This is a genomic window from Oscillibacter acetigenes (genome assembly GCF_025567605.1).
Classification (GTDB): Bacteria; Bacillota; Clostridia; order Oscillospirales; family Oscillospiraceae; genus Oscillibacter; species Oscillibacter welbionis.
The window spans coordinates 237,442-342,219 of the sequence record NZ_JAOQKG010000003.1 but is presented as its reverse complement, the minus strand read 5'-3'; the positions used below and the strand labels follow the sequence as shown (position 1 = coordinate 342,219).

The 104,778-nt window shown below is 62.0% G+C and carries 91 protein-coding genes, 1 tRNA gene and 2 pseudogenes; 65 read left to right on the top strand and 29 right to left on the bottom strand.

Annotation, left to right across the window (positions count from 1 at the left end; translation table 11 throughout):
• Positions 1-13 precede the first annotated feature (13 nt).
• Positions 14-142, top strand: coding sequence for an HRDC domain-containing protein (locus OCV80_RS16565; RefSeq protein ID WP_353866954.1), 129 nt, complete (start codon positions 14-16; stop codon positions 140-142).
• A 60-nt stretch (positions 143-202) separates the two neighbouring features.
• On the opposite strand, the gene rpoD is transcribed toward OCV80_RS16565, so the two are convergent.
• Positions 203-1,408 carry an RNA polymerase sigma factor RpoD gene (gene rpoD, locus OCV80_RS08435; RefSeq protein WP_337751251.1) on the bottom strand — a complete coding sequence of 402 codons (1,206 nt, stop codon included), beginning with the start codon at positions 1,406-1,408 and terminating at the stop codon, positions 203-205.
• Between the two features lie 244 nt (positions 1,409-1,652).
• A complete protein-coding gene (gene dnaG, locus OCV80_RS08430; RefSeq protein ID WP_136891711.1) occupies positions 1,653-3,446 on the bottom strand; it encodes a DNA primase in 1,794 nt (597 codons plus the stop codon).
• A 225-nt stretch (positions 3,447-3,671) separates the two neighbouring features.
• Here dnaG and OCV80_RS08425 point away from each other — a divergent pair, with 225 nt between their 5' ends.
• Complete coding sequence (locus tag OCV80_RS08425) at positions 3,672-4,274, top strand: 4'-phosphopantetheinyl transferase family protein (protein ID WP_021749438.1); 603 nt, start codon at positions 3,672-3,674, stop codon at positions 4,272-4,274.
• A gap of 53 nt (positions 4,275-4,327) precedes the next feature.
• Here OCV80_RS08425 and OCV80_RS08420 read toward each other — a convergent pair whose 3' ends face one another.
• Entirely contained in the window at positions 4,328-4,777 is a 450-nt protein-coding gene (locus OCV80_RS08420; protein WP_021749439.1) for a CBS domain-containing protein, read from the bottom strand.
• A gap of 190 nt (positions 4,778-4,967) precedes the next feature.
• Here OCV80_RS08420 and OCV80_RS08415 point away from each other — a divergent pair, with 190 nt between their 5' ends.
• The 7 genes from OCV80_RS08415 (at position 4,968) to OCV80_RS08385 (ending at position 10,379) form a co-directional block, all read left to right on the top strand.
• Entirely contained in the window at positions 4,968-5,633 is a 666-nt protein-coding gene (locus tag OCV80_RS08415) for a Crp/Fnr family transcriptional regulator (protein WP_025545017.1), read from the top strand.
• A 169-nt stretch (positions 5,634-5,802) separates the two neighbouring features.
• Positions 5,803-6,645, top strand: a complete 843-nt coding sequence (locus OCV80_RS08410; RefSeq protein WP_025545016.1) for a sulfide/dihydroorotate dehydrogenase-like FAD/NAD-binding protein — start codon at positions 5,803-5,805, stop codon at positions 6,643-6,645.
• A 2-nt stretch (positions 6,646-6,647) separates the two neighbouring features.
• The gene (gene gltA, locus OCV80_RS08405; protein ID WP_021749443.1) at positions 6,648-8,039 is read left to right on the top strand and encodes an NADPH-dependent glutamate synthase; all 1,392 of its coding nucleotides are present in this window, start codon (positions 6,648-6,650) and stop codon (positions 8,037-8,039) included.
• A gap of 201 nt (positions 8,040-8,240) precedes the next feature.
• The gene (locus OCV80_RS08400; protein ID WP_025545015.1) at positions 8,241-8,549 is read left to right on the top strand and encodes a zinc-ribbon domain-containing protein; all 309 of its coding nucleotides are present in this window, start codon (positions 8,241-8,243) and stop codon (positions 8,547-8,549) included.
• A complete protein-coding gene (locus OCV80_RS08395; protein ID WP_021749445.1) occupies positions 8,539-8,922 on the top strand; it encodes a DUF2085 domain-containing protein in 384 nt (127 codons plus the stop codon). The genes OCV80_RS08400 and OCV80_RS08395 overlap by 11 nt, the downstream gene beginning before the upstream one ends.
• A gap of 36 nt (positions 8,923-8,958) precedes the next feature.
• The gene (locus tag OCV80_RS08390; RefSeq protein ID WP_021749446.1) at positions 8,959-9,912 is read left to right on the top strand and encodes a DUF3658 domain-containing protein; all 954 of its coding nucleotides are present in this window, start codon (positions 8,959-8,961) and stop codon (positions 9,910-9,912) included.
• Between the two features lie 146 nt (positions 9,913-10,058).
• The gene (locus OCV80_RS08385; RefSeq protein WP_136891712.1) at positions 10,059-10,379 is read left to right on the top strand and encodes a DMT family transporter; all 321 of its coding nucleotides are present in this window, start codon (positions 10,059-10,061) and stop codon (positions 10,377-10,379) included.
• A gap of 52 nt (positions 10,380-10,431) precedes the next feature.
• Here OCV80_RS08385 and OCV80_RS08380 read toward each other — a convergent pair whose 3' ends face one another.
• Both OCV80_RS08380 and murC read right to left on the bottom strand, forming a co-directional pair.
• Positions 10,432-10,968 carry a prolyl-tRNA synthetase associated domain-containing protein gene (locus OCV80_RS08380; RefSeq protein WP_136891713.1) on the bottom strand — a complete coding sequence of 179 codons (537 nt, stop codon included), beginning with the start codon at positions 10,966-10,968 and terminating at the stop codon, positions 10,432-10,434.
• A 3-nt stretch (positions 10,969-10,971) separates the two neighbouring features.
• Positions 10,972-12,354, bottom strand: a complete 1,383-nt coding sequence (gene murC, locus OCV80_RS08375; protein WP_036630415.1) for a UDP-N-acetylmuramate--L-alanine ligase — start codon at positions 12,352-12,354, stop codon at positions 10,972-10,974.
• A gap of 424 nt (positions 12,355-12,778) precedes the next feature.
• On the opposite strand from murC, the gene OCV80_RS08370 reads away from it, so the two are divergent.
• From OCV80_RS08370 to OCV80_RS08360, 3 genes are all read left to right on the top strand, one after another.
• Positions 12,779-13,288 carry a helix-turn-helix domain-containing protein gene (locus tag OCV80_RS08370; protein ID WP_267288351.1) on the top strand — a complete coding sequence of 170 codons (510 nt, stop codon included), beginning with the start codon at positions 12,779-12,781 and terminating at the stop codon, positions 13,286-13,288.
• 327 nt (positions 13,289-13,615) lie between these two features.
• Positions 13,616-14,059 carry a GNAT family N-acetyltransferase gene (locus OCV80_RS08365; protein WP_267288350.1) on the top strand — a complete coding sequence of 148 codons (444 nt, stop codon included), beginning with the start codon at positions 13,616-13,618 and terminating at the stop codon, positions 14,057-14,059.
• A 42-nt stretch (positions 14,060-14,101) separates the two neighbouring features.
• Complete coding sequence (locus tag OCV80_RS08360) at positions 14,102-15,436, top strand: CCA tRNA nucleotidyltransferase (RefSeq protein ID WP_267288349.1); 1,335 nt, start codon at positions 14,102-14,104, stop codon at positions 15,434-15,436.
• A gap of 77 nt (positions 15,437-15,513) precedes the next feature.
• On the opposite strand, the gene OCV80_RS16560 is transcribed toward OCV80_RS08360, so the two are convergent.
• The 4 genes and pseudogenes from OCV80_RS16560 to OCV80_RS08340 form a co-directional block, all read right to left on the bottom strand.
• On the bottom strand, positions 15,514-16,524 hold the full coding sequence (locus tag OCV80_RS16560) for a 3'-5' exonuclease (RefSeq protein ID WP_394802913.1): 1,011 nt from the start codon (positions 16,522-16,524) through the stop codon (positions 15,514-15,516).
• 132 nt (positions 16,525-16,656) lie between these two features.
• A pseudogene (locus OCV80_RS08350) lies at positions 16,657-18,057 on the bottom strand (UvrD-helicase domain-containing protein); the annotation flags it as partial.
• 709 nt (positions 18,058-18,766) lie between these two features.
• Positions 18,767-19,237 (bottom strand): threonine/serine exporter family protein, encoded by a 471-nt coding sequence (locus OCV80_RS08345; protein ID WP_119310892.1) that lies wholly within the window; start codon positions 19,235-19,237, stop codon positions 18,767-18,769.
• Between the two features lie 15 nt (positions 19,238-19,252).
• The gene (locus OCV80_RS08340; RefSeq protein WP_021749457.1) at positions 19,253-20,014 is read right to left on the bottom strand and encodes a threonine/serine exporter family protein; all 762 of its coding nucleotides are present in this window, start codon (positions 20,012-20,014) and stop codon (positions 19,253-19,255) included.
• A gap of 160 nt (positions 20,015-20,174) precedes the next feature.
• On the opposite strand from OCV80_RS08340, the gene OCV80_RS08335 reads away from it, so the two are divergent.
• The 5 genes from OCV80_RS08335 to OCV80_RS08315 all read left to right on the top strand — a co-directional run bounded on the left by OCV80_RS08335 (position 20,175) and on the right by OCV80_RS08315 (position 24,211).
• The gene (locus tag OCV80_RS08335; RefSeq protein ID WP_025545150.1) at positions 20,175-20,645 is read left to right on the top strand and encodes a MarR family winged helix-turn-helix transcriptional regulator; all 471 of its coding nucleotides are present in this window, start codon (positions 20,175-20,177) and stop codon (positions 20,643-20,645) included.
• A gap of 3 nt (positions 20,646-20,648) precedes the next feature.
• Positions 20,649-21,980, top strand: a complete 1,332-nt coding sequence (locus OCV80_RS08330; protein WP_021749460.1) for an MATE family efflux transporter — start codon at positions 20,649-20,651, stop codon at positions 21,978-21,980.
• Positions 21,981-22,061: 81 nt separating this feature from the next.
• Positions 22,062-22,883 carry an AraC family transcriptional regulator gene (locus tag OCV80_RS08325; RefSeq protein WP_267288348.1) on the top strand — a complete coding sequence of 274 codons (822 nt, stop codon included), beginning with the start codon at positions 22,062-22,064 and terminating at the stop codon, positions 22,881-22,883.
• Between the two features lie 7 nt (positions 22,884-22,890).
• Positions 22,891-23,826, top strand: coding sequence for a DMT family transporter (locus OCV80_RS08320; protein ID WP_021749462.1), 936 nt, complete (start codon positions 22,891-22,893; stop codon positions 23,824-23,826).
• Positions 23,789-24,211 (top strand): DUF2000 domain-containing protein, encoded by a 423-nt coding sequence (locus tag OCV80_RS08315; RefSeq protein WP_021749463.1) that lies wholly within the window; start codon positions 23,789-23,791, stop codon positions 24,209-24,211. Before OCV80_RS08320 ends, OCV80_RS08315 begins: the two co-directional genes overlap by 38 nt.
• A gap of 66 nt (positions 24,212-24,277) precedes the next feature.
• Here OCV80_RS08315 and OCV80_RS08310 read toward each other — a convergent pair whose 3' ends face one another.
• Both OCV80_RS08310 and OCV80_RS08305 read right to left on the bottom strand, forming a co-directional pair.
• A complete protein-coding gene (locus tag OCV80_RS08310) occupies positions 24,278-24,850 on the bottom strand; it encodes a hypothetical protein (protein ID WP_119310894.1) in 573 nt (190 codons plus the stop codon).
• Positions 24,847-25,404, bottom strand: a complete 558-nt coding sequence (locus tag OCV80_RS08305) for an RNA polymerase sigma factor (RefSeq protein WP_021749465.1) — start codon at positions 25,402-25,404, stop codon at positions 24,847-24,849. The genes OCV80_RS08310 and OCV80_RS08305 overlap by 4 nt, the downstream gene beginning before the upstream one ends.
• Before the next feature lie 242 nt (positions 25,405-25,646).
• On the opposite strand from OCV80_RS08305, the gene OCV80_RS08300 reads away from it, so the two are divergent.
• From OCV80_RS08300 to OCV80_RS08290, 3 genes are all read left to right on the top strand, one after another.
• A complete protein-coding gene (locus OCV80_RS08300; protein ID WP_025545004.1) occupies positions 25,647-26,048 on the top strand; it encodes a Mini-ribonuclease 3 in 402 nt (133 codons plus the stop codon).
• Between the two features lie 4 nt (positions 26,049-26,052).
• Positions 26,053-27,795, top strand: a complete 1,743-nt coding sequence (locus OCV80_RS08295) for an Rqc2 family fibronectin-binding protein (RefSeq protein WP_267288347.1) — start codon at positions 26,053-26,055, stop codon at positions 27,793-27,795.
• A 183-nt stretch (positions 27,796-27,978) separates the two neighbouring features.
• A complete protein-coding gene (locus tag OCV80_RS08290) occupies positions 27,979-29,292 on the top strand; it encodes a cation:proton antiporter (RefSeq protein WP_119310896.1) in 1,314 nt (437 codons plus the stop codon).
• Between the two features lie 87 nt (positions 29,293-29,379).
• On the opposite strand, the gene OCV80_RS08285 is transcribed toward OCV80_RS08290, so the two are convergent.
• Positions 29,380-29,604, bottom strand: coding sequence for a DUF378 domain-containing protein (locus OCV80_RS08285; protein WP_036630419.1), 225 nt, complete (start codon positions 29,602-29,604; stop codon positions 29,380-29,382).
• A 208-nt stretch (positions 29,605-29,812) separates the two neighbouring features.
• Between OCV80_RS08285 and thrH the strand changes: the two genes are divergently transcribed.
• Both thrH and OCV80_RS08275 read left to right on the top strand, forming a co-directional pair.
• Positions 29,813-30,412, top strand: a complete 600-nt coding sequence (thrH, locus tag OCV80_RS08280; RefSeq protein WP_021749470.1) for a bifunctional phosphoserine phosphatase/homoserine phosphotransferase ThrH — start codon at positions 29,813-29,815, stop codon at positions 30,410-30,412.
• A gap of 29 nt (positions 30,413-30,441) precedes the next feature.
• Positions 30,442-31,722, top strand: coding sequence for a DUF1015 domain-containing protein (locus OCV80_RS08275; RefSeq protein WP_021749471.1), 1,281 nt, complete (start codon positions 30,442-30,444; stop codon positions 31,720-31,722).
• Between the two features lie 396 nt (positions 31,723-32,118).
• On the opposite strand, the gene OCV80_RS08270 is transcribed toward OCV80_RS08275, so the two are convergent.
• Positions 32,119-32,802 (bottom strand): helix-turn-helix transcriptional regulator, encoded by a 684-nt coding sequence (locus OCV80_RS08270; protein WP_181446417.1) that lies wholly within the window; start codon positions 32,800-32,802, stop codon positions 32,119-32,121.
• Positions 32,803-32,968: 166 nt separating this feature from the next.
• Between OCV80_RS08270 and ispE the strand changes: the two genes are divergently transcribed.
• The 9 genes from ispE to OCV80_RS08225 all read left to right on the top strand — a co-directional run bounded on the left by ispE (position 32,969) and on the right by OCV80_RS08225 (position 44,476).
• On the top strand, positions 32,969-33,847 hold the full coding sequence (ispE, locus tag OCV80_RS08265) for a 4-(cytidine 5'-diphospho)-2-C-methyl-D-erythritol kinase (RefSeq protein ID WP_136891716.1): 879 nt from the start codon (positions 32,969-32,971) through the stop codon (positions 33,845-33,847).
• Between the two features lie 72 nt (positions 33,848-33,919).
• Complete coding sequence (spoIIR, locus tag OCV80_RS08260) at positions 33,920-34,555, top strand: stage II sporulation protein R (RefSeq protein ID WP_136891717.1); 636 nt, start codon at positions 33,920-33,922, stop codon at positions 34,553-34,555.
• A gap of 134 nt (positions 34,556-34,689) precedes the next feature.
• The gene (locus OCV80_RS08255; protein WP_025545721.1) at positions 34,690-35,562 is read left to right on the top strand and encodes a helix-turn-helix transcriptional regulator; all 873 of its coding nucleotides are present in this window, start codon (positions 34,690-34,692) and stop codon (positions 35,560-35,562) included.
• Between the two features lie 145 nt (positions 35,563-35,707).
• Positions 35,708-36,721, top strand: a complete 1,014-nt coding sequence (locus tag OCV80_RS08250; RefSeq protein ID WP_158629837.1) for a substrate-binding domain-containing protein — start codon at positions 35,708-35,710, stop codon at positions 36,719-36,721.
• Between the two features lie 367 nt (positions 36,722-37,088).
• Complete coding sequence (locus OCV80_RS08245; RefSeq protein WP_249390731.1) at positions 37,089-38,141, top strand: uridine kinase family protein; 1,053 nt, start codon at positions 37,089-37,091, stop codon at positions 38,139-38,141.
• A 137-nt stretch (positions 38,142-38,278) separates the two neighbouring features.
• Positions 38,279-38,857 carry an ECF transporter S component gene (locus OCV80_RS08240; RefSeq protein ID WP_021749481.1) on the top strand — a complete coding sequence of 193 codons (579 nt, stop codon included), beginning with the start codon at positions 38,279-38,281 and terminating at the stop codon, positions 38,855-38,857.
• Positions 38,858-39,315: 458 nt separating this feature from the next.
• A complete protein-coding gene (locus OCV80_RS08235) occupies positions 39,316-41,259 on the top strand; it encodes an S-layer homology domain-containing protein (RefSeq protein WP_136891719.1) in 1,944 nt (647 codons plus the stop codon).
• Positions 41,260-41,485: 226 nt separating this feature from the next.
• On the top strand, positions 41,486-43,651 hold the full coding sequence (locus OCV80_RS08230; protein WP_136891720.1) for an S-layer homology domain-containing protein: 2,166 nt from the start codon (positions 41,486-41,488) through the stop codon (positions 43,649-43,651).
• A gap of 39 nt (positions 43,652-43,690) precedes the next feature.
• The gene (locus OCV80_RS08225; RefSeq protein ID WP_021748851.1) at positions 43,691-44,476 is read left to right on the top strand and encodes a 5-deoxy-glucuronate isomerase; all 786 of its coding nucleotides are present in this window, start codon (positions 43,691-43,693) and stop codon (positions 44,474-44,476) included.
• A gap of 64 nt (positions 44,477-44,540) precedes the next feature.
• On the opposite strand, the gene OCV80_RS08220 is transcribed toward OCV80_RS08225, so the two are convergent.
• A complete protein-coding gene (locus OCV80_RS08220; protein WP_036630019.1) occupies positions 44,541-45,182 on the bottom strand; it encodes a TetR-like C-terminal domain-containing protein in 642 nt (213 codons plus the stop codon).
• Between the two features lie 185 nt (positions 45,183-45,367).
• Here OCV80_RS08220 and OCV80_RS08215 point away from each other — a divergent pair, with 185 nt between their 5' ends.
• From OCV80_RS08215 to OCV80_RS08170, 10 genes are all read left to right on the top strand, one after another.
• The gene (locus OCV80_RS08215) at positions 45,368-45,670 is read left to right on the top strand and encodes a hypothetical protein (protein WP_021748849.1); all 303 of its coding nucleotides are present in this window, start codon (positions 45,368-45,370) and stop codon (positions 45,668-45,670) included.
• 32 nt (positions 45,671-45,702) lie between these two features.
• The gene (locus tag OCV80_RS08210) at positions 45,703-48,198 is read left to right on the top strand and encodes an efflux RND transporter permease subunit (protein WP_025545143.1); all 2,496 of its coding nucleotides are present in this window, start codon (positions 45,703-45,705) and stop codon (positions 48,196-48,198) included.
• Positions 48,179-51,574: a GLUG motif-containing protein gene (locus tag OCV80_RS08205; RefSeq protein WP_267288346.1), complete on the top strand. Its 3,396-nt coding sequence runs from the start codon at positions 48,179-48,181 to the stop codon at positions 51,572-51,574. The genes OCV80_RS08210 and OCV80_RS08205 overlap by 20 nt, the downstream gene beginning before the upstream one ends.
• Before the next feature lie 786 nt (positions 51,575-52,360).
• Positions 52,361-53,566, top strand: coding sequence for an S-methyl-5-thioribose kinase (gene mtnK / locus OCV80_RS08200; protein WP_025544433.1), 1,206 nt, complete (start codon positions 52,361-52,363; stop codon positions 53,564-53,566).
• A gap of 13 nt (positions 53,567-53,579) precedes the next feature.
• Positions 53,580-54,632: an S-methyl-5-thioribose-1-phosphate isomerase gene (locus OCV80_RS08195; protein WP_119310907.1), complete on the top strand. Its 1,053-nt coding sequence runs from the start codon at positions 53,580-53,582 to the stop codon at positions 54,630-54,632.
• 279 nt (positions 54,633-54,911) lie between these two features.
• The gene (locus OCV80_RS08190; protein WP_025544432.1) at positions 54,912-55,577 is read left to right on the top strand and encodes a class II aldolase/adducin family protein; all 666 of its coding nucleotides are present in this window, start codon (positions 54,912-54,914) and stop codon (positions 55,575-55,577) included.
• A gap of 337 nt (positions 55,578-55,914) precedes the next feature.
• On the top strand, positions 55,915-56,526 hold the full coding sequence (locus OCV80_RS08185) for a 4Fe-4S binding protein (RefSeq protein ID WP_021748840.1): 612 nt from the start codon (positions 55,915-55,917) through the stop codon (positions 56,524-56,526).
• A 7-nt stretch (positions 56,527-56,533) separates the two neighbouring features.
• Positions 56,534-57,175 carry an ABC transporter permease gene (locus OCV80_RS08180; protein WP_119310908.1) on the top strand — a complete coding sequence of 214 codons (642 nt, stop codon included), beginning with the start codon at positions 56,534-56,536 and terminating at the stop codon, positions 57,173-57,175.
• Positions 57,176-57,179: 4 nt separating this feature from the next.
• Entirely contained in the window at positions 57,180-58,112 is a 933-nt protein-coding gene (locus tag OCV80_RS08175; RefSeq protein ID WP_021748838.1) for a glycine betaine ABC transporter substrate-binding protein, read from the top strand.
• Position 58,113: 1 nt separating this feature from the next.
• On the top strand, positions 58,114-58,872 hold the full coding sequence (locus OCV80_RS08170; protein WP_256264479.1) for an ATP-binding cassette domain-containing protein: 759 nt from the start codon (positions 58,114-58,116) through the stop codon (positions 58,870-58,872).
• 93 nt (positions 58,873-58,965) lie between these two features.
• On the opposite strand, the gene OCV80_RS08165 is transcribed toward OCV80_RS08170, so the two are convergent.
• The 4 genes from OCV80_RS08165 to OCV80_RS08150 form a co-directional block, all read right to left on the bottom strand.
• Positions 58,966-60,348, bottom strand: a complete 1,383-nt coding sequence (locus OCV80_RS08165) for a TRAP transporter large permease (protein WP_197714238.1) — start codon at positions 60,346-60,348, stop codon at positions 58,966-58,968.
• Positions 60,345-60,875, bottom strand: coding sequence for a TRAP transporter small permease subunit (locus OCV80_RS08160; RefSeq protein ID WP_021748835.1), 531 nt, complete (start codon positions 60,873-60,875; stop codon positions 60,345-60,347). The genes OCV80_RS08165 and OCV80_RS08160 overlap by 4 nt, the downstream gene beginning before the upstream one ends.
• A gap of 52 nt (positions 60,876-60,927) precedes the next feature.
• Complete coding sequence (locus tag OCV80_RS08155) at positions 60,928-62,067, bottom strand: TRAP transporter substrate-binding protein (protein ID WP_021748834.1); 1,140 nt, start codon at positions 62,065-62,067, stop codon at positions 60,928-60,930.
• A gap of 180 nt (positions 62,068-62,247) precedes the next feature.
• Positions 62,248-62,874, bottom strand: coding sequence for a Crp/Fnr family transcriptional regulator (locus OCV80_RS08150; RefSeq protein ID WP_021748832.1), 627 nt, complete (start codon positions 62,872-62,874; stop codon positions 62,248-62,250).
• Between the two features lie 264 nt (positions 62,875-63,138).
• Between OCV80_RS08150 and OCV80_RS08145 the strand changes: the two genes are divergently transcribed.
• The 7 genes from OCV80_RS08145 (at position 63,139) to OCV80_RS08115 (ending at position 70,023) form a co-directional block, all read left to right on the top strand.
• Positions 63,139-64,029, top strand: coding sequence for a DUF362 domain-containing protein (locus tag OCV80_RS08145; RefSeq protein WP_119310912.1), 891 nt, complete (start codon positions 63,139-63,141; stop codon positions 64,027-64,029).
• A gap of 22 nt (positions 64,030-64,051) precedes the next feature.
• Complete coding sequence (locus tag OCV80_RS08140; protein WP_021748829.1) at positions 64,052-64,528, top strand: flavodoxin; 477 nt, start codon at positions 64,052-64,054, stop codon at positions 64,526-64,528.
• A 200-nt stretch (positions 64,529-64,728) separates the two neighbouring features.
• Positions 64,729-65,361, top strand: a complete 633-nt coding sequence (locus OCV80_RS08135) for a TetR/AcrR family transcriptional regulator (protein WP_119310913.1) — start codon at positions 64,729-64,731, stop codon at positions 65,359-65,361.
• Between the two features lie 405 nt (positions 65,362-65,766).
• Positions 65,767-66,660 carry a LysR family transcriptional regulator gene (locus tag OCV80_RS08130; RefSeq protein WP_025544428.1) on the top strand — a complete coding sequence of 298 codons (894 nt, stop codon included), beginning with the start codon at positions 65,767-65,769 and terminating at the stop codon, positions 66,658-66,660.
• A 250-nt stretch (positions 66,661-66,910) separates the two neighbouring features.
• Positions 66,911-68,227: a GntP family permease gene (locus tag OCV80_RS08125; protein ID WP_021748825.1), complete on the top strand. Its 1,317-nt coding sequence runs from the start codon at positions 66,911-66,913 to the stop codon at positions 68,225-68,227.
• Positions 68,228-68,275: 48 nt separating this feature from the next.
• Positions 68,276-69,052, top strand: a complete 777-nt coding sequence (locus OCV80_RS08120) for a 3-hydroxybutyrate dehydrogenase (protein ID WP_036627612.1) — start codon at positions 68,276-68,278, stop codon at positions 69,050-69,052.
• Between the two features lie 32 nt (positions 69,053-69,084).
• The gene (locus tag OCV80_RS08115; RefSeq protein ID WP_021748823.1) at positions 69,085-70,023 is read left to right on the top strand and encodes a 3-hydroxyacyl-CoA dehydrogenase family protein; all 939 of its coding nucleotides are present in this window, start codon (positions 69,085-69,087) and stop codon (positions 70,021-70,023) included.
• A 299-nt stretch (positions 70,024-70,322) separates the two neighbouring features.
• On the opposite strand, the gene OCV80_RS08110 is transcribed toward OCV80_RS08115, so the two are convergent.
• The 6 genes from OCV80_RS08110 to OCV80_RS08085 all read right to left on the bottom strand — a co-directional run bounded on the left by OCV80_RS08110 (position 70,323) and on the right by OCV80_RS08085 (position 77,122).
• Positions 70,323-71,036 (bottom strand): hypothetical protein, encoded by a 714-nt coding sequence (locus OCV80_RS08110; protein WP_267288345.1) that lies wholly within the window; start codon positions 71,034-71,036, stop codon positions 70,323-70,325.
• Complete coding sequence (locus tag OCV80_RS08105) at positions 71,029-73,218, bottom strand: hypothetical protein (protein ID WP_136891724.1); 2,190 nt, start codon at positions 73,216-73,218, stop codon at positions 71,029-71,031. Before OCV80_RS08105 ends, OCV80_RS08110 begins: the two co-directional genes overlap by 8 nt.
• On the bottom strand, positions 73,215-74,075 hold the full coding sequence (locus tag OCV80_RS08100; RefSeq protein ID WP_021748819.1) for an ABC transporter ATP-binding protein: 861 nt from the start codon (positions 74,073-74,075) through the stop codon (positions 73,215-73,217). Before OCV80_RS08100 ends, OCV80_RS08105 begins: the two co-directional genes overlap by 4 nt.
• A 185-nt stretch (positions 74,076-74,260) precedes the next feature.
• On the bottom strand, positions 74,261-74,890 hold the full coding sequence (locus OCV80_RS08095; protein ID WP_119310916.1) for an alpha/beta fold hydrolase: 630 nt from the start codon (positions 74,888-74,890) through the stop codon (positions 74,261-74,263).
• Positions 74,891-74,997: 107 nt separating this feature from the next.
• Entirely contained in the window at positions 74,998-76,479 is a 1,482-nt protein-coding gene (locus OCV80_RS08090; RefSeq protein WP_136891725.1) for a sensor histidine kinase, read from the bottom strand.
• Complete coding sequence (locus OCV80_RS08085; RefSeq protein WP_119310918.1) at positions 76,457-77,122, bottom strand: response regulator transcription factor; 666 nt, start codon at positions 77,120-77,122, stop codon at positions 76,457-76,459. The genes OCV80_RS08090 and OCV80_RS08085 overlap by 23 nt, the downstream gene beginning before the upstream one ends.
• A gap of 241 nt (positions 77,123-77,363) precedes the next feature.
• Between OCV80_RS08085 and OCV80_RS08080 the strand changes: the two genes are divergently transcribed.
• Positions 77,364-77,513 carry a hypothetical protein gene (locus OCV80_RS08080; protein ID WP_158629839.1) on the top strand — a complete coding sequence of 50 codons (150 nt, stop codon included), beginning with the start codon at positions 77,364-77,366 and terminating at the stop codon, positions 77,511-77,513.
• A gap of 505 nt (positions 77,514-78,018) precedes the next feature.
• Here OCV80_RS08080 and OCV80_RS08075 read toward each other — a convergent pair.
• The 3 genes from OCV80_RS08075 to OCV80_RS08065 form a co-directional block, all read right to left on the bottom strand.
• The gene (locus tag OCV80_RS08075; protein WP_021748812.1) at positions 78,019-79,245 is read right to left on the bottom strand and encodes an FprA family A-type flavoprotein; all 1,227 of its coding nucleotides are present in this window, start codon (positions 79,243-79,245) and stop codon (positions 78,019-78,021) included.
• A 35-nt stretch (positions 79,246-79,280) separates the two neighbouring features.
• On the bottom strand, positions 79,281-81,191 hold the full coding sequence (locus OCV80_RS08070; protein WP_267288344.1) for an acyl-CoA dehydrogenase family protein: 1,911 nt from the start codon (positions 81,189-81,191) through the stop codon (positions 79,281-79,283).
• 65 nt (positions 81,192-81,256) lie between these two features.
• Complete coding sequence (locus OCV80_RS08065; RefSeq protein ID WP_021748810.1) at positions 81,257-81,661, bottom strand: RrF2 family transcriptional regulator; 405 nt, start codon at positions 81,659-81,661, stop codon at positions 81,257-81,259.
• 741 nt (positions 81,662-82,402) lie between these two features.
• Between OCV80_RS08065 and OCV80_RS08060 the strand changes: the two genes are divergently transcribed.
• From OCV80_RS08060 to tnpA, 4 genes and pseudogenes are all read left to right on the top strand, one after another.
• Positions 82,403-83,365, top strand: coding sequence for a reverse transcriptase family protein (locus OCV80_RS08060; protein WP_119310919.1), 963 nt, complete (start codon positions 82,403-82,405; stop codon positions 83,363-83,365).
• 138 nt (positions 83,366-83,503) lie between these two features.
• Positions 83,504-84,349 carry a tyrosine-type recombinase/integrase gene (locus tag OCV80_RS08055; protein ID WP_021748806.1) on the top strand — a complete coding sequence of 282 codons (846 nt, stop codon included), beginning with the start codon at positions 83,504-83,506 and terminating at the stop codon, positions 84,347-84,349.
• 615 nt (positions 84,350-84,964) lie between these two features.
• On the top strand, positions 84,965-89,905 hold the full coding sequence (locus OCV80_RS08050) for an S-layer homology domain-containing protein (protein ID WP_267288343.1): 4,941 nt from the start codon (positions 84,965-84,967) through the stop codon (positions 89,903-89,905).
• Between the two features lie 166 nt (positions 89,906-90,071).
• A pseudogene (gene tnpA / locus OCV80_RS16555) lies at positions 90,072-90,274 on the top strand (IS200/IS605 family transposase); the annotation flags it as partial.
• Between the two features lie 380 nt (positions 90,275-90,654).
• On the opposite strand, the gene OCV80_RS08040 reads toward tnpA, so the two are convergent.
• Positions 90,655-91,953 (bottom strand): FAD-dependent oxidoreductase, encoded by a 1,299-nt coding sequence (locus tag OCV80_RS08040; RefSeq protein WP_119310921.1) that lies wholly within the window; start codon positions 91,951-91,953, stop codon positions 90,655-90,657.
• Between the two features lie 807 nt (positions 91,954-92,760).
• On the opposite strand from OCV80_RS08040, the gene OCV80_RS08035 reads away from it, so the two are divergent.
• The gene (locus tag OCV80_RS08035) at positions 92,761-93,030 is read left to right on the top strand and encodes a site-specific integrase (protein ID WP_119310923.1); all 270 of its coding nucleotides are present in this window, start codon (positions 92,761-92,763) and stop codon (positions 93,028-93,030) included.
• A gap of 124 nt (positions 93,031-93,154) precedes the next feature.
• Here OCV80_RS08035 and OCV80_RS08030 read toward each other — a convergent pair.
• Positions 93,155-93,231 (bottom strand) — tRNA-Arg (locus tag OCV80_RS08030).
• A gap of 162 nt (positions 93,232-93,393) precedes the next feature.
• Between OCV80_RS08030 and OCV80_RS08025 the strand changes: the two genes are divergently transcribed.
• The 11 genes from OCV80_RS08025 to OCV80_RS07975 form a co-directional block, all read left to right on the top strand.
• Complete coding sequence (locus OCV80_RS08025; RefSeq protein WP_025544356.1) at positions 93,394-94,023, top strand: hypothetical protein; 630 nt, start codon at positions 93,394-93,396, stop codon at positions 94,021-94,023.
• A 284-nt stretch (positions 94,024-94,307) separates the two neighbouring features.
• Positions 94,308-94,622 carry a hypothetical protein gene (locus OCV80_RS08020; RefSeq protein WP_021751481.1) on the top strand — a complete coding sequence of 105 codons (315 nt, stop codon included), beginning with the start codon at positions 94,308-94,310 and terminating at the stop codon, positions 94,620-94,622.
• A 1-nt stretch (position 94,623) separates the two neighbouring features.
• Positions 94,624-96,546, top strand: coding sequence for a V-type ATP synthase subunit I (locus OCV80_RS08015; RefSeq protein WP_119310924.1), 1,923 nt, complete (start codon positions 94,624-94,626; stop codon positions 96,544-96,546).
• A 14-nt stretch (positions 96,547-96,560) separates the two neighbouring features.
• A complete protein-coding gene (locus OCV80_RS08010; RefSeq protein WP_021751479.1) occupies positions 96,561-97,049 on the top strand; it encodes a V-type ATP synthase subunit K in 489 nt (162 codons plus the stop codon).
• A gap of 22 nt (positions 97,050-97,071) precedes the next feature.
• Positions 97,072-97,758 carry a V-type ATP synthase subunit E gene (locus OCV80_RS08005; RefSeq protein WP_119310925.1) on the top strand — a complete coding sequence of 229 codons (687 nt, stop codon included), beginning with the start codon at positions 97,072-97,074 and terminating at the stop codon, positions 97,756-97,758.
• A gap of 16 nt (positions 97,759-97,774) precedes the next feature.
• On the top strand, positions 97,775-98,779 hold the full coding sequence (locus OCV80_RS08000; protein WP_119310926.1) for a V-type ATPase subunit: 1,005 nt from the start codon (positions 97,775-97,777) through the stop codon (positions 98,777-98,779).
• A gap of 12 nt (positions 98,780-98,791) precedes the next feature.
• Complete coding sequence (locus tag OCV80_RS07995; protein ID WP_021751476.1) at positions 98,792-99,112, top strand: V-type ATP synthase subunit F; 321 nt, start codon at positions 98,792-98,794, stop codon at positions 99,110-99,112.
• A 480-nt stretch (positions 99,113-99,592) separates the two neighbouring features.
• Positions 99,593-101,365 carry a V-type ATP synthase subunit A gene (locus tag OCV80_RS07990; protein WP_021751474.1) on the top strand — a complete coding sequence of 591 codons (1,773 nt, stop codon included), beginning with the start codon at positions 99,593-99,595 and terminating at the stop codon, positions 101,363-101,365.
• The gene (locus tag OCV80_RS07985) at positions 101,362-102,744 is read left to right on the top strand and encodes a V-type ATP synthase subunit B (protein WP_021751473.1); all 1,383 of its coding nucleotides are present in this window, start codon (positions 101,362-101,364) and stop codon (positions 102,742-102,744) included. Before OCV80_RS07990 ends, OCV80_RS07985 begins: the two co-directional genes overlap by 4 nt.
• Before the next feature lie 149 nt (positions 102,745-102,893).
• The gene (locus OCV80_RS07980; protein ID WP_021751472.1) at positions 102,894-103,586 is read left to right on the top strand and encodes a V-type ATP synthase subunit D; all 693 of its coding nucleotides are present in this window, start codon (positions 102,894-102,896) and stop codon (positions 103,584-103,586) included.
• 81 nt (positions 103,587-103,667) lie between these two features.
• Positions 103,668-104,778, top strand: a 1,111-nt coding sequence (locus tag OCV80_RS07975; RefSeq protein WP_267288342.1) for an FprA family A-type flavoprotein, incomplete at its 3' end; no start/stop codon positions are given.

Below are 104,778 nucleotides of genomic sequence, written 5' to 3'. Positions count from 1 at the left end.
CTCGGACAAGACCCTGCGGGAGATGGCGATTTCCCGCCCCCGGACCACGACGGAGCTGCGTGCGGTCAGCGGCGTGGGCTCCGCCAAGGCGGAGCGGTACGGCCGGGACTTTCTGACGGTGATCCAGGACTTTCCGTCGTGACGGAGATCAGAAGAGACAACAGGCGCTGCCCCATGCGGGACAGCGCCTGTCTGTGTTTTTTCAGTTCAGAAAATCCTTCAGCTTTTTGCTGCGGCTGGGGTGGCGCAGTTTCCGCAGGGCCTTGGCCTCGATCTGGCGGATGCGCTCCCGGGTAACGTTGAATTCCTTGCCCACTTCCTCCAGGGTGCGGGTGCGGCCGTCCTCGATGCCGAAGCGGAGCTTTAGAACCTTTTCCTCCCGGGGAGTGAGAGTGGAGAGAACATCCATCAGCTGCTCCTTCAGCAGGGTGAAGCTGGCGGCTTCGCTGGGCTCACTGGCCCCCTCGTCGGGGATGAAGTCGCCCAGGTGGGAGTCCTCCTCCTCACCGATGGGGGTCTCCAGGGAGACGGGCTCCTGGGCAATTTTCAGGATCTCCCGGACCTTCTCCACCGGCATTCCCATCTCCGCGCTGATCTCATTGGGAGACGGATCATGGCCCAGCTCCTGCAGGAGCTGGCGGCTGACCCGAATCACCTTGTTGATGGTCTCCACCATGTGGACAGGGATGCGGATGGTGCGGGCCTGGTCGGCGATGGCCCGGGTGATGGCCTGCCGGATCCACCAGGTAGCGTAGGTGGAGAACTTGTAGCCCTTGGTGTAGTCGAACTTCTCCACCGCCTTGATCAGGCCCAGATTGCCCTCCTGGATCAGATCCAGGAACAGCATGCCCCTGCCCACGTACCGCTTGGCGATGGACACCACCAGGCGGAGGTTGGCCTCCGCCAGCTTCTGCTTGGCGGTCTCACCCTTGGCGTGGGCGGACTTCCAGGCGGCGATCTCCTCCTGGGAGTAGGGGATCTCCTGCCCCTCCTTCCGGAGCCGGTCGATCTCCGCCAGCTTCCGGTCGGCCTCGTTGCCCGCGCCCATGGCCTGGGCCAGGTCGATCTCCTCATCCGGGGACAACAGGGGCACCTTGCCGATCTCTTTCAGATACATACGGACAGGATCGTCGATGGAGAAGCTGTTCACCAGAGTGTTGGGATCCACCAGCTCCTCTTCCTCCACATCGGCGATCTCCTCTGCGGCGGGCTCGTCATCCGGCAGGTCCGCCAACAGGGCATCGTCGGCGCTGATGTCGATGTTCAGCGCCTCCAGGGAGTCGTAGAGCTGATCCATCTGATCGCTCTCCAGATTCAGGTCATCCACCGCGTCCATCAGATCTGCGGAGTCCAACTTGCCCTTCTTCTTACCGCGGGCCAGCAGTTCCCGCAGTTTTTCGTTGTTCATCAGCCAGGAGGCTGCGGGCAGCGCAGCCACCTGCTTGTCGTCCAGCCGGAGGATGCCGGCCTTCCGGGCCTCCTCGTCCGTCATGACGGCGGGGGCCTCCTGGGCCGTCTCCTCCCCCTTTTTCCGGGTGGACTTTTTGGCAGACTTTGCAGCCGGCTCCCTCTCCGCGGCCTTCTCCGCCGCATCTGCGGCCGCCAGGAGCGCGTCTGCCTGTCTCTTCAGCTCCTTGGGGCTCAACTCAAACTCATTTGCCATGCTGCTTTCCTCCAGTACCCTTTTTGTCTTTGTATTTTTCTGTGGCCGCCAGCAGCGGGTCGGCAGTCCCGCCCCCCAGCCGCTTCTCGGCCTCCGTCTGTACGATGCGTATGTAGTCCGCCAGCGCCTGTTGTCCGTTTCGCAGAGACTCCGGCTGCTGGCAGACGCCGGTGAGATGGTTCATCTCCTCCTGGGAGAAGAACTCCGCCTGGGCCGCCAGGGAGGGGACGCGTCCTGCCGCCTTGGCCTGCCACAGCGTGGTAAAGGCACGGCCCAGCAGTGGGGAGGAGAACTGCTCCTCCCGCAGGGGCGGCTCCTCCGGGAACAGGCTCTCGTCCCGGATCAGCAGCCGCAGGATGCCCTCCTCCGCCCGGGCGGAGCGGATGTTGTCGTATCGCAGCTCCCGCTCCTTGGGCTGGAGCTGGACCGCCGGGTTCAGGTCCCGCCGCAGCTCCTGCCGCTTCTCCCGGGAGAGGCGGCGTTTGAAGGCCCGCTGGACCTCCAGCCTCATGACCTCCGGCGTGATCTTGGCGGTCTCTGCGGCCCGGGTGGTGTAGATCTCCCGCTCTACCGGATTGGCAAGTGCGGCCAGCAGGGCGCTGACCTCCTCACAGTAGGCCACACGGGCCTCGTCACTGGAGAGGTCGTACTTACCCGCCACCTGGGCCATGCGGAACTCGATGCCGTTCTCACTGCCGGTCAGCAGCGCCTCGAAGGCGTCTTTTCCCTGGAGCTTGATGAAGTCGTCGGCGTCCTGCTTTACCAGTTCGCCATCCTCCGTCCGCCGCCGGGGCAGCTGAAGGACCTTGACCGAAAACTCCGAGTTGTTCAGGATCTCCAGCGCCCGCTCCGTGGCGATCTTGCCGGCGTTGTCATTGTCGTAGCACAGCACCAGCTCCTTCGTGAACCGGCTGAGGAGCCGTGTCTGCTCCACTGTCAAAGCCGTCCCCATGGAGGCCACTGCGTTGTCGAATCCCGCTTGGTGGAGCGTTACCACGTCGATGTTGCCCTCGCAGAGGATGATGTTGGACCGCTTGGATTTCTTGGCCAGATTCAGTCCGTACAGAACCCGCCGTTTGGAGTACACCGGTGTCTCCTGGGAGTTCATGTACTTGGGCTCAGACTTGTCCAGGACCCGGCCGCCGAAGGCCACCACGTCTCCCCGCACATCGATGACAGGAAAGATGAGCCGGTTGCGGAACTTGTCGTACAGGCCGCCGTTCCGGTTCTGCACCGCCAGGCCTGCCTCCAGCAGCTCCGACTTCGTGTAGCCCTTCTTCGTCATGGCCAGGATCAGCGCGTCCCAGGCATCCAGAGAGGCTCCCAGACCGAAGTTCACTGCCGTGGCCCTGCGAATTTTCCGCCGGTCCAGATATTCCTGCACCGCCCGCCCCTCCGGCTGTTGGAGCATCTGATAGTAGAACCGGGCCGCGTCCCGGTTCAGGTCCAGCAGACGCTGGCGCCTGCGGCCCGCCTCCCGGTCGCCGTCCTCCTCCGGCACCTCCATCCCCGCCCGTTTGGCCAGAAAGCGCACCGCATCCGGGAAGGAGAGATTCTCCTCCTCCATGATGAAGTTGATAACGCCGCCGCCCCGCTTGCAGCCGAAGCAGTAGTAGATCTGTTTGTCCGGAGAGACGGAGAAGGAGCCGGTCTTCTCACTGTGGAAGGGACACAGACCAAAGAGATTCGCGCCCTTTCGGGTCAGCTGCACATAGCTGCCCACCACGTCCACGATGTCACTCCGGGCCATCAGCTCGTCCAGAAAGCTCTGGGGAAAGGGCATGTCAAGGTCTCCTCCTTTCGGTGAGTGTTGCCAGATTTCCCGAGGGTCATACCCGAAAGCGAGGGCGTACCCAAAACGAGACATTTTAGATATACCCCGTTCTTTTGGGATTTCCTCTTTTTTTGCTGGATTTTTTCAAAAAGTTTTTGCCTAGTGGGTTTACAGACTGCCGCGGCCTGCGTAAAATGGTAGAAAAGCGTCGAAGCGGCGGAGAGGAGGCGTGAGATGTCCATCGAGCTTTGGGCGGCCCGGTTGGAGCGCCCGCTGACGGAGCGGGAGACGGAGGCCATGCTGCCCCTGCTGCCCCCGGAGCGGCAGGAGCGGCTGCTGCGGATCAAGCAGTCGGAAAAGCGGCGGGAGCCCCTGTGCGCCTATCTCATTCTACGCCATGCCTTGTGGGAGCAGTACCGCTGGCGGGAGCTTCCGCCTATCCGGCTCACCTCTCTGGGCAAGCCCTACTTCCCGGATTTCCCAGAGGTCCACTTCAATCTGAGCCACACCACCGGCGCGGTGCTGGTGGCCCTGTCCGGGGAGCCGGTGGGGGTGGATATCGAGCACATCCGGCCGGTGAGCGAGCGGGCCATGCGGCGTCTGGCGGATGTGACCACGGAACGGGCCTTCTTCCAGAGCTGGGTCCGGCGGGAGGCCCGGGCCAAGCGCAGCGGCGCCGGCGTGGGGACCATGCTGGCGTCGGAGACCCCGCTCCAGCCTGGGGAGCGATTCTATTTTCTGGACACCTTTCCGGGCTATGTGGCGGGAGTGGCCACCCGGGACGGGGGCCCGCCAGGCCAGGTGCGCAAATACTCCCTGGATGATATGATGGGATAAAAGCGGGGGAGAAAAAAGGCGGCGGGGCAGTGCCCCGCCGTCTCCCGGTCGGTTTATACGATCTTCCGCAAAGGCAGCGGCTCCGCCGCATCCTTCTGCTCCGCAAAGTAGCGGATGATGTCTTTTCGGGTGACGATCCCGGTGAAGTTCCCCAGGTCGTCCACCACAGGGATGAAGTTCTGGTTCATGGCGCTGTGGAGGAGCTCTTCCATGGTGACGGTGATCCGGACGGGAGGATAGCTGTTGCCCCGCAGAATGTCCCGGACCTGCAGCCGCTCCATGTCCTTCATGGAGTAGGCAGTCAAGGTCTCGCAGTCCTTGGACAGGAGCTGCCAGAGGAAATCCCCCTCACTGACTGTACCGACATATTTCCCATCCCGGCTGATGACGGGGATGGCGGTATAGCCGTGGTGCCGCATCTTTTCCAGTCCCTGACGGAAGGTGCAGTCATCGTACAGATAGGCGACGCTGTGCTTCGGGAGCAGAAAATAAGCTATGTTCACTTTGCTGCCTCATTTCTAAGGGCGGGGGCCCGCCCGTATTCGGCCTTTCCGGCCTTCTAAAAAAAGTATACAGGAAATGCCTGGGGAATTGGTGAATAATCTATGAAATCTGCCGGAGAACGGTCTTTACTTTTTCGACAGAGGCTGTTATTATAAAATGTGATATATGCAACAGAAGGGAGCGGCCGCGATGTTGACCCCACAGGAACTGAAAAAGAGCCCCTTGTTTCAGGACATCGGGTACGAGAATTACCAGCAGATGCTGGACTGCTTTCAGGCGGTGCAGCGGAGCTATCGGGTGGACGAGGTGATCTACGACTTCTCCGGCCCGGCTGGCAACGCCGTAGGCGTGGTGGAGCGGGGGGAGGCATCCCTGATCCGCATCGACGAGGAGGGAGTCGCCACTGTGCTGGAGGAGCTGGGCCCCGGCGGTGTGTTCGGCAAGAGCCTGGCGTTTTCCACCTCCGGCCGGGACAGCTTGGAAGTGGTCTGCCGCACGGCCTGCGACGTGGTGTTCATCGACTATCCCCATATTCTGAAGCGGTGTGAGCGGGCCTGCACCCATCATAGCCTGCTGGTGCAGAATATGCTGCGGCTGATCTCAGACAAGGCCCAGGCCCTGTCCGAGCGGGTGGACGTTCTCTCCCGCCGGTCCATCCGGGAAAAGCTCCTGTGCTACTTCAACCAGCTGGCGGAGAAGGAGGGGAGCCGGACCTTCCAGCTGCCCTTCTCCCTGAGTATGCTGGCGGATTACATCGCCACGGACCGCAGCGCCATGATGCGGGAGCTGAAGCGATTGAAGGAGGAGGGCGTCCTCCGGTCCGAGGGGCGGCGCATCACCCTTTGTACAGGATGATTGACCGGCCAGAAGGGGCGCTGGAAAGTTTGTTATTTTTTTCGCAGAATCCCCGCAAAAACGGATTGACTGCTTTCGGGGGTTGTGTTAAAGTATAGACAATGTGTCGTGTCGAAGGATACATCGCCGCAAATACCAAAATTCGATCATTCGGGAAAGAAGGAACACTATGTATCGTATCGTGAGAAAAGAGGCCCTCCGTCCCACCGTCACCCTGTATGAGATCGAGGCACCCCTGGTCGCCAAGAAGGCCCAGCCGGGCCAGTTCATCATCCTGCGCGTGGATGAGAACGGCGAGCGAATCCCCATAACGATCAACGACTATAACCCGGAGAAGGGCACCGTCACCATCATCGTCCAAACCGTGGGCGCCACCACGGAAAAGCTGAGCCGCATGAAAGAGGGCGACAGCCTCCAGGACTTTGTGGGCCCCCTGGGCAAGGCCACCGAGACCGAGGGCAAGAAGAAGGTCTGCGTGGTGGGCGGCGGTGTCGGCTGCGCCATCGCGTATCCCGTGCTGAAGAAGTTCCACGACTGCGGGGCCGAGGTCCACGCCGTCATCGGCTTCAAGAACAAGGATCTGGTGATCCTGGAGGATGAGTTCCGGGCCGCAAGCAGCGTACTGAAGGTCTGCACCGACGACGGCTCCTATGGCCAGAAGGGCGTTGTCACCGAGGCGCTGAAGGAGCTGATTGACGCTGGCAACCAGTATGATGAGGTGTTCGCCATCGGTCCCATGGTGATGATGAAATTTGTTTCCAAGACCACGGAGCCCTACGGCATCCCCACCACCGTTTCCATGAGCCCCATCATGATTGACGGCACCGGCATGTGCGGCGGCTGCCGCCTGAGCGTGGGCGGCGAGATGAAGTTCGCCTGCGTGGACGGCCCGGATTTCGACGGCCACAAGGTGGACTGGGATCTGGCGGTCAAGCGGAACCAGATGTATCGGGACTTTGAGGCCCACAAATATGAGGAGACCTGCAACCTGTTCAAGAAGGAGGCCGAATAATCATGGCCAATATGTCTTTGAAGAAGAATCCCATGCCCTCTCAGGAGCCCGATGTCCGCAACAAGAACTTCGACGAGGTGGCCCTGGGCTATACTGAGGAAATGGCCATCGACGAGGCCAAGCGCTGCCTGAACTGCAAGAACCCCAAGTGCGTGAACGGCTGCCCCGTGAACGTACATATTCCCGAGTTCATCGCCAAGGTGGCGGAAGGCAAGTTTGACGAGGCCTTCGGCGTCATCACCTCCACCAACAGCCTGCCCGCCATCTGCGGCCGTGTCTGCCCCCAGGAGAACCAGTGCGAGGGCCAGTGCATCCGGGGCATCAAGGGTGAGCCCGTGGGCATCGGCCGTCTGGAGCGGTTTGTGGCGGACTATCACAATACCCACGGCCATCAGGGCGGCGCTCCCGTCGTGCCGGAGAGCAACGGCCACAAGGTAGCTGTGGTAGGCTCCGGCCCTGCGGGCCTGACCTGTGCCGGCGATCTGGCCCGGAAGGGGTATGACGTCACCGTGTTCGAGGCGCTGCACCAGGTTGGCGGCGTGCTGGTGTACGGCATCCCGGAGTTCCGTCTGCCCAAGGCCATTGTGGCCAAGGAGGTGGCCCGGCTGGAACACTTCGGCGTGAAGATCATGACCGATACCGTGGTGGGCCGCACCATCACCGTGGACGAGCTGATGGATGAGATGGGTTTTGAGGCCGTGTTCATCGGCTCCGGCGCCGGCCTGCCTATGTTCATGAACATCCCCGGCGTCAACTACAAGGGCGTGCTGTCCGCCAACGAGTTCCTGACCCGCATCAACCTGATGAAGGCATACCTGCCCGATTCCGACACGCCCCTCATCCATCCCAAGAAGGTGGCCGTCGTAGGCGGCGGCAACGTGGCCATGGACGCCGCCCGGTGCGCCAAGCGCCTGGGTGCAGAGGTCTATGTTGTGTACCGCCGCGGCATGGAGGAGCTGCCCGCCCGCCGTGAAGAGGTGGAGCACGCCGAGGAGGAAGGCATCATCTTCAAGACTCTCTGCAACCCGGTGGAGGTGCTGGCGGACGAGAACGACGATGTGAAGGGAATCCGCTGCATCCGGATGGAACTGGGCGAGCCCGATGCCTCCGGCCGCCGCCGTCCCATCGAGGTCCCCGGCAGTGAGTTCGACGTGGACGTGGACTGCGTTATTATGGCCCTGGGCACCAGCCCCAACCCCCTGATCAAGTCCACCACCAAGGGCCTGGAAATCAACAAGAAGGGCGGCATCGTGGTGAACGAGGACGGTCTCACCTCCCGCGAGAATGTCTATGCCGGCGGCGACGCCGTCACCGGTGCTGCCACCGTCATCCTGGCCATGGGCGCCGGCAAGACCGCGGCTAAGGCCATCGACGAGGCGTTGAGCAAGAAGTAAGATCTCCCGGACTTTTTACAAGGCGGGCAGCGAAAGCTGCCTGCCTTGTCCCTTTTGGTTGGAATCTGTCGGATTAGCCTTGACAGCAGGTGCGGGGACCGATACAATCAAGGTGCTTGGTTCCCTCAGGTGGAGGGCGCCACGCGGCTTTGGGACAGCGCGGAGGCGAACGCAGCAAACTGTGTCTTGGAGGGAAAAACGATGGCTTATTGCAGAAAATGTGGTGCATTGATCGATGACTATGCGGCGGTCTGCCCGAAATGCGGCACACCTCAGAACGGAGGACCGAATAATCCTCCACCGGCAGCGGACAACGGCGGCTTCCTGTGGGGGCTTCTGGGCTGCTGTATTCCCATTGCAGGATTGATCTTGTTCCTGGTATGGAAGGATACCAAGCCCCGGACTGCCAAGGCGGCGGGCATCGGCGCCCTGGTGTGCGTGATCGCCTATGTACTGATGTACGTTGCGGCGGCGGCTCTGGGCATCAGCGCAGCGGTGCATGCCTATTAAGCTGCGGCGCTGGCTTTGGCGGTGGCTTCCGATTCTCTTCGGATGCCACTGCCGGCCGGATCGCTCTTTCCATTTTCGGGACGGAACGCCCTTTCCCATCTGCGCCCGGTGCACCGGGGAGCTGGCGGGCATCCTGGCGGGGCTGGCAACCTGGTGGGCGGTCCATCCCCCGGCGGGAGTGGCGGCTGTGCTGCTGGTTCCGTTGATTGCGGACGGACTTCTCCAGCTCTGTACGCCCTATGAGAGCGGTAATCTCCGGCGGCTGGCGACGGGGCTCCTCTTCGGCTACGGGCTGACGGTGCTTCTGCTCACGTCCTTGGGCTGGGCCTATCAATGGGGCTTTGGCTTTGGGAAAACATTGCTGGATCCCTGAGAAGATCAGCAGCCGTGACATCCAGGAGGCAAGACCATGCTGGAACTGTGTTTTGATATGTCAACCTGCGGTGCCCTGCGGGTGGCCCAGCGCTGCGGCGGGAGCGGACGGAAAGGCTTCGGATTCGTTCTCAGCCGCACAGAGGACGGCGGAAATGTGACATCTACTACGGTCATCGGCTTCGATGACGGAAAAGCGCCCGCGGGAGAAGAGATCCACCAGATCCAGCGGGCCCAGCGGCGGCAGGCGGCCCTGGAACGGGAGGCCATCCCCCTGGGCGGCAGTCCGAGTGATGTACTGGTCTTGTCCCTGGGACTGGATATGGGGGATATCCGAGAACCGCTGGGGGCGGACCGGTGGGACCTGCTGCGCCGGTGGTGTGATGGTGATGATGAGACCACGGACCGGGACTGGCAGCGGAATTTGGAGGCAGCGGAGCGATTGAGGTCCTGCGGCTCTAGGGACGCCGTCCGTATTTGGGTGGACCATACGCCATACGGCGCCTGCGGTCTGCTCCACGCTGCCAGCCTGCTGAAAGACACAAAGGCCGACGTCCGCGTGGTGTTCCTGCCGCCCTGGCGGGAGCGGCCGGACGGCGTCGTGGAGACCTACCTGGGTTGGGGCGAGGTGGAGCCGGAGCTGTTCGGACGCTTCCTGTCCCGGGAGGAGCCGCTGCCGCCGGTGATGCTGGGCGCTATGGCCCATCGGTGGGAGGTGCTCCGGCAGGAGAACGCCCCGCTCCGGGCGGTGGTGAACGGCCGGGTCCGCAGCGTGGGGGAGGACTTCTACGACGAAATGATCCGACGCCATCTGCCCGAGGGCCAGACGAAGATCGCCAACATCATTGGAGAGGTTCTGGGCCGGGAGAAGCCGGGCATCGGCGACGTCTGGCTGGCGGAGCGCATCCGGCAGATGCTCTCCACCGGGGAGCTGCGGATGCTCCGGGAGGACCGGGAGCGGTTTTACCGCTCTGTGGTAGAAAGGACTTGACATTTCCCGGGAAATCTGTAAAATAAAACATCAATATAGGTCCGCCGCCGGGCGGACAAAGGCGTTTGCCCCTGCATCCGTAGGCCATTGGAGATGCGGGGCGCGGGCGCCTTTTATTTTTTGCTGTCAGAGGAGGAGTGATTTGCATGGCATGGGTATTTCTGGCATGCGCGGGACTTCTGGAGGTGTTCTGGTCCTCGTTCCTGAAACTGTCCGATGGCTTCACGAAGCTGGGCTGGTCCGTGATGACCATTGCGGGGATGCTGGCCAGCTTCTATTTGCTGAGCCAGGCCATGAAGACGCTTCCCCTGGGCACTGCCTACGCCGTCTGGACCGGCATCGGGGCCGTAGGCTCCGTGGCGGTGGGCATCCTGATCTTCAAGGAGCCGGTGACCGCCGCCCGGATGTTTTTCACCGTGTTGCTGCTGACGGGCATTGTCGGCATCAAGCTGACCTCTCCCCACTGAGGGAAAACAGAAAACGAGGACCGGTCCGGTCCTCGTTTTTCCATAGATGCCGTTACAGGTCCACCACCGTCACATCGTGGCCCGTGTGGGGGAGAAAGACATGCAGCAGGTCCTCCGTCCGCAGGCGGAGGCTGGCGTCGTTCTTGCAGGGGTGGCAGCCGAACCAGGCCGCGTCATGGACTGCCCGGTCCATCACCAGCCGGACCCGGCGCTCCGTGTCATAGGCCAGGCCCAGCACGCTGGCAGAGCCGGGGGTGCAGCGGAGCATGGACTCCATCAGCTCCGGCGGGGCGAAGGAGAGGCGGGTGGTGCCCAGTTGGGCGCTGAGGACCTTGGTCTGGAAGGGCTTGCCGCCGGGCATGGTCAGCAGGTAGAACGCCGTCTTCTGCCGGTTGCAGAGAAACAGGTTCTTGCAGATGGAGATGCCCAGCACCTCGCTGACCACATCGCAGTCGGCGATGGTGTCGGCGGTCTCGTGGGCCACCCAAGCATAGGGGATGCGCAGCCGGTCCAGCAGGGCAAAGGTCTCCAGCTCCACGGCGGCGCGGCCCTCTGCCGGGGCGGCGGTGCGGCTCTCTGAGATCTCCACGGCTCACACCCCCGCCAGCAGCTTTTCCCCGGCCCGGTAGATGTCACCGGCGCCTACGGTGAGGATCAAGTCGCCGGGCCGGGCCGCCTGCCGCAGAGCCGCCGCCGCCTTGTCCAGGGTGGAGCAGTACACAGCGCCGGGGATATTGCGGCACAGGTCCGCCGAGGAGATGCCCAAGGTGTTCTGCTCCCGGGCGGCGAAGATCTCCGCCAGGATGGCCACGTCCGGGATTTTCAGCTCTTCCACGAACCGCTCGAACAGCTTGGCGGTGCGAGAGTAGGTGTGGGGCTGGAAGGCCACCACCAGCCGTTCATACCCCATTTCCTTGGCGGTGGTGAACAGGGCGTGGAGCTCGTCGGGGTGATGGGCGTAGTCATCGTAGACCTCCGCCCCATGATAGGTACCCTTGTGCTCGAATCGGCGGCCGGCGCCGGTGAAGGAGGCCAGGCCCGTCTCCACCGCATGGCCCGGCAGGCCCAGTGCCCAGGCCGCAGAGGCTGCCGCCAGGGCGTTGAGAACATTGTGGTGGCCGTAGACGTGGAGCTCTACGCGGGCGTATTTCTCGCCGCGGATCATCACGTCGAATACCGGCCTGCCGTCCACCTCCGTCAGATTGGCGGCGGTGCAGTCGGCGGCATGGTCCAGGCCGAAGGTGAAGATGGGATGCTCCAGCCCGGCCACCGCCTCCATGGCGCTGGCGTTGTCCGCGTTGACGATGACGGACCCCGCCGGGGGCACCAGCTCCGCAAACCGGCGGAAGGAGTGCTGGATGTCGGCCAGATCCTTGAAGAAGTCCAGGTGGTCCTCCTCCACGTTCAAAATCACTGCCACGGTGGGGAAGAAGCTGAGGAAGCTGTTGCAGTACTCACAGGACTCCAGGATGATGGTGTCCCCCTGGCCCACCCGGTAGCCGGCGTGGAGCAGGGGCAGGGTGCCGCCGATCATCACCGTGGGATCCGCCTCCGCCGCCATGAAGATGTGGGTGCACATGGAGGTGGTGGTGGTTTTGCCGTGGGTACCGGCCACGCACAGCGCGTTGGGATACCGCTGCATGATGGCACCCCAGGCCTGGGCCCGCTCGTACACGGGGATACCCCGGGCCACGGCACCGGCGATCTCCGGGTTGCTGTCGTGGACGGCAGCGGTGCGGACCACCAGATCGCAGTCCCCCAGGTTTTCGGCGTTGTGGCCGATGGCCACGGGGATGCCCAAGGACCGGAGGTGGCGGACCGTGTCGCTCTCCGTCATGTCGGAGCCCTGGACATGGAGGCCCATGCCCCGCAGCACCTCCGCCAGGGGGCACATGGACACGCCGCCGATGCCCACCAGATGGGCCCGCTTGCCGGGGACGATATAGTCGCGGATGGGATGGAGATTGTTCATCATGAAAAGACTCCTTATCTGAAGCGCACTGCCAGCGCGCCGCTGATGATTCTGTGGGAATACCATGAGGTTGCCCAAAAACCTGCAATTCCTTACCAAATATTTCATTATAGTATGAGAAGACGGAAAATGCAACCAGAGAAATCCAGGGCCCCGTTTCAAGATCAGCGGTGGCGACCCCAATTCCGTCGGCTTCACCAAACTGAGCGCAGCCGTAAGAGGAAGGTAATTTGCCGCATACCTGTGGCAGCTTTGCGTAATTTGCCGGTTTGGATACGTGCCGCAGGAATCAACAAATCTTGCCTGCCGCAAAAGAAAGAAGCCAAAAGCCGCCTGCACAGTCTGAACGCAAATGTTAATATACGTTGCTTGCGAAAACAGGCTGTTTCTCGTACAATGGCGTTAATCAGAAAGGAGTTCATTCCCTATGTTATGTGAAAACATCAAAGCCATCAGAAAATCAAAAGGGCTATCGCAGGAGGAACTTGCGATCAAGCTGAATGTGGTGCGGCAGACCATCTCCAAATGGGAGCAGGGATTGTCTGTTCCGGATGCTGATATGCTGATCTCCCTGTCAGGGGCGTTTGAAACACCTGTGAGCACGCTGCTCGGAGAACCTGTCACAGCGGCGAAGGCTGATGACCTGAAAGCGGTTTCCGAAAAGCTGGAGATCATAAATTTGCAGCTGGCACAGGGGAAGGAGCTGCGGCGAAAAACAGCTCGCTGCCTGCTTATTGGATTGTGTACGGCCATCGTAATTATTTCCGCAGTTTTCATTTACTGCGGGAGTCCTTATCTGGGGTGGAATTATCACGATCCGGAAACCGCCGTTGTTGGAGTCGCTTTTCACGCATTTGAATGGCTGTTTGTCAGGTTTGCGCCGATGCTCTTGATAGGAGCAATCCTTGGGATTTTCCTGACACGGAAGAAGGCATAGAGCGGGCCTGTTTTGGGGTGCAATTCAGTTCCCGAAATTCCAGCCTGAGGGGCGGAAGGCATTGCTTCCACGCCTGGACAACATGGGCAGCTGTGTTCCGCGGGGAAAACAGCTGCCCACGTCTTTTGCCCACGGGTGGAAACATGACCGGCTGTGAAGGAGCGGAGATCCAGGCATAGTTTCACCCAAATGACAGAAGATTTCCTTGTTCCGTGAAATCACGATCATACTTCAAAAGGCAGAATCCGATGGACCCTGCCTTGCGGCGGGTCGCTTGGTGTGGTATCATCAGAGCAGCGCGAGGTACAGGAGGAATGGAGGAGGCCCATGATCCGAAGAATGGGGAAGGGCGACCTGGATGCTGTGGCGGCCATCTGGTTGGACGCCAACCGGGAAGCCCACGATTTCATCCCAGCAGCCTATTGGCTGGGACATTTTGAAGAGGTCAGGACTGCGCTGGCCCGGGCGGAGGTCTGGGGCTTTGAGACGGAGGCGCGGGCCGAAATTTCAGGCTTCATCGGACTTCTGGGAGACTACATCGCCGGCATCTTCGTCCGGAGGGAGGCCCGGTCCGGCGGCGTGGGTCGGCAGCTGTTGGACCACGTGAAGACCAGCCGCGGGCAGCTGCGCCTGCAGGTCTACCGGAAAAACCTCCGGGCGGCAGCCTTCTACCGGCGGGAGGGGTTCCGTGTCCTGGAGGAGGGCGTGGATCCCGAGACTGGGGAAGCGGAACTTCTTATGGAGTGGCGATGGGACGGCCCGCAGAGCTGATCCGCGATACGCAAGGAGAATGGACATAAGGGAGGTGGGCACATGACAACGGTAACGATCCCCGCTCCGGTAGGGGAGATCCTGAAAACACTGGAGGCGGCGGGGTATGGTGCATGGTGCGTGGGCGGCTGCGTCCGGGATGCCCTGCTGGACCGGATGCCGGGGGACTGGGATGTGACCACTTCCGCCCGGCCGGAGGAGACTATGGCCCTGTTTGCCGGCCGGGCTGTCCCAACTGGTCTGCGCCACGGCACCGTCACCGTAAAGACGGAGCAGGGTGGCGTGGAGATCACTACACTCCGGCGGGACGGTGCCTATCGGGACCACCGGAGGCCGGAGACCGTGACGTTCACCGACTCTCTGGAGGAGGATCTGCGGCGCCGGGACTTCACCATCAACGCGATGGCAGCGGACCTGCAGGGGACCCTGTACGACCCTCTGGGCGGCCGGGCAGACCTGACGACGAAGGTCCTGCGGTGTGTGGGAGAGCCGGACCGCCGGTTCGGCGAGGATGCCCTCCGCATCCTGCGGGGACTGCGGTTCGCGGCGGAGCTGGGGGTCACTGTCCATCCGGATACAGCGGTGGCCATCCACCGGAACCGGGAATTGCTGAGAGCCATTGCTCCGGAGCGGATCTGGGCGGAGCTGAAAAAGCTGGTGTCCGGAAAATGGGCCGCAGAGGTCCTGCGGGCCTATCCGGATGTGGCTGGCGTCTTCTGGCCGGAGATTCTGCCCATGGTGGGGTTTGACCAGCGGAACGGCCACCATTGTTACGATGTGTGGGAGCACACCCTCCATGCCATGGAGAAAGTGAAACCGGAGCCGGAGCTGCGGCTGACCATGCTGCTTCACGATATTGGAAAGCCAAATTGCTTTACAGTGGATGGGCTGGGCTGCGGACACTTTTACGGCCATCCGGCGGAGAGCGCCCGCATGGCGGAGGCCATGCTGGGTCGCCTCCGGGCCGAGACGGTTCTCCGGGAGACGGTGGTGCAGCTGGTGGCTTGGCATGACCGCAACATCCCACGCACCCGCCCGGGCGTGGCTCGGGCACTGGGGGCACTGGGGGAGCGGGACCTGCGGCGTCTGCTGGATGTGAAGCGAGCGGACAATCTGGCTCAGGCCCCGGCGTACCGCTTCCTGCAGGGGGAGATCGACAGGGCGGAATGCATCCTGGACCAGCTGCTGGTGGAGGGCGCCTGCGTATCCCTGCGGCAGCTGGCGGTGAACGGGCGGGACCTGCTGGCCATGGGACTCTCCGGCCCCGCGGTGGGACAGACTTTGCGGGAACTGCTGAACGCTGTGCTGGATGACTCCCTGCCTAACGAGCGTCACGCGCTGTTAGCTGCTGTCAGGGATCGGGCATACCGAATCTGAAGGCAACGGAAAAGAGAGAAGCCCCGGACACACGTGTGCCCGGGGCTTTTGGTATGAACTGGGAGAAGGGGAATCGCTCAGAACAGGCGCAGCTGTTCCGCCTCCCGGCGGCGGCCGGTGGTCTCCCGGACCACCGTCTCCGGCAGTTCCCGCAGGAAGGGAGAGAACTCCGGCGCGGCGGTGAGGATCAGCTCCTCCCGGGCCCGGGTGAGGCCCACAAAGAAGAGCCGCCGCTCCTCTTCCGCATCCGCCGGGCGGCCGGGGGACTCCAGGGGCATCGCTCCGGCGGAGAGACCCGCCAGGAACACCGCAGGGAATTCCAAACCCTTGGCACCGTGGAGCGTCATCAGGCGCACTGCGCCGGAGGCCCAGTGTTTGCCGGATGCCCGCCGGAGGTCTGCCTCCTGGCCCAGGACCAGAGCATCCCAGAGGCTGTCGAAGTCCTCGTGGAATACCGCCGTGTTCCGCAGGCGTTCCAGGGCCGGAGAGGTGCCGTACTGTTCCTCCCACTGTTCCACCAGCTTCCGGGGTGTTTCCGTCTGGACCAGAGGGAGCCAGACCTCTGTCCGGTCCAGCCAGTTTTCCAGAATGCCGTGGCCCCGGACCGCCTCCTGCAGGGCCGCCGAGTCCAGCGTGCCCATCTTTTGGCAGAGCGTCTGGGCCTTCTGGATGAGATCTGCCGGGCAGTTCCACAGCAGCCGGAGGGCGGACTCCAGCGCCGCGTTGTCTGCTGGCACCACCAGGGAACGGAGGAAGCCCAGCGCCCCCCGAACCGCCGGGTCATCCAGGAAGTCCTCCCGCCCGGTGACAAGACAGGGAATATCGTCGTGGCGGAGGCATTTCTCCACCAGCTCCAGCTGCCGGTGGGTGCGGCAGAGCACCGCAATATCGGAAAAGGCCCGCACCGTCCGCTCGTGGCCCAGGGCCTGGGCCTCCAGCATGTCCACGCCGCCGGTCATACGGCCGATCTCCTTGGCGATGAATACGGCCTCGGAGAAGCTGTCCGCTGCCTGGACCAGTCGCACGGCAGGACCGGCGGGGCAGTGGGGAGTCAGTATTCGGCCCCCGCCGGGATTATGACCGATCACTGCCAAGGCCGTATCCAGAATGGCCGGAGCAGAGCGGTAATTTTCTGTTAGGTGAATTTCCTTTACACCAGGATGCTCCTCTTGAAGCCGCTGGAAGCACCGGCAGTCGGCGCCCCGGAAGCCGTAGATGGACTGGTCCGGGTCGCCGATGACGAACAGCTCCCCGCTCCGGCTCTAGGACCGGACCAGCTGGTACTGGATATCGTTGATATCCTGAAACTCGTCCACCAGCACATGGCGGAAGCACCGCAGACCGGTGACATCCCGCTTCAGTCCTTCGGTCAGCAGGTCGTCGAAGTCCAGGGCGCCCAGGTCTCGCAGCCGGGCCTGATAGGCGTCGTACAGCTCCGCGTCCAGACCGGTATCCTCCGGGGACACGCCGTTTTTCACCCGGGAGACAGACTGGAGCAGCGTTTTTCCGCCGCCCTTTCGGCCGGACTCCCGCAGCACCTGCTCCGCGATGGTCAGGGCCTCGCCGGGACTGATGAGCCGCACGTCGCCAAGCAGTTTCAGACAGATGGCGTGGAAGGTGCCGATGGTCATGGCCGCCACCGCCCGCTTGCCGCCCAGACGCTGTTCCAGCCGGGCGCGCATCTCTGCCGCCGCTTGATTGGTGAAAGTGACGGCGGTAATCTCTCCGGGGCGGACGCCCCGTTCCTCCACCAGCCAGGCGATCCGGGCCACCAGGGTGCGGGTCTTGCCGGTGCCGGGGCCCGCCGTCACAGCGGTTACCGGCGCGGTGGAGGTGACGGCCTCCAGCTGCGGGGGATTCAGCGCCTCCGGCTGGGGAGCAGCCGGGGCCGCTTCTGGCGCCAAAACGTGCTGCAGCTCCCGGCGGGGCTTGGATTTGCGCACAGGCAGGTCCAGGCCAAACAGAGAGATCTGCCCGCTGAACCGGGCGATCTCACCGGGGGTCAGCAGGGAGATGACGCCGTACTCCCCGTCAAAGCCCGCCCGGCGCTCCACCTGCCCGGCCCGCAGGCGGCGGATGCCCTCCGCCACGCAGGGGCCGGCCGTGTGGGCGATATCCTCCACAGGCACCTCCCGCAGGATGGAGAACTCCGGCCCCAGGGCATGGAGCATCTGCTCGTACAGCGCCTGGGTATTCTTCCCAGCGGCGGAGACTCCGGTGGAGGCGGCGATCACCTCCGGCAGGGGCGCCAAACTCTCAAAGGGTTTGGCACCCTCGGGACGAAACCCTGCAGGACGGTCCGCCAGGGCCTCCACCCGGTGCTCCACGCCGATGGTCAGTTTCTTCCCGCAAACGGGGCAGACGCCGCCCAGCGCCGCTGTCTCCGCCGGGGTCAGGCAGACGCCGCAGTTCCGGTGGCCATCCAGGTGGTACTTGCCCTCCTCGGGGAAGAACTCCACCGTGCCCTGGAATCCCTCTCCGGTGCGGATGGCCCGGACCAGCTCCGGGTAGGTGAGGCCGGTGTCCAGAAGATCCGCCTCCCGGCCCAGCTTGGAGGGGGAATGGGCGTCGGAGTGGGAGACCAGGGTGAGTCCGTCCAGGGCAGAGACCCGCCAGTTCATGGGCGGATCAGAGGAGAGGCCCGTCTCCACCGCGTGGATGTGGCCGGTCAGATCCCCGAAGCACTCCTCCATGGTATCGAAGCCGGAGAAGGCGCCAAACAGAGCGAAGTGGGGCGTCCAGATGTGAGCGGGGATGAATTCCGCGTCCGGGCAGGTGTCCAGGGTCAGCTCCAGCAGGTCCCGACTGTCCAGCCCCAGAATGGGCCGTCCGTCGGAGTGGATGTTGCCGATGGCCTCCAGCCGGGCGGAGAGCTCGTCCGCCGCCTCCAGAGAGGGCAGCAGGATCAGGTTGTGGACTTTCCGGGTTCTGCCGTGGCGCTTGTAGATGCAGCTGATCTCCCCGGTGATAACGAACCGGGGCGCCTCGCCCGGGGCGACATCCGGCAGGCGCAAATCCTGGCGCAGGGTATAGACGCCCTCTCCGGCGGGCACCAGCTGCTCCCGCAGCTCGGCGCGCCAAGCGGGGTGGGTGAAGTCCCCGGTGCCCACCATTCGGATGCCCTTTCGCCGGGCCCACCAGTCCAGGTGGGGGAGATCTCCGTCCTTACTGGTGGCCCGGGAAAAGCGGGAGTGGATGTGGAGGTCGGCAATGTACATGGAAGTCCTCCTCTGTCGAATCAAGTCGATTCCATTATAATCTCTTCCATCCGACAGCGCAAGGCGGAGAAAAGCAGCCCGGCGTGTTCCGCCGGGCTGCTGAAAAAATCATTTATGGGTTTTGCCTGCCGGAGGGCATGCGCTTCGGGACGCGAGCCAGGCGCGGGAACACTGCCCGGAACAGGGAGGAGGCCAGGATGACCCCAACCGCCAGGGCGGCCGCCATGCCCAGAGTGCCCAGCAGGGCGCTGAGGAATTGCTCTGTGTCGCCCTCCAGACAGTAGCCCATGGCGTAGTAGATGCCGCCGCCGGGCACCAGGGGCAGCAGGGCCACCAGCTGATAGCCGGTGACGGGGCAGCGGCGGATACGTGCCATGACTTCTGAGAACAGACTGATGGCCATGGCGGCGAAAAAGCCTGCCAGGATGGTCTTGCCGGCCAGCAGATACACCAGCCATCCCAGAGCGCCGCCACAGCAGGCAATCAGCTTGCCGGGGCCATGGATATTGAACACCAGAGTGAATCCGATACAGCCGGCGAAAGCACACAGGCAGGGCAGAACATATTGAGACCAGATATCCATAAAAGTAGATCCCCTTTACAGAATATACCCGATGCCCAGGCCCACAGCGGCCCCCAGAGCGATACCCGTGGCGATCAGAATAGCCTCCGCCGTCCGGCTGAGTCCGGAGTAGGTGTCGCCGGCCACGATCTCCCGCATGGCGTTGGTCAGGGCCACGCCGGGCACCAGCAGCATCAGGACGCCGATGGTCACCAGGTCCACATTATTCCCCAGGCCCGCCCGCACCAGCAGAAGAGACAGCAGGGAGGCGATGCCGCTGCATACCAGCGTCCGCAGAAAGCTGTTGCTGCCCAGCCATCTGCCGCCAAAGAGCAGGCAGGTGCCCACCACCAGACCGCAGAAGAAGGCGCTCAAGCTGTCCCAAAACCCGCCGCCGAACAGGGGACAGAAGAAAGCGGGGGCGATACCGTAGCCCAGCAGCACCGTGGCGGGGCGGTGGCGGCGGCAGGAGGCAGGGAGGCGGTCCACCATGGCCCGGGCCTCGTCCAGGGGCGGTACGGTACGGCAGAGCTGGCGGCATAAAGCGTTGCAGCTCTCCAGTAGCTCCAGATCCGTGCCGTGGGCACTGATCCGGCGCATCCGGGTCACCGGACGGCCATCCTCCGCCATCAAACTGACAATCAAACAGCTGGGGATGGCAAACACCTGGGCGTCCTTGCCTTGGTAGGCCTGCAGCAGCCGGTAGACGGACTCCTCCACACGGGAGATTTCCGCGCCGCTCTCTGCCAGCAGGCAGCCCAGCGATGTGGCTAGATTCAACAGCTTGTCCGAATCCATAAAACGCCTCCTCTCGCCTTTTTAAGATATGCGATTTTTGGAAAAAACACAAGGGATATTTTGACGAAACGCGCCGCGCAGGGGAGCCCTTGACAAAAAGGAGCGGTTTCTGTATAATCGAATAGTCCGAAATCGGACAAAATAAGACGGGAGGGATTCGATGGGACAGGAAGTTCTGGATGCTTTCTGGAAATCCAATGACCGAATCTACAATGAGAATACCCTGCTGTACCACCGTCTGGCCCGGGCCTGCGGCCTGCCGGACTGCGCCTTCTGGCTGCTGTACACCCTGCGGTCGGAGGAGGCGCCCCTGACCCAGACCCAGTTGAGCGAGCAGCTGTCCCTACCCAAGCAGACGGTGAATTCCGCCCTGAAAAAGCTGGTGGAGGAGGGAGTCCTCCGCTTGGAGGCGGCGGACGGCAATCTGAAAAACAAGCGGGTCTGTCTGACAGAGGCGGGCGAGGCATTCCTCCGCCGCACTGTGGACCGCGTGTTCGGCGTAGAGAGCGCCGCGGCCGCCCGCCTGACCGAGGAGGAGCGGTCGGCGCTTGTGGCATTGAGCCAGAAGCTGCTGGATGCCTTTCGGGCGGAGACGGAAGCTTTTTTACAGACCGCTGCGATAGGAGACTGATGTATGCAGATCAAACTTTCTGACCATTTCACCTACGGACGGCTGCTGCGTTACACACTGCCGACCATCGTTATGATTATCTTCACCTCTCTGTACAGCGTGGTAGACGGACTGTTCGTATCCAACTTGGTGGGGGACCTGGCCCTGTCGGCGGTGAATATCGCCTTCCCCATCACTATGATCATCGGCGCCTTCGGCTTCATGCTGGGCACCGGCGGCAGCGCCATCGTGGCCCGCACGCTGGGGGAGGGGAAGCCGGAGCTGGCCTCCCGATATTTCACGCTCTTCATCTGGTGCGTGGCGGGGCTGGGCGTGGTGCTCTCCATTGTGACCATCGCCTTCATCGAACCCATCATGCGTTTTGCCGGGGCTAGCGACCTGCTGCTGGAAGACTGCATCGCCTACGGCCGGATCCTGCTGGCCGGCAGTGCCGTGTTCATGCTCCAGAGCGCCTTTCAGAGTTTCTTTTCCGTGGCGGAGAAACCCAAGCTGGGGTTACTGCTCTCCCTGGCTGCCGGAGCCACCAACATCACCTTTGACTACGTGTTCATCGCCCTGCTGGGCATGGGTGTCACCGGTGCCGCATGGGCCACAGTGCTGGGCTACTGCGTGGGCGGTGTCATCCCGGTGGTGTACTTCCTGCTTCCCAGAAGAGAGGGCCTGCGGCTGGTGCGGACGAACTTTTACGGCCGGGAACTGCTTCACGCCTGTATCAACGGCTCCTCGGAGCTGATGAGCAACATCTCCGCCTCCGTGGTGGGCATCCTCTACAACATCCGGCTGATGGACCTTCTGGGAGAGCCGGGCGTGGCGGCCCACTCGGTGATGATGTACGTGGATTTCGTGTTTGTGGCTGCCTTTCTGGGGTTCTCCATGGGCAGCGCCCCCATCGTCAGCTATCACTACGGGGCGGAGAACTATGATGAGCTGAAGAACATCTTCCGCCGCAGTGGCGTCATCATCGCCGCTACCTCCGTGGCGATGGTGGCGGCGTCGGAGCTCTTAAGCCGGCCCCTGTCTGCTGCCTTCGTGGGGTACTCTCCGGACTTGCTGGAGCTGACCACCCACGGCTTCCGGATCTTTGCCCTGTGCTACCTTTTCTGCGGGCTGAATATCTACGCATCCGCCTTCTTCACGGCCCTGTGCAACGGCGCCCTGTCGGCCCTGATCGCCTTCACCCGCACGCTGCTGCTGCGGGGTGGACTGGTGCTGGTGATGCCGGTGTTCTTCGGCGTGGATGGCGTCTGGTGGTCCGTGGCGGCGGCGGAACTGCTGGGGGTGGTGCTCTCGGTGGTGCTGCTGGTGCTGATGCGGCGGCGTTACCATTACGCCTGACGGGGGAAAACGCGGATATGTTACAAGACGGCGGCTCCGCTCAGGTGGTATGCTGGCTGGTGCCGACAGGAGGGAAGAACCATGAGACAAGCGGCGCGGACCGCCCGATATGACCAGGCTCTGGGGCTGGAGGCGTACAGCCTCCGGGCGGTGGACAGGCCCTTTCCCAGCCACTTTCACGACCATTATGTGATCGGCGTGGTGGAGCGGGGGACCCGGACCCTCACCTGCGGCCGCCAACAGCAGGTCATCGGCCCGGGAGACGTGCTGCTGTTCAACCCGGGAGACAGCCATGCCTGCATCCAGGCGGACGGGTCCCTGGACTACCGGGGACTGAATATCCCACGCAGCACCATGCTGGCCCTGGCGGAGGAGATCATGGGCAGCCGGGCAATGCCCGGCTTTTCCGTGGCCGTGGTTCGGGACGGAGAACTGGCAGGCCGCCTCCGGGCCCTGCACCGGGCGGTGCTGGGGGAGGAGCCGGAGCTCCGGAGGGAGGAGGCGCTGCTGCTGGCCTGGGGCCTCCTGCTGCCGGGTTACGCCGGGATGGTGGAAACGGTTTCTGCCTGCCGGGTGGAGGTGGAGCGGACCTGTGCGTTCATCCGGAGCCACTATGCCCGGCATATCACGCTGGAGGAGCTCAGCCTTCAGGCGGGACTGAGCAAATCCGCCCTGGTCCGGGCCTTTGCCAAGGCCAAGGGCGTCACGCCCTACCGCTATCTGATGGCGGTGCGGATCAGCGAGGCACGGCGCCTGTTGGAACGGGGTGTCTCCTCTGCAGAGGCCGCCGTGGAGACAGGCTTTTCCGATCAGAGCCATTTCACCAACTATTTCACTGCCTTCACCGGCCTGACGCCGGGGGCCTGCCGGGAGCTGTTCCGGCAGGAATGGGAGAGAGGATGACACAGCCGTGGAGACGAATCCTGCACGGGGCCACCTGGCGGCCCTGCTGACCATTGTGATCTGGGGGACCACCTTCATCTCCACCAAGGTGCTGCTGGTGGATTTCCAGCCGGTGGAGATCTTGTTTATCCGGTTCATGATGGGCTTTCTGGCGCTGCTGGCAGTCTGTCCTCGCCGCCTGCAGGGCGTCACACGGCGGCAGGAGGGATTGTTTGCCCTGGCGGGGCTGTGCGGCGTGTGCCTGTACTACCTGCTGGAGAACATCGCCCTGACGTACACCATGGCCTCCAACGTGGGGGTCATCATCTCCGTGTCTCCCTGCTTCACCGCCCTGCTGACCCATTTTCTGATGCGGGGCGAGGAGCGGCTGCGGCCCACATTTTTCGCAGGCTTTGCGGTGGCCATGGCGGGGATCTGCCTTATCAGCTTCAACGGCTCTGCCCTGGAGCTGGACCTCCGGGGGGATTTGCTGGCGCTGCTGGCTGCCTTCGTGTGGGCCTGTTACGCCCTCTTGTCCCGGAAGATCAGCGCCCTGGGCCATCCCACTGTCCTGACCACGCGGCGAACCTTTTTCTACGGGCTGGCATTCATGCTGCCGGCGCTGATGGTCTCTGGCGTCCGGCTGGAGCTCACGCGACTCACAGCCCCGGTGAACCTGGGGAATCTGCTGTTTCTGGGGCTGGGGGCCTCGGCCCTGTGCTTCGTCACCTGGAACTTCGCGGTGAAGGCACTGGGGGCGGTGAAAACCAGCGTGTACATCTATCTGGTGCCGGTGATCACAGTGGCGGCCTCCGTGCTGATCCTGCGGGAACCCTTCACCTGGATGACCGGAGCCGGTACGGTACTGACCCTGATCGGGCTGCTTCTCTCTGAAGGCAAACTCCATTGGAAAGAGGGAACACACCATGAAACAGGAACTGGACAAATGCGTCCTGGTGATTGATGAGGCCATGCCCCGGGGCCTCGCTGCCAACACAGCGGCCATCCTGGGCATCACATGGGGCCGGCTGCGGCCGGAACTGGTAGGGGAGGACGTGACCGACGCTGCCGGAGCCATCCACCCCGGGATCATCCGCACGCCGGTGCCGGTGCTCTCCGGCAGGCCGGAGACTTTTCAGACCCTGCGGCGGCAGCTGGCCGAGCTGGAATTTGCAGATGTGGCGGCTGTGGACTTTACAGATCTGGCCCAGAGCTGCCGTACCTACGGCGAGTTCATCGAAAAAATGGCCCGCACCGGGCCGGGGGAGCTGCGATACCTGGGCATGGCCCTTTTGGGCCCCCGGCATCAGGTGGACCGGCTGACCGGAAGCCTGCCGCTGCTGCGGTAGGGAAAAAACGCAGGAATGGGGCCGCGCCCGGTTGCGGCCCCATTCTCGTATCATTTCCCGGAGGACTTATGGCCCCTGCTGGATCAACAGATCCACCTCAGCATCACCGCCATTGGTGTACAAATAGCTGCAGGCAAAGCCGTTCACTTCCCAGATGGCATACGACATACTATCGTATTGGTAGTATGCGACGCTGACGCCCGCAATCTCTCTGCTCTCCTCCAGTGTGCCGCCGTAGATTCCGCTGATGTCTCCACTCCCATACTGGATACGAAACTGGGAGCCGTCCGCATAGTCCACCTGTCCCATGGTGGGGTACCCATCTGAGATGAACACGGAGTACGCCTCCACCTCTTTCTCCAGCACAGGGACCTTGAAGTCCAGATATGCTTCCATCTCTGCGGCGGACGCGACTGTGAGGATGGGATTCGGGATTTGAACCTGCTGAGGATCCGGGGCAGCGCGCCCTCTGCCCTGAATCAGCAGTGCCCCGCCGGCGGCCAGCAGGCACAGGCAGGCCGCCGCGGCGCCCCACCGGACCCAAAAGGACTGCCCGTGCTTTCGCCTGTACCGGGCGGCCTCTTCCACATACCTGCCGTCGAGCGCACTCAGAGCATCAGAAAACTTCTTTGCATTCATAAAAACGCCTCTCTTTCTGCCAGATATTGTTTCAGCTTCCTTCGGATCCGGGTCAGCCGGACGGAGATATTTTTTTCGCTCAGCCCGACAAGCCCGGCGATGTCCCGGCAGCTGTCAGAAAACCAGTAGCGCCGCATGAAGATTACGCGGTTCTCTGCGGACAGCGTATCCAAAAAGCACGCAATGACGCGGGCGAGCTCCCTTGCCTCCACCTCTTCCTCGGCGCTCTTTCGGTCTGGAAGACACTCCTCGACTTCCTGCAAAGCAAGGGTGTAAGGACTGTTTCGCTTGGCAGCGCCCTTTTTCCAATAGCACTTCAGGGAAATGTTGCGGACGATCCGCGCCATATAGGGCAGCAGAGAGTCCGGTTTTGCCGGGGGAATGGCATTCCATGCCCCCAGGTACGCATCATTGACGCACTCATCTGCGTCCTGCCTGTCATTCACGATGTGATAGGAGAGACTGTGGAATAGTTTTCCATATTTCGCGTCCAATGCCTCGATAGCCTGTTCGGAACGTGCAAAGAACAGTGTGATGATCTGTTCCTCATCCATGGTTGCTCCACCTCCTTTCCGGTTTCACTTTGTACACTACGTTTTTTTCGGCAAATCCTACAACAGATTCCAGTATTTTTTCAATATACGATCATGCGGCCATACGGCCGGAAGAGAAGCGGAGAAGGCCGCAGTTCCAGCTGCGTCTGCGGAAAAGACAACATTGCATCCCAGGTGACAAACCGGGGGAAGTGTGGTAAAATATTCCGGTATGAAAATTTCTGTTCCCCAAGGAGTCCTTTATGGAAAACTATTTTGAACCGAATCTCACCGACGACCAACTGCGCGCTATCAGTTCCATCGGCCTGGCCCACATGGGGGACGCCGTGTTCGAGGTGCTGGTGCGCACCTGGCTCTGTGCCCATGGCAAGGCCACGGGAAGGGGGCTGCACCAGGCCACCATTGCCCTGGTGCGGGCGGAGAGCCAGGCGGAGAAGGCGGAGCGGATCCTGCCCCTTTTGACGGAGGAGGAGGCCGCTGTGTTCCGCCGCGGGCGGAACGCTCACGTGAAGTCGGTACCCGGCCATGCCACCCGGGCCCAGTACGGCGAGGCCACGGCCCTGGAGGCCCTGTTGGGCTGGCTGTATCTGAAGGGCCGGCGGGACCGGATCAATGCGCTTTTCCGCGCGATGATGGAGGAGTAAGACCATGCCATTGGATGGAATCTGTATGCAGGCGGTGGCGGAGGAGCTGCGGTCGGAACTGCTGGGCCTGCGGATCGATAAGGTTCAGCAGCCCGCCCGGGACCAGGTGATCCTGCTGCTGCGGGGGAATAAGCGGCTGCTGCTGAACGCCGGGGCCAACACTCCCCGCATCCAGCTGACGGCCCTGACAAGGGACAACCCGGCGGAGCCCCCCATGTTCTGTATGCTGCTGCGCAAGCATCTGGTTGGGGGACGGGTGGCTGCGGTCACCCAGCCGCCCCTGGAGCGGCTGGTACGGCTGGAGCTGGACGTTACTGACGACTTCGGTCAGCCGGGGCGGCGGACCCTGGTGCTGGAGGCCATGGGCCGCCGGTCCAACCTGATCCTGCTGGATGGGGAGGGCCGGATCATCGACTGCCTCCGTCGGGTGGACGCGGACATGTCTGCTGCCCGGCAGGTGCTGCCGGGGCTGTATTATGAGCCGCCTGCCTCCGTAGGCCGCCTGCCGGTGACGGAGGAGACGGAGAACGGCTTCCGGGAGAAGATCTCCGCCGCAAACCCGGAGCGGAGTGTGGACGCCTTTCTGCTGGACCACTACTTCGGCATCTCCCCCCTGATCGCCCGGGAACTGGCCTTCCGCTCCGTAGGGGAGACGGATGCCCATCTCTTTGACCTGGGAGCGGTGGGAGAGGACCGCCTCTGGAAGGAATTGTCCGGGCTCATCAGAGATATACAGGAAAATCACTTTACACCAATCTGCCTGAAAAAAGATGGGAAGATGGCAGATTTCACCTACTGCCCCATCGCCCAGTACGGCCCTGTTATGGAGACCGTCCGGTATGACACTTTTTCCACCCTGATGGATGACTTCTACGCCCTGCGGGAGCAGCAGGAGCGGGTGCGTCAGCGGGGGGCGGACCTGCTGCGGACTGCCACCACGGCACGGGACCGCATCCGGCGGAAACTGGCCATGCAGGAGAAGGACTACGCCGCCACACAGAACCGGGACCAGCTGCGGATCTACGGTGACCTGATCACCGCCAACCTCTACCGCATGGAGCGGGGGGCGGCCAGATTGGAGACAGAGAATTTCTATGACCCGGAGTGCCGCCCTGTCGCCATTCCCCTGGACCCGCTGCTGACGCCCCAGCAAAACGCCGCCAAATACTACAAGCGCTACACCAAGGCCAAGACGGCGGAGAAGTATCTGGCGGAGCAGATGGCCCTTGCCCGCCGGGACCTGGACTATCTGGAGAGTGTGCTGGAGGAGTTGAGCCGGGCAGAGACGGAACAGGACTTTTTGGACATCCGCGGCGAGCTGCGGGACGCGGGCTTCCTCCGCCGACAGGGAAAAAAGGAACAGAACCGGCCTGCAAAGCCTCTGGAGTTCCGCACCACCTCCGGCTTCCGGGTGCTGGTGGGGCGGAACAACCGCCAGAACGACAAGCTGACCCGCAGCGCGGACCACCGGGACATCTGGCTCCATACCCAGAAGATCCACGGTTCCCACGTGATCCTCTGCACAGGCGGCCGTGAGGTGGACGATGACACCATCGTGGAGGCGGCCAAGCTGGCGGCCTGGTTCTCCCAGGCCCGGGAGGGTGCCAACGTCCCCGTGGACTACACACCGGTGAAGAACGTGAAGAAGCCCGCCGGTGCCCGGCCCGGCATGGTGATCTACTCCACCTGCCGTACCGTGAACGTGGCGCCGGAGGAGGGGCTTGTGAAGAAACTTCAATTGTCATAAAAAAGTTGTTAAAAAGAAGCTGCTTGTTGGTCAAGCAGCTTCTTTTTCTTTCAAAATATCCAAAAACAGGAATCTTTTTTGTGCAGAATGGCTCTTGCAAAACGGGAGCAAAGGTTTACAATAAAGCTCTCCTGAAAACGGGAGGCAATCAGTATTCAGACCTCAGAAAGCGAGTGAGAGGCAATGACGTATCATTATCTCATGGACCTGGCGCTGATCCTGTTGAGCACCAAGGTGCTGGGCATCCTGACGAAACGCATCCAGATGCCACAGGTGGTTGGCGCGCTGGTAGCCGGACTGATTCTGGGACCGGCTATGTTGAACGTGCTGTCAGAGACAGAGTTCCTCACCCAGCTCAGCGAGTTGGGCGTGATCGTACTGATGTTCTCTGCCGGCATGGGCACCGATATCCAGGAGCTGAAGCACAGTGGCAAGGCAGGCTTCCTGGTGGCCCTGCTGGGCGTGATCGTTCCACTGGTCCTGGGTACGGGGCTGGCGATGTTCGCTGACCGGACCGGCATGATTGAGACCAGCGGATTTTTGGAGGATGTGTTCATCGGCACCATCCTTACTGCAACTTCCGTCAGCATCACAGTGGAGACACTGAAGGAGATCGGCAAGCTGGATACCAAGGTGGGCAACACCATTCTGGCGGCGGCTCTGATCGACGACGTGCTGGGCCTGATTGCCCTGACCATCGTCAGCAGCCTGTCCGGCGGACAGGACAGCATCGCCCTGGTGCTGCTGAAGATCGTGCTGTTCTTCGTGTTCTCCGCTGTGGTCTCCTTCCTCGCCCACAAGTTCTTCTGCTGGCTGATGGCCCTGTGGCCCGGCCGGGAGCGGCGCCGCTATCCGGTGCTGGCCTTTGTGCTGTGCCTTCTGATGGCTTACTGCGCGGAGGAGTTCTTCGGCGTGGCGGACATCACCGGCGCCTATGTGGCGGGCCTGGTGATCTCCTGCACCCCCAAGTCCTCCTATATCCAATCCAAGTTCGAGCCGTTGAGCTTCCTGCTGCTGACGCCGGTGTTCTTCGCCAGCGTGGGCATCAAGGCGAAGGTGGACGGCATGACCGGCAGCCTGGTGCTGTTCTCCATTCTCCTGCTGCTGATTTCTGTGGCCACCAAGATCGTCGGCTGCGGCCTGGGCGCAAAGCTCTGTCATTTCACTGGCAAGGAGAGCCTGCAGGTGGGCGTGGGCATGGTCTGCCGCGGCGAGGTGGCGCTGATCGTAGCCAACCGGGGCCTGGAGCTGGGAGTGCTGTCCGGGACCCTGATGGCACCGGTCATCATCACCGTGGTGGGCGGCACGATCCTCACACCCATCCTGCTGAAGCTGGTATTCCGGCACGACGGACAGCCGGCCAGCGCGGCGGACAGCAATCTGGCAGACCACTATGAGAAGATGGAGCAGCTGGATATCGTCTCCGCAGAGCTTCTGGCCAGGGACCAGAAATACCTGAAAGAAGGGGAGCACGGCGGAGACAAGGACCGCGGCTGATCTGCTCCGGTGACTGAGAACCGCAAATACGGGGAGCCGGCCTTTTGGTCGGCTCCCCGTATTTTGAAAAGCGCGCTGTATCCGCCGTCAGGCGGTGTGGCGGGCGTGGCCCGTCTCCTCGTCGGAGGAGCGGAACAACAGCGTGATGCACCACAGGCCCGCCAGGCCCACCAGGGCGTAGATGATGCGGGAGAGAATGGCCATCTGGCCGCCGCAGAGGAAAGCCACCGTATCAAAGCCGAACAGGCCGATCCCGCCCCAGTTCAGGGCGCCGATGATAGCCAGTGCCAATGCGATCTTATCAATCACCATGCGAAAAACCTCCTTTATGCCTTCCAGCAGGGATTTGGCGTTAGTGTATCCAACGGGGCGGGAACTATGCGGATGGGGAAAATTTCCAGCCTGGACAAAATTTGCAAATCGCATTGCAAAGGAAAGATAGGGATTGTATAATCGAAACAGCGGGATCCGATCTCGCCCGCGGCGAAGCCGCGCAGACCGATTGATAAGGGGAGACAGTATGAATATTGTATGCTTGGATATGGAGGGCGTCCTGGTGCCGGAGATCTGGATCGCATTTTCAGAGGCCAGCGGCATTCCGGAGCTGCGGCGCACCACCCGGGATGAGCCGGATTACGACAAGCTGATGACCTGGCGGCTGGGCATCTTGAAGGAGCACGGCCTGGGGCTCAAGGAGATCCAGGACACCATCGCCAAGATTGATCCGCTGCCCGGCGCCAAGGCGTTTTTGGACGAGCTGCGGGCCACCACCCAGGTGATTATTCTGAGCGATACCTTTGAGGAATTCGCCAAGCCTCTGATGGAAAAGCTGGGCTGGCCCACCATCTTCTGCAACTCCCTGGAGGTGGCGGAGAACGGCGAGATCACCGGCTACAAGATGCGCTGTGAGAAGTCCAAGCTCACCACGGTGAAGGCCCTGCAGTCCATCGGCTATGACACCATCGCCAGCGGCGACAGCTTCAACGATTTGGGGATGATCCAGGCCAGCAAGGCAGGCTTCCTCTTCAAGAGCACGGAGCAGATCAAAGCCGACCACCCGGAGATTCCGGCCTTTGAGGAGTTTGACGACCTGCTGGCGGCCATCAAGGCGGCGCTGTAAGAGTTTTCCGGAAAGAAAGGGGACGCGACATGAACGAGAAATTCCAGAAGCTGGGCTTTTACCCGGCGGATATCCTGCTGCCCAAGGATGCGGACATGACCAAGTGGGCCGTGGTGGCCTGCGACCAGTTCACCTCCCAGCCGGAGTATTGGCAGGCGGTGGAGGAGACTGTGGGGGACGCGCCTTCCACCCTCCGGCTGATCCTGCCGGAGGCCAAGCTGAACGACCCGGATGTGGACGCCCATATCGCGGACATCAACGGCGCTATGAACCGCTATCTGGCGGAGGGCGTCTTTCAGACCCTGCCGGGGTCCCTGTTCTATATTGAGCGCACGCAGTCCGACGGCAAGGTGCGCCACGGCCTCATCGGCATGGTGGATTTGGACCAGTATGACTTCACCCCCGGCTCCGGCGCCCTGATCCGGGCCACGGAGGGGACGGTGCTCTCCCGCATCCCACCCCGGGTACGGGTACGGCAGGACGCCCCCGTTGAGCTGCCCCACGTGATGCTGCTGATCGACGACCCGGACCGCACGGTTATTGAGCCCCTGACCGCCGCCAGCGGGGAGATGGAGCAGCTGTATGACTTTGACCTGCAGCAGGGCGGCGGGCACCTGAAGGGCTGGAAGCTGACGGACGCCCAGATGGACGCCGTGGCGGACGCCCTGGCGGCTATGTGCACGCCGGAGGCCATGGAGAAAAAGTACGGCCTGAAGGACGCGGCACCTCTGCTGTTCGCGGTGGGCGACGGCAACCACTCTCTGGCAACAGCCAAGCAGTGCTATGAGAACCTGAAGAAGGTCACGCCGGAGGACCAGTGGGCCGATTTGCCCGCCCGCTATGCTCTGGTGGAAGTGGTGAATAATCACGACGACGCCCTCCAGTTCGAGCCGATCCACCGTGTCCTCTTCGGCGTGGAGCCCGAACAGGTGCTGGAGGCGATGAAGGCCGCCTATCCCGGCGCCCACGAAGGGGAGGGCGAGGGCCACACCATCGCCTACACCTATGCAGGGCATACCGGTACCATCACGGTGCCCAATCCCAGGATGCAGCTGGCGGTGGGCACGCTCCAGACCTTCCTGGACGCCTATCTCAAGGAGCACGGCGGCGAAGTGGACTACATCCATGGCGACGAAGTGACGGACGAGTTGGGCAGCAAGTCCGGCAACATCGGCTTCAAGCTCCCGGCTATGGGCAAGGAACAGCTGTTCAAGACCGTCATGGCCGACGGCGTCCTGCCCCGCAAGACCTTCTCCATGGGCCACGCCCAGGATAAGCGGTACTATGTGGAGGCCCGGAAGATCAAGTAAGAAGTCATTTCCACAGATACAGACAGCGCCGCAGGCTTTTGCCTGCGGCGCTGTTTCTTCTGAAACCTGGCAAAAGCCGCGGGACCGCCGCGGCTTTTGGGGAGAGCGTCTTTTTAAAACAGGCCCCTCCGCCTCCGGAACTTCTGGGTAGCTTCATACGCGAAACAGAGCAGGGCGAGGGACAGGATTGTGATGGCCGGCAGGAGCAGGGCTGCGTACAGCAATGAGCTTCTGCTCAAAAACAGGATGTCCAGCATACGATGCTCTTTTCTGGTGCTGTTGGGGGGGATTGCCCAAACAATTCATTCCACCCCCTCTGTGCTGCGTATAAATGCACCGCATTCTGTTAAAAAAGAAAGAAGATTTGTGAAATTTTACATGACGCCGGGCATTCGTTCAAAAGGCAGAATCCCGGTCGATCACGTTCCAGTGAGAGGCGGAGACTGTCTGCCCATCCTTGCACTCCAGCTGCACTTCCAAATGAGAATAAAGGCTGGTGGGGAGCTCCCAGCGGAACAGGGCGAAGGTCCGGCCGTTCCGGATCCGCCGGACGCCGATCTGCTGCCGCTCCTCGGCCACTCCGGTGCCGGTGGGATACAGAAACAAAACTACCTGATCCACCGTGTGCTCCCGGCCGTCCTGAAAGGTGACCGCCACGTTCACGGTGCTGTCTGGCGGAAACAGATACCAGCCGAAGTCGCTTTTGGCGATCTCCTGCCCGGCCGCATCATAGAAATAGACGCCTGTAATCTGCGGATCCTCCGGCGGCGGCCAGCCGTCCTGATGCGCGCTGTAAAGGATCCAGCCCAGCGCCGCCAGCAGCGCCAGGCAGAGGAGCCCTGCCGCCAGCGTCAGCCGCTTCCACCGCCGCAGAGGGACGGGCGGCGCTGTTTCTCTTTCCACTTGAAGGTCTGTCCCCAAAATCTCCGAGAGCGCCCGCCGATTTTCCGGAGAGGGAACAGAGGTTCCCATCTCCCACTTGGATACCGCCTGCCGGCTCACGCCCAGCCGCTCCGCCAGAGCCTCCTGGCTCATGCCCAAGCGATCCCGGCCTTCCCGAATCGCCTTGCTCATGTCCATGACGCACCGCCTCCCGCTCCGCTGCTCTCAGCATAGCAGGTTTTTCCGGTTGCGTCCACCAACTTTCCGCAACCGTCCGGTTGCGGGCGATTCATTGTTTCTACTTGGGGAGGGATGTGCTATACTGGACCCAGACAGCGGGCGGAGGCCCGCGGGAGGTGGTGCGATGAAGACTTTGACGCTGGAGGCCCCGGCCAAGATCAACCTGACTCTGGATATTCTGGGGCGGCGTACAGACGGCTATCACGACATGCGGATGGTGATGCAGGCCGTGTCCCTGGGGGACACCGTGACGGTGGCAGAGGCGGCGGGCGGCTTTTCCTTGCTGACAGAGGGCATCTCCCTTCCGGCGGGGAAGGTCACTTTGGAGCAGCGGGCGGCGGATGCCTTTTTCCACAGGCTGGGCCGCCCGGTGCCGGGGCTGGAGGTACGCCTTGCCAAGCGGGTCCCGGCTTATGCGGGGCTTGGGGGCGGCAGTGCGGATGTGGCGGCGGTGCTGCGGTGCCTGCGGACCCTGTACGCCCCGGATCTGCCGCGGCAGGCGCTGGAGGAGATCGGGCTGGCAGTGGGCAGCGATGTGCCCTTCTGCGTCCGGGGCGGCACATGTCTTGCAGAGGGACGGGGTGAGCTCCTGACGGACCTGCCGCCTCTGCCGGACTGTGCCATCGTACTGTGCAAGCCGGACTTCGGCCTGCCCACACCGGAGCTGTTTGCCCGGCTGGACGGGGCGGACCTGGGCCCCCGGCCGGATACGGCGGCCATGGCAGCGGCGTTGGCCCGGGGCGATCTGGCCGCCGCGGCCGCCTGCCTTGGAAATGTTTTTGAGCGGGTGCTGACGGAGGAGGAAGGGGAGGAGATCCGCTCCATCAAGGAAGCCCTGCTGCGGCACAGTGCTCTGGGCGCGGCCATGAGCGGTTCCGGCCCCACGGTGTTCGGCCTGTTTGATGACCGGCAGAAGGCGGTCCGGGCAAAGGAGGCGCTGGAGGGACGTTACCGGCAGACGTATCTGGCCGCGCCGGTAAAAATATTGGAAAAGATGGAATAAAATCCGGAATTTCCGTCCATGATGGGGGAAACGGGCCCCATGGGGCTACATAGCAAAGGACGGAAAACGGATATGAAAACAGCTGCAAAGCGTGAGCGAAAGACTCTGCGGATCGTGGAACTGGCCCTGCTGCTGGGTGCGGCGGCGTTTCTGATGACCGGCGTCTGGGCGCTGAACACCCAGCGGGACCTGGCGGACAAGGTGGTGCGGCTCCATGTGCTGGCCAACTCTGATACGGAGGAGGACCAGGCACTGAAGCTCCTGGTCCGGGATGCGGTGCTGGAGCGAGCCACGGAGATTCTGGAGCAGTCGGCGGACCGGGCGGAGGCAGAGATTCGCCTGCGGGAGAGCCTGCCGGAACTGGAGGCCATCGCCGAGGAGACGGTACGGGCCAACGGCTATGACTACGCCGTGACGGCGGAGCTGGAGGACACGGCCTTTCCCACCAAGGAATATGACGGCTTCTCTCTTCCAGCCGGGGAGTATCTGGCCCTGCGGATTCTGATTGGGGAGGGCGTCGGACAGAACTGGTGGTGTGTGGTGTTTCCGCCCCTGTGCACCGCTGCCTCCGCGGACGTGCCGGAGACGGCCCTGGCCGCTGGCCTGACGGAAGACCAGGTCAGCCTGATGACGGAGGAGGATGGCGGCTACCAGCTGAAATTCAAGGCCGTGGAGCTGTGGGAGCGCCTGAAGGCGGCGCTGGAGTGAGCGGGAGCCGCCCTTGACACGGCCCGCTGGGAACGGTATCATAAGGGCCGGGACCGGACTTTCCTGCGGCCCCACGGCGGGGAGCGGCGGATGGCCGGATGCTCCGCACTTTCCAGCGGGGAGGAGACGGCGGCATGAGAGAGGCGGAACTGAATCGGCAGCGGGTGGTGTTCACACCGCAGGAGGCGGCGCGCCTGCCTCAGGACCGGCCCTATGCGGCGTACATCTGCCACTATGACTGGGCGGAGGGAGAGCACGCCACACTGATGCACTGCCACGAGCGCCTGGCGGAGGTGCTGCTGATCCTGAAGGGCAGCGGCCGGTACACCGTCGATCTCCGCCGGTACGAGGTGGCAGCCGGAGATGTGGTGCTGTGCAGCGGCGGCGCCCTCCACGACGAATTCCCCCAGGCAGACCAGCCGTATCAGACCCTGTGCGTGGCCATCGGGAACTTGGCGCTGGCGGACCTGCCGCCATACAGCCTGCTTTCCCCGGACCGCTGCCCCCTGTTTCACCAGCCGGAGCAGTTTGCGGACCTGAAGGAGCTCTTCTGCCTGATGGACCGGTATGCAGCGGAGCGGGAGCCGGGCTTCCAGGAGCTGTGCCAGCACCTGATGCTGGCGTCGCTGGAGCTGGTCCGGCGGATGGCGGCGGGGCGGAAGGAGGATCTCGTCACCCGGGAGGACTCCACCTTCGGCCGTGTGGCCAGATACATCGACCGCCATTATGCGGAGGACCTCTCCATCGAGCAGCTGGCCCGCCAGTTTTATCTGAGTCCCTATCATCTGTCCCATATCTTCCGGCAGAAGACGGGATACAGCCTCAAGCAGTATGTCCTGCGCCGCCGGATCGGGGAGGCTCAGATGCGGCTGGTGAACGCGCAGGACAGCGTCCAGACCATCTCCGAGGCGGTGGGATTCGCGGACGCCAGCTACTTCTCACGCATCTTTTCAAAATACGTCGGCCTCACGCCCACGGAGTACCGGAAATTCCGGATCGGGCCGTGAGACCGCAGAAAAGTCCGGAAAAAAGACCTGCGGAGGGAACCGTGCCGTTCCCCCCGCAGGTTTGTCTATTTCATTCCGTCAGGTATATTTGTATACTTTGTCCAGCATCCTAAGCAGAAGACGGATGAATAGGGAGGAGATCCAGATGAAACGGACATGGAGGAAGAAGATCGGCGCAGTTGTGGCCCTGCTGGCCGCCGTGGCAGTGCTGGGTACCGGCTGCGGCGCGGACGCCGCCGGGGCTGTGGAGTCCCGGACCAGGGAGACGAGGGCTCTGGGCCTGCTGCTGTCTAGGGAGGATACGTTTTTGTTGGAGCTGAAGGCGGACATCGAAGCGGAGGCCGCCGCCCAGGGCTACGCGGTGCGGTATTACAACGCGGGCAACGACCCGGAGACCCAGCTGCGCCAGGTCCACGAGGCCCTGGCAGAAGGCGTGGAGACCCTGCTGGTGAACCTTGCAGACGGGGAGGACTCCGAAAAGGTGGCAGACATCGTGGGCGACGCAGGAGTCGTGCTGCTGAACCGGGCGCCGGGGACGGCGATCCTGAACGAGCGGATGGTGTTTGTGGGCATGGACGAGGCCGGGAGCGGCGCCCTCCAGGGGCACGCCCTGGCGGAGTATTTCTGGGAGACGGACCACGGGACGGATATCCGCTATCTGCTGTTCCAGGGGATGCCCGGCCAGGAGAATACAGATGCCCGCTCCGGCACCGCCGTGCAGAGCCTGCTGGACGACGGCTTCTGCCCCATCGCCGCGGCAGATTACCAGGTCTGCGGCTTCAGCCGGGAGCGGGCCCGCCAAGCCATGGCGGCCCTGCTGGAGCAGGGCGTGGACTTTGACTGCGTCATCTGCGACAACGATGAAATGGCCCTGGGAGTCATCGAGGCGCTGGAGGCCGCCGGCTGGGATCCGGGCGCGGCGCCCATCGTCAGCGTGGACCACACGGCGGAGGGGGCCGCCGCCCTGGAGAGCGGCAAGCTCTATATGACGGTGGACCAGAATCCGGAGGACCAGGCCCGGGCGGCGGTGGCGGCAGCCGTCAATCTGGCCCGGGGTCGGGCCTATGACGACGGGCTCCGGGAGCTGCTGGGGAACGACTGCACGGACCCGGAGCAGCCCTTTGTACTCCGGGTTCCTGTGGAGGCGGTGACCGCTTGACGTACTGCCTTGCTTTGCCGGAGTGCAGAAAAGCCTGTGTTCAGAAGGAACACAGGCTTTTTCAGCCCAGAAGGTACTGCGGGACGGGCGCCCCGGCATGGGATCAGACAGGGAACGGATGCGGAACGCGGGCTGCACAGCATGGATTCCGCACTTGAACGGGCATATCCCGAATCGGCATGCGCGATGAAAGGCGGGTGCGCAAAACCAGCTGCAAACTCCCACTCTGCTCCGCGTGCGGATACCATCCGAAAAAATTTCAGATTTTTTCACGCTTGCTCTTGACTTTGAGTGTACTCCAGGTGCTATCCTATAAACGTGTCGGATGACCGATGCGCAATACCACGGCTGCCGGGGGGCTGAAGAGATGCATGAGGAATTTCAAACGGTCCTGCGGGAGCACCTGGCCCGCTATCCGCTGATGGAGCCCCAGGACTGCGCCAAGCTGGCCTATCAGAGTACGTTCGGTCCAGCCCATGCAGCGGGGGAACGGGGAGATGTCCTCCGGCAGCTGCTGGGGGAGTGCAGCGCCCTTCCCGCAGACCGGGAGGCCCGGCCGCCGGAGCGGATCGGGAACGGTTTGTGCCGCGTTCATTTGGCGGGGACGGGGGATTGGACGCTGGCTGCGCCGCTCCTGGCGGATCTGCTGCTTCTGACGGCGGCGGAGCACCACGGGACGGCGGCGGACCTGGAGGAATGCCTGACCGCGGCGGAGGCGCTGCCCCTGCCCGGTATGGCGGACTGGCTGGCGGTGTACCGCCGTCAGGGCTGTCCGCCCGTCCACCACTCGCCGGCCTACCGGGAGGCGTATGACCCCCACTACCGGGTCCTGCGGACAGCATACGGCGGGTACTTCCCGGCACTGCTGGCGGCGGCCCGGCTGGCGCGGAGCGGCAGACCAGCCGTCGTGGCCATTGACGGCCGCTGCGGCAGCGGCAAGAGCGGCCTGGGAGACCTGATGGGGCGGCTCCTTCCCTGCAACGTGGTCCACATGGATGACTATTATCTCCCACCGGACCGCCGGGCAGAGAACTGGGAGCAGATCCCGGCTGGAAATATGGACCTGGCCCGCTTCCTGCAGGAGGTACTGGTGCCGGCAGGGGCCGGAGCGCAGATCCGCTGCCGCCCGTATGACTGCCGGAGCGGCACGCTGAGGGAGGGGACAACGCTTCCGGCCCGGCCCCTCACTGTGGTGGAGGGAAGCTACTCCCAGCACCCGCTGCTGTCGGCCCGCTATGATCTGCGGATGTTTCTCACCTGTGCGCCGGAGGAGCAGCGCCGCCGCCTGGAGCGGCGGGAGGGCGCCCACTTCGCCGCCTATGAGAGCCGGTGGATGCCCCTGGAGGAGCGGTATATCCGCCAATGCGGCCCGGAGAAGGGCTGCCAGCTGGTGATCGACACCACCGAATTTTTCCCCTGACGAGGGGCAAGTCCCTGAAAAACGCCCGGCCAGAAGGCCGGTATTCACAGCCCTGCAGACTCCGTAAAAAAAGCCAGAAGGCTGGTGCGGCGCCAGAAGGCGGCGCGAAAAGACTTTTTGAGAAGGAGTTTAACCCCATGAAACACAGCAATTTCAAAACAAATGTCCATAACCTGGTCCTGGCGGCCATGTTCCTGGCCCTGGCGCTGGTACTGCCCTTCCTCACCGGACAGATCCCCCAGATCGGCGGGATGCTGCTGCCCATGCACCTGCCCGTGTTCCTCTGCGGCCTGATCTGCGGCTGGCGGTATGGCGCGGTGGTGGGATTCGTGGCCCCGCTGATGCGGATGGCGCTCTTCGGAATGCCGCCGCTGGTGGCCGCTGTGGCCATGGCCTTTGAGCTGGCGGCTTACGGTGGCATCGCGGGCTTTTTGTACAATCGGTCCCGCTGGCAGTGTGTGGTGGCCCTGTACCGTGCTCTGCTGGCTGCTATGGTGGGCGGCCGGATCGTCTGGGCTGCGGTGCGGGTGGTGATGACCGGCGTGGCCAGCGTGCCTTTCACCTGGCAGATCTTCCTGACCGAGGCGCTGGTGAACGCCATTCCCGGCATCATCCTCCAGCTGGTGTTCATTCCCGTCCTGATGGTGGCTCTGGACCGCACCGGCATGGTCCGCTTCCGCCGGGAGCAGGCCGGTACCCAGGCCGCCGGAAACTGACTGATCGGCGGCTTCTTTCGCAGGCAGAGCAGGCCCCCGGCGGACCGGACACGTTCCGGTCCGCCGGGGGCTTTCACATGCCTTGCCGCCCGCCGGCTCACCGGAGCCCTCCAAGCTGGGGAGCCGGCTCTGCGCTGCCGGGAATGTCTGGCGCGGCGCCCGGATCGTTCCAGCATATTTTGCCGGATGCACTGCGGCCCAATAGATGCGGCTGATGTGCCAGGCATTTCCAGTCATCTGGAAAATCCGGAAAGCCCTTGCGTGGCTCTGCCCCGCTGTGTTAGGATGTGAACCGTGCTTTTGAGGCCGGATTTTCCGCTGCCTGCTTGGCTTTTTGACAGAATCCGCAATGATTTGGCAGAATTTCTACATCTGGGAAGGCCCCTTTTCGGACCGGACGGAGAGTGCCCGCTTCAAAGCGCCGATACCTACAAACCAATCGGGAGGAATCTACACACATGAAGCGAGAACTTGTTACCGGACTGCTGACTCTGAGCCTGCTGGCCTCCATGCTGCCGGCCAATGCCCAGGCGGCGGAGGGGATGTTTGGTGCGTCTGCCGCCGGGCAGGTCCAGACCATGACGGAGGGGGCCGGGGAGGACGGCGTCCAAACGGAAAACACCGCGGATATCGACGGCACCCAGTATGCCACCCTGGCGGAGGCGGTGGCCCAGGCGGAAGAGGGCGCCACCATCCGGCTGCTCCGAGACGTGGAGCTGGACGCCTCCGGCCTGGTCAACGGCCAGGGAGCGCTGACGCTGTCCAAGGACTTGACTCTGGACGGCAGCGGCCATACCATCCGGGCGAAGGCGGGCACATTTTCTGTCTCCGGCGACAATGGCACCGGCCCCAGCCTCCTCAATCTTCAGGATGGCGCCGAGGTGACGCTGCGGGATGTGACCCTTGACGGCGGCAGTGCCGCCAAGCACGGCCTGAACATCTACCACGCCGGAATGGTGACCCTGGAGAACGTGGAGATCTCCAACTGCCGCTGGTACGCCCTGGTGGTCAATGGCACGGAGCTGTCCGTGGACGGCCTGACCACCTCCGGAAACCAGTGGGGCGTCAACATCGACCGGGGCAGCCGCGTCACCTTTGCGAACGCTGCTATTGCCGAGGGGGATTCCATTGTCTTTGAGGGGCAGGATGCCTCCGGCAGCCTGACCGTGGAGAGCGGCAGCTATCAGAATATCAAGACGCAGGGCGGCTCCACTGGCGGAACCATCGTCATCAACGGCGGCACCGTGGGCAGCGTAGTCAACGACACCGCGGCGGAGATCACCATCTCCGGCGGCACTGTGACCGGTCAGGTGGCCAACAGCGGCTCCGGCAGCATTTCTGTCACCGGCGGCAGCTTTGCCACTGCAGAGCTGGAGGATTTCATTGACCCGGACCGGACGATCATCCTGACCCTGGAGCTCGGCGAGGGCGCCGCCGGCGCGGCCGCCATGGCAGCCACCAGCGGCGCAGCCGTGGGGACGCTTCCCACGCCGGAGCGGAGCGGCTACGCCTTCGCGGGCTGGTACACCGCCGCCGACGGCGGCACTGCAGTTACTGCCGATACCGTCTTCGACGCAAACACAACCCTGTACGCCCGGTGGACTGAGAAGTCCGAGGACGGCGAGCATCTCATTACTGTGGACCAGGTCACCGGCGGCTCCCTGGAGGTGAGTGCCGGTCGGGCCGACGAGGGTGAGACGGTGACCATCACCGCGGCGCCGGATGACGGATACGAGCTGAAGAAGCTGACTGTCACCGACAGCCAGGACGGCGCAGTCCCGGTCCAGAACGCGGGGGAGGGGCGCTATACCTTCGTCATGCCCGGCGGCGGGGTGACCGTGTCCGCGTCCTTCGTCCGTTCCGGGGAGCAGACGGAACTGCCCTTCACGGATGTGGACAGCGGCGCGTACTATTACGATGCGGTCCGGTGGGCTGTGGAGCAGGGGATCGCCTCCGGTGTCACCGGAACGGCCTTCGCCCCGGGCCGCGGATGCACACGGGCCCAGCTTGTGACCTTCCTGTGGCGGGCAAACGGCTCTCCTGAGCCGTCCGAAAAGGAGAATCCCTTCACGGATGTGAGCCCCGACAGCTACTACTATAAGGCAGTTCTGTGGGCTGTGGAGCAGGGCATCACCTCCGGCGTCACCAAGACTGCCTTTGCCCCGGACCGGGTCTGCACCCGCGCTCAGGCGGCGGTGCTGCTGTGGCGGGCCGAGGGCTCTCCCGCAGCATCCGGGACGCATGACTTCCGGGACGTGGCGGAAGGTGCGTACTATGCGGACGCGGTGGCCTGGGCCGTGGAGAGCGGTGTGACCCAGGGCACCACTTCCACTACCTTTGAGCCCGGCACGACCTGCACCCGGGCGCAGATCATGACCTTCCTCCACCGCGCCATGGCGTGACAGAGAGGGCCCCAGGACAGATGCAGGCAGGTCCGGCTGAATCGCCCGGCCAGGACGCAGCCCATGTCAAACGGCGGGCCGCGCGGAGATTCTCCGTGCGGCCCGCCGCTCTGCCTTTCAAGGAACTTAAAAAAATAAGGAGAATCCGCAGCATCTCTGGAATTTTTCCGTCTGTTGGGATAGAATGGAATCACCATTCCGGAAACTGCCGACAATGGAGGGACGAATGATGAAGAAGCTGTTTTCTTTGACGCTGGCTATGGTGACGGCTCTGGGGCTGATGCTGCCGGCGTCCGCCGCAGAGGAGACCACAGACGAGGCCCTGGCCAGGGTGACCCAGGCCGTAAAGGCGGCCCTGGATCTGGACACGGATGCCTATGACGAATTTCAGGGCAGCTGGTATGAGGATGGTCTGACCGGTGCCTGGGATCTGTACTGGTCGACCGAGTTGGAGGAGGAACTGTCCATTTCCGCTCTGGATGACGGGACCGTAATCAGCTACGATCTGGGTCTGCCGTACACCGCCTCCAACAGCGGGGATTTCCCGGTCTTTCCCCAGGGGGATGAGGCCGCGGCCGCCCGGGCCGCCGGGGACTTTTTGGACAAGGTCCTGCGGGAGGGGGAGAGCGTGAAGCTGGAAGAGCCCCGCGGCATGGATATTCTGGGCGGGGACAGCTACCGCTACTCCGGAGTGATCCTGCTGAACGGCCTGCCCTCGCCGCTGACCTATTCCATCACTGTGGATGCGGCGGACAACCGGGTCCGGTCTTTCCACCGGACCACAGCGGAGGACACCTTCCTGGGAGACGTCCCCTCTGCCGCCGCTGCGGTGCGCCGCGACCGGGCTGCCAAACTCCTGACGGATACCCTGGAGCTGAAGCTGGAATACGTGCGGGAGGCGGGCGGCACGTCGGCCGTGCTCCGGTATCTGCCGGTGGATACGGACACCTTTTATGTAGATGCCGCCACAGGAGCGCTTTTGAATCTGACGGAGCTGGAGGACCAGATGGGCGGCTGGGGCGCCGGAGGCAGTGCCGACAACACCGCGGCTGCGGAGAGCGAGGACAGCGGCCTCAGCCCGGCGGAGCAGGCGGGCATCGCCCAGATGGAGGGCGTCCGGTCCTCCGCGTTCCTGGACCAGAGCCTGCGGGCAGAGCCGGTCTACGGCCTGACGGAGTACGCCCTGTCCTCCGCCGCCTACCGTCTGGCGGAACAGGAGGGGAAGGAGGATCAGGTCCTCTGCGTCCTGTCCTATGTGCGGCCCGGAGAGGAGGACAGCCGTTCCCGCACCATCACAGTGGATGCCCGCACCGGCGCGGTCCAGGAGGTATTCTCCTACGCACCCGGAATGGAGGAGGGGGAGACACCGGCCCTGACCCAGGCGGAGGCGCAGGTCAAAGCGGAGACGTTCCTGTCCGCCCTCTGCGGCGGGCGGTGGAGTGCCCTGACACTCTATGACGGCCGAGACAACACGGAGGACCGGCGTCCGTACTACACCTTCACATACGTCCAGCAGGTAGGCGGCATTCCCTTCCCGGAGAACCGCTATACCGTGGCCATCGACAGCGGAGACGGGTCCGTGTACCGGCTGGATTATCAGTACGACGAGGATGTGACGTTCGCCGGCTCCGCCGGTATCGTGGGTGAGACGGCGGCCCTGGCCGCCTGGGCGGGGACCTATGACACGGTCCTGGCCTACCGTCTGGTGCCCCGCCCTCTGGAGAGCGGCGACGAGACGGAAGCCCGGCTGATGGAGCTGGGGCTTACCCACTTCTACGAGCTGCGGCTGACCTACGCTCTGGAGCGGGAGGAGCGGTATCTGGGCATTGACGCCGCCACCGGCAAACCGGCGGCGCCGGAGTCCGGGGATACCGCCATCACCTATACGGACCTGTCGGGCTCCGGGGTGAAAGCCGATGTGGAGAAGCTGGCCCGCTATGGCGTGGGCTATGACGGGGGCCGCTTCCGGCCGGACAAACAGCTGACCCAGTGGGATCTGGTGGCCCTGTTGGCCAGCCTGGAGGGATACTGTATCGACCCGGAGACAGCGGATGAGAGCACGCGGGACACCGTCTATTCCGTGGCCTACCGGATGGGTATTCTGCCCCGGGGAACCCGGGATGAAGGCAGGGCCGTCACCCGCGGGCAGGCAGTGAAATGTCTGCTGGACTGCGCAGGTTATGGTCCAGCCGCCCGGCTTCAGGGCATCTACACCTGCACATACAGCGACGCTGCCGCCATCCCGGAGGCAGACCTGGGCTATGCGGCCATCGCCCAGGCGCTGGGCATGGTCCGGGGAAGCTATCAGGGGGACCGGACAGCCACCCGGGGAGAGCTGGCCGCCATGCTCTGCCGCCTGCTGGAGCGGCAGGGAGCAAACGCGGGCGCCTGAACGGGCCCGCCGGATGATGGAATTTGGGAGGAATTACACATGAAAAACGTATTCGGCTATCCGGAGTTTGACGCGGAGGGCGAGGAAATCCTCTGTACCTACGACAACGCATACAGCGATATGCTGATGGACATCCGGGTCTACCGGATGGAACCCGGCCGGAAGAGAGGCTTTTGCCGACGGGGCGAGGAGACCGCGGTGCTGCTTCTGTCCGGAACCGTGACCTTCGGCTGGGAGGGCCGGACGGAGACGGTCAGCCGCAGAGACGTGTTCACTGACGGCCCCTATGCCCTCCATGCCTGCGCCGGGGAGGAGATCACCGTGGAGGCGCAGACAGACGCGGAGATCCTGGTCCAGTGCACGAAGAATGACACAGCGTTCTCCGGCAGGCTGTACCGGCCGGAGGACGCCCCCTGGGTCTACTCCTGCGTGGGCAAGTTCGGCAATGTGGCCAAGCGCCGGGTAAACACCATCTTTGACAAGGATATCGCCCCCTGGTCCAATATGGTGCTGGGCGAGGTGCTGAACGACCGGGGGAACTGGTCCGGCTATCTGCCCCACCGGCACCCCCAGCCGGAGTGCTATTACTTCAAGTTCGACCGGCCGGAGGGCTTCGGCGCCAGTTTTGTGGGGGACCAGGTATTCAAGAGCGTGGACAACAGCTTCTCCGCCATCCCCGGCGGGTGCCTGCATCCCCAGGCAGTGGCGCCGGGCTTCCAGATGTATACCTGCTGGATGATCCGCCATCTGGACGGCAACCCCTGGCTGCAGACCACCCGCAACGAGGACGAGCGATATCTCTGGCTTCACGATGCGCAGGAGTGACCTGCCCACAGAGAGTTGAACAGCGGAAAAAGGCTCCGGGTTTCTCTGGGAACCCGGAGCCTTTTTATTTGGAAACAGGTCCGGCACAGTGGTCCGGTTCCAGAAGAGGCGCCGTCCCGGGACCTGCCTGGGACAGCCGGAGCCCGGCGCCACGCACATGGTCCCGCAGCACTTGGTCTACAAAGCGGATCAGCTCCTCCGGCGTGCCCTGGATCTCGCCCAGGAGCCAGTCCTCCACAATACTTACCAGCGCGCCCACATAGAACTGAGTCAGCATGGTGAGCTCCTGCTCCCCGGCCTCATACCCCAGCTCCGCGGCAATCAGACGGATCGTGCTCCGGATGATGGCGCGGATATCCGTCTGGAAGAACCGCTTCAGGTGGTCCCGGCCCATGGAGCGAAGGGCGCAGAGGCAGAACACACGGTTCTCCTGCAGGTATTGGAAAAGCTGGAGCAGGCCGTCCTGCCACAGCATGACGCCCTCGTGTTCCCGGAGCAGCGCCACCGCCTCCTCCTCAAAGATCCAGCGCACCGCGTCGTAGACATCGTCAAAATGGTAGTAAAAATGCTGGCGCGCCATGCCGCAGCCCCGCATGATCTCCGCCACGGTGATCCTGTTCAGGGGTTTCTGGGTCATCAGCTCCTTGAGTACAGTGCAGATCTGCCGCTTGGCCGCATTGCTGGCCTCGTATGTCCGTTTTTTCATATCGACCTCCATGGACCGGCAGACTCCAGTCCATTGCAGTCCAGTATAACACATTTTCCAGAGGAGTGCATCTATGCAGAATGGGGGCAAGTGTCAGATTTCTGACATCTGCCCAAGGTCTGCACCTTGCATCTCCGGGCCTGTTTCCAGTATGCTGGAGGAAATGCGGAAAGGAGCGGAGGAAGATGCGGGAAGAGTATCACGTCACGCTGTACAGCCAGATGGGCCCCAGGGAGGGTCGCCTGGACCTCCAATACGAGGGTTCTGCCGTCACAGGATCCCTGGAACTGATGGGACGCCGCAACCCCGTCCATGGCGTACGGTCGGAGGATGGGCATCTGTGCCTCTCTCATGCTATCCGGACGGCGGTCAGCACCCTTTTCTGCGAGACGGCGCTGGAGCTCCATGGGGAACGCCTTACTGGAGTGACCACGGCGGACGTCTGCCGGATGCGATGGGAGGGGAGCCGGATCTCCCCTGAGCCGTGATGGGACCGGGATTGCCGGAAGGAGCTGAAACTGTGCGCAAAGACACTGAAAAACCATCCTTTTTTGTGCGGCTGGCCACGGTGATCGTGGATAAGCGGAAGCTGATCTTTTTCCTGTACGCGTGTGCGCTGCTGTTCTGCCTGTTCTCCCGGAACTGGGTCAGCGTCTGCAACGACATCACGGAGTACCTGCCGGACTCCACAGAGACCCGCCAGGGGCTGACCCTGATGGAGGAGGAATTCACCACCTTCGGTACCGCCCGGGTGATGGTGTCCCACGTGACGCGGGGCATCGCGGAGGATCTGGCGGAACAGATCGGGGAGATCGAGGGCGTCTCCTCCGCGTCCCTGGGAGACAGCATCGGCGCAGAGGAGGACGGGGAGGCCGAGACGCCGGAGGACATCGCATCGTATTTCAAGGGCGCGGACGCGCTGATCTCCGTGACCTTTGCGGGGGAGGAGGATGACGAATCCGCCCTGGCCGCCATGGAGGCCATCCGGGAGCTGCTGGCCCCCTATGACTTTTATATAGACAGCTCTGTGGGGGATTCCCAGGCGGACTCCCTGGCCGATGAGATGGGGATCATCCTGGCGGTAGCGGCGGTTATCATCGTGCTGGTGCTGCTGCTGACTTCCCGCTCCTATGCGGAGATTCCGGTGCTGCTGCTGACCTTTATCGCGGCGGCCCTGCTGAATCTGGGCACGAACTTCATCTTCGGAGAGATCTCCTTTGTCTCCAACTCTGTGACGGTGGTGCTCCAGCTGGCTCTGGCCATCGACTATGCCATCATCATGCTGCACCGCTTCCTGGAGGAGCGGGAGCACGCCGGAGACCGGGAGGCGTGCATTGCGGCGGTCAGCGCCGCCATTCCCTCCATCTCCGCCAGCAGCCTCACCACCATCTCCGGCCTGGCGGCCATGATGTTCATGCAGTTTCAGATCGGCTTCGACATGGGCATCGTGCTGATCAAGTCCATTCTGTTCAGTATGCTGTCGGTGTTCACCCTGATGCCGGGGTTGCTGATGCTCTTTTCCAAGGCGATGGAGAGGACCCGCCACCGCAGCTTCATCCCCAGGATCGACCGCTGGGGCGGATTTGTCCTGAAGCTGCGCCATGTGGGAGTGCCGCTGTTCATTGTGGCCCTGGTGGGGGGCTTTTTCCTCTCCAACCGGTGCCCCTATGTGTACGGCTATACCCAGATCGAGACTGCGCGGCAGAACGAGTCCCAGGTGGCGGAGCAGCGGGTCAGCGACACCTTCGGCACCCAGAACGTGATCGCTCTGCTGGTGCCCCGGGGAGACTATGACAGTGAGAAAGCCCTGCTGGAACGGCTGGAGGCCTGCGATCAGGTGGACTACGCCATGGGCCTCTCCAATATCGAGGTGATGGACGGACACACCCTCACCGATGCCCTGACGCCCCGGCAGTTTTCCGAAATGACAGACCTGGACTACGAGCTCGTCTGCCTGCTGTACACTGCCTACGCGGCGGAGGAGGAGGCCTACGGCCGGATCGTGGGCGGTCTGGACGACTATGCGGTCCCTCTGATGGATATGTTTTTCTTCGCCTACGACAAGGCGGAGGAGGGCTATGTGGATCTGGACGAGGGGCAGCAGGCGGACCTGGACGATCTCTATGAACAGCTCGACAACGCCCGGGTCCAGATGCTGGGGGAAAACTACACCCGTATGCTCATCAATCTGAACCTGCCGGAGGAGGGGGCGGAGACCTTTGCTTTCCTCCAGACCATCCACCGGGAGGCGGAGCGGTACTACGACGCGGACAGCGTCTATCTGGTGGGGGATTCCACCAGCGACTATGACCTGTCCGTCTCCTTTGCCCGGGATAACATCATGATCAGTGTCCTGTCGGTGGTGTTCGTCATCATCGTGCTGCTGTTCACCTTCCAGTCTGTGGGACTGCCGATCCTGCTGATTTTGGTGATCCAGGGCAGCATCTGGATCAATTTTTCCTTCCCCGGCATGGCCCAGAAGCCCATTTTCTTCCTGAGCTATCTGATCGTGACAGCCATCCAGATGGGCGCCAATATCGACTACGCCATCGTGATCTCCTCCTGGTACAATGAGCTGAAGGCGGAGATGTCCCGACGGGACGCCATCGTCCAGGCGCTGAATCTGTCCTTCCCCACGGTACTGACCTCGGGGAGTATCCTGTCCTCTGCCGGATTCCTCATCGCCCAAATCACCACAGAGCCTGCCATCGTGGGCATCGGCGAGTGCCTGTGCCGGGGGACGCTGATCTCCATGTTCCTGGTCATGTTCATCCTGCCCCAGATCCTGTTCCTGGGCGACGGGATCGTGGAGCGGACCCGGTTCGATCTCAAGGTGCCGGAGGTTGCCAGGAGTGCCCATGGCACCGTCTATGTCAACGGCCGGGTTCGGGGCCGTATTTCCGGCGTAGTGGATGCCCAGATCCAGGGCGTGATTTACGGGGACGTCTCCGGAATGCTGGAGACGGGAGCTTATCAGAAAGAGGAGGAGCCCGCCCATGAGACGGAAGATTCATAAATGCCTGAGCTTCCTTCTGGCGGCGGTGCTGCTGGCGTCCCTGGCGGCGCCTGCTGCCCTGGCCGCCGAAGGCGGGGACACGGTTTTCGTCCGCACGGCGGAGGACCTGGTCCAACTGGCAGAGAACTGCACCCTGGACAGCTGGTCCCAGGGAAGAATTGTCCGCCTGCAGGCGGATATCGACCTGTCCGGCACGGACTTCACCCCCATCCCCACCTTTGGGGGGACCTTTGAGGGGCAGGGCCACACCATTTCCGGTCTGTCCATCACGGGCAGCGGCAATGTCCGGGGACTGTTCCGGTACATACAGCCCTCCGGCGTAGTGCGGGATCTGTCGGTGGAGGGACGGGTCGATCCCTCTGACCGGAAGAATACCCTGGGCGGCATTGCCGGCAGCAACCGGGGCCTTCTTGCCGGCTGCACCTTCCACGGGACGGTGCGGGGAGCGGACAGCATAGGCGGTCTTGTGGGGATCAACGAGAGCTCGGGACAGATCGTCAACTGCACTTTCTCCGGAGCCGTCACGGGAGAGCATTATGCCGGGGGCATCGCCGGGCAGAACTACGGCGCCGTTATCCAGTGCCGGAACAGCGGCAGCATCAACACCACGGAGGTGGATGCGGAGCTGGATCTGGACGCCATCAACCGGGAACAGCTGAACGCGGCGGAAAACGTGCCGGTATGCACCGATATCGGCGGCGTCGCCGGGTATTCCTCTGGTATCATCCAGAGCTGCACCAATTCCGGCAGCGTGGGCTATGACCACGTGGGCTACAACATCGGCGGCATCGTGGGGCGGCAGTCCGGATATCTGGACGGCTGTGCCAACTCCGGCGACATTCTGGGCCGGAAGGACGTGGGCGGCGTCGCCGGTCAGCTGGAGCCGGAAGTGCGGCTGCTCTATGACCAGGGGCAGATGGGGGAGTTGCTGGATGCCCTGGACGGTCTGGGGGATCTGCTGGACCAGACGCAGCAGGATCTGCGGGGCACTTCCGACGCTCTGTCGGACCGGATGGACGCCATCTCCGCCCGGACGGACGAGGCCCGGGAGGCAGTGGGCGATCTGGCGGACTCCGCCGCGGACTGGACCAATGAGAATATCGAGGAGCTCAACAGCCTCACGGCCCGGATCTCCTGGCTCATCGACCAGCTGGCGCCGATCCTGGATGACGCCGTCGATGTGATGGACCTGGTGGAGGACCTGGCCGACGAGCTTGGGAATGCGCTGGATGAAGTCGGCGCGGCATCAGGGCTGGGAGATCAGGCGGAACAGGAGCTGCGGGCGGCAGTCCAGTCCCTCCGCCGGGCGGCCTCCAGTGGAAAAGAGGCCGTTGCCCGCCTGCTGTCGGCGCTGGAGCATCTGGGCGCGGCCCTGGGCAGCGCCCTCCAGAGCCAGGAGGCCATGGAAGAGGTTCGGGCTGCCGCCGGGGACCTGGCAGCCGCCCTCGGGGACATGTCCGACACGCTGGCAGAGATCGCCCGCATTCTGTGGAACGGCGGCGACGAAGCGGCGCTGGGAGAGGCGGCTCAAGCCCTGGCGGATACACTGGCCAGGGCGGGGGATGCGCTGGAACAGGCGGCGAACGCCGTCGCGGCCCACATGGACAGCGGCGAGCTGGAAGAGGCCGGGAAGGACGCGGCGGCCGCATGGCAGGCACTGGGAGAGGCGGCTCAGGCCCTGCGGGCCGCCGCCGGACACGCCACCGACGCGGCAGCGCTGCTGGCAAAGCTTCTGGCACAGGGCGGAGACCTGGCGGAAGCGTTTCGGGACCTGGGCAGGACGTTGGAGAAAGTGGCTTCCCGGGCATCCCGTCTCGGCGAGGACCTGGCCGACGTCTTTTGGGAGCTGGCCGAGGAGCCCACCATCACCATCCGTCCCATTGACAGTGCCATTCGGGAGCAGGGGGACGCCCTGGGGGACGTCTTTGCCGGTCTGCTGGAGGACGGCGACGCCCTGCGGGAGACCATGTCCGCGGCCACGGATACACTATTGGACGATCTGGAAGCCATCGGAGACCAGTTCCGGGTTATCACGGATCTGCTGCGGGATCTGCTGGAGCAAACTGGAGAGGAATTGTCGGACCGTTTCGAGGACATCTCGGACCAGGAGACCAGTGGACCGGATACCGGATGTGTCGCCAATTCCCGGAACACAGGGACCGTGGAGGGAGACATCAACGTGGCCGGCATCGTAGGGTCCATGGCCATTGAATACGACTTCGACCCCGAGGATGACCTGATCGAAGAGGGAGACCGCTCCCTGGACTTCCGCTATCAGACGAAGGCCGTGGTCCGCGCCTGCATGAACCGGGGCGGCGTCACCGGAAAACGGGACTATGCCGGCGGCGTGGTGGGTCTCATGGACCTGGGGCGGGTGAGCGCCTGCGAGAACTATGGGGACATCGCCAGCACGGACGGCGGTTATGTAGGCGGTATCGCCGGCGCCTCCTGGGGGACCATCCGGGACAGCTGGGTCAAGTGTCATCTCTCCGGCGGCGATTATATCGGCGGCGTGGCCGGACTGGGAGCCACCCTGGAAAACTGCCATACGCTGGTGGAAATCGAAGAGGGCTCCGCCTATCTGGGCGCCGTGGCGGGAGATGTGGACGCCGATGCCGCCGTATCCGACAACACCTTTACCAGTGAACGACTGGGGGCTCTGGATGGGATCAGCTACGCCGGCCATGCTGAACCGGTGGATTTTGACACCCTGTGCACCACGCCCGGCGTACCGGAATCCTTCTCCCGGCTGGAGCTGACCTTTGTGGCGGACGGCGTGGTGGTAGAGGTCGTCCCCTTCCAGTACGGAGAGGGGATTGACGCCCTGCCGGAGATTCCGGCGAAAAAGGGCTGCTCTGCCTCCTGGCCGGATCTGGACTACACCTGCCTCACCGCCAGCCAGACCCTGGAGGCGGAGTATACCCCCTACACCTCCGCCCTGACGGATGGCGGGGAGCTGCCGGAGATCCTGGTGGACGGCAGCTTCAGCAGCCGGGCACAGGTCTCCCACACCACGGAAGAGGTGGCCTGGACGGACGGCGGCGCGGAGTATGCGGGCACCGCCTATACCGTGACGGTGGAGGACCCGGACCTGGAACAGGCGGCCTACACGGTCCACTGCCGCCTGCCGGACCCCGGCAAGCGGTACGACCTCTGGGTGCTGAGTGAGGATGGCTGGACCAAGACGGATGCCCGGTTGGACGGCCAGTATCTGCTGCTGGAGAGCCAGACCGGGACGGTCACCTTCTGCCTGACGGAGCGGGCCGGTCCTCTGGCGGTCGTTATTCTGGCCGTCGGCTTTGCCGGGCTGTTGATCGGCTTTTGCTGGCTCATCCGCTGGCGGCGGAAAGGCACTGCGGCAGGACGCAAACACTGACCTGCGGCCGTGTGCGGAGGAGACAAAGCACGATATGGCACGCTCTCTGCCGGAGAATGGAGATGCGGTCCGTATGCCGCTTTTGGGGTTCCCCGGACCCGGTGCCGGAAAAGGCATGGCAAGCTGCCATGCCTTTTCTGCCGTTCATGCGGCGATTCGCGTTTCGCGGATGGCTGTGCGCCACGCCGCATGGACGGACAACGGCCGGGGATTCTCCTGGCAATCTCTGTCCTGGCGGACTTCCGCCGGAGGAGTTCCGGCAGAATGATGACAGGCGGAACCGGGCTGCCGGAGCGTGCGTTGGCACCGGAGGGAAGCAGGCGGCCCCGTCAGCAGAATCCTCGCCTGGGAATGGCGCGGCATCGCATCCCGGACCGGACAGCCGGGGCGGGACGGCCGCAAGCTGCTTGTGTGCATGATTGAGGCGGTTGAAATCCTGAAAGTTAAGCGGTTATACCGGACATATTGTTGAGAATGGCCCTGTCTTATGGTATGATTTGGTTGATCGCCCACGGACAGGGAGATGCCACGCTTCCTTGGCCTGTCCGGCAGAACGCCTGGGGAATATCCCGGCAGGCCGGGGCAAGAGAAACAAGTATCTATGGTCAATCGGGGAAGGGCCGATCATCCCTGGCCGCCGGGCAGGCTCTGGCCGCTGCAAAACGGCGCTGCCCCGGTCTACCCATCATTTTCAAACACGCGGGAAATCCTGCCCGGGTTGAAAAGAGAGGGTAAAAGCCGCGCCTGTCCGTTTCGGTCCGCAATGAGAAGGGAGTCCTTTGATCCATGTCTGCATTCAGCGAATTTTTCCTCATGAAGCCGGATGACGTCAAGCGCTATGCGGCAGAGGTTCTTCACCGGTTCGACCCGGATGAGGAGACCACCTGTACGGAGATCGGCGACGGCAACATCAACTACGTCTTCCGGGTCCGCTCTCTGCGGGATGGCCGCTCGGTCATCGTCAAGCAGGCGGACAAGCGGCTGCGCTCCTCCGGGCGGCCGCTGGACATCTATCGGAGCAGGATCGAGGCGCAGGCCCTGCAGCTGGAGTCCCGGCTGGCGCCGGATTACATCCCGGAGGTCTACCACTATGACGAGACCATGGCGGCTCTGTCCATGGAGGATATCTCCGCCTATCGGAACCTCCGCAAGGAGCTGCTGGCGGGCAGGATATACGGCCATCTGGCGGAGAACATCTCCACCTTCCTGGCCCAGTCCCTGCTGCCCACCACGGATCTGGTGCTGGACCGCCGGGAGAAAAAGCGCCGGGTGCAGTTCTTCACCAATCCGGAGCTGTGCGACATCACGGAGGATCTGGTCCTGACGGAACCCTACTGGAACTACAAGGGCCGCAACATCGTTACCCCCGGGAACGAGGACTTTGTCAGGACCTTTCTCTATGAAAATGATGCCCTTCACAGGGAGGTGGGCAGGCTCCGAAACGGCTTCATGAACAACGCCCAGGCGCTGCTCCACGGGGATCTCCACACCGGCTCCATCTTTGCCAACGAACAGGGCGTAAAGGTCATTGATCCGGAATTCGCCTTTTACGGTCCCATGGGATATGATATCGGCAACGTCATCGGGAACCTGTTCTTCTCCTGGGCCAACCGCTGTTTTACCGCGCCGCAGGACACGGCGGCTGCCCGGGCGCTGGAGGATACCATCCGCGGCGTGTGCGACCTGACGGCGGAGAAGCTGACCGCCAGGTACGACGAGCTGGTGACCTTCCCCCTGTACCGGGCGGAGGGGTTCTGCCGCGCGTATCTGGACGGCGTCATGGCCGACTCCTACGGCTATGCGGGCACGGAGATCATCCGACGGGTGGTGGGCGACTCCAAGGTCATGGAGGTCACCTCCGTCACAGACCCGGACATCCGGATTCCCATGGAGCGGGCCCTGATTAAAATGGGTATCTTCCTAATCCGGGAGCGGGAGAGCGGCCTGAATGGCTCCGCTGTGACCAGAGCTTTCCGCGGGATACTGGCGTAAAGGAGGCGGCAAGATGGAACGTATGGACCGGGATATGCCGTTCCTGCTGCAATATGAGCATGTGGCGTGGTTTGAGAAGGGAAAAGTCCGCATTCTGGACCGCCGGGTCTATCCCACAGAGGTCCGGTTCGTGGTGTGCACGGACTACCACGAGGTGGTACAGGCCATCGCGGACATGGTGACCCAGAGCGCGGGCCCCTATACCGCCGTGGGCATGGGCATGGCCCTGGCTGCCTGGCAGGTCCGGGACAAGGGCGCACGGGAGCAGGAGGAGTTCCTGCGGCAGGCGGCCTATGACCTGGCACACGCCCGGCCCACCACCGCCAACCGGTACGGCCAGATCACCTGCCGCTGTGCCGATGTGGCGAAGGAGACCCTGGCTGCGGGCCGGGATCCGGTGGAGGCCATCGTGGCATCCACCGTGGAGTCCCTGAACCGCCGGTACAGCACCATGCAGGTGGTGGGGGATTATCTGGCGAATCTGATCCCCAATGGCGGCGCCATCCTGACCCAGTGCTTCGGCGAAACCATCATCGGCACAGTGATCCGGGCCGCCAGGCGGCAGAACAAGACCTTCCGGGCCTACTGCGCGGAGACACGGCCTTATTTACAGGGGGCCCGGCTCACGTCCAGCTGCTTTGCCCAGATGGGCATCGATACCACGGTCCTGACAGACAATATGATCGCCTACGCCATGGAGCGGGAGGGCATCGACCTCTTCACCTCAGCGGCGGACTCCATCGCCTGGGACGGCCATATCGCCAACAAGATCGGCACTTTCCAGATCGCCATCCTGGCCAAGTGTTTCGGGGTGCCCTACTATGTCACCGGCATCCCGGACCGGGAGAAGCGGACGAAGGACGACATCGTCATCGAGATGCGGGACCCCGCCCAAGTCCTCTCTTATCGGGGGATCCCCAACACGCTCCCCGGGGTGAAGGCCATCTACCCCTCCTTCGACGTAGTGCCGCCGCATCTGATCTCCGGCGTGGTGACGGACAAGGGCGTGTATGTGCCGTATCTGCTGGGAAACTATTTTGACTCTGACGTCAAGCCGTTCTATTGACGGCAAAGGGCCGCCGGGCGGAAGAATTGGAAAACGCAGGGGGACGGTATGCCGGTTGCGGCGCTGGGTCGGATGCCGAAGAGCACCCCCGGCAGGCCGATCCGGCTGTGTGGAAGGAATCTGGGTAGGTCCTCTCCGCCGGGAGAAATGTGCTCTGCTGCATATCAGGCAAGGGACGGAAGCCCCGCCCGCCTTTTCCGGCGTGTCCGCAAAACCGGAATCATACGGGCAGCTATATCAGAAATTAAAAATGAAAATGAAAACAGGAGGCAGCAAATTATGCTGATGCAGGAGGAAAGAGAGCTGGTTGTTGAATACGGCAGGAAAATGAGCACCGACCGTCTGAGCACGGGAACCAGCGGCAATATCAGCGTCTGCAACGCGGAAAAGGGACTGATGGCCATCAGCCCCTCCGGCATGGACTATTTCTCCACCACGCCGGAGGACGTGGTCATCACGGACCTGGAGGCCAACATTGTGGACGGCGTCCGCAAGCCCTCCAGCGAGTGGGCGCTGCACACCGCGTTCTATCGCCACAAGCCCCACGCCAGGGCCGTGGTGCACACCCACTCCATGTACTGCACCACCTTTGCCGTGCTGGGCCAGCCCCTTCGGGCTGTCCACTATGCAATCGGCGACACCGGAGCAGCCACCGTCCCCTGCGCGCCGTACCGCCTCTTCGGCACAGCGGAGCTGGCAGAGGCCGCCATAGAGGCCTGCGGCGGCAGCGACGCCGTTCTGCTGGGCAACCACGGCCTGGTGGCCTGCGGCAGGGACCTCAAAAGTGCTTACGGCCTGGCCTGTAATCTGGAGTACGTCGCGGAGCTGCAGTACCGGACCATGTGCATCGGCACGCCCAATATCCTGACGGATGAGCAGATGGCGGAGGTCATGGAGCGATTCAGGTCCTACGGCCAGCCCGGCAGCGGCAAGGCCGGATATTGAGCGGGGCGGAGGTCCCGCGGAGATCTTCACCAGCCTCCGGATGGCATTGAACACACCGGCATCAAATGCGATCTTGCAGGAGAGCCAGCCCCGCGCTCAGCAGGCGCGGGGCTGGCTTTTTGCCTGCGGCGGGGAAAGCCTCCTGAAGCGCCAAGGCAGACGCCCCTGTGAAGCCGTATCCTGGGAAAAATTTTCCCGGTCTCAAAATGCCGCGATACCTTGCAGCTGCCCATTCGTTACCTGTTGGTGCCTATGCCACAAGATTGTGCGTACTTTACGAAAGCCGCCTGCCGCGCTACCATGGGGGCACAGATCAGAAAACGAAAGGGTGTTCTCCATGAACGAAAAAGCAAAAAAATACGTGGACCTGTTCCGCCGGGTGAAGATCGCAGCCGCCGCCACGGTGGATGCGGAGGGCCATCCCCAGGCCCGGATCATCAACGTGATGCTGGCAGAGGACGATGGGATGTATATTGTCACCTCCAGAGGCAAGCCCTTCTACAAGCAGCTGGTGGAGACGGGAGAGATCGCCCTGGCAGCCATGTGTCCAGACTGCCAGTCCCTGAAATTCACCGGGAAGCTGCGGGTCGTGGACAAAAGCTGGGTGGACAAGGTCTTTGCGCAGAATCCCGGTATGAACGAGGTCTACCCCGGTGAGAGCCGCTATATCCTGGACGCCTTCCACATCTACGCGGGCCATGGCGAGTGGTTCGACCTGCTCCACTATCCCATCAGCCGGGAGACATTTGCCTACGGCGGGGACACGGAGGAGTACAACGGCTTTGTGATCCAGGATGCATGCATCGGCTGCGGCGCCTGTGCCTCAGCCTGTCCCCAGAAGTGCATCACTCCCGGAACGCCCTATGTCATCAACTGGGCGCACTGCCTCCAGTGCGGCCGCTGCGCGGAGGCCTGTCCGGCAGACGCAGTGCGCCGCCTGCACCCGTAAGCGGCTCATGGAACTGCTGCAAGGGATTTTGGGCCTGTACGCCCAGCGGGCAGACTGGTTCGCGGGATTGCTGCAGGCCCACATCGGCCTGGCTCTGACCGCCATCGCCATGTCCGGCATGATCGGTCTTTTGACAGGCATCTGGATCGCGGAGCATCCCCGTATCGCGCCGCCGGTGATGGGCGTCTGCAACGTGCTGTACACCATTCCCGCCATCTCCCTGCTGGGCATCCTGATCCCCTTCAGCGGGATCGGCAACAAGACTGCCGTTATTGCCCTGACGGTTTACGGCATCATGCCCATGGTGCACAACACCTACGTGGGACTCACCACACTGGACCCGGATATTCTGGAGGCAGCCAGGGGCATGGGCAGTACGGGGACACAGGCGCTGTTTCGGGTGAAGCTGCCCATGGCCGCCGGAGTCATCCTGGCGGGCGTGCGGAACATGGTGGTCATGACCATCTCCGTGGCTGGCATTGCCTCCTTTGTGGGGGCCGGTGGCCTGGGCGTGGCCGTCTACCGGGGAATCACCATTTACGATCCGGCCATGACGGCGGCGGGCAGCATCCTGATCGCCCTGCTGGCCATTGTCTGCGATCTGGCGCTGGGCGCGCTGGAGCGCTATTTCAAAAAGAGAGGAAGCTGAACTTATGAACATCCTGAATCGACTGCAGGCGGCCGTCCTAGCCATCCTGATGCTGGGCACCCTGACCGGCTGCGGCGGAGGCGCCGCCTCCGGAGGGGAGACCGGCTCTGGCGACCCTGTCCGGATCGCCACCAAGCCCATGACGGAACAGTACATCCTGGGAGAGATGCTGGGCCTTCTCATTGAGCAGGCCGGCTATGACGTGGAGATCACTAAGGGCGTGGGCGGCGGCACCAGCAACATCCAGCCCGCCATGGAGAGCGGAGAGTTCGACCTCTATCCGGAGTATACCTCCAGCGGTTGGGTACTGGTGCTGGACCACCAGGCCGAGGGTGTGGATGATGCAGAGATGTTCACCCGGCTTCAGCAGGAGTACGAGGAGAAGTTCCACATGACCTGGGTGGGGAAGTACGGCTTCAACAACACCTTCACCGTCGCCGTCCGGGGCGATGTGGCGGAGCAGTACGGCCTGGAGACCACCAGCGACCTGGCCGGGGCGGCCGGTGAGCTGACCTTCGGCGGAAACCCGGACTATCTGGAGCGGGAGGACGGCTTTCCAACCCTGTGCAAGACTTACGGCCTGGACTTCCGGAATGTGGTGGACATCGACATCGGCCTGAAATACCAGGCCCTGGCCGGCGGAGATATCGACGTGACCAACGCCTTCACCACCGACGCCCAACTGGCGAATCCGGACACAGACCTGGTGACGCTGGAGGATGACAAGCATCTGCAGGTGAACTACTTTTGCTCCACGGTGGTCCGCCGGGACGCATTGGAAAAATTCCCCGGTCTGGAGGAGGTGCTGATGCAGATGGACGGTATTCTCTCAGATGGGGAGATGGCCGCGCTCAACTACCAGGTGGAGGTGGAGGGCCGGAACGAGCGGGATGCGGCCAGGGACTTCCTGCTCCAGAAGGGCCTGCTGGAGGCGTGATATGACCCAGCCGATCATTCGCTTTGAAGGCGTCTCCAAGGCCTTCGGCACCCAGACCGTTCTGCGGGACTTCTCTTTGGATGTGGAGCCGGGCGCATTTGTGTCGATCATCGGCCGGTCCGGCTGCGGAAAGACCACCGTGCTGAAGCTGGTAAACGGCCTGCTGTCGCCGGACACGGGCCGAGTCCTGATCCAGGGGCAGGATGTGGCCCGAATCGACCCGGTGGCCCTGCGCCGCCGCATCGGCTACGCCATCCAGAACGTGGGCCTGTTTCCCCACATGACCGTGGAGAAGAACATTGCCTATGTGCCCGCCATCTCCGGCCTGGAGGAATGGAAGGGGAAGCAGTGCAGAGAAAAAGTCGCTGCCCTGCTGAAGCAGGTGGGGCTGGACCCGGCGCTGGCGGGGCGGTATCCCCGCGCCCTCTCCGGCGGGCAGCGCCAGCGGGTGGGCATCGCCAGGGCGCTGGCCGCCGGTCCGGAGCTTCTGCTGATGGACGAGCCTTTCGGCGCGGTGGACGAGATCACCCGGGGCCAGCTGCAGGATGAGCTCCTGCGCATCCACCGGGAGAGCGGCATCACCGTCCTGTTTGTGACCCACGACATCGCGGAAGCCCTGAAACTGGGGACCCGCACACTGGTGATGGACGCCGGGCAGATCCAGCAGTATGACGCGCCCAGCCGCCTCCTGGCGCACCCGGCCACGTCCTTTGTGGAGCGGCTGGTCCGCCGCAGCCGGGTGTTTCAGACCCGGGCGTAACGTCTCCGGCAGACCGGCCGTCCGCTGGAAATGGACAAAAGAGAAAAGAGGTCCGAAGGACGTACGTCCTTCGGACCTCTTCGCTTATGGGGATCAGCTTGCCAGCATGCTGGGCAGCCAAGTGACCAGCGGCGGGAACACCGCGCAGAGCGCGGTCACGATACAGATGATGATAATGAACGGTATAACGCCCCTGTAGACCTCCTGGATTTTGATGCTCGGAGGCAGGATGCCCTTCACATAGAACAGGGCGAAGCCGAAGGGCGGCGTCATGAAGCAGGTCTGCAGCAGCGTGGCGCTGACGGCCACCAGCCACAGCCGGTCGAAGCCGAAGGTATCCATGATCGGCAAGAAGATGGGGAACACGATCATGACGATGCCCAGCCAGTCGATGAACATGCCCAGAAGGAACATGATGACCATCATGATGGCGAAGGCGCCCCACTTGCCGATACCCATGCTCAGGACCCAGTCCGCGATGATCTGGTCACCATCCAGAGACATGAACACGCCGGTAAAGGCAGCTGCGCCGAAGAGGATGATGAACACCATGGCGGTGGTTTTAGCGGTGTCGATCAGAGACTCATAGAGCATCTTCCAGCTGAACTGCTTGTAGAAGATCGCCAGGATCAGGGAGAACAGGGCGCCGATGCCCGCGGCCTCCGTGGGGGTGGCGATGCCGCCGAAGATGGAGCCCAGCACGCCGAAGATCAGAATCAGCGGCGGGATCAGGTTGATCAGGGAGCCGGTGATGCGCTTCTTCAGGGGCATCTCCGCCAGCTCCTCGGGACTCATGGCCGGGCCCCAGTCGGGATGGATGTGGCAGACCACCATCAGGTAGATGATGTATCCCAGGGACAGGCTCAGACCGGGGACCATGGCGGCGAAGAAGATCTTGCCGACGGAGACCTCTGCGTAAGAGCCCATGGAGACCAGCATGATGGAGGGCGGGATCAGAATGCCCAGGGAGCCGCCGGCGCACACCATGCCGCAGGCCAGGGAGGGTTTGTAGCCGCTGCGCAGCAGCACGGGGAGAGACAGCATGCCCATGGTGACAACGGAGGCGCCCACGATGCCGGTGGTGGCGGCGAACACGGTGGAAACCAGGATCACGGCCAGACCCAGTCCGCCCTTCAGGGGCCCCAGCAGGTAACGGATGGACTCAAACAGGCCGTCCGCCACCTTGGAGTGGGTCAGGAAGTTGGCCATCAGCACGAACATAGGGATGGCCACCATGGAGTAGCTTTGCATCTGGTCGTAGATCTTTGTCATGGCGATGGTGACGCCGGGGGTACCCCAGGCCAGCCAGCCGACGATGACGCCGGCGCCGCCCAGCACGAAGGCCAGCTCCTGGCCCAGGACAAGGCCCACGACCATCAGGCCGAACAGGCCGAGGATCAGCGCCACGCCAAGCGTGCCGGCGGGGATCTCAGCGGCTGCAACCAGCCCCTGCAGTTGTTCCAAAATCGCAGTCATCCCTGCGCCTCCTTTCCGTTCGCGGAAGCCGTGACGAGTCCCTCCACATGCTTGAGGATCTCAGAGACGGCCTGGATGGCGAGCAGCACCAGCCCCACGAACAGGCAGAGCTTCACCGGCCAGGTGGGCGCGGCCCACACGGAGTAGGTCTGCTCACCGGTGGTATACGCGTTCAGGAAGAAGGTCCAGCTGGCGGGAACGAGACCCATCAGGAAGGGGACCAGGAAGATCGCGTATGTGACGATATGCAGGATGTGCTGGACCCGGACAGGGAACATGGCGTAGACCACGTCCACCGCCACGAAGGCCTTTTTCTGAAGGCCGTACGCGCTGATCAGAATGATATAGCAGGCGAACAGCATCACGATCAGGTCCTGAGTCCAGATCTGCGGCCGGTTGAAAATACGGCGCAGGATGACCTCGCACATGATGACGGCAAGGATTGCCAGCGACAGGACGGAGAAGATCCGGCCCAGGAAGTCGTTGAACTTGTCGATGCCATTGTAGATTGCTTTGATGGCTTTCATCAGAAATTCACACCTCTTTCATAAACTCTCTCATCAGTTGTTGAAGAGGCGTTCATTCGCCGCGGTTGAAGCCGAAGCCGTAGTCGCCGGTCCAGTCGCGGTAGTTGTTGGCAGTCTCACGGTAGGCCTGCATGGACTCATAGACCATCTTGAAGTTGGGGTTGATCTCGCACTCCTCCTTATAGGTCTCGATGCAGGTTTCGCGGATAAGCTGCATGTCCTCGTCGGACAGGCTGGTGACCGTGACGCCCTGATCCTCGATCATCTGATTGGTGACGGTCATATCATTGTAGATGTAACGGGAGAGCTGCTCACCGCAGCAGAGGCGGGCGGCGCTCTCAAAGGCCACCTGATAGGCCTCAGGCAGGCTTTCCCAGGCCTGTTTGTTCACCATGACGCCGTTGACACCGGCGGACTGATACCAGGCGGGGGCGCACCAGTAGGGGGCGACCTCCTGCAGCTTCAGGGAGTCGTCGGCCTTGGGGCCGGAGAACTCGCCGCCGTCGATCACGCCGCGCTGCAGGGACTCATACAGCTCGGAGGCGGCCACGGTGGTGATGTTGATACCCAGCTTCTGCGCTGCCTTGCCGGCCATGACGCCGCCCAGGCGGATCTTCATGTGCTGCATATCCTCGATGGAGGTGATGGGGGACACGGAGCGGATGCCGGACTCGGAGGGGTTGGTAACCAGCGGGAAGTACTCCATGTTGTACTGGCCGTACATCTCCTTATAGCAGTCCATTCCGCCGGCCTCATAGATCCAGGTGTAGTAGTCCAGGGCGGTGAAGTCGTCCATGATAGTGGACAGCAGCTCAAAGGCCGTGTCCTTGCCGGACCAGTAGCCGCCCCAGTCGCCGCCGCACTCCACGGTGCCCTGGCTGACAAAGTCGAACAGCTGGCTGGCGGAGCACAGTTCGCCCTCGGAGTAATTGGTAATGATGAACCGGCCGTCGGTCAGCTGGCTCACCAGCTCCGCGAAGCGCTGGTCCACGGTGAAGTGGACGTTACCAGCGCCCCAAACGGAACCCATCTTCCAGGTCACGACAGGCAGGCTGCTGTCGCCGCCGGCAGCGGTGGCGTTCAGATTCGCGGTGTCCATGATGCCGCTGTCGGCAGATGCGCAGCCGGACAGCAGCACGGCGGGCAGCAGCAGCGCCATGGTCAGGAACAGTGCAAAAAATCTCTTTTTCATTTCGCTTTCTCCTTGGTCTTTCCTAATTTCACACAGGTGCAGGGGGAAGTCACTCAGTTCCGGGGATCGCCTTCTTTCCGTTGGCCGCAGGGCCGTATTCAAGAAGCTCCCGCTGTTCCGCCGGGGAGCGCGGGAGAACATCTTCCACAAGCTGGGCCGCCCATATTCTGGCGGCGGACATCAAAAGAGCCCGCTCTTTTCTGAGAGTCGGCTCTGCTTGACCGGAGGCTCCTCGCCGCGCTTGCGCAGCTGCCCGCGCAGGCGGCTCAGAGACACTGGGGACATACATAAAAAGGATGCGATGTGCTTGATGCTGACCACGTCCGCCAGCTCGGGATAGCGGCGGAGAAACCACTGGTACCGCTCCATGGCGGAGCTGATGCCGAGAAGGAGCTTCAGCTCCCGTTCCAGCTTCAGTTTCTCCAGCAGGTAAGAACTATACAGCTGCTGCAGCTCTGCGGACTGCTGGAACTGCTCCGCAAGGAGCTGGGTAGGGATGGACAAGAGCACACAGTCCGTCACCGCCTCAAAGTTGATCGGGAAGGAAGCTGTCAAGATGCTGAGACTCAGCACGGCCTCTCCAGGCCGGTAGAGGAAGCAATCCGTGATATCCCGCCCTTTTTCATCCGTCAGGTAACCCCGAATGACTCCGCTGACCAGAAACGGGATCCAGTCAGAGCAGGCGTCCGGCTTGGCGACAAGCTGCCTCTTTTTGCAGGAAAAAAGCCTTGAGGCATCTGCGAGACTGGCGGCCAGATCTGTATCCTCAAGGTGGAGGATCTCCTCCAAACAATCCTGAATATGCATCGCATCTTCCTTTCTTTCGCCGCAATTATACAAAATTGCAGGGAAGATTGCATTAACACAGGTTAATTTTTCTGTCCTCAAACAGAAAAAAGTTAACATTTTATTCAAAAATTTTTTAAATGCAAGAAACGGATGACACACAGAAGGCTATCCTGGGAATCACCTGGGTGGAGAGCGGAATTTCTGTTGAAAATCTATTGACATCGTGTCAGAATACGGCTATAATGCAGATACTGACACTATGTCAATAAGGAGACCTGCAATATGAGAGCGAATGTCTATTTCACAAGGGAGATCACGCCTGAAAAAGTAGTGGAGCTGTATCGTGCCCTGGGCGTGGAGCTGCCCGGCAAGGTGGCCGTGAAGGTCCACTCCGGGGAGAAGGGCAACCAGAATTTCCTGCGTCCGGAATTCTGGTGTCCCATGGTAGAGGAGGTCCACGGCACCATCGTGGAGTGCAATACCGCCTATGGTGATGCGGCCGGCGGTGTCCGGGATCATACGGAGTCCCACCGGAAGCTGCTGCAGGAGCATGGCTGGACCAAGTACTTCGACGTGGACCTGATGGACGCCGAGGGCCCCGACGTGGTGTGGCCCATCCCCAATGGCAAGGTCCTGAAGGAGAACCACGTGGGCAAACACATCCTGCATTATGACTCCATGCTGGTGCTGGCCCACTTCAAGGGCCACCCCATGGGCGGCTACGGCGGCGCCCTGAAGCAACTGGCCATCGGCTGCGCCTCCCGGGCGGGGAAGGCGCTGATCCACTCCGCCGGGAAAACCGATGACCGCTTCAAGACCTGGGAGCAGCACGCCAGCTCCGTGGTCTTTCCAGAGGCCATGGCGGATGCTGCCTCCAGCGTGATAGAGCACTTTCGGGGCAAGATTGCCTTCATCAATGTGATGAAGAACCTGTCCGTGGACTGCGACTGCTGCGCCGTGGCCGAGGATCCCTGCATGAAGGACATCGGCATCCTGGCCTCTCTGGACCCAGTGGCCATCGACCAGGCCTGTATTGACCTGGTAATGCAATCCGATGATCCGGGCAGGGAACACTTCATGGAGCGGGTGAACAGCCGCAACGGCATCCACACCATCGAGGCCGCAGCGGAATTGGGCTTCGGCTCCCGGGCGTATGATCTGACCGAACTGTAAGCATTGAAAGGAGCAACCTGCAATGAGCAAGATATTGATCGCCTATTTTTCCGCCAGCGGCGTCACGGCCCGCACGGCGAAGGAGATGGCAAAGGCCGCTGGAGCGGATCTGTATGAGATTTGTCCGGCAGAGCCCTATACCGCTGCGGACCTGAACTGGATGGACCAGAAGAGCCGCAGCACGCTGGAGATGAACGATCCAGCCTGCCGCCCCGCCATCGCGGCACCGGCGGCGGATCTGGACCAGTACGACACCGTGTTCGTCGGCTTCCCCATCTGGTGGTATGTGGAGCCCCGTATCGTGGACACGTTCCTGGAGAGATCTGATTTTTCCGGCAAGACGGTGATTCCCTTCGCCACCTCCGGCGGCAGCGGGATCGAGAAGGCGGAGCGGAGCCTGAAGTCCCACTGTCCCCAGGCCAACTGGAAGAAGGGCAAGCTGCTCAACCACATGGATGCGGCCGCCTGGACCAAAAGCGTGCTGAATTCGGGGTGCTGAAGCGCCGGGGCCGCAGGACACCGGCCTTGAGCAGGCGTTCCCAATACCCGGCACATCCGGCTGGGTGAGAGCTGTGGACGGACGCCCCGTGTTCTATTTGACACAGCGATGGGAAACCGGTATCATGTGTTTGAACAGCACTGGGACCATAGGCGCGGAATGCGTGCCGGAAACCCATGGAAACAAGAGAGGGAACTGCCATGCCGAGAGGATCAGAAGAGCTGACGAACGCGCGGAAAGCGGAGATTGTCAATGCCTGTGCCGTACTCTATGAGACCAGGAGCTTCAAGGAGATCACGCTGAAGGAGATCGGGGAGAAGACCTCTTTCACCAGAACGTCGATCTATAACTATTTCCAGACAAAAGAGGAGATCTTTCTGGCTCTGTTCCAGCGGGAGTACGAGGCATGGATCGAGGATCTGGACGCCCTGCGCTGTGGACACCGGAAGTTGTCCGTGGATGCTTTTTCCGACGAGCTGGCCCGCACGCTGGAGCGGCGGGAGCGGCTGCTGAAGCTGATGGCCATGAATCACTATGATATGGAGGCCAACAGTCGGATCGAAAATCTGGTGGCGTTCAAGAAGGCGTATGGCGGCTCCCTGCTGGCCGTGACCCACTGCCTGGAGAAGTTTTTTCCCCGGATGACGGATGAGGACGTGCAGGGATTCCTCTATGCTTTTTTCCCGTTCATGTTCGGTATTTACCCCTATACCGCAGTAACGGAGCAGCAGCGTACGGCTATGGAGCTGGCGGGCGTCGGCTATGTCCGGCTTTCTGTCCGGGAGCTGACGCGGTCGTTTACCGCCAAGCTGCTGCAGGGATTTCAAATGTGAGGGAGGAGGTCCGCCGGACCCGGCGTTCCGTTTCCTGTCTGAATGACAGCCCTGCGCCGGACCGGCGCGGGGCTGCTTTTCTTGGGTGGAAGCGGCGGAAAACTGTGGGGATGCTGCCTTCCCGACAGGAGCTGCCGGGAAGGGAGCTGAAATCCTGGAGGGCCGGTTGGAAGCACCCGGACGCTGCGGCCCGCTGGCCCATGCGCCCGCCTCCAATCAAGCATAGAAGGCCGCCCTTGTAGGTGCCCGGGACCGTTTCTCAAACCGGAAGGGTGCCATGATCCACCCCGGTATGTTACCGAAAAAGACTGCGGCTCCGCATTTTGGGGTTTCCATTTTGGGAAAATTGGGCTATGATGAAACAAAATGGGCCCCGATACCAGCACAGGGCAGAAAGGCGTTCCTATGGATATCAAACAGTTGTATTATTTTACGGCGGTGGCACAGGCGGGCAGCTACTCCAAGGCAGCAGAGAGTCTGGCGGTGTCGCAGCCCACGCTGTCCGTCACGGTCAAAAAACTGGAGGAGGAGCTGGGTGTTCAGCTCTTTTACGCCTTCAACCGGGAGCAGCACCTGACCGACGAGGGTCTGCGCCTGTGGACCAAGGCCAAGCAGATCCTGGACCTGTATCAGGAGACGCTGGACGATATGAAGACCACCAACAAAAACAGCTCCGGCAAATTCACCCTGGGCCTCTCTCCGCTGTTCGGCGCCTGCTTTTTCGGCGACTTGATCCCCAATTTCTCCATGGAGTATCCCAATATTGAGATCAAGATGATTGAGGACGGCGCCTACCGCATCGACCAGCGGATCGAGCGCGGCGAGGTGGATATCGCCGTCACGCTCAATTCCAAACGCCTGTCCTCCTTTGCTTACTGTCATTTTTCCACCCAGAGGAACGTGGCGCTGCTTCACAAGAGCCACCCGCTGGCGAAGGAGCCCTCCGTCACGGTCTCCCAGCTCCGGGATGACTCTTTCGCCATCTTCAATCAGGACTTCATTCTCCACGAACAGATCGTGGACGCCTGCCATGCGGCCGGTTTCCGGCCGAAATTCGCCCTGCTCAGCTCCCAGTGGGATTTCATGGTGGAGCTGGTGTCAAAAAACCATGCGGTTTCCATCCTGCCCAAGCCGGTGCTGGACAAGCATCCGGATCCTAATGTGTGCTGCGTGCCCATGAGCGACAGCATGAAATACTGGGACATCGTGCTGGCCTGGAACAAGGACAAGTATATGCCGAAAGCCTGCGCGCTGTTTCTGGATTACTGCAAGCACCATCTCCCGCCGGATGACCTTTAAGACGGGTATTGAAGCGAACTATTATTTTCTATAATAATATTTTTTGAATAATATTATAGAATTGGAATTTTACAATAAAAATTCTATATAATTTTTGATAAATTAAATTATTGAAATTTATATACTCTTTCGCTATGATAAACATTGGAAGCACTGCCGGCCGGCGGCTTTTCTGTGTGAACCCCGGATCCGTCCAGAGTTGTAGCCTGGACCAGATCTACATTCTGATAGCGGGAGGAAGAAAGCCTTTATGTTAAGTTTGGTTGGCATTATTGTCGGCCTTGCGCTGCTGATCTTTTTGGCATTCCGTGGAAAATCCCTGCTTTGGGCCGCTCCTGTCTGCGCACTGCTGGTGGCCTTCACCGGCGGGCTGGACATGTTTACCGCCTATACGCAGAACTACATGGAGGGTATGGTCGGCTTCGTCAAGGAGTGGTTCCCGGCGTTTATGCTGGGCGCGATTTTTGGCCAGATCATGCAGGATTCCGGCGGCGCGGTCTCTTTGACGAAAGCCGTTGTAAAGCTGGTCGGGCGGGACAAAGCGATCTTTGCCTCCGTCCTGTGCGGCGGTGTGCTGGCTTATGGCGGGATCTCAGGCTTCGTCATCATTTTCTCCATGTATCCCATTGTGCTGGGGCTGTTCAAGGAGGCTGACATTACCCGGCGCCTGATTCCGGCCACGATTATGACCGGCGCTTTTACCTTTGCCATGAGCGCGATGCCCGGCACGCCGACGATCCAGAACCTGATTCCCACAGAGTATTTCGGAACCACCGCCACGGCGGCGCCTGTGATCGGGATTGTGTGCACCATCATCATGTTCGTGGGTCCTGTCCTGTGGCTGAGCTGGCGGGCCAAGAAGTTCCGTGCCGCGGGCGAGGGGTATGACGAACCGGATGAGATGCCGGAGGAGGTGCCGGACGATAAGCTGCCCCCGGCCTGGTGCTGCTTTATCCCCTTTGTGGTCATTGTGATCCTGCTGAATGTGTTCAAGATGAACATCGTGGTGTGCCTGCTGGCGGGGATCCTGCTCTCCCTGGTGTTCCTGTTCCTGATGGGAAAGGTGCGGGGCAGTGTGTATCTGACCAATGTAGGTGAGACCTGCAACAAGGGCTGCCAGAGCGCAGTGTCCGCCATTATGAACACCGCGGCAGCGGTAGGCTTCGGCTCCGTTGTGAAGATTACCCCGGGTTTTGCGTTCCTGTCCGAGCTGGTTTTGGGAATCGGCGGCAGTCCCCTGATCGCAGAATCCATCGCCATCAATGTCCTGGCTGGTGCCACAGGCTCCGCCTCCGGCGGTCTCCAGATCGCCCTGGACGCTCTGGCGGATAACTTTATTCAGATGTCCCAGACCTCCGGCATTCCTCTGGCGGTGTTCCACCGGGTTGGCTCCATCGCCTGCGGCGGACTGAACACCATGCCCCATGACGGCGCGGTGGTCACCTATCTGTCCTACTGCAAGATCTCCCACAAGCGCGGATACTTCGATATGTTCATAGTGGCTGGCGCAATTCCCATCCTGGCCAATATCGTTGCCATCATTCTGGGTACCATCGGCATCGTCTGACGCTTCGGACGAGATCAAGATACAAGATAAATGATTGAGGAGGAAATCATGATGACTATGAAATCCGCATTGATTACCGGTGCTGCGTCCGGTATCGGCAAGGCCTGCGCCGAGCGCATGGCGCAGGAGGGGTACGGCGTCGTGGTGGCGGATGTGAATCTGCCCGCTGCGGAGGAACTGGCTGCCAAACTGGCAGCAGAGGGCCTCTCCGCCATCGCCGTCCACATGGATGTGGCCGATGAGCAGGAGGTGGAGGCTGGTTTTGACAAGATGATGGAGACCTACGGCTCCTGCGATCTGGTCATGTCCAATGCCGGTGTGCAGATCGTCCACCCCTTTGAGGAGTATCCCTTCGCGGACTGGCGGAAGATGATGGCCATTCACGCCGACGGCGCCTTCCTGGTGTCCCGGGCGGCTTACCGCCGGATGAAGGCCTCCGGCAAGGGCGGCCGGATCGTGTTCACCGGCTCCGTACAGTCCTTCGTGGGCTCCAAGCTGAAAGAGCCCTACAACTTCGCCAAGCACGGCGTGGCCGGACTGGCAAAAGCCATCGCCCGGGAGGGCGCCGAGTACGGCATCTACACCTATACCATCTGCCCCAGCTTCATCAAGACGCCGCTGGTGGAAAAGCAGATCCCCGAGCAGGCGGCTTCCCTGGGCATTACGGAGGAGGAAGTGGTGAAGAACATCATGCTGCGGGATACCGTGGACGGGGTGTTCACCACGGTGGAGGATGTAGCCAACACGCTGGTATTCCTGTCCAAGGATCAGGGCGCTCTGACGGGCCAGTCCCTGCGGCTGACCCACGGCTGGGCCATGATGTAATAGAATCATAGGAATCATAAAAGGAGGCAGCTATGGAACGAATTGCGGTTTATGGAGCGGGCACCATCGGTTCCTGCCAGGCCACGCTCATCATCGGCAACGGCCTGCCCTGCACGGTCATCGGACACTCGGAGCGGGGGCTGGAGCGGTGCCGGAAGTCCATCGAGCAGAACTGGGATGACCTGATCGCCGAGGGCCTGGCTACGGAGGGCAACAAGCAGGCCGCCATGGCCCTGGTCACCATCACCAACGACCCTGCCGCTCTGCAGGAGCACACCTTCGTCTTCGAGGCAGTGGCGGAGGGCACTGAGGAGAAGCGGGCCGTCTATGAGACCATCGAGCAGAACGCTGCGCCCAACGTGGTGATCGCCTCCTGCACGTCCTCCATCGACGCAGAGATCCTGGCGGGGCTGGTTTCCCACCCGGAGCGTCTTCTGATCGCGCATCCGTTCCAGCCGGTGCACATGCTGCCCCTGGTGGAGGTGGTGCGCCACGAAAAGACGGCGGAGGACACAGTGACCCGTACGCTGGCGCTGCTGGAGACGCTGCACCGGCAGGTAGTGGTGCTGAACCGCAGTGTGCCCGGCTTCCTGGTGAACCGTTTTGCCCAGGCGCTGTTCCGGGAGTCCATCTACCTCATTGAGCAGGGAGTCACCACCGCGGCGGACATTGACCGGGCGGTGAAGTACGCCGTGGGAATGCGCTATGCATCCATCGGCCTGCTGGAGTATTTCGACGCCGTGGGATACGAACTGGAGAGCGCCATTGCAAAGAACGTCTATCCGGACCTGTGCGGCACCCGGGAGCTCCAGCAGCTGGTGCTGGACGGCCTGGCCACCGGCAAGACCGGGCAGGCGGCGGGGCAGGGCCTGTACGACTGGTCTCAGAAGGACGCGGACGACTTCCGCCGCCGTAAGCAGAGCCCGTACTTTGCGGGCGTTAAAGAGTGGGCCATGCCCGATGTGAAGTGACCGCTCGCAGCTGATTCAAAAGCAGAAGGACAGGCATCCGGAATCTCCGGATGCCTGTCTTTTTGGAAAGAGGGGAGCACACTGCGGCGTGCCGGGCTCTTTGCACACATGCCGTCCTGCCTGGAACGGTTTTCCACTTTCCGGATACGGAGCCGCCTGATCCCACAGGCCGGATTCGGAGAGGAGGACAATTGTTTCCATCAAAACGAAAATATTACTGTGCTTTAATTGGTGAAAAGTAAAATTACATTACAGGAAATTCACCCTTCTCCGATGCGGCGCGGACGGAGGCGGCCTGTTCAGTGCTGCCGCTGGCCCTCGGGCCGAACCGCCAGCAGGACCACGCCGCTCGCCAGCAGGACGAACTGGACGAAAAGAACGGCCGCCGGCAGCGTAAACGCCGGGTCCAGTGTCCCCAGGGTCAGGGGATACTGGGCGAAGAGGCGCCCGTTCCACAGCCCCAGCGATTCCGGCAGGGGGAGCGCCAGACAGACGGGAGAAACCAGCATCCAGACATAGAGCAGCCAGGGCCGGAGCATTCCCAACAGCCAGCCGCTGCCCAGTGCGAACACCAGCGGAGGGACCAGTGTGACCAGCGTGGGAAATACCAGGCCGCTCCAGCCATACCAGCCGAAATAGATCCCATAGAAGCAGGCGGCTTCTGAGATGCAGGCCAGCGCCAGCAGGGCGGTGCCGGTCAGAGCGGCGGCGCACCGGGCCAGGGCGTACCGGCGGGGCGGAAGGGGAGCCGCGTCTGTGAGCACTGCTGCCCGTCGGGCTTTTTCCGAGGTGAAGAAGGTCAGGAAAAACAGCGCCCCGATCCAGAGCAGCGGGAGCATCCGGCTCAGAAAGTCCCCGAAGCTCCAGGGGGAAAAGGGGGCGGTGTGGGACACCCCGAGGATGGTCACGCGCCGCAGCACCTGCCAGCCGTAGAACAGGAGCACCAGCACAAGCCCGGCGAAAAATTTGTTCCACAGCAGGCGCTTGCACTCATAGAGAAAAATTTTACGCAAGGTTCAGGTCCTCCTCTGTCAGCCCGCAGGCGTTTAAAAAGTCTTGGTAGGTCAGATAGGGATACATGGGATCCAGCTCCCGGTTGAACAGGCCGCGGAGGATCCGGTCCATGGCCTCCTCGCCGCCGACCAGTTGCTCCGCTTTCAAAATCTTCAGGGGCATTTCGCAGTACTGCCGCACATAGCGGAGGCTATTGGAGATCTCCAGCCGCTCCTCTTCGGGCAGCGCCTCCAAATAGTCCGGATTGCGGACATAGAAGTTCAGGTAATAGTTGTCCACCGCCTGCTGCCACTGGTCCACATAGTGCTCCTGTGCGTAGGATGGGCCGTATCGCTCCTTGACAATACGGTAGGTGGTGTAGACCGTCAGGCCCTCTGCCGACCAGGGGCTGCTTTCATCCGACGCATCAAACATGTTTCCAAGGCCCCACCACTGATGGACCAGTTCGTGGATCATGACTTCTCCGGCTCCGCCGCCCTTGCCGGTATCGCTCAGATTGTCGGCGGTGAAGTCTGCCTCGTCCAGCAGACTGGCGCCGTTTGCGGCGTAGCCGCCGCCGGTCACCCGGCTCTGAATGAGCTTCAGGGTATCGCCGCTGCCGAAGGACAACATGCCGTAGTGCGCTGTACAGTAGTCCACCACCGACTTCACGGCCTCCGCCGCCCCGGCGGCCTCCATGACGGCCTGATGCTTGCGGCCGTAGTAGAATTCGATGTCCATGCCGCCGGCCTGGATATCCTGGCGGATGTAGTCCCCGGCATAGAGAATGCCGCCGGCGCTGTTGGAGTCATAGCGCCAGGTTTTTGTGCCGTCTGTCTGTTCTGCGACGACCTCCGCCTTGCTGGCCCCGAAGGGGATGACCGACATGGATGCGGGAAGCGTGATCTCGATGGTGGTGGGATAACCGTTTTCCCCCGGCAGCACGTTCATCAGGCGGGGAGACAATCCGGCATTTTCCAGGCATAGGTATTCAGAGCTGATCTCCGTGCCGCCCTGCATGATGGACACATTCCGGTTTTCCCGGGGAAAGCCACCGTAGTCCATAGTCAGTTCGATCTCCCGGTCCGACGGGAGGGCCACCTCCAGCATGGCCTCGTTGTACTCCTGATAGTCGCTCACAGAGAAGGGCACTTCGGCGCCGTTGACCCGCACGTTGGAGATGGTATAGCCCGGATTGACGCCGAAGGCCGCTGTCCACGCCTGCCCGGAGGTGTTCCGGAACCGGTAGGCCGCCGTGCCGGAGACCGTCCCAGCGGTGGTGTCCGGGAATACCTGGGCGCTGCGGCTGGTGCAGACCACATTCTCCGCATAGGGAACCTGGTAGAAGTCCATAACCGTCTGGTCGGGGTTGCTGTGGTCCACCAGGGGCTGGGCGGCATAGGCAAAGCCGGAACAGGCCAGAAGCGACAGGGCGATGATAGGCCGGTGGGCCCGCCGCACGCTCCGGGCCAGGGAGCCGGGCAGCCCCTTCCCGTACTGCCGGATGCAGAGATACGACACCGTCCAGATCCCCGCCAGGGCCGCCAGCCAGGTGAGCCGCATCCAGGCTACGGACCGAAAGATGCGGAAATTGGAGAAATCGTCCGACAGCGCCCACACGCAGGGGTTCAGCCAGCAGAGCTGCCAGTTGTCCGCCCAGACAGTCAGGCTCAACGCCGCAAAGGCGGCAAAGAGCACCAGGGACAGGTCCGCCCGCCGGGTATATTGATAGGCGGCAGAGGCAGCCAGAATAGACAGCGGGAGCGCCAGTCCCATGAACAGCAGGTACGCCAGGACATAGTCGCCCCCGTCAAAGATGGAGCCGATCAGCCCACAGCTGATGGGAAGCCACACCAGCATGGTGAGGACCAGCGCCAGTCCGGCTGCCGCCAGCAGGGCCGGCAGGCGTACCAGCGCCGCAGCTAGAGGAGAAACAACCGCATTGGTGAGCACCTCCACACGGCTGCGGCCGGCCCGGTCCAGCTCATATACTGTGAGCAGGCCGAAGAGAATACCGCCCGCCGCCCCTCCGGCCAGGGCCGGATTGGCCAGGTACATGGAGAGCATGGTGCTGGCAATGGCCGGCTTGTAGAGGACGAGTCCTACTGCGGGGGAGATGACGGTCAGAAGAACGATGAGCCAGGTCATGCGGCTGTGCAGAAGCCGTCCCAGCTCCAGGGGGAACAGACGCAGGAGCTTCATTGTACCGCCTCCCGTGAGATGAGATAGAGGTAGGCGTCCTCCAGAGACGGTTCCGACCGCTGGACATAGGCGGGCAGCGCGTCCGCCACTGCGCGGCATCGGACGCCCTGGCTGGTGTTGACCCGGGCGGTGATGTGCAGGCCCTGCTCCTGACCGGCTTCCCGTTCCCAGAACACGCCCACATGGCCCTCTGCCGCCTGAATCAACTGCTCCGGCGTGCCGGTGAACAGGATTTGCCCGTGGTCGATGACCACCAGCCGGTCACACACCGACTGCACGTCCTCGATAATGTGGGTGGACAGCAGTACCAGCCGGTCCTGGGCCGTGCGGGAGAACAGGTTGCGGAAGTGGATGCGCTCCTCCGGGTCCAGCCCCACCGTCGGCTCATCGAGGATCAGGAGGGGAGGGGCGCCCAGCAGGGCCTGGGCGATGCCCACCCGCTGGCGCTGTCCGCCGGACAGGCTGCGGATGCGGGCGCGGGCCTGCCCCTCCAGATTGACCGTCCGGATCACCTCGCGGACGGCTGTTCCGGAGTCCCGCAGCCCCTTCAGGGCGGCCATATAGTCCAGGAACTGGGCCACGGTGAGCTCGTTGAACAACCCGAAATCCTGGGGAAGATAGCCCAGCTGGGCCTTCAGCTGCCGCTCCGTCTTGAGAAGGGGCTGTCCGTCCACCAGAATGGAGCCGGATGTGGGGAGCAGGGCGGCCACCAGCAGCTTCATCAGAGTGGACTTGCCCGCGCCGTTTGGCCCCAGCAGGCCGATGAGGCTGGGAGACCGGAGCTCCAGACTCAGGTTCTGCAGGGCCTGTTTTCCGCTGGGGTAGGTCATGCTGACGTTTTGAATGTTGATTTCCATGTGATCGGGATCCTTTCTGCTTGGGATACGGAAAGGATACCATGGCTGTGTGGAGGGGAGTTGGAGATTATGTGTGGTTTGTGTGGAGAAGCGGACACCGGGAAATATCCTGCCAAAAAGGTTCGCCGCAGAACATTTCTGTTTTGCGGCGGACTCGTTTTCTTCCATATACATTGGCGGAGCAGTCAGGGATGCAGGGAATAGAATTTGTTCAGGCGCTCGGCCAGCGCCTTTGGGTTTTCTTCATTCACAACATGGCCGGTATGTTCGATAAGCTGTAATTCCGCGCCAGGGATGTTCTGCGACAGGTATTGGGCGGAGCGGATATTCGAACGGTCCTTTTCCCCGCAGATGATGAGGACGGGACACCGCATACCGCGCACTCTGCCGCTGAAATCCAGCTTCTTCATGGAATTGCCCAAGACAAACGTGCTCTCTTTATCAAAGGCCATGGTGTCAAAAACGGATCTGGGCAGAAAGCGGAAAATCAGGTTTTGGATACCGAACGCCGCCTTGGGAATTTTATGAGGCGTCCCGATCAGGACCAGCGTTTTTACCTTTTCGGGGAAGTCCAGCGCATAGTTCAGCGCCAGGATACCGCCCAGTGAAAGACCGCACAGATGGACCGCTCTGCCGACGTGATCACAGTATTCTGCAAACGCCCCATAGAGGCTCGGATAGCTTGCTGTTTTCCCGGCAAGCAGGGCACACAGGTCCGGACACAGCAGCTCCTCTTTGCCATCCATGCAGGAGACCGTTTCCTTCCAGCTTGCCGCCTTGTGTCCAGAACCATGAACCAGGATTTTTTTCGCCATACGCAACCTCCTTGGCCTGATCTATGCAGCTTCTCCGCTTGTACGATGTCTCAGCGTATACTTGAAACGGTCACATCTGCGGAAGAAAGTCCGGAATGGGCAGAAAACTAAAACCTTACAGTCGCTTTTACCCCTTCCTCCGTATTCTCAATGGTACACACCGCGCCGTGCCGGTCCAGGATCATTTTCACCAGATAGAGCCCCAGTCCGCTGCCGCCGGTGCTCCGGTTCCGGGAACCCTCCTCCCGGTAAAAGGCTTCAAACAGGTGGGGCAGGGCATCTCCGCTGACCCGCGCTCCGGTGTTCTCCACACTCAGGGCGGGGCGGCCCTCCAACCGGCCGCACCAAACCCGGATTTCCGCCCCCTCCGGCGAGTAGCGGGAGGCGTTGGAGAGCAGGTTGCCCACGGCCTTCCCCAGCAGGGAGGCGTCTGCGGGCACGGTAATCCCCGGGGTCAGTGCGGACACCAGCTGCTGGCCCCGCTGCTCCAGCAGCTCCCGGTCCAGAGCCAGTTGCTGCGCCATCAGGGCGGACAGGTCCACGGGCTCCTGCCGGACGGCGGCAGATCCGGACTCCATGCGGGAGATGGACAGCATCTCGCCGATCAGGCGCTCCATCCGGCCGGTTGTCTGGAGAGAGCGGAGCAGGTACTTGTCCCGGTCCTGATATACGCCGACGCCCTCCAGCATCCCGGCCAGCTGTCCCTTCAAAATGGTGACGGGCGTCTTCAGCTCGTGGGAGGCGGCGGAGAAAAAGGCCATCCGCTGTCGGTCCAGCTCCCGCTCCCGGGCCACCTCCCCCCGCAGGGCCTGGTTGGCGGTCTCCAGGTCGGTGAGGGCGGCAGACAGCCGCCGGGCCATTTTGTCCAGACTGCGGCCCAACTGGCCGATCTCGTCCCGGCGCCGCTCCCCGCACACCCACTGGAGGTCCAGCTCCGCCATCCTGCCAGCGATGCCGTTCAGCCGCACGATGGGCCGGGTGATATACCGGGAGTACCCGAACGCACACAGCAGGGAGAAGGCCAGCAGCGCCAGAGCCAGCCAGGGGGCCACCCGCCCCAGGGCCTCCACCGCCTGGTTGGCCAAGCGGAGCTGAGGGGAGACCAGCAGCTGGTAGGTCCCCTCCTGGTCGGCAAAGGTGATCTGGGTGGTGAGGATCCCCGTCTGAGTGGCGGTCACCACACCGTCGGCCCGGTCAATCTGCACCTGATAGGTGTCGGCCTCATAGGTCTGGACCGAGTTGTCCGCCCCGGACATGGTGACGGCCACCTGCCAGTCCTCCTCCGGCAGGACCAACAGGGAGCCGGTGTCCGCCTCCGCCCCGCCGGGGGCCGTCAGGGCTACCTCCGCCCCGCTCTCCCGGACAAAGGCGTCCAGGATGGGCCCCGCGTCGGCCAGATTGGTCTGCGCCAGCTGCTGGGTGAGGTCGGCTACCTGGGCCTGGAGCCGGTCGCTGATCACAGCGGTGTAGGTGATGGGGGTGGCCCAGGCAATCAGGGCGAAGGTGAGTCCCCCTGCCCCCAGCAGCAGCAGGAAGGTAAGCAGAAAAATACGCACCGTCAGGCTTTCAGCGAGTTTCCTTCGCAGCACGGTAGCCCACCCCTCTCACGGTTTCAATATAGTCCCGCCCCAGCTTGTGGCGGAGGTTTTTGATGTGGCTGTCCACCACCCGTTCATCCCCGAAGAAGTCGTAGCCCCACAGCCTGGAGAGCAGCATCTCCCGGGTGAAGACCCGCCCCGGCGCGGCCAGAAAGGTGCGCAGCAGCTCGAATTCCCGGGCCGTCAGATCCAGGGGACGGCCGTCCAGTGCAGCCTCCCTGGTGTCCAGGTCCACCACCAGATCCCGGTAATGCAGGCGGCTTTCCGCCGCTTCGCCGCTCCGGCGAAGGATCACCCGGATTTTCTCCAGCAGGACCGGCATGGAGAAGGGCTTGGTCACGTAGTCGTCGATATTCAGGCCGAAGCCCCGGAGCTGCTGCGTCTCTCCGTCCAGAGCCGTGAGCATCAGAATGGGCACCTGGGACTGGCGTCGGATCTGCGCGCAGACCCCGAAACCGTCGATTTTCGGCAGCATGATGTCCAGCAGGACCAGGTCAAAAGACTGGGCGCGGAACAGGTCCAGGGCCGCCGCGCCGTCTCCGGCCACAGCGGCCGCATAGCCCGCGTCCTGCAGATAGGCGCACAGCAGCTCCTGCAGCTCCGGCTCATCCTCCACGATCAGAATTCGTTTCATCAACAATCACCGGGAAAAAGTATAGCACAGGATTGTGAATTTATCATGGAGAATTTCATTTCCCCCTGTGTGGGGAACAGACCTCCGTTTCCAGCAGCGGCCGCCTGCTGCGTGACCGGTCCCATTGACCAGTGGGCACCGGAGCTGTGACAGGACGATTCCCAGATCCGGTTCGTGGGCTTTGACTTCTTCTGCATCCAGGTGTTCAACCCGCGTGAAAACTCCAAGGACATGATGACCATTGACAACCGACAGAAATGTGAACTCCCGGCTGAAGGCCCTCCCCGTGGACTGGAACTACACCATCCCCTTCGGCCCGCTCCACGCCCACGGGTCCGCAGTTACTGTCAAACGGTTCCTGAGCGCGGCGAGGGCGGTATTTTCCCTTTGATCCCGCTTCACGGGCTGTAACGGAAAGGTATATGCCCATAGCTTTTGAGGCTTCTCCGGAAATCTCAATTTTTTATAATAGCCCCAGAACGGCCGCTATGCGGGAAGAGAACGATACATAATTTGATTTTTGAAAATGGGACGCGGTTCATTTCCGGGGCCAGGTGTCTGAAGAAATATCTGGCCAGCTTTTTGAGAAAAACGGATCGAATATGCTGCTGGTCGCAGACAGCAGCGGTGGGGAGCGGGACGCGGAGCACGGGACGAAGTGCCCGCCAGGTCCACCTGCCCTGCCCCAGCAGCGAGGCGGCAGGCGGCCCGCCTGTGCCGAAAGCCCGCCTCGGGGGAGTCCACCGGCTGACCCGAAAGAAAAAAAGAGCGGCATATCCCTATGGATATGCCGCTCTCCTCTGCGCGAAGGCGCACCGGGGGAGACCGTTTCCGCCCGGTGCGCGTTTCTTATGGGATTTCCTCCGGTGCACGGAGCTATCCGGCTGCTCGGGGCGTCAGTTCTCCAGGTCCTCCTGCAGGGATTCCACCAGGGCGTCCGCCAGCTGATCCAGCTCTGCGGCCTTGTCCGCCTGAAGGGAGGAGGCCAGGGACAGCCGCTCGTTGAGCACCGTCATGTTCTTGAGTTCCTCGTCGATGAAGGCCTGCATCAGGTCTCCGGACTTGCAGGCCCAGGAGCCGTTCTCGATGATGGCGAAGGTGCGGTTCTGGAGGTTCAGGGCCTTCATGTCCTCCAGATAGCTCTTCATCACCGGGTAGATGCCCAGATTGTAGGTAACGGAGGCCAGGACGATGTGGCTGTACTTGAAGCTTTCGGCAATCAGGTAGGACACATGGGTGTTGGACACGTCGTACAGGGCCACGTCGGTGATGCCCCGTTCGCAAAGCTTGGCGGCCAGCGCCTGGGCGGCTGCCTCGGTGTTGCCGTACATGGAGGCGTAGACAATCAGCACGCCCTTGACTTCCGGCTCATAGCGGCTCCATTTGTCGTACTTGTCGATGAAGTAGCCCAGATCCTTCCGCCACACGGGACCATGAAGGGGGCAGATATACCGGATCTGGTCCAGGATGCCGCCGGCCTTGCCCAGCAGCAGCTGGATGTGGGGGCCATACTTGCCCACGATGTTGGTGAGGTACCGGCGGGCCTCGTCGATCCAGTCCCGGTCGAAGTTCACCTCGTCGGCAAACAGCTTGCCGTCCAGGGCGATGAAGGACCCAAAGGCGTCGGCGGAGAAGAGGACGCCGTTGGTGGTATCAAAGGTCACCATGGCCTCGGGCCAGTGGACCATGGGAGCTCCCACAAAGGTGACGGTGTGGTCGCCGAAGGAATAGGTGTCGCCCTCCTTGACCTGGATGCACTCGTGACCGTCCACATGGAAGCCGAACTGGCGCATCAGCATGAAGGCCTTCTCCGTGGAGATGATCCGGACCTTGGGATAGCGCAGCAGGATCTCCTCGATGGAGGCGCCGTGGTCCGGCTCCATGTGGTTGATGACCAGATAGTCCAGAGGCGTTCCGTTCAGCAGGTATTCGAGGTTCTCCAGCAGCTGGCGGCAGGCGGACCAGTCCACCGTGTCAAACAGGACGCTCTTTTCGTCCAGCAGCAGATAGGCGTTGTAGCTGACCCCCTTGGGGATGGGGTGGATGTTCTCAAACAGAGCCAGACGGTGGTCATTGGCGCCGACCCAATAGAGATTTTCGGTAACAGTTCTCACACAATGCATGCAGAAATCCTCCTTTACTCACAGATGACAGGCCGTTACGCCTCAATGAACTGGTCCTTGGGCTCCGCGCACTCCGGGCAGACCCAGTCCTCCGGCAGCTTTTCAAACAACGTGCCGGGGGCGATGTCACCGTCCGGGTCGCCCAGCTCGGGGATGTACTCATAGCCGCAGCCGCCGCAGACGTATCGCTTGCCGATGGGCTCCGGCTTGGGGAGACGGGGCCGCTTCATCTTCACCATGGGCGGCGCGGGCTGCTTTTCGCCGGTGTCCAGAGCAGCGGTCAGCAGGGGCAGAATCTCGTTCACATCCCCAACGATGCCATAGTCGCAGTTTTTGAAGATGGGGGCGCCGGCGTTGGTGTTGATGGCCACGATGGTAGAGGCGTCCTTGATACCCTTCAGGTGCTGCACCGCGCCGGAGATGCCGCAGGCGATGTACAGGTTGCCGGTGAACTTCTGACCGGACATGCCCACATAGCGGTTCAGGGGCACGTATTTCAGCGTCTCCGCCACCGGACGGGAGGAGCCGATGGCCGCGCCGGCGGCCTTGGCCAGATCCTCAATGAGCTTCATGTTCTTCTTGCCGCCGATGCCCTTGCCGGCAGAGACCACCCGCTCCGCCTGGGCGATGGGGGTGTCCAGGGGGATGCCCACAGTGAAGTCGTGGCCGTCCTTCTTCAAATGCTCCACCAGGGCGGCCACCTGCTCGGCGGGGGAGCCGTCCCGCAGGATGACCTTCTTCCGCACACCGGTGACGGGCGCGGGCTTCTTGGGCTGGCTGGAGGAACCGCCGGAACTCTTGGGGGCCTTGCCCAGGATATGGGAGGCGATGACCACCCGCTGGATCTCGTTGGTGCCCTCGTAGATGGTGGTGATCTTGGCGTCCCGGTAGGCCCGCTCCACCTCCATACCTTTCATGAACCCGGCGCCGCCGTGGATCTGCAGGGCGTCGTTGGTGACCTCCAGGGCGATGTCGGAGGCGTACATCTTGGCCATGGCGGATTCCATGCCGTAGGGGGCGTGCTCCTCCTTCAGCTCGGCGGCGGAGTACACCAGGAACCGGGCGCAGCGGAGCTTGGTGGCCATGTCGGCGATCTTAAAGGAGATGGCCTGCTGGAAGCCGATGGGCTTGCCGAACTGGATGCGCTCCTTGGAGTAGGCCACGGCGGCGTCATAGGCCCCCTGGGCGATGCCCAGCGCCTGGGCCGCGATACCGATGCGGCCGCCGTCCAGGGTGGACATGGCGATCTTGAAGCCGTCGCCCTCCTTGCCCAGCAGGTTCTCCCTGGGCACTTCCACATTGTCAAAGATCAGCTCGGCAGTGGAGGAGGAGCGGATGCCCATTTTGTCGTAGTGGTCGCCGAAGTAGAAGCCCTTCCAGCCCTTCTCCACGATGAAGGCGCTGATGCCCCGGGTGCCGATATCCGGTGTGGTGACGGCAAAGACCACATAGGTGTCCGCCTTGGGGGCGTTGGTAATGAAGATTTTGCCGCCGTTGAGGACATAGTGGTCGCCCTTCAGGACGGCGGTGGTCTCGGTGCCGCCGGCGTCGGATCCGGCGTTGGGCTCCGTCAGGCCGAAGGCGCCGATCTTCTCGCCCTTGGCCAGGGGCACCAGGTACTTGCGCTTCTGCTCCTCGGTGCCGTAGGCGAAGATGGGCCAGGAGCCTAAGGAGACATGGGCGGACAGGATGACGCCCGCGCCGCCGTCCACCCGGGCCAGCTCCTCCACGGCGATGGCGTAGCTCAGGGCATCCAGCCCGGCGCCGCCGTACTCCGCGGGGAAGGGGATGCCCATGAGGCCCATCTCGCCCAGCTTCCGGATGGCCTCGTCCGGGAACTCGTTCTGCTGGTCCAGCATGAACGCGATGGGTTTGATCTCCTCCTCCGCAAACGCACGGACTTTGGCGCGGAGTTCCTCGTGTGCCTGTGTGGTCTGAAACAGCATAGTCGTACCTCCTCTTTAATCTTGATAAAATTTATCAACTTTCAGGCAAAAGAAAAACTGTCAAATCAGGGGTCCGTCAAAATCTCCTGCAGGCTGTGGGCCCGCAGCTCCTCGTCCAGCTTGTTCTGAATCTCAGCCAGCTTGCAGTGCACGGTGCAGCCGCCGTGGCAGCTGCGCCAGGGGCATTGATACGCCGGGTCCATGCAGGAGCTCAGATTCCCGCGTTCTCCCATGGCCTTCATCAGGTCATAGAGGCTGGTGCCGGTCAAATCCGCCGACAGCCGACAGCCGCCCGCCGTTCCGCGGACCACCTCCACCAGTCCGGCCTTCTCCAGCTTTTTCAGGATTTTATAGGCAAAGGCCTGGGGGAGGAGTTCATCCTGTGCGATCTGTCCCGCGGTATGCAGTTTTCCATCCAACAGTGCCCGCAGGATGCGCAGGGCGTAATCTGTCTCCCGGGTAATGACCAATGCCGCGTTCTCCTTTTATGTGTCGTATTGTTAATTGGAGAATACCAATTTGGATATTTTTTGTCAAGTATCGGATGCAACCCTATAAAAAGTTTGGCAGTGTTCCATAAAAAACCAGTCGTGATTTTGATAAAATGCCGGGGCGGACGCCCGGGGACTCACGGTGGGCCCACCCGCCGGGGGACAGCCGGATATCGGTGTCGTTGCCGGGGAACACACTGTTCTGAAAGTCCGGCGCGGGGTCTGAGGGAACCGATTTCAGCAGGACGGCGATGCCGTTGTATTCAAACGTATTTTCGTTGTATAGGGAGTGGCCGGGAGTGCCATCGGTGCAGTTGAAACGGAACCGATTGCCCGTAAAGGTGCAGCCGGATTGTGCTCCAGGCGGAGATCGAAAAGGCGGTGTCCCAGCCGGTGAAGGTGCAGCTGCTGACCGGCTCTACGACGGCGAGGTCTTCCGCTGTGAGCTGTGGCTGCCGTCCGCCTCTTGACAGCGGCGGGCGATCTGCTATAATTCTGATAAAGTTCGCACCATGCCTGCTGACAGGGGTGATAGCTGCAGCCCCTTTCGGGCGCCGGCCGCGAGTCGCGGCCGGTTGGCTGGATTCTGGCGTATGCGCTTCGCGCAGGCGAGCCCGCTTGCGGTATTGGAGCACACCTGCGATGTGCTGGAAGATACCGCCGCGCGGTTCCCCATACAAATTTGTATCGCTCCGTAGGCATGAGAAGGGAGGAGAGCACTTGATTGTCTATCGGGAGCTCTCCTCCCTTGTGCGGGATCTGGGGATCCCCGCCGGGACGCTGTATGCCGTCAGCAATACACTGGACCGCCATTACATCCGCAGGCAGCTCCCCAAGTCCTCCGGCGGTGTGCGGGAGCTGTCGGTCCCGGACCCGCTGCTGAAGCACATCCAGCGCCAGATCCTGCGGGTGCTGCTGGTCCACATGCCTGTGTCCCCCTACGCCATGGCCTATCGATACGGCGGCAGCACTCTGTGCAATGCTGCGCCCCATGTGGGAAAGCCCTGTGTTTTGAAGCTGGACATCCGTCATTTTTTTGACAGTATCCTGTATTCCGCTGTGAAGGAAACTGCCTTTCCAGCTGAGGTTTATGCAGAGAACTTACGTATTCTGCTGGCTATGCTGTGCTACGGGTGGGATCGGCTGCCCCAGGGGGCGCCCACATCCCCCTGCATCACCAATATCCTTATGCGGGACTTTGACAACGAGGTGGGGGCCTGGTGCCGGGAGAGGCAGATCGCTTACACCAGGTACTGCGACGACATGACGTTCTCCGGCGATTTCGCCCGGGATGAGGTGCTCCGGTGCGTGGAGCCCCGGCTGCGGGCGCTGGGGTTCTATCTCAATCCCGGAAAGACAAAATGGCTCCCGGCAGACCGCCGGCAGCTTGTGACAGGTATTGTGGTCAACAAAAAGTGCAATGTCCCGTCCGAAGAGCGCCGTGCACTGCGCCAGGAGCTGCATTTCTGCCAAAAATTTGGCATCTCCGGCCACATGGCGCGAGCCGGGATCGACGGACCGGAGGACCGCTACCTGGCTCAGCTCCTGGGCCGGGTCAACTACCAGCTGCAGATCACGCCGGGAAGGCGGGAGCTGCAGGAAGCCCGGGACTGGCTGATCAAAGCACAGCCGCAATACGGCGGAGGGCGGGAGACATCTCCGGCAGAAAAACAGATATTGTGACATGGAAAAAGCGGGAACATCATGTAGATGTTCCCGCTTTTTCGGCTTTTTCCGAAGAGCTCGGGAGAATATCCCCGGCACATAAACCGCCGTCTGCAAGGTAAAATAAGGAGGATCTTTTGTTGAGGAGGTCTGCAAATGTCTGAACTTACGATTTCCAGTGAACGACTCACAGCCTTTGCTGCGCACCTGCGTGCCGAGGAGCGCAGCCCCGGCACCATCGAGAATTACCTGCGCCACATCCGGGCATTCGCCGTCTGGCTGGACGGCTCTCCGGTGACAAAGGAGACGGCGGCAGCCTGGAAAGAGCATCTGCTTACGCAGGACTATGCGCCGGCAACGGTCAATGCCATGCTGGCGGCGCTCAACGGCCTGTTTCACTTTCTGGGCTGGGACGGGTGCCGGGTAAAATTTCTGAGAGTCCAGCGCCGGCTGTTCCGGGACGCGGGCCGGGAGCTGACACGTCCGGAGTACGAACGTCTGATGGAGACGGCCCGTTCCAGAGGACAGGAGCGGCTGGCGCTGCTTATGGAGACGATCTGCGCTACCGGCATCCGTGTCTCCGAAGTGCAGTATATCACCATGGAGGCAGCAAAACGGGGCCGGACGGATATCTTTTTAAAAGGGAAAATCCGAACCATCCTCCTGCCGGAAAAACTTTGCCGGAAGCTGCTGAAATACGCGCAAAAACACAAAACCGCTTCTGGTGAGATCTTTCTCACCAGAAGCGGAAGAAGCTTGAGCCGCCGTCAGATCTGGGCGGAGATGAAACAGCTGTGCAGATACGCAGGAGTGGAGCCGGGAAAAGTATTCCCGCACAATTTTCGGCATCTCTTTGCCACGATCTTCTACCGGGCCTGTAAGGATATTGTTCGATTGGCCGATGTGCTGGGCCACAGCTCCATCGAAACCACACGCATTTATCTGACGACCTCCGGTGCGGAGCACGCACAGCAACTAAACAGGCTGGGATTGATTTTATAGGACATAATTTATATTTTGACCATATAAAACATCTGGCTCTGCACAGTTTGCACTGTGAGAAAGAAAAAGTGCCACGCCAGCAGCGCCTTCCAGGCACTGATGGGTATGAAAAGAAAAGCCGCAATCTTTCTCATTTTTGCGGCTCTTTTTTGTGTGTCAAAAGACGGGATGGGTCTTGTGTTTCAAAATGCCAGATGGTATAATATTATTATCTATACAGTAAGTAAAGATATTTATTTTCGCTTTTATATTGTCAAAATATAAATTTTGACATAAAAATATTCTAAAGAGAAAAGGATCGAACAGACGCTGACCCGTGACACCCGGACAGCGCGCTAGACAGATACGGTGTCCAAGAAAACTCAGTAATCCACAGCGGACGAATCTGCGGTCTGCTTTCGTCTGCTGCTGGAGCATTTCCAGGAGCGGTCGCTAAATGAACCGCTTATCGTCAGTTGGGAGGAGGTGATGGGACATGCTCTGTGATTTTCCTGTTCGCAGTGTTTACAGGCGGTCTCCGGAGCGGGAGCCGCCTGTAAAGCGGCTGTGTCATTGTGCGTTCTGAACCTGAAGCGCAGGGGTTATAAAGAAGTTATAAAAGGAGGAAACGAGAAAATGAAGAGAAAGTTGCTGTCTGTTCTGATGGCGCTCTGTCTAATACTGACGTTGCTTCCTACGGCAGTGTTTGCAGAGGAACTCACACCTCCGGAAGAATCCGGAGAACAGCAGGAAGAGCAGATCAAGGAGCCTTCGACTCCTGAAAAGGAGCCAGACGATCCGGAGAAAGAGCAGGAGGGAGAAGAGGACCTTCAGCCCAGTGACGGGGATCCGGAACTGCCCGCCGGTGACGGAGAGGATGAAAGGGATCCGCAGACGCCGGAAGACGGTGTACAGGACCCCACCGGGGAGGAAATCCCTGAAAATGGCAGCACCTCTGTGCCGAATGAGGTGCCGCTTCAGGAGATCATTCTTCTGGAGGAGTCCGCCGTTACCATGGAACAGAACGGCGGGACGACGGAATATGACTCCGTCAGTGCGGCCATCGACGCTACGCAAGCGTATAACAAAGACACCAACAAAGGGCTGTACACCATTACACTGAATGAGAACTTGGCTGAAGACGTGGTGATCCCGGAAGGCCGGTATATCAAAATCGACCTGAACGGCCACACCCTGACCAATAAGGAAAGTCATACGATCTTCAACAACAGCACCCGGATTACCATTGTGGATACCTCCGCGGAGAAGACCGGCGTGGTGGATAACATCAGCCATGGCAGGGGTGCGGTGTACAACAACATCAATGCGGCCATCACCCTGCAGGGCGGCTCTTATACCCGCTCTCAGGAGGCAAGTACCGGCAGCGACGCAAGCGGCAGCAACAGCTGGTATGTGTTGAAGAACTTCGGCACCATGACCATCAAAGACGGCGTCACGGTGAAGTTTTCTGATAGCAACTCCGGCCTCTATTCCAGCCTGATCGGCAATGGCTGGCAGAACAGCTCCGCAGCGGAAAATGGCTCCAATGGTGAGCCCCAGCCCAGCGCGGGCGGGAATCAAGCCAAGCTGACCATCAACGGCGGCACCTTTACCGGCGGCCAGATCACAGTAAAGAATGACGATTACGGAGAGCTGACCATTACCGGCGGCAACTTCACGCAGCCCGGCGAGAATCGCTATGCCGTATATAATGCCAACACGGCAACGATCTCCGGCGGCACATTTACCGCCGAGAGCACGGTTGTGGGCTCTGACTACTTTGCAGGCGAGGCCAACACCGGCAAGCTGACCATTTCGAAAGGAACATTCACCAGTGAGAGCAGCGGAACCGCCATTTCCATGGGGGCCGGCGCGGATCTCACGCTCACCGGCGGCACCTTCCAGACGCAGGGCGACGGCTCTTCGTACGTGATCAGTCTGGCAGAAACGGCCACAGCAGAAATTTCCGGCGGCAGCTTCCCCGGCGCCGAGGCGGCGCGGGTTGTCAACAGTTCCGACGCCTTCAGGGATGGTTACGGCGTGGTGGAAAATCCGGATGGCTCCCTCTCTGTCGGGGTGAAAGACGAGTCCGCCGAGGCGGTCGTGATTGCCCGGGATGGAAGCAGAACCAACTACCTGACTTTGAGTGCGGCTGCGAAAGCAGCGCCTGCCGGCAGCACCGTCCAGCTGCAGAAGAATCTCGTGCTCACCTCCGGCATCAGCACTGTAAATTATGGCGTGACCATTGATCTCAATGGCTATGATATTGACGGCACGGCAGTTACCAGCAGTGACGGCGCAGTGGCATTGAAGACGAATTACAGCAGTAAGCCGGTTGACGGCGTGGACTCCACTATGCGGCTCATCAACTCGGTTTCCGGGCAGGGCGGCACCATTCAGGCGAAGCTGCCTGTCAGCGTGAAATCCGGGAACAGTACGATTCCGCTGCCCGCCGAAATCGGCGCCGGCGTGACACTTGTGGTTCTGGAGGGCGGTACGGATGCTGTCAAGCTGGACAGCAGCGCGTATCTCCTATACAGTGAAACTGCGGCAGACTATATTGCCAACGGCGGCTTCCGGGTGAGCGTCGGCGGTGTCGACCGCATTTATGGCCGCTATGCCAATGCGGCGAGTGCTGCCGGGGACAATGCCGTCGTGACGCTTCTGCACGATTATACTGGAAGTGACAAGATCTATTCCGGCAGCCGCAGCGGCACGCTGAATCTTGCCGGCAGAACGTATACTTACACAGGCTCAGACGCGATTGTAGATGTCAATTATGAGAATGTCGGCCTCACCATCCAGAACGGCACCCTGATGGGGACAAGCCCTGAGGCAGATGGAGCTCAAGTGCTGTACAGCAACAGTTCCCTCACCCTGGAAGGTGTTACCGTCGACGTTAAGGGAGAAGATATCTACGGCATCGTCACCAACGGCACCAATGTGAAGAACGCCATCGCCCTGAAGAACAGCACCCTCAACGTGCCCAATGGGAACGGCATCTACTTCCCCAGCACCGGGACAGTGACCATCGAAAACTCCATCATCAACGCCAAGTATGTGGGTGTGCAGATGTGCGCCGGCAGTCTGGCAGTACGGGGAGCGCAGACGGCCATCACAGTGACAGGGGAGCCGACGCAAAAAACTGACAGCGACGGCGTCATCGGCGACGGCGCTGCCATCTCCATTGTGGAGCGGGAGGGCTATCAGGACCTGGGCACCGTCACCATTGAGGACGGAACCTTCCAATCCGCAGAAAGTGTTGATGCAGTCAAGGCCTACGCCTTCAATAATGCGGATAAGACGGAAGAAGCATGGCCCACTGCCGGCGAGGTAGTTTCCGTCTCCGGCGGCACCTTCTCCGCTGAAGTGCCGGAGGCCTTGTGCCAGGACGGCTATGTGGCGGTCAAGGATGAGAACGGCAGCTTTGTGGTGGGGAAAGATCCCGCCAAGACCTTTGTGGCGCAGATAGGCGACAGGGAGTTCACCACGATCCAGGGAGCCATTGACGCGGCCGTCTCCGGCGACACGGTTCAGATCAAACCCGGGACCTATGCCGAGGATCTCACAATCAGCAAGAAGATCACGCTGCTTGGCAGCGGCGCGGGCGAAGCCGGCACGATCCTGACGGGAACGGTCAGTGTTGCCGCGGATGGCGTCACACTGGATGGCATCTGGTTCCAGCAGACCTATTCTGAGGAGGACTCTAAGGACCAGGGTGCCTGCAAATTAAAAACCACGGAAACGGGAACAAATCTTACCATCCAAAACTGCATTGTTCAGCGGATGACCGGCACTGCAATTCCCTATGGCGCCATTGTTCATTACGGCGCCGCCGAAGGAACCCTGACTCTGAAAAACACGGAATTGATCGCCCCTGTTGCCGGGACCGCAGACGAAATCAACAGTGCGTCTCCTTCTGTGATCGGCGTTGCTGCTTGGGCGCAAACCGGCGAGAATATCGACGAAGCGTGGAAGCTGGTTGTAACAGACTGTACCATCCGTACCAACGGATTTGCGGTGTTTGACCGTTGGAACAACGCCACCTATACCAATACGACCTTCACCGGACTGGAAGGCGTGGAGGGACTCGATGACATCGAGGTCAAAACGTGCTATATGGCGCTCAATAATCCCCATGCAAATGATGTGACATACGATCATTGCACCTTCCGGAACATGCGCAGCTGGGGAATGCTGGTTGCAGGCGAAGAGCTCACGGTGACAGACTGCACCTTTGATGGAACAAACCAGTCCTGTGCGATCTCTGTGGCCTATGGTACAATCGACAAGTGTACGATTACGGGGAACACCTTTGATCTGAGCGGCAGCGGCAGCGGAATTATGTTCAGCGGCGCGGTGACCGAAACCTCCACAATCACAGTTGCGGACAACACATTCAAAAACTGCAGCCAGGAGGGCGGATACTGCGTCAATAATACCAGCGCTGTGGAAGGAGAGCAGGTTGCTCCGATCACGGTCACAGGATCCACCTTTATCGACTGTGCGAACAAGTATCTGAACCAGGTAAATGTGGAGGAAGCCGCAGCCTCTGATACCGCTTACGTGGTGTCCGGAAACACGGAGACGTACTACGAGACGCTGGCAGAGGCGATCTCCTCCGCGCCCGTGGGTTCGGCCGTGTATCTGCTGAAGGACATCAGTGAAACGGTCTCCGTCTCCAAGAACATCTCTATTTACACAAACGGCCATGCTTTCAGTGCGGCAAATATCCAATGTGCCGCAAACTACTATGTGCGGCAGATCTCGGGAGGGTATGAGGTTTATTATTCTGCCCCATCTACCGGCTCCGGCGGCTCTGACAGCGATCCCAGTTACGCCCCCATCCTGGATGTCGGCAGCGGCGGCAGCGTGAAGGTGAATCCCCGGACTCCCGAGGAGGGCGACAAGGTGACCATCACCCCGGATCCCGACAGCGGTTATGGGGTGGACGAGGTCATCGTCACCGACCGGAATGGCCGGGAGATCGACGTCACCGCCAATCGGGACGGCACCTATACCTTTGAACAGCCCCGCGGCCGGGTGACCATCGAAGTCACCTTCACCCGCACCGGAGAGAGCGCCTTCTTTACCGATGTGCCGGAGACCTTCTGGGCCTACGATGAGATCGCCTGGGCCTATGACAACGGCTACGTCAACGGCACCACGGCCACGACGTTCAGCCCCAACGGCAGCATCACCCGCCAGCAGGTGTGGATGATCCTGGCGCGGCTCAGCGGACAGTCTCCCGCCAACATGGCAGAGGCGCGCACCTGGGCCATGGACAACGGCATCTCCGACGGCACCAACCCCGGTGCGGCGGTGACCCGGCAGCAGCTGGTGGCCCTGCTGTACCGCTTTGCGGAACTGCGGAATTATGCCAACGGCCAGCGGGCCGATCTGAGCGCCTATCCGGATGCCGGCAGCGTGGCGGGGTACGCAGTGGAACCCCTGCAGTGGTCCGTGGCCAACGGCATCGTGGGCGGCACCAGCGCAGGGACGCTGAACCCCGCTGGAACAGCCACCCGCGCCCAGTTCGCGGTGATCCTTTATCGCTTCTGGAATCAGGTGGCCTGAGACAAATCAGAATAAGACAGCAGGGCGGAGAAATCCGCCCTGCTGCTTTTTTGAAAAAGAGAACCACCGGCAAAACCGATGGTTCCAAAAAGCTTTAGCCATGCCGAAAAAATATCCTCCTTTGGTAGAACAATGGAGGTCTGCCAACTGCTACAAGAACCAAAGGAGGAAATTGTGTGAGTACAAGGGGACAGAAATTATAGAGGAGAGGCGTACAAAGATCATGTTCACATATTGGAAGGTATCCCGCCCAAGTACAGCGTTTCACAGATTATGGGGTGTTGAAAGGGGAAAAATAGTCTGATGATCTATGAAAGCATGCGAACATGAGATAAATATGGAAACCGGCATTTCTGGCGTAGGGGATATGACGGCGCGAAGGCGGACCACATCTTCAACGGAACAGGGGATCAAGAATCGTACTGATGGAGAAGGGGCGCACCTATATATCGGATACCGGATATAGATTGCTGTTCAAAAGGGAGCAATGCGGATACTATCTCCCTATATACAGATGGTTCCAAAACCAGCCGGAACTGCTGCCCATATTCCGCCGGAGAGGGATGAGAGGCAGGGCCTGAACCATGCGGCAAGACCGGATCGGCCGATTGCCTTTTCCGGAAGGACTCTGTGCATCTTCTGCGGCCGGGGCAACAGACTAGGGATTGGGGGAAAGATCATGCTTGTTATGCAAACTCCATCTGCGTCTCAGACAGGAAACACAGATGGAGCTGTTTCATTCGGCGGCACTATTTTTTCAGATTCCCCGTTGCCGGGTTGTCGATCAACCTGCCCTCCTCTGTAAAACGGGAGCCGTGGCAGGGGCAATCCCACGTGTGCTCCTGCGGGTTCCATTTCAACGCGCAGCCGAGATGGGGACAACGCTTGGCGGAAGGGGTCAGGAGGTTGACCACGGCCTCGAAGCCATTGACCACCAATTGGGGGCGAAGAATCGTTCTGGAGGGGGAAAACACCTCGGCATAGGGGCTCTGCTTCCCTTGGACAAGATCGCACAGGACCATGGCCGATACCATGGCGGAGGTCATTCCCCACTTGTTGAAACCGGTGGCCACATACAGGTCGGATGCGCTGGCGGAATAGGGGCCGATATAGGGAACGCCGTCCAGAGACATGCAGTCCTGGGTAGCCCAGTGGGATGTCTCCGCGGCCTTGGGATAGTGCCGCTGGGCGAAATCCCGCAGTTCCTGCCAGGCCCCGCCCTGTTTTCCGGTGCGGTGGTCTCCGCCACCTACCAGCAGCAAATTCTTGTAGTTGCGAAAGGACATGCCCGTCTGGGCCTCGTCCACATACATGCCGTCTACATTCGGGGCGTTTTCCAGGGCAATCACATAGGAGCGGTGCTGATACAGTTTGGCAAAGAAGCTGCCGTGCTTATTCAAAAAGGGAAAGTGGGTGGCTACAATTATTTTGTTTGCCGTGACTTTTCCATAATCCGTAATTGCAGTTGTTCCGACCAGCTCCCGCACCGGCGTGTGCTCGCAGATGTGCAGGCTCTTTGAAATCGCGGCGATCCATTTCAGCGGATGAAACTGGGCCTGGTTTGGATATCGAACTGCTCCGGCCACAGGGAAGGGGAGGGGGAGGCGGTCTGTAAATTCCCCAGGAACCCCCAGTTTTTCCAGGGCATCCAGCTCCCGTTCGATTTTCCGGCGGTCATTCAGAGAGTACACATAGGCGGTCTTTTCTTCAAAGTCGCAGTCCATGCCGCGGCACAGCTCCCGGTACTTCTGAAGGGCCGCTTCATTGGCATCAAGGTACTGTTTGGCCTGGCCAGCTCCAAATTTACGGATCAGCTTGTCATAGATCAGGCCGTGCTGGGAGGTGATTTTGGCGGTGGTGTTTTTGGTGATCCCGCCGCCGATCGTCTCAGCTTCCAAGAGCAGATAGAGGACTCCGGCCTGGTGCAGCAGATATGCACATAAAACCCCCGCTATCCCCCCGCCGATAATCAATACATCGGTCTTTGCATCCTGCTCCAGATGACAAAACCCTGTATGTCCGGACGTCTGTTCCCACAATGACTCCATATACGATCCTCCAAATGCGTAATTTAGAAATAGTGTTCTCCAAATCACGGGAACAATATGTGGAGGTTCGACACGATGGCTCTGGATGGAAGGGCGAGCCAACGGCTCCGATGTACACGCTCACCCTGTACCGACGGAAAGACTCCGCAGATTGAAAGCCGTCATTTGCGCTTCCGCCATCCGGAAATTCCAGATGCAAGGAACAGCACTCAGCCCCAGGCAGACACAGATCTGGACGGCGCATGGGAGATGCTTTTGAAAAATCCGGCCAAAACGCAGCGCAGCGGCGCAAAGGCGGCGTTGTCCTGGAGCCTCATAAAAATTCCTTCCCGAAAAATAGTCTTGTGTTTGTGCTGCCGGTCAGCTTTGCTGTGCTTCCTGCTGCTTGCGGATATGAAAGCGGAGGCAGTCCAGACGCTCCAGCTGCGGCCTGATATACTGAATCGAAAGATGGAAAGCTGTCCCGACACAATCCGCCTCCGCAGCTGTCAATTCTTTGATAACTCTGGCCGGAAGCCCGGGCAATTCCTCTCTGGAGATACAGTGGCTCTATAAAGAGCTGCTGAAAAAGGAGGACGTTCAAAGCAAAGAGAACCGCTGTAAAGCAAAAAGACTTGTATGCAAAACAGTGCGGAATCTTCGCCAAATGCCGTCCCCCGCCATGGAAGTAGAGGCGGAACAGTCGCTCATCCGAACAACCCCGGCCAAGAGCTGCGCACACTGCGAAAGGTGGAGCGCAGGAGGTGAAGGACCTGACACCGGATCAGCTGACAGCGTTTTTTCAGAAGGCCGGGAAAAGCGGCGTGTATGAACGCTGCTACATGGACCTGGACAACCGGCCTGCGGCGGGGAGAGCTGTTGGGATTAAAATGGACAGGCATTGACTTCCAGAGAAAAACGCTCCGTATCCAGCGGCGTATCGCCCGGCAGAACGGGGGAAACGTGAAAACAGTCTCTGGAATGATGGGCCATTACAGCGCCGGATTCACGCTGGACACCTACGCCCACGTCACCAAAGACACCCAGATCCAGGCGGTAAACACGGTCAGCGGCATCCTGACAGCAGCGAGGAACTGATAGTAATGGTAGAAGTAGCCTGAAATTTCACCGGCCTGTGGCGTGATATGGGCAGAGACGAAGCGGGGGAAGGACCGGAGAAAAACAGAGAAGCCTGTGTTCTTAGAGAACACAGGCTTCTTGCTGGTACGCCCTGAGGGATTCGAACCCCCGGCCTTCTGGTCCGTAGCCAGACGCTCTATCCAGCTGAGCTAAGGGCGCACATCCTGTCCTGCCGGACAGCTTTATTATAATAGCATGTCTGATTTCAAAATGCAAGAGTTTTTTTGGATTTTTTATGTTAATTTTCAAACCCTTGTAAACGCCGGGGTTCTGTGCTAAAGTGGAGTTAAAGTTTTCATTCGGGAAAGAGAGAAGCGGACCATGGAGAACTACGCATTCAAAAGCGTCGCGTTCGGCGGATTCGACAAGCAGGATGTGATCCACTATATTGAGCAGACTGCCAAGGAGGCCGCCGCCGTCCAGGAGAGGCTGCAGAAGGAGAACGAGGACCTGCAGACAGAGGCGGACAGCCTGCGGACCCAGGTCCGGGAGCTGCAGACGCGGCTGGAGACGGAGACCGCCCTCCGGGAGCAGGCCCAGTCCGAGCTGGAGCAGGAGCGCACAGCCCGGCAGGGGCTGGAGGCATTCAAGCCGGAGGCTGAACGGCTGGCCGCTGAGCTGGAGCGGCTCCGGCCGGAGGCGGAGGCCTACGCCCAGTTCCGGGACCGGGTGGGGGACATCGAGTGCGACGCCCACAAACGGGCCGCTGAGCTGGAGGCGTCCACCACCGCCAGGCTGCGCCGCACGGTGGAGCTGTTCCGGGCCCAGTATGTGACGCTGATGTCCTCCTTCGAGTCCACCGCCTCCCATGTGACGGCGGAGCTGCGGAAAGTTGAGGTCAACCTGTCTCAGCTGCCCCGGGCGATGGACCAGGCGGGGACAGAACTGAACGAGCTGGCCGCCCTGCTGGACCGGAGCACTAAGAAAGAGGAAAAAGAGCCGCGGGGTTGAGCACCGCCGGATCTGAACGCTCGAATGGTGAGCCGGTCGAAAAACATGCATTGGTCAAAGCCGGATTGAGCCCGCAGATCGACCGCAAAGACTTGGGCGCACTCCGCGGATAATTGCCCCCGAAGCTGCCTAAGATAAGACGAACGGGGAGACTGCCCTGGAAAGGAACGACGCGCTATAGACGACCATCCGGGTATTCCTGCCGCCGGCAAGCGGCGGCAGGGAGGCCCTGAAGCCATCCATTTCGCATAGAGAAGCCCCATGACAGGAAAGAGGTGAAGAAGATGCCACTGGAAGTCATCGAGAACATCACACGCGTGGAGGCGGATAACCGGGAGCGCAAGGCCTCCGCAGAAGCAAAGGCGAAACAGATCGTCGCCGATGCACAGCGGGACGGTCTTGCGCTCTTGCAGCAGACGCGGGCTGCCGCTGCGGACCGGGGGCGGGAGCTGCTCCGTCAGGCGGAGGCAAGAGCTGCGGCCAGAGGAGACGAGATCGGGCAAGAAGCCCAGGCGGAGGCGGAGCGCCTGCGCCGTGAGGCGGAGAAGCGGCTGGACATGGCTGCCGATCTCATTGTCGGAAGGGTTGTGAAAGACTGACATGGCCATTGTAAAGATGAAGAGGCTCCGGGTGATCGCCATGGCAGCCTGCCGGGAAGAGCTGCTGGGGCAGCTCCAGCGGCTGGGCTGTGTGGAGATCCGGGAGCCGGAGACCGCCGGGGAGGACTGGTCCGGCCTGCTGGAGCGGGAGAGCTCCCGCCTGGCGGAGGCCAAAGGCGCCCTGGCGGAGGTGAACACCGCCCTGGCCGCCATGCGGCGGTACGGACAGGTGAAGGACGGGCTGTTTGTCAAGCGCAGGCTCGTCACAGAGAAGGAGTTTCTGGGCGGTGGACTGGAGGCGCAGGCCAAAACCGTCACCCAAGACGTGGGGGAGCGGCTGCGGACCCTTTCCGGGATCCAGACCGAGATGTCCCGCCTTCAGGCTCGCCGGGCAGGGCTGCTGCCCTGGCAGGATCTGGACCTGCCGCTGGAGGCGGAGGGAACGGAGCACGTGCTCTCCCGCCTGGGGACCTGCCCCGCGGGAACGGACGTGGGCGCCCTGCGGCTAGAGTTGGAGGCGCTGCCTGCGGAGCTGCTGGAGATCAGCGCCGACAAGCAGCAGCGATACCTGCTGCTCCTCTGCCACCGGGCGGCGGAGGAGCCGGTAATGGAGGTCCTGCGGGCCCACGGCTTCAGCGCGGCTGCTTTTCCGGGGGTCACCGGCACGGCGGCAGCGGATCTGAAGCAGACCGACCGGCAGCTGGAGGAGCTCCAGCGCAGGCGGGAGGAGGCCGAGGCGGCCATTGCGGAGAGCGCCCGGGAGCGGGACACCCTGCGGACCTACGCGGACCGGCTGACAGCGGAGACCGCTCGGGAGAGCGCGGCGGAGCGGCTGCTTACCGACGGGACCATTGTCTTCTTCGAGGGATGGGCCCCGGCGGAGCGCATGGCGGACGTGAGCGCCCTGCTGGAGCGCCTGGGCTGTGCCTGGGAGGCGGCGGATCCCGCGCCGGAGGAGTATCCGGAGGTGCCGGTGAAGCTGAAGAACAACTGTCTGACCCGGCCGCTGAACATGGTGACGGAGATGTACTCCCTGCCTGCCTATGACAATGTGGACCCCAACCCCCTCATGGCGCCGTTTTTCATCCTCTTCTACGGCGTGATGATGGCGGATATGGGATACGGACTGCTGATGATGCTGGCCTCCGTCTTTGTCCTGCGGACATACCGCCCGAAGGGAACGATGCAGCACTTCTTCGGCCTGCTGGGCCTGTGCGGCATCAGCACCTTTGTGATGGGCGCCCTGACAGGCGGTTTCTTCGGCGATTTCCTCACCCAGCTGGCCCAGCTGATCCACCCGGAGAGCACGTTCGCCCTGCCAGCCCTGTTCACGCCGCTGGACGACACGCTGATGATTCTGGTGGGCGCCATGTGCCTGGGCTTTGTCCAGATCCTCACCGGCATGGTGATCAGCGTGGTAGGGAAACTGAAGCGCGGACAGTTCCTGGACGCGTTCTGGGAGGAGATCACCTGGTGGGTGGTCTTCGCCGGAATCGCGCTGGCAGTGCTGGGGGTGACGAACCTGGTGCTGTATGCGGGCATCGTGCTGGTGGTGGCCGGGCCTGTCATCAACGGAAAGGGATTCGGGAAGATCACCGGGATCTTCGGCTCCCTGTACAACCACGTGACCGGCTATTTCGGGGACATCCTGTCCTACTCCCGGCTGATGGCCCTGATGCTGTCCGGCAGCGTCATCGCTCAGGTGTTCAACACCTTGGGCGCCATCCCCGGCAACGTGGTGGTGTTCTTCATCGTCTCCATGGCGGGAAACGCCCTGAACTTCGCGCTGAATCTGCTGGGCTGCTACGTCCATGACCTGCGGCTCCAGTGCCTGGAGTTCTTTAAAAACTTCTATCAGGACGGCGGAAAGCCCTTCCGCCCCCTGGCGGTGGATACAAAATACGTGGATATTCAAAAAGACTGAGGAGGAATCGAGATATGGAGTTCTTTGAGGCATTCGGCGGTTTGGCATTGGGTCTGCTGGGCGCTGGTCTGGCAGCGGTCCTCTCGGGCATCGGGTCGGCCAAAGGCACCGGCATCGCAGGCGAGGCGGGCACGGGGCTTCTGTGCCAGGATCCCAGCAAGTTCGGCAAGGTGATGATCCTCCAGGTGATCCCCGGCACCCAGGGTCTGTACGGCCTGGTGGTGTGGTTCTTCGCGGTGTTCCGCATGGGGCTGCTGGACGGCACCGCCTTTGATATGACCGTGCAGGAGGGGCTGCGGTATTTCGTGGCCTGCCTGCCCATGGCGTTGGGCGGCCTGTTCTCTGCCATCGCCCAGGGCCGCGTGGCCGCCGGGTCCATCAACCTGCTGGCCAAGAAGCCCGACGACTGGTCCAAGGGCATGGTGCTGTGCATCACGGTGGAGTTCTACGCGATCCTGTCCCTGCTGGCCTCCATGCTCATGATTATCAACATCAGCGGCTGACCCTGGAGAAAGGGGACAGAGTATGAACGGTATCGACAAGATCACACAGCGGATCGGCGCGGACACCCAGGCGGAGATCGACCGCATCCTGGCGGACGCCGCCGCCCAGGCGGAGGCCGCGGCCGACAAGTTCCGCACCCAGGCGGAGGCCGAGGACCGGGACCTGCTGGCAAAGAGCGAGAGGACCGCGGCGGAGCGGGAGGAGCGCCTTGTCAGCGCCGCCCAGATGGAGGCCCGGAAGACGCTTCTGACCGCCAAGCAGGAGATGGTGGAACGGGCTTACCAGCGGGCGCTGGAAAAGCTCCGTTCCCTGCCGCAGGAACAGTATGTGGAGCTGCTGGCGGCGCTGCTGGTGCGGGCGTCCTCCACCGGACGGGAGGAGGTTGTCTTCTCCACGGAGGATCGGGAGGGCGCCGGCAAGGCGGCTGTGGCCCGGGCCAACGAGCTGCTGGCCAAGGAGGCCGCGCCGGAGCTGCCCCTCGGGGACGGCGTGGTAGCCAATCTTCTGAACAAGGTGGCCGCCGGCGTCAGCGCCTTCGCGCAGGGCACGGCCATGCTGGCCGTGTCGGAGGAGACCCGCGACATCTCGGGCGGCTTCATCCTGAAGGATGGGCGCATCGAGGTCAACTGCACCTTTGACGCCCTGGTGCGCGCGGAGCGGGAGCAGACCGCCGGCGAGGTGGCGAAGCTGCTGTTCCCGGAGGCGTGAGGAAGGAGGCGTCGGTTTGGCAAAGACCATCAAGGACACCGATTACCTGGTGATCTCCGCCCGGGTGAAGGCCCTGGAGACAGGGCTTCTGACGGCGGAGCGGATGGAGCAGATCCTGGATGCCAAAAGCGGCGAGGACGCGGGGAAGCTCTTGCAGGAGTGGGGGTATCCCCAGCTGGATCCCCGGCGGCCGGAGGCCATGGACGCGGCATTGTCCGCCGTGCGGGAGGCCACCTTGGCCGACTTGGCGGAGGGAACGCCGGACGCCCGGTATATCGATCTCTTCAAAGTGAAATACGACTATCATAATGTGAAGGCCCTGCTGAAGGCGGAGGCTGTGGGCACCGCCCCGGACCGTATGCTGATGGACATGGGCCGGGTAAGCACCGCCGAACTGGCAGAGGCGGTCCGATCCCGGGAGCTGGATGGCTTGCCGGAGACGCTGGCCGCGGCCGTGGTGGAGGCCCGGGAGGTGCTGGACACCACCCGAGATCCCCAGCTCAGCGACATCGTGCTGGACCGGTGGTGCTACCGGGATATGGCGGCCCTGGCAGAGGAGACCGGCAGCGCGTTCCTCCGGGGCTATGTGGCGGTGCAGGTTGACGCAGTGAACCTGCGGACGGCGGTGCGGACGCTGCGCATGGGAAAGGGGGCGGACTTCCTCCTGGGCGCGCTGCTGGAGGGGGGAGACCTCGCTCCGGATGCGGTGGCAAAGGCCGCCTCCAGCGGGGCCGCGGGCCTGCGGGAGCTCTACGGCGCCACCCGTTTCCGCGACGCCGCGGAGGCAGGGGCAGAGGCCCTGAAGGGCGGCCCCCTGACGGCGTTTGAAAAGCTCTGTGACGACGCGGTGGGGGACTATCTGGCGGGCGCTCAGTCCGTGCCTTTCGGCGAGGCCCCTCTGGTAAGCTATCTGGCCGCACGGGAGACGGAGTACACGAACCTGCGGATCCTGCTGATGGGCCGCGCCGCCGGCATCGACCCGGCGGTGATCCGCACCCGCCTGCGGGCAAGCTATGTGTAAGGAGGCGGCGCCATGGCCACAACGTATCGGATCGCCGTGATCGGCAGCTGGGAGTCCGTCATGGGCTTTCGGGCCCTGGGACTGGAGACGTATCCCGTCACCGCCCCCGAGGAGGCCCGGGAGACCATCCGGGAGCTGGCAAAGAGCGGCGACTGCGGCATCATCTATCTGACGGAGCAGCTGGCAAAGGACCTGCCGGACGTGCTGGACCGGTATAAGGACGAGCTGCGGCCCGCCATCATCCTGATCCCCGGCCGGGAGGGCTCTCTCGGCATCGGTATGAACAACATCCAGCAGTCCATTCAGAGAGCGGTGGGCGCGGATATCCTCTGAGGAGAACAGGCTGACGCCGCTATGGCATTGCGATTTTCGACCCTGTTTGGGCCGCAATCGCGCCTCGTGTGCACACCGTCGGGCCAAGCCGGTCAGCAGGTGTTGCCGCACCTGCCGACCGGGGGCCTTCCTCGAAACAGCCCCGCTTTTCCGCCTCTGGCGGCGTTTCGGCTGTTTTCCCTGAGATGTGCCGGCGGGCGAACCCGCCTGCGCTGAATTCCCGCGCCGGTCTGCACCCAAGGGGATTTCCGCGCCGCTTCCAGCGGCTTGGGCGCGGACTGGTGGACGCCGCCCCAGGCGGCTGAGTCGGGGATTGTTCACCGCATACACGCTGCGGCGGACATGATGAATATTTTTCTTTTGCCTTACGGTGGGAGAACTGGAAAAACCGCGGGTTTTTCCGGGCACTATTTCTTGGCTCCGGCGGTTCGCGCCGGAGGTCCTTCCGGCGAAACTGGTGTGAAAGAAGGTTGAGCGAGTTTGAGCGGTAAGATTGTGAAGGTATCCGGACCGCTGGTGGTGGCCACGGGCCTGGCGGACGCCAATATGTCCGACGTGGTCCGCGTCGGCCCCCAGCGGCTGATCGGCGAGATTTTGACGATGAAGGGGGACTCCGCCTCCATCCAGGTGTACGAGGAGACCTCCGGCCTGGGACCGGGGGCGGAGGTGGTCACCACCGGCGCTCCCATGAGCGTGGAGCTGGGCCCCGGCATGATCGAGGGCATCTATGACGGTATCCAGCGGCCGCTGGAGAAGATCGTGGAGAAGGTGGGTGCCAACATCACCCGGGGCGTGGAGGTCCCCGCCCTGGACCGGGAGAAGAAGTGGGACTTCACCGCCGTGGTCACCCCCGGCACAAAGGTGGAGGGCGGCGACGTGATTGGCACCGTGCCGGAGACGCCGGTGGTGCTCCACAAGATCATGGTGCCTCCCAACATGAGCGGCACCATTACGGACATCAGGAGCGGCTCCTTCACCGTGGAGGAGACCGTGGCCACCCTGCGCACTGACAAGGGGGAGGACGTGCCCCTGACCATGGTGCAGAAGTGGCCGGTCCGGATCGGGCGGCCCTACAAGCACAAATATCCCCCCAAGCGGCCGCTGTGCTCCGGCCAGCGGGTCATTGACACCCTGTTCCCCATTGCCAAGGGCGGCACCGCCGCCGTGCCCGGGCCCTTCGGCTCCGGCAAGACTGTGGTGCAGCACCAGCTGGCCAAGTGGGCGGATGTGGACATCGTGGTCTACATCGGCTGCGGCGAGCGGGGCAACGAGATGACCGACGTGCTCCGGGAGTTCCCGGAGCTGAAGGACCCCCGCACCGGGGAGTCCCTGATGAAGCGGACGGTGCTGATCGCCAACACCTCCGACATGCCCGTGGCCGCCCGTGAGGCGTCGGTCTACACGGGCATCACCATCGCGGAGTACTTCCGGGACATGGGCTACGACGTGGCGGTCATCGCTGACTCCACCTCCCGCTGGGCGGAGGCCCTGCGCGAGATGTCCGGCCGGCTGGAGGAGATGCCCGGCGAGGAGGGGTACCCCGCGTACCTTGCCTCCCGCCTGGCCCAGTTCTACGAGCGGGCCGGCAGCGTGGCCTGCATCGGCTCCGATGACCGCCGGGGCAGCCTCACCGCCGTGGGCGCCGTGTCGCCGCCGGGCGGCGACCTGTCCGAGCCCGTGGCGCAGGCCACCATGCGGATTGTCAAGGTCTTCTGGGCCCTGGATTCGTCCCTGGCCTACAAGCGCCATTTCCCGGCCATCAACTGGCTGAACTCCTACTCCCTGTATCTGGACTCCCTGAAGCCTTGGTTTGACGAGAACCTGGGACCGGAGTTCCTGGAGGACCGGGCCAGCGCCATGAGCATCCTCCAGAGTGAGGCCAGCCTGAACGAGATCGTCCAGCTGGTGGGCAAGGACGCCCTGTCCCCGGCGGACCAGCTGACGCTGGAGGTGGCGCGGATGGTGCGGGAGGACTTCCTGCAGCAGAACGCCTTTGCGGATGTGGACAGCTTCTCCAGCTACGACCGGCAGGAAAAGCTGCTGGCCATGGTCCTGCGGTACGACCGGCTGTGCCGGGAGGCCATCTCCAAGGGCGCGCCGGTGGCGAAGCTCTTCGCCGTTCCGTCCCGTGAGAAGATCGGCCGGGCCAAGAGCGTGCCGGCTGAGGAGTACCAGCAGGTCTACCAGCAGATCTCCGCGGAGATGGAGCAGGAGATCACCGCCATTGCGGAGGAAGGAGGAGAGGACGCATGATCCGGGAATACAGAACGGTAGAGGAGATCGCTAGTCCTCTGATGATCGTCCGCATGGTGGACGGCGTCACCTATGACGAGCTGGTGGAGGTGGAGCTCCACGACGGCTCCGTCCGCCGGGGCCAGGTGCTGGAGGTCAACGGCGACACCGCGGTGGTGCAGCTGTTCGAGTCCGCCGCCGGCATCAATCTGGCGGACGCCAAGGTCCGCTTCCTGGGCCATCCGCTGCAGCTGGGCGTGTCCGCCGATATGCTGGGACGGGTGTTCAACGGCATGGGCCGGCCCATCGACGGCGGGCCGGAGATCCTGGCGGAGGAGTACCGGGACATCAACGGCCTGCCCATGAACCCGGCGGCCCGGGACTACCCCAACGAGTTCATCCAGACCGGCGTCAGCACCATCGACGGGCTGAACACCCTGGTCCGCGGGCAGAAGCTGCCCATCTTCTCCGGCTCCGGTCTGCCCCACGCCAATCTGGCGGCCCAGATCGCCCGGCAGGCCAAGGTGATCGGAGACGACACCTCCAAGTTTGCCGTGGTGTTCGCCGCCATCGGCATCACCTTTGAGGAGTCGGAGTTCTTCGTCAGCGAGTTCAAGCGCACCGGCGCCATCGACCGGACGGTCATGTTTTCGAACCTGGCCAACGACCCGGCGGTGGAGCGCATCGCCACCCCCCGGATGGCCCTGACCGCCGCGGAGTATCTGGCCTTTGAGAAGGATATGCACGTGCTGGTCATCATGACTGACATCACCAACTACGCCGAGGCATTGCGGGAGGTCTCCGCCGCCAAGAAGGAGGTCCCCGGCCGCCGCGGCTTCCCCGGGTATCTGTACACGAACCTGGCCACCATCTACGAGCGGGCCGGCCGCCAGCTGGGGAAGAAGGGCTCCATCACGCTGATCCCCATTCTGACCATGCCGGAGGATGACAAGACCCACCCGATCCCCGACCTGACGGGTTATATCACCGAGGGGCAGATCATCCTCAGCCGGGAGCTGTACCGCAAGGGCATCCACCCGCCGGTGGACGTGTTGCCGTCTCTGAGCCGTCTGAAGGACAAGGGCATCGGCGAGGGCAAGACCCGGGAAGACCACTCCGGCACCATGAACCAGCTGTTCGCGGCCTACTCCACCGGCAAGGACAACAAGGAATTGATGTCCATTCTGGGCGAGGCGGCTCTGACGCCCACGGACCTGCTGTACGCCAAATTCGCCGACGAGTTTGAGAAGCGGTATGTGAACCAGGGCTACGAGGAGAACCGTTCCATCCAGGAGACGCTGGATCTGGGCTGGGAGCTGCTGAGTATCCTGCCCAAGAGCGAGCTGAAGCGGATCAAGCCGGAGTATATCGAAAAGTACTGGCCCAAGAAGGAGCTGTGAGCCCCTTCCGGGGACCCCGGGATTTTGGCGGCCGCCCTCTCTTGGCTGCGGCCCATGATGAGGATTTGCCGCGCGTCTGCTGCGGCGCGGAGGCGCCGGGCCGCTGACCGCGGGCCCCCAGGCCAGGATGGAAAGAAGGCGATTGACAGATGCCCAATATCACGGTCAACCCCACCCGGATGGAGCTCACCCGCCTCAAGGGCAAGCTCCGCACTGCCCAGCGGGGCCACAAGCTGCTGAAAGACAAGCGCGACGAGCTGATGAAGCAGTTTCTGGACACGGTGCGGGAGGTCCGCGCTCTGCGGCAGGAGGTGGAGGAGGAGCTGATGACAGTCCACGGCGCCTTCACCGTGGCCTCCGCGCTCATGAGTTCCCAGGCGCTGGAACAGGCGCTGCTGGACCCCAAGCAGAGTGTGAAGCTGACGCAGACCACCAAAAATATCATGTCGGTTAACGTGCCGGTGTATGATTTCCAGACGCAGACCCGGTCTGACGCGGACATCTACCCTTACGGGTTCGCGGCCACCTCCGGCGAGCTGGACACGGCCGTGGACGCCCTGGGAAAGGTGTTCCGGAAGATGCTGAAGCTGGCGGAAGTGGAGAAATCCGCCCAGTTGATGGCGGAGGAGATCGAAAAGACCCGCCGCCGGGTGAACGCTCTGGAGTACGTGGTGATCCCAAACACCCAGGACGCCATCCGGTATATCACCATGAAGCTGGACGAGAACGACCGGGCCACCACCACCCGTTTGATGAAGGTGAAGGATATGCTGCTGCAGCAGTCCATCGAGGAACAGCGGCAGCGGGACGCGGAAGTGCTGGAGCGGTTCCGGGAGGCTTGACGAAATACGCAAAGCGGTGTAGGATAATAACGCTACACCGCTTTGCTGCGTTTAACGCGTTAGAAAGGAAGAAAAGCAACTATGCATTGCGTGACAAACATCCACGAGGACCTGTACTGGCTGGGAGGCTCTGACCGGCAGCTGGCGAAGTTTGAGAATGTGTTTCCCATTCCCCGGGGCGTCAGCTATAACGCCTATCTGGTGCTGGATGAGAAGACCGTCCTGCTGGACACGGTGGACAAGGCCGTGGGGGAGCGGTTCTTCGAGAACCTGGAGTTTGCCCTGGCCGGCCGGCCCCTGGACTATGTGGTGGTGAATCACATGGAGCCGGACCACTGCGCCACCCTGGGCGAGCTGCTGCGCCGCTGGCCGGGCGCCCAGGTGGTGGCCAACGCCAAGACTGTCCCCATGGTCAGCCAGTTTTTTGACTGTGATATCTCCAACCGGGCTGTGGTGGTGAAGGAGGGGGATACCCTCTGCACCGGCCGCCACACCTTCACCTTCCTGATGGCCCCCATGGTCCACTGGCCGGAGGTGATGGTGACCTATGACGCCGCCGACAAGGTGCTGTTCTCCGCCGACGCCTTCGGCACCTTCGGCGCCCTGAACGGCAACATCTTTGCCGATCAGGTGGACTTTGAGCGGGATTGGCTGGACGATGCCCGCCGCTACTACACCAACATCGTGGGCAAGTACGGTGCCCAGGTCCAGTCCCTGCTGAAGCGGGCCGCCGGGATGGAGATCCAGATGATCTGTCCCCTCCACGGTCCCATCTGGCGGGAGAATCTGGAGTGGTTCCTGGAGAAATACCAGCGCTGGAGCACCTACACCCCCGAAGATCGGGGCGTGGCCATCTTCTGCGGCTCCATCTACGGCCACACGGAGAACGCCGCGGAGATCCTGGCCGCCCGCCTGGCAGAGAGGGGCGTAAAGAACATCGCCCTGTACGACGTGTCCCATACGGACGTGTCCTACCTTGTCAGCGAGGCCTTCCGGTGCAGCCATCTGGTGCTGGCTTCCGCTACATATAACGGGGAGATCTACACCCCTATGGAGAACTTCCTGCGGGATCTGGCCTGCCACGGTCTCCGGGGCCGTTCCGTGGCCCTGATCGAGAACGGCACCTGGGCCGCCCGCTCCGGGATGCTGATGACCAAGCTCCTGGAGGAGATGAAAGAGATGCGGGTGATGG

Excerpts from the sequence above, each read along its gene's own strand:
- rpoD (WP_337751251.1), bottom strand. The coding sequence starts at position 1,408 with ATGAACAACGAAAAACTGCGGGAACTGCTGGCCCGCGGTAAGAAGAAG.
- dnaG (WP_136891711.1), bottom strand. The coding sequence starts at position 3,446 with ATGCCCTTTCCCCAGAGCTTTCTGGACGAGCTGATGGCCCGGAGTGAC.
- OCV80_RS08425 (WP_021749438.1), top strand. The coding sequence starts at position 3,672 with ATGTCCATCGAGCTTTGGGCGGCCCGGTTGGAGCGCCCGCTGACGGAG.
- OCV80_RS08415 (WP_025545017.1), top strand. The coding sequence starts at position 4,968 with ATGTTGACCCCACAGGAACTGAAAAAGAGCCCCTTGTTTCAGGACATC.
- OCV80_RS08410 (WP_025545016.1), top strand. The coding sequence starts at position 5,803 with ATGTATCGTATCGTGAGAAAAGAGGCCCTCCGTCCCACCGTCACCCTG.
- gltA (WP_021749443.1), top strand. The coding sequence starts at position 6,648 with ATGGCCAATATGTCTTTGAAGAAGAATCCCATGCCCTCTCAGGAGCCC.
- OCV80_RS08400 (WP_025545015.1), top strand. The coding sequence starts at position 8,241 with ATGGCTTATTGCAGAAAATGTGGTGCATTGATCGATGACTATGCGGCG.
- OCV80_RS08395 (WP_021749445.1), top strand. The coding sequence starts at position 8,539 with ATGCCTATTAAGCTGCGGCGCTGGCTTTGGCGGTGGCTTCCGATTCTC.
- OCV80_RS08390 (WP_021749446.1), top strand. The coding sequence starts at position 8,959 with ATGCTGGAACTGTGTTTTGATATGTCAACCTGCGGTGCCCTGCGGGTG.
- OCV80_RS08385 (WP_136891712.1), top strand. The coding sequence starts at position 10,059 with ATGGCATGGGTATTTCTGGCATGCGCGGGACTTCTGGAGGTGTTCTGG.
- murC (WP_036630415.1), bottom strand. The coding sequence starts at position 12,354 with ATGATGAACAATCTCCATCCCATCCGCGACTATATCGTCCCCGGCAAG.
- OCV80_RS08370 (WP_267288351.1), top strand. The coding sequence starts at position 12,779 with ATGTTATGTGAAAACATCAAAGCCATCAGAAAATCAAAAGGGCTATCG.
- OCV80_RS08365 (WP_267288350.1), top strand. The coding sequence starts at position 13,616 with ATGATCCGAAGAATGGGGAAGGGCGACCTGGATGCTGTGGCGGCCATC.
- OCV80_RS08360 (WP_267288349.1), top strand. The coding sequence starts at position 14,102 with ATGACAACGGTAACGATCCCCGCTCCGGTAGGGGAGATCCTGAAAACA.
- OCV80_RS08345 (WP_119310892.1), bottom strand. The coding sequence starts at position 19,237 with ATGGATATCTGGTCTCAATATGTTCTGCCCTGCCTGTGTGCTTTCGCC.
- OCV80_RS08340 (WP_021749457.1), bottom strand. The coding sequence starts at position 20,014 with ATGGATTCGGACAAGCTGTTGAATCTAGCCACATCGCTGGGCTGCCTG.
- OCV80_RS08335 (WP_025545150.1), top strand. The coding sequence starts at position 20,175 with ATGGGACAGGAAGTTCTGGATGCTTTCTGGAAATCCAATGACCGAATC.
- OCV80_RS08330 (WP_021749460.1), top strand. The coding sequence starts at position 20,649 with ATGCAGATCAAACTTTCTGACCATTTCACCTACGGACGGCTGCTGCGT.
- OCV80_RS08325 (WP_267288348.1), top strand. The coding sequence starts at position 22,062 with ATGAGACAAGCGGCGCGGACCGCCCGATATGACCAGGCTCTGGGGCTG.
- OCV80_RS08315 (WP_021749463.1), top strand. The coding sequence starts at position 23,789 with ATGAAACAGGAACTGGACAAATGCGTCCTGGTGATTGATGAGGCCATG.
- OCV80_RS08310 (WP_119310894.1), bottom strand. The coding sequence starts at position 24,850 with ATGAATGCAAAGAAGTTTTCTGATGCTCTGAGTGCGCTCGACGGCAGG.
- OCV80_RS08305 (WP_021749465.1), bottom strand. The coding sequence starts at position 25,404 with ATGGATGAGGAACAGATCATCACACTGTTCTTTGCACGTTCCGAACAG.
- OCV80_RS08300 (WP_025545004.1), top strand. The coding sequence starts at position 25,647 with ATGGAAAACTATTTTGAACCGAATCTCACCGACGACCAACTGCGCGCT.
- OCV80_RS08295 (WP_267288347.1), top strand. The coding sequence starts at position 26,053 with ATGCCATTGGATGGAATCTGTATGCAGGCGGTGGCGGAGGAGCTGCGG.
- OCV80_RS08290 (WP_119310896.1), top strand. The coding sequence starts at position 27,979 with ATGACGTATCATTATCTCATGGACCTGGCGCTGATCCTGTTGAGCACC.
- OCV80_RS08285 (WP_036630419.1), bottom strand. The coding sequence starts at position 29,604 with ATGGTGATTGATAAGATCGCATTGGCACTGGCTATCATCGGCGCCCTG.
- thrH (WP_021749470.1), top strand. The coding sequence starts at position 29,813 with ATGAATATTGTATGCTTGGATATGGAGGGCGTCCTGGTGCCGGAGATC.
- OCV80_RS08275 (WP_021749471.1), top strand. The coding sequence starts at position 30,442 with ATGAACGAGAAATTCCAGAAGCTGGGCTTTTACCCGGCGGATATCCTG.
- OCV80_RS08270 (WP_181446417.1), bottom strand. The coding sequence starts at position 32,802 with ATGGACATGAGCAAGGCGATTCGGGAAGGCCGGGATCGCTTGGGCATG.
- ispE (WP_136891716.1), top strand. The coding sequence starts at position 32,969 with ATGAAGACTTTGACGCTGGAGGCCCCGGCCAAGATCAACCTGACTCTG.
- spoIIR (WP_136891717.1), top strand. The coding sequence starts at position 33,920 with ATGAAAACAGCTGCAAAGCGTGAGCGAAAGACTCTGCGGATCGTGGAA.
- OCV80_RS08255 (WP_025545721.1), top strand. The coding sequence starts at position 34,690 with ATGAGAGAGGCGGAACTGAATCGGCAGCGGGTGGTGTTCACACCGCAG.
- OCV80_RS08250 (WP_158629837.1), top strand. The coding sequence starts at position 35,708 with ATGAAACGGACATGGAGGAAGAAGATCGGCGCAGTTGTGGCCCTGCTG.
- OCV80_RS08245 (WP_249390731.1), top strand. The coding sequence starts at position 37,089 with ATGCATGAGGAATTTCAAACGGTCCTGCGGGAGCACCTGGCCCGCTAT.
- OCV80_RS08240 (WP_021749481.1), top strand. The coding sequence starts at position 38,279 with ATGAAACACAGCAATTTCAAAACAAATGTCCATAACCTGGTCCTGGCG.
- OCV80_RS08235 (WP_136891719.1), top strand. The coding sequence starts at position 39,316 with ATGAAGCGAGAACTTGTTACCGGACTGCTGACTCTGAGCCTGCTGGCC.
- OCV80_RS08230 (WP_136891720.1), top strand. The coding sequence starts at position 41,486 with ATGATGAAGAAGCTGTTTTCTTTGACGCTGGCTATGGTGACGGCTCTG.
- OCV80_RS08225 (WP_021748851.1), top strand. The coding sequence starts at position 43,691 with ATGAAAAACGTATTCGGCTATCCGGAGTTTGACGCGGAGGGCGAGGAA.
- OCV80_RS08220 (WP_036630019.1), bottom strand. The coding sequence starts at position 45,182 with ATGAAAAAACGGACATACGAGGCCAGCAATGCGGCCAAGCGGCAGATC.
- OCV80_RS08215 (WP_021748849.1), top strand. The coding sequence starts at position 45,368 with ATGCGGGAAGAGTATCACGTCACGCTGTACAGCCAGATGGGCCCCAGG.
- OCV80_RS08205 (WP_267288346.1), top strand. The coding sequence starts at position 48,179 with ATGAGACGGAAGATTCATAAATGCCTGAGCTTCCTTCTGGCGGCGGTG.
- mtnK (WP_025544433.1), top strand. The coding sequence starts at position 52,361 with ATGTCTGCATTCAGCGAATTTTTCCTCATGAAGCCGGATGACGTCAAG.
- OCV80_RS08195 (WP_119310907.1), top strand. The coding sequence starts at position 53,580 with ATGGAACGTATGGACCGGGATATGCCGTTCCTGCTGCAATATGAGCAT.
- OCV80_RS08190 (WP_025544432.1), top strand. The coding sequence starts at position 54,912 with ATGCTGATGCAGGAGGAAAGAGAGCTGGTTGTTGAATACGGCAGGAAA.
- OCV80_RS08185 (WP_021748840.1), top strand. The coding sequence starts at position 55,915 with ATGAACGAAAAAGCAAAAAAATACGTGGACCTGTTCCGCCGGGTGAAG.
- OCV80_RS08180 (WP_119310908.1), top strand. The coding sequence starts at position 56,534 with ATGGAACTGCTGCAAGGGATTTTGGGCCTGTACGCCCAGCGGGCAGAC.
- OCV80_RS08175 (WP_021748838.1), top strand. The coding sequence starts at position 57,180 with ATGAACATCCTGAATCGACTGCAGGCGGCCGTCCTAGCCATCCTGATG.
- OCV80_RS08170 (WP_256264479.1), top strand. The coding sequence starts at position 58,114 with ATGACCCAGCCGATCATTCGCTTTGAAGGCGTCTCCAAGGCCTTCGGC.
- OCV80_RS08165 (WP_197714238.1), bottom strand. The coding sequence starts at position 60,348 with ATGACTGCGATTTTGGAACAACTGCAGGGGCTGGTTGCAGCCGCTGAG.
- OCV80_RS08160 (WP_021748835.1), bottom strand. The coding sequence starts at position 60,875 with ATGAAAGCCATCAAAGCAATCTACAATGGCATCGACAAGTTCAACGAC.
- OCV80_RS08155 (WP_021748834.1), bottom strand. The coding sequence starts at position 62,067 with ATGAAAAAGAGATTTTTTGCACTGTTCCTGACCATGGCGCTGCTGCTG.
- OCV80_RS08150 (WP_021748832.1), bottom strand. The coding sequence starts at position 62,874 with ATGCATATTCAGGATTGTTTGGAGGAGATCCTCCACCTTGAGGATACA.
- OCV80_RS08145 (WP_119310912.1), top strand. The coding sequence starts at position 63,139 with ATGAGAGCGAATGTCTATTTCACAAGGGAGATCACGCCTGAAAAAGTA.
- OCV80_RS08140 (WP_021748829.1), top strand. The coding sequence starts at position 64,052 with ATGAGCAAGATATTGATCGCCTATTTTTCCGCCAGCGGCGTCACGGCC.
- OCV80_RS08135 (WP_119310913.1), top strand. The coding sequence starts at position 64,729 with ATGCCGAGAGGATCAGAAGAGCTGACGAACGCGCGGAAAGCGGAGATT.
- OCV80_RS08130 (WP_025544428.1), top strand. The coding sequence starts at position 65,767 with ATGGATATCAAACAGTTGTATTATTTTACGGCGGTGGCACAGGCGGGC.
- OCV80_RS08125 (WP_021748825.1), top strand. The coding sequence starts at position 66,911 with ATGTTAAGTTTGGTTGGCATTATTGTCGGCCTTGCGCTGCTGATCTTT.
- OCV80_RS08120 (WP_036627612.1), top strand. The coding sequence starts at position 68,276 with ATGATGACTATGAAATCCGCATTGATTACCGGTGCTGCGTCCGGTATC.
- OCV80_RS08115 (WP_021748823.1), top strand. The coding sequence starts at position 69,085 with ATGGAACGAATTGCGGTTTATGGAGCGGGCACCATCGGTTCCTGCCAG.
- OCV80_RS08105 (WP_136891724.1), bottom strand. The coding sequence starts at position 73,218 with ATGAAGCTCCTGCGTCTGTTCCCCCTGGAGCTGGGACGGCTTCTGCAC.
- OCV80_RS08100 (WP_021748819.1), bottom strand. The coding sequence starts at position 74,075 with ATGGAAATCAACATTCAAAACGTCAGCATGACCTACCCCAGCGGAAAA.
- OCV80_RS08095 (WP_119310916.1), bottom strand. The coding sequence starts at position 74,890 with ATGGCGAAAAAAATCCTGGTTCATGGTTCTGGACACAAGGCGGCAAGC.
- OCV80_RS08085 (WP_119310918.1), bottom strand. The coding sequence starts at position 77,122 with ATGAAACGAATTCTGATCGTGGAGGATGAGCCGGAGCTGCAGGAGCTG.
- OCV80_RS08075 (WP_021748812.1), bottom strand. The coding sequence starts at position 79,245 with ATGCATTGTGTGAGAACTGTTACCGAAAATCTCTATTGGGTCGGCGCC.
- OCV80_RS08070 (WP_267288344.1), bottom strand. The coding sequence starts at position 81,191 with ATGCTGTTTCAGACCACACAGGCACACGAGGAACTCCGCGCCAAAGTC.
- OCV80_RS08055 (WP_021748806.1), top strand. The coding sequence starts at position 83,504 with ATGTCTGAACTTACGATTTCCAGTGAACGACTCACAGCCTTTGCTGCG.
- OCV80_RS08050 (WP_267288343.1), top strand. The coding sequence starts at position 84,965 with ATGAAGAGAAAGTTGCTGTCTGTTCTGATGGCGCTCTGTCTAATACTG.
- OCV80_RS08040 (WP_119310921.1), bottom strand. The coding sequence starts at position 91,953 with ATGGAGTCATTGTGGGAACAGACGTCCGGACATACAGGGTTTTGTCAT.
- OCV80_RS08035 (WP_119310923.1), top strand. The coding sequence starts at position 92,761 with ATGAACGCTGCTACATGGACCTGGACAACCGGCCTGCGGCGGGGAGAG.
- OCV80_RS08025 (WP_025544356.1), top strand. The coding sequence starts at position 93,394 with ATGGAGAACTACGCATTCAAAAGCGTCGCGTTCGGCGGATTCGACAAG.
- OCV80_RS08020 (WP_021751481.1), top strand. The coding sequence starts at position 94,308 with ATGCCACTGGAAGTCATCGAGAACATCACACGCGTGGAGGCGGATAAC.
- OCV80_RS08015 (WP_119310924.1), top strand. The coding sequence starts at position 94,624 with ATGGCCATTGTAAAGATGAAGAGGCTCCGGGTGATCGCCATGGCAGCC.
- OCV80_RS08010 (WP_021751479.1), top strand. The coding sequence starts at position 96,561 with ATGGAGTTCTTTGAGGCATTCGGCGGTTTGGCATTGGGTCTGCTGGGC.
- OCV80_RS08005 (WP_119310925.1), top strand. The coding sequence starts at position 97,072 with ATGAACGGTATCGACAAGATCACACAGCGGATCGGCGCGGACACCCAG.
- OCV80_RS07995 (WP_021751476.1), top strand. The coding sequence starts at position 98,792 with ATGGCCACAACGTATCGGATCGCCGTGATCGGCAGCTGGGAGTCCGTC.
- OCV80_RS07985 (WP_021751473.1), top strand. The coding sequence starts at position 101,362 with ATGATCCGGGAATACAGAACGGTAGAGGAGATCGCTAGTCCTCTGATG.
- OCV80_RS07980 (WP_021751472.1), top strand. The coding sequence starts at position 102,894 with ATGCCCAATATCACGGTCAACCCCACCCGGATGGAGCTCACCCGCCTC.